General features: G+C 71.7%; 75 protein-coding genes and 1 riboswitch. Of the genes, 27 read left to right on the top strand and 48 right to left on the bottom strand.

Features of this window, described 5'->3' with window-relative positions; all coding sequences use genetic code 11:
* The 15 genes from ACFYY1_RS34490 to ACFYY1_RS34420 form a co-directional block, all read right to left on the bottom strand.
* Positions 1–101, bottom strand: a 101-nt coding sequence (locus ACFYY1_RS34490) for a hypothetical protein (protein ID WP_350986285.1), incomplete at its 3' end; no start/stop codon positions are given.
* A 60-nt stretch (positions 102–161) separates the two neighbouring features.
* Positions 162–722: an acetolactate synthase small subunit gene (ilvN, locus tag ACFYY1_RS34485; RefSeq protein WP_388592571.1), complete on the bottom strand. Its 561-nt coding sequence runs from the start codon at positions 720–722 to the stop codon at positions 162–164.
* 14 nt (positions 723–736) lie between these two features.
* Positions 737–2,626, bottom strand: coding sequence for an acetolactate synthase large subunit (locus tag ACFYY1_RS34480; RefSeq protein ID WP_388592568.1), 1,890 nt, complete (start codon positions 2,624–2,626; stop codon positions 737–739).
* A gap of 136 nt (positions 2,627–2,762) precedes the next feature.
* Positions 2,763–3,539, bottom strand: coding sequence for a 4'-phosphopantetheinyl transferase family protein (locus ACFYY1_RS34475; RefSeq protein WP_388592566.1), 777 nt, complete (start codon positions 3,537–3,539; stop codon positions 2,763–2,765).
* 43 nt (positions 3,540–3,582) lie between these two features.
* Positions 3,583–4,875, bottom strand: coding sequence for an MFS transporter (locus ACFYY1_RS34470; protein WP_388592563.1), 1,293 nt, complete (start codon positions 4,873–4,875; stop codon positions 3,583–3,585).
* Positions 4,860–6,338: an argininosuccinate lyase gene (gene argH, locus ACFYY1_RS34465; RefSeq protein WP_388592561.1), complete on the bottom strand. Its 1,479-nt coding sequence runs from the start codon at positions 6,336–6,338 to the stop codon at positions 4,860–4,862. Before argH ends, ACFYY1_RS34470 begins: the two co-directional genes overlap by 16 nt.
* The gene (locus ACFYY1_RS34460) at positions 6,335–7,600 is read right to left on the bottom strand and encodes an ATP-grasp domain-containing protein (protein WP_388592559.1); all 1,266 of its coding nucleotides are present in this window, start codon (positions 7,598–7,600) and stop codon (positions 6,335–6,337) included. Before ACFYY1_RS34460 ends, argH begins: the two co-directional genes overlap by 4 nt.
* Positions 7,597–8,646 carry a PLP-dependent cysteine synthase family protein gene (locus tag ACFYY1_RS34455; RefSeq protein WP_388592557.1) on the bottom strand — a complete coding sequence of 350 codons (1,050 nt, stop codon included), beginning with the start codon at positions 8,644–8,646 and terminating at the stop codon, positions 7,597–7,599. Before ACFYY1_RS34455 ends, ACFYY1_RS34460 begins: the two co-directional genes overlap by 4 nt.
* Before the next feature lies 1 nt (position 8,647).
* Entirely contained in the window at positions 8,648–9,565 is a 918-nt protein-coding gene (locus tag ACFYY1_RS34450; protein ID WP_388592556.1) for a kinase, read from the bottom strand.
* A 186-nt stretch (positions 9,566–9,751) separates the two neighbouring features.
* On the bottom strand, positions 9,752–16,837 hold the full coding sequence (locus tag ACFYY1_RS34445) for an amino acid adenylation domain-containing protein (RefSeq protein WP_388592554.1): 7,086 nt from the start codon (positions 16,835–16,837) through the stop codon (positions 9,752–9,754).
* Positions 16,834–28,191 (bottom strand): amino acid adenylation domain-containing protein, encoded by an 11,358-nt coding sequence (locus ACFYY1_RS34440; protein WP_388592551.1) that lies wholly within the window; start codon positions 28,189–28,191, stop codon positions 16,834–16,836. Before ACFYY1_RS34440 ends, ACFYY1_RS34445 begins: the two co-directional genes overlap by 4 nt.
* Before the next feature lie 130 nt (positions 28,192–28,321).
* Positions 28,322–29,593, bottom strand: coding sequence for a glutamate synthase-related protein (locus ACFYY1_RS34435; protein ID WP_388592548.1), 1,272 nt, complete (start codon positions 29,591–29,593; stop codon positions 28,322–28,324).
* Positions 29,590–30,606: an asparagine synthetase A gene (locus tag ACFYY1_RS34430; protein ID WP_388592545.1), complete on the bottom strand. Its 1,017-nt coding sequence runs from the start codon at positions 30,604–30,606 to the stop codon at positions 29,590–29,592. The genes ACFYY1_RS34435 and ACFYY1_RS34430 overlap by 4 nt, the downstream gene beginning before the upstream one ends.
* Positions 30,603–32,021 (bottom strand): methylaspartate mutase, encoded by a 1,419-nt coding sequence (locus ACFYY1_RS34425; RefSeq protein ID WP_388592544.1) that lies wholly within the window; start codon positions 32,019–32,021, stop codon positions 30,603–30,605. The genes ACFYY1_RS34430 and ACFYY1_RS34425 overlap by 4 nt, the downstream gene beginning before the upstream one ends.
* Positions 32,018–32,470 (bottom strand): cobalamin B12-binding domain-containing protein, encoded by a 453-nt coding sequence (locus ACFYY1_RS34420; protein WP_266735462.1) that lies wholly within the window; start codon positions 32,468–32,470, stop codon positions 32,018–32,020. Before ACFYY1_RS34420 ends, ACFYY1_RS34425 begins: the two co-directional genes overlap by 4 nt.
* Before the next feature lie 298 nt (positions 32,471–32,768).
* On the opposite strand from ACFYY1_RS34420, the gene ACFYY1_RS34415 reads away from it, so the two are divergent.
* Positions 32,769–33,050, top strand: coding sequence for a hypothetical protein (locus ACFYY1_RS34415; RefSeq protein ID WP_388592543.1), 282 nt, complete (start codon positions 32,769–32,771; stop codon positions 33,048–33,050).
* A gap of 141 nt (positions 33,051–33,191) precedes the next feature.
* Positions 33,192–33,404 (top strand): MbtH family NRPS accessory protein, encoded by a 213-nt coding sequence (locus tag ACFYY1_RS34410; RefSeq protein WP_266735465.1) that lies wholly within the window; start codon positions 33,192–33,194, stop codon positions 33,402–33,404.
* Between the two features lie 165 nt (positions 33,405–33,569).
* Here ACFYY1_RS34410 and ACFYY1_RS34405 read toward each other — a convergent pair whose 3' ends face one another.
* On the bottom strand, positions 33,570–34,496 hold the full coding sequence (locus ACFYY1_RS34405; RefSeq protein ID WP_388592540.1) for an ornithine carbamoyltransferase: 927 nt from the start codon (positions 34,494–34,496) through the stop codon (positions 33,570–33,572).
* A 56-nt stretch (positions 34,497–34,552) separates the two neighbouring features.
* The gene (locus ACFYY1_RS34400; protein ID WP_388592538.1) at positions 34,553–35,911 is read right to left on the bottom strand and encodes a helix-turn-helix domain-containing protein; all 1,359 of its coding nucleotides are present in this window, start codon (positions 35,909–35,911) and stop codon (positions 34,553–34,555) included.
* Between the two features lie 600 nt (positions 35,912–36,511).
* Here ACFYY1_RS34400 and ACFYY1_RS34395 point away from each other — a divergent pair.
* A complete protein-coding gene (locus ACFYY1_RS34395; protein ID WP_388592535.1) occupies positions 36,512–39,202 on the top strand; it encodes a BTAD domain-containing putative transcriptional regulator in 2,691 nt (896 codons plus the stop codon).
* Positions 39,203–39,296: 94 nt separating this feature from the next.
* Here the strand turns inward: ACFYY1_RS34395 and ACFYY1_RS34390 are convergent, their stop codons facing one another.
* Complete coding sequence (locus ACFYY1_RS34390; RefSeq protein WP_388592532.1) at positions 39,297–39,698, bottom strand: hypothetical protein; 402 nt, start codon at positions 39,696–39,698, stop codon at positions 39,297–39,299.
* A 149-nt stretch (positions 39,699–39,847) separates the two neighbouring features.
* Positions 39,848–40,234 (bottom strand): hypothetical protein, encoded by a 387-nt coding sequence (locus ACFYY1_RS34385; protein WP_266735474.1) that lies wholly within the window; start codon positions 40,232–40,234, stop codon positions 39,848–39,850.
* A gap of 321 nt (positions 40,235–40,555) precedes the next feature.
* Between ACFYY1_RS34385 and ACFYY1_RS34380 the strand changes: the two genes are divergently transcribed.
* The 7 genes from ACFYY1_RS34380 to ACFYY1_RS34350 are packed head-to-tail and all read left to right on the top strand — an operon-like array spanning position 40,556 to position 60,429.
* Positions 40,556–41,902: an MFS transporter gene (locus tag ACFYY1_RS34380; protein ID WP_388592530.1), complete on the top strand. Its 1,347-nt coding sequence runs from the start codon at positions 40,556–40,558 to the stop codon at positions 41,900–41,902.
* Positions 41,895–45,410 (top strand): amino acid adenylation domain-containing protein, encoded by a 3,516-nt coding sequence (locus ACFYY1_RS34375; protein ID WP_388592528.1) that lies wholly within the window; start codon positions 41,895–41,897, stop codon positions 45,408–45,410. The genes ACFYY1_RS34380 and ACFYY1_RS34375 overlap by 8 nt, the downstream gene beginning before the upstream one ends.
* Positions 45,395–46,447 carry a MupA/Atu3671 family FMN-dependent luciferase-like monooxygenase gene (locus ACFYY1_RS34370; protein WP_388592527.1) on the top strand — a complete coding sequence of 351 codons (1,053 nt, stop codon included), beginning with the start codon at positions 45,395–45,397 and terminating at the stop codon, positions 46,445–46,447. Before ACFYY1_RS34375 ends, ACFYY1_RS34370 begins: the two co-directional genes overlap by 16 nt.
* A complete protein-coding gene (locus tag ACFYY1_RS34365; protein WP_388592525.1) occupies positions 46,447–51,126 on the top strand; it encodes an amino acid adenylation domain-containing protein in 4,680 nt (1,559 codons plus the stop codon). Before ACFYY1_RS34370 ends, ACFYY1_RS34365 begins: the two co-directional genes overlap by 1 nt.
* Positions 51,123–55,082, top strand: coding sequence for an amino acid adenylation domain-containing protein (locus ACFYY1_RS34360; RefSeq protein ID WP_388592523.1), 3,960 nt, complete (start codon positions 51,123–51,125; stop codon positions 55,080–55,082). Before ACFYY1_RS34365 ends, ACFYY1_RS34360 begins: the two co-directional genes overlap by 4 nt.
* A 5-nt stretch (positions 55,083–55,087) precedes the next feature.
* Positions 55,088–58,384 (top strand): amino acid adenylation domain-containing protein, encoded by a 3,297-nt coding sequence (locus ACFYY1_RS34355; RefSeq protein ID WP_388592522.1) that lies wholly within the window; start codon positions 55,088–55,090, stop codon positions 58,382–58,384.
* Complete coding sequence (locus tag ACFYY1_RS34350; protein ID WP_388592520.1) at positions 58,381–60,429, top strand: beta-ketoacyl synthase N-terminal-like domain-containing protein; 2,049 nt, start codon at positions 58,381–58,383, stop codon at positions 60,427–60,429. Before ACFYY1_RS34355 ends, ACFYY1_RS34350 begins: the two co-directional genes overlap by 4 nt.
* A gap of 80 nt (positions 60,430–60,509) precedes the next feature.
* On the opposite strand, the gene ACFYY1_RS34345 is transcribed toward ACFYY1_RS34350, so the two are convergent.
* Genes ACFYY1_RS34345 through ACFYY1_RS34335 form a run of 3 tightly spaced genes read right to left on the bottom strand, consistent with a single transcriptional unit; the run spans position 60,510 to position 62,064 of the window.
* Complete coding sequence (locus ACFYY1_RS34345; RefSeq protein WP_388592518.1) at positions 60,510–61,262, bottom strand: thioesterase II family protein; 753 nt, start codon at positions 61,260–61,262, stop codon at positions 60,510–60,512.
* A gap of 60 nt (positions 61,263–61,322) precedes the next feature.
* On the bottom strand, positions 61,323–61,811 hold the full coding sequence (locus ACFYY1_RS34340; protein ID WP_388592516.1) for a hypothetical protein: 489 nt from the start codon (positions 61,809–61,811) through the stop codon (positions 61,323–61,325).
* Between the two features lie 19 nt (positions 61,812–61,830).
* Positions 61,831–62,064: a hypothetical protein gene (locus tag ACFYY1_RS34335; RefSeq protein ID WP_266735490.1), complete on the bottom strand. Its 234-nt coding sequence runs from the start codon at positions 62,062–62,064 to the stop codon at positions 61,831–61,833.
* Between the two features lie 209 nt (positions 62,065–62,273).
* Here ACFYY1_RS34335 and ACFYY1_RS34330 point away from each other — a divergent pair, with 209 nt between their 5' ends.
* Entirely contained in the window at positions 62,274–62,984 is a 711-nt protein-coding gene (locus ACFYY1_RS34330; RefSeq protein WP_388592515.1) for a TetR/AcrR family transcriptional regulator, read from the top strand.
* Positions 62,981–63,286 carry a hypothetical protein gene (locus tag ACFYY1_RS34325; RefSeq protein WP_388592513.1) on the top strand — a complete coding sequence of 102 codons (306 nt, stop codon included), beginning with the start codon at positions 62,981–62,983 and terminating at the stop codon, positions 63,284–63,286. The genes ACFYY1_RS34330 and ACFYY1_RS34325 overlap by 4 nt, the downstream gene beginning before the upstream one ends.
* A 146-nt stretch (positions 63,287–63,432) precedes the next feature.
* On the opposite strand, the gene ACFYY1_RS34320 is transcribed toward ACFYY1_RS34325, so the two are convergent.
* Both ACFYY1_RS34320 and ACFYY1_RS34315 read right to left on the bottom strand, forming a co-directional pair.
* On the bottom strand, positions 63,433–63,648 hold the full coding sequence (locus tag ACFYY1_RS34320) for a hypothetical protein (RefSeq protein WP_388592511.1): 216 nt from the start codon (positions 63,646–63,648) through the stop codon (positions 63,433–63,435).
* 156 nt (positions 63,649–63,804) lie between these two features.
* Positions 63,805–64,221, bottom strand: a complete 417-nt coding sequence (locus ACFYY1_RS34315; protein WP_388592508.1) for a hypothetical protein — start codon at positions 64,219–64,221, stop codon at positions 63,805–63,807.
* A gap of 80 nt (positions 64,222–64,301) precedes the next feature.
* Between ACFYY1_RS34315 and ACFYY1_RS34310 the strand changes: the two genes are divergently transcribed.
* Together ACFYY1_RS34310 and ACFYY1_RS34305 are read left to right on the top strand one after the other, a co-directional pair.
* Entirely contained in the window at positions 64,302–66,521 is a 2,220-nt protein-coding gene (locus tag ACFYY1_RS34310; protein ID WP_388592506.1) for a prolyl oligopeptidase family serine peptidase, read from the top strand.
* A gap of 32 nt (positions 66,522–66,553) precedes the next feature.
* Positions 66,554–67,009, top strand: a complete 456-nt coding sequence (locus tag ACFYY1_RS34305) for a Rieske (2Fe-2S) protein (protein WP_388592504.1) — start codon at positions 66,554–66,556, stop codon at positions 67,007–67,009.
* Positions 67,010–67,226: 217 nt separating this feature from the next.
* Here the strand turns inward: ACFYY1_RS34305 and ACFYY1_RS34300 are convergent, their stop codons facing one another.
* Positions 67,227–67,880 (bottom strand): cysteine hydrolase, encoded by a 654-nt coding sequence (locus ACFYY1_RS34300; protein ID WP_388592502.1) that lies wholly within the window; start codon positions 67,878–67,880, stop codon positions 67,227–67,229.
* Positions 67,881–67,993: 113 nt separating this feature from the next.
* On the opposite strand from ACFYY1_RS34300, the gene ACFYY1_RS34295 reads away from it, so the two are divergent.
* Positions 67,994–68,470 (top strand): pyridoxamine 5'-phosphate oxidase family protein, encoded by a 477-nt coding sequence (locus ACFYY1_RS34295; RefSeq protein WP_388592500.1) that lies wholly within the window; start codon positions 67,994–67,996, stop codon positions 68,468–68,470.
* 144 nt (positions 68,471–68,614) lie between these two features.
* On the opposite strand, the gene ACFYY1_RS34290 is transcribed toward ACFYY1_RS34295, so the two are convergent.
* The 4 genes from ACFYY1_RS34290 to ACFYY1_RS34275 all read right to left on the bottom strand — a co-directional run bounded on the left by ACFYY1_RS34290 (position 68,615) and on the right by ACFYY1_RS34275 (position 73,709).
* Positions 68,615–69,253, bottom strand: coding sequence for a response regulator (locus tag ACFYY1_RS34290; protein ID WP_388592499.1), 639 nt, complete (start codon positions 69,251–69,253; stop codon positions 68,615–68,617).
* Positions 69,250–70,482 (bottom strand): sensor histidine kinase, encoded by a 1,233-nt coding sequence (locus tag ACFYY1_RS34285; protein ID WP_388592497.1) that lies wholly within the window; start codon positions 70,480–70,482, stop codon positions 69,250–69,252. The genes ACFYY1_RS34290 and ACFYY1_RS34285 overlap by 4 nt, the downstream gene beginning before the upstream one ends.
* Positions 70,483–70,487: 5 nt before the next feature.
* Positions 70,488–72,677: an MMPL family transporter gene (locus tag ACFYY1_RS34280; RefSeq protein WP_388592494.1), complete on the bottom strand. Its 2,190-nt coding sequence runs from the start codon at positions 72,675–72,677 to the stop codon at positions 70,488–70,490.
* A 123-nt stretch (positions 72,678–72,800) separates the two neighbouring features.
* Positions 72,801–73,709, bottom strand: a complete 909-nt coding sequence (locus ACFYY1_RS34275) for a LysR family transcriptional regulator (RefSeq protein WP_388592492.1) — start codon at positions 73,707–73,709, stop codon at positions 72,801–72,803.
* A gap of 131 nt (positions 73,710–73,840) precedes the next feature.
* On the opposite strand from ACFYY1_RS34275, the gene ACFYY1_RS34270 reads away from it, so the two are divergent.
* The gene (locus tag ACFYY1_RS34270; protein WP_388592577.1) at positions 73,841–74,860 is read left to right on the top strand and encodes a DMT family transporter; all 1,020 of its coding nucleotides are present in this window, start codon (positions 73,841–73,843) and stop codon (positions 74,858–74,860) included.
* Here ACFYY1_RS34270 and ACFYY1_RS34265 read toward each other — a convergent pair.
* Positions 74,851–76,182 carry an aminotransferase class I/II-fold pyridoxal phosphate-dependent enzyme gene (locus tag ACFYY1_RS34265; RefSeq protein WP_388592489.1) on the bottom strand — a complete coding sequence of 444 codons (1,332 nt, stop codon included), beginning with the start codon at positions 76,180–76,182 and terminating at the stop codon, positions 74,851–74,853. The genes ACFYY1_RS34270 and ACFYY1_RS34265 overlap by 10 nt on opposite strands.
* 35 nt (positions 76,183–76,217) lie before the next feature.
* Between ACFYY1_RS34265 and ACFYY1_RS34260 the strand changes: the two genes are divergently transcribed.
* Positions 76,218–76,916 carry a pyridoxamine 5'-phosphate oxidase family protein gene (locus ACFYY1_RS34260; protein WP_388592487.1) on the top strand — a complete coding sequence of 233 codons (699 nt, stop codon included), beginning with the start codon at positions 76,218–76,220 and terminating at the stop codon, positions 76,914–76,916.
* A gap of 83 nt (positions 76,917–76,999) precedes the next feature.
* Here ACFYY1_RS34260 and ACFYY1_RS34255 read toward each other — a convergent pair whose 3' ends face one another.
* Both ACFYY1_RS34255 and ACFYY1_RS34250 read right to left on the bottom strand, forming a co-directional pair.
* Positions 77,000–78,028: a DMT family transporter gene (locus ACFYY1_RS34255; RefSeq protein ID WP_388592485.1), complete on the bottom strand. Its 1,029-nt coding sequence runs from the start codon at positions 78,026–78,028 to the stop codon at positions 77,000–77,002.
* 182 nt (positions 78,029–78,210) lie between these two features.
* Positions 78,211–78,801, bottom strand: a complete 591-nt coding sequence (locus ACFYY1_RS34250) for a Clp protease N-terminal domain-containing protein (protein ID WP_388592482.1) — start codon at positions 78,799–78,801, stop codon at positions 78,211–78,213.
* Between the two features lie 246 nt (positions 78,802–79,047).
* Here ACFYY1_RS34250 and ACFYY1_RS34245 point away from each other — a divergent pair, with 246 nt between their 5' ends.
* The gene (locus tag ACFYY1_RS34245; protein ID WP_388592481.1) at positions 79,048–79,251 is read left to right on the top strand and encodes a hypothetical protein; all 204 of its coding nucleotides are present in this window, start codon (positions 79,048–79,050) and stop codon (positions 79,249–79,251) included.
* A 78-nt stretch (positions 79,252–79,329) separates the two neighbouring features.
* A complete protein-coding gene (locus tag ACFYY1_RS34240; RefSeq protein WP_351264622.1) occupies positions 79,330–79,761 on the top strand; it encodes an SRPBCC family protein in 432 nt (143 codons plus the stop codon).
* Positions 79,762–79,853: 92 nt separating this feature from the next.
* On the opposite strand, the gene ACFYY1_RS34235 is transcribed toward ACFYY1_RS34240, so the two are convergent.
* On the bottom strand, positions 79,854–80,486 hold the full coding sequence (locus tag ACFYY1_RS34235; RefSeq protein ID WP_388592479.1) for a PadR family transcriptional regulator: 633 nt from the start codon (positions 80,484–80,486) through the stop codon (positions 79,854–79,856).
* A 179-nt stretch (positions 80,487–80,665) separates the two neighbouring features.
* On the opposite strand from ACFYY1_RS34235, the gene ACFYY1_RS34230 reads away from it, so the two are divergent.
* Together ACFYY1_RS34230 and ACFYY1_RS34225 are read left to right on the top strand one after the other, a co-directional pair.
* Positions 80,666–81,583 (top strand): aminoglycoside phosphotransferase family protein, encoded by a 918-nt coding sequence (locus tag ACFYY1_RS34230; protein ID WP_388592477.1) that lies wholly within the window; start codon positions 80,666–80,668, stop codon positions 81,581–81,583.
* A gap of 225 nt (positions 81,584–81,808) precedes the next feature.
* Complete coding sequence (locus tag ACFYY1_RS34225) at positions 81,809–82,903, top strand: hypothetical protein (RefSeq protein WP_388592475.1); 1,095 nt, start codon at positions 81,809–81,811, stop codon at positions 82,901–82,903.
* 12 nt (positions 82,904–82,915) lie between these two features.
* Here ACFYY1_RS34225 and ACFYY1_RS34220 read toward each other — a convergent pair whose 3' ends face one another.
* Both ACFYY1_RS34220 and ACFYY1_RS34215 read right to left on the bottom strand, forming a co-directional pair.
* The gene (locus tag ACFYY1_RS34220; RefSeq protein ID WP_388592474.1) at positions 82,916–83,377 is read right to left on the bottom strand and encodes a hypothetical protein; all 462 of its coding nucleotides are present in this window, start codon (positions 83,375–83,377) and stop codon (positions 82,916–82,918) included.
* Positions 83,378–83,531: 154 nt separating this feature from the next.
* Positions 83,532–84,188, bottom strand: coding sequence for a maleylpyruvate isomerase N-terminal domain-containing protein (locus ACFYY1_RS34215; protein ID WP_388592472.1), 657 nt, complete (start codon positions 84,186–84,188; stop codon positions 83,532–83,534).
* A gap of 106 nt (positions 84,189–84,294) precedes the next feature.
* Between ACFYY1_RS34215 and ACFYY1_RS34210 the strand changes: the two genes are divergently transcribed.
* A complete protein-coding gene (locus ACFYY1_RS34210) occupies positions 84,295–85,116 on the top strand; it encodes a PhzF family phenazine biosynthesis protein (protein WP_388592470.1) in 822 nt (273 codons plus the stop codon).
* A gap of 49 nt (positions 85,117–85,165) precedes the next feature.
* On the opposite strand, the gene ACFYY1_RS34205 is transcribed toward ACFYY1_RS34210, so the two are convergent.
* On the bottom strand, positions 85,166–85,945 hold the full coding sequence (locus tag ACFYY1_RS34205) for a CPBP family intramembrane glutamic endopeptidase (RefSeq protein WP_388592573.1): 780 nt from the start codon (positions 85,943–85,945) through the stop codon (positions 85,166–85,168).
* A gap of 185 nt (positions 85,946–86,130) precedes the next feature.
* Between ACFYY1_RS34205 and ACFYY1_RS34200 the strand changes: the two genes are divergently transcribed.
* Positions 86,131–87,921: a substrate-binding and VWA domain-containing protein gene (locus tag ACFYY1_RS34200; RefSeq protein ID WP_388592467.1), complete on the top strand. Its 1,791-nt coding sequence runs from the start codon at positions 86,131–86,133 to the stop codon at positions 87,919–87,921.
* A 139-nt stretch (positions 87,922–88,060) separates the two neighbouring features.
* On the opposite strand, the gene ACFYY1_RS34195 is transcribed toward ACFYY1_RS34200, so the two are convergent.
* Positions 88,061–89,566 (bottom strand): glutamate-cysteine ligase family protein, encoded by a 1,506-nt coding sequence (locus ACFYY1_RS34195; protein ID WP_388592465.1) that lies wholly within the window; start codon positions 89,564–89,566, stop codon positions 88,061–88,063.
* Positions 89,567–89,715: 149 nt separating this feature from the next.
* On the opposite strand from ACFYY1_RS34195, the gene ACFYY1_RS34190 reads away from it, so the two are divergent.
* The 3 genes from ACFYY1_RS34190 (at position 89,716) to ACFYY1_RS34180 (ending at position 91,166) form a co-directional block, all read left to right on the top strand.
* Positions 89,716–89,889 carry a hypothetical protein gene (locus tag ACFYY1_RS34190; protein WP_388592462.1) on the top strand — a complete coding sequence of 58 codons (174 nt, stop codon included), beginning with the start codon at positions 89,716–89,718 and terminating at the stop codon, positions 89,887–89,889.
* Between the two features lie 159 nt (positions 89,890–90,048).
* Entirely contained in the window at positions 90,049–90,642 is a 594-nt protein-coding gene (locus ACFYY1_RS34185; protein WP_388592459.1) for a hypothetical protein, read from the top strand.
* 317 nt (positions 90,643–90,959) lie between these two features.
* Positions 90,960–91,166 (top strand): DUF5999 family protein, encoded by a 207-nt coding sequence (locus ACFYY1_RS34180; RefSeq protein WP_072488625.1) that lies wholly within the window; start codon positions 90,960–90,962, stop codon positions 91,164–91,166.
* Positions 91,167–91,253: 87 nt separating this feature from the next.
* On the opposite strand, the gene gcvP is transcribed toward ACFYY1_RS34180, so the two are convergent.
* Positions 91,254–94,139: an aminomethyl-transferring glycine dehydrogenase gene (gcvP, locus tag ACFYY1_RS34175; RefSeq protein WP_388592457.1), complete on the bottom strand. Its 2,886-nt coding sequence runs from the start codon at positions 94,137–94,139 to the stop codon at positions 91,254–91,256.
* 194 nt (positions 94,140–94,333) lie between these two features.
* Positions 94,334–94,430, bottom strand: a riboswitch (glycine riboswitch).
* A gap of 113 nt (positions 94,431–94,543) precedes the next feature.
* On the opposite strand from gcvP, the gene ACFYY1_RS34170 reads away from it, so the two are divergent.
* A complete protein-coding gene (locus ACFYY1_RS34170; RefSeq protein WP_388592454.1) occupies positions 94,544–94,912 on the top strand; it encodes a PRC-barrel domain-containing protein in 369 nt (122 codons plus the stop codon).
* Here the strand turns inward: ACFYY1_RS34170 and ACFYY1_RS34165 are convergent.
* From ACFYY1_RS34165 to ACFYY1_RS34120, 10 genes are all read right to left on the bottom strand, one after another.
* Complete coding sequence (locus ACFYY1_RS34165; protein WP_388592451.1) at positions 94,837–96,321, bottom strand: DNA polymerase IV; 1,485 nt, start codon at positions 96,319–96,321, stop codon at positions 94,837–94,839. The two genes, ACFYY1_RS34170 and ACFYY1_RS34165, sit on opposite strands and share 76 nt — an antisense overlap.
* Before the next feature lie 57 nt (positions 96,322–96,378).
* A complete protein-coding gene (locus ACFYY1_RS34160) occupies positions 96,379–96,996 on the bottom strand; it encodes a MerR family transcriptional regulator (RefSeq protein ID WP_266735544.1) in 618 nt (205 codons plus the stop codon).
* A 168-nt stretch (positions 96,997–97,164) separates the two neighbouring features.
* A complete protein-coding gene (locus ACFYY1_RS34155; RefSeq protein WP_006123076.1) occupies positions 97,165–97,638 on the bottom strand; it encodes a bifunctional nuclease family protein in 474 nt (157 codons plus the stop codon).
* A gap of 53 nt (positions 97,639–97,691) precedes the next feature.
* The gene (locus tag ACFYY1_RS34150) at positions 97,692–98,432 is read right to left on the bottom strand and encodes a MerR family transcriptional regulator (RefSeq protein ID WP_388592448.1); all 741 of its coding nucleotides are present in this window, start codon (positions 98,430–98,432) and stop codon (positions 97,692–97,694) included.
* Positions 98,433–98,473: 41 nt separating this feature from the next.
* Positions 98,474–99,262 carry an FHA domain-containing protein gene (locus tag ACFYY1_RS34145; protein WP_266735547.1) on the bottom strand — a complete coding sequence of 263 codons (789 nt, stop codon included), beginning with the start codon at positions 99,260–99,262 and terminating at the stop codon, positions 98,474–98,476.
* A gap of 190 nt (positions 99,263–99,452) precedes the next feature.
* Positions 99,453–100,241: a DUF881 domain-containing protein gene (locus ACFYY1_RS34140; RefSeq protein ID WP_388592446.1), complete on the bottom strand. Its 789-nt coding sequence runs from the start codon at positions 100,239–100,241 to the stop codon at positions 99,453–99,455.
* Positions 100,242–100,246: 5 nt separating this feature from the next.
* On the bottom strand, positions 100,247–100,579 hold the full coding sequence (locus ACFYY1_RS34135) for a small basic family protein (protein WP_003970459.1): 333 nt from the start codon (positions 100,577–100,579) through the stop codon (positions 100,247–100,249).
* Entirely contained in the window at positions 100,576–101,499 is a 924-nt protein-coding gene (locus ACFYY1_RS34130) for a DUF881 domain-containing protein (RefSeq protein WP_266735551.1), read from the bottom strand. The genes ACFYY1_RS34135 and ACFYY1_RS34130 overlap by 4 nt, the downstream gene beginning before the upstream one ends.
* 98 nt (positions 101,500–101,597) lie before the next feature.
* Entirely contained in the window at positions 101,598–104,093 is a 2,496-nt protein-coding gene (locus ACFYY1_RS34125) for a sugar phosphate nucleotidyltransferase (RefSeq protein ID WP_388592444.1), read from the bottom strand.
* Positions 104,094–104,206: 113 nt separating this feature from the next.
* Positions 104,207–104,815 (bottom strand): CDP-alcohol phosphatidyltransferase family protein, encoded by a 609-nt coding sequence (locus ACFYY1_RS34120; RefSeq protein ID WP_388592441.1) that lies wholly within the window; start codon positions 104,813–104,815, stop codon positions 104,207–104,209.
* Positions 104,816–105,005 lie beyond the last annotated feature (190 nt).

The raw sequence follows: 105,005 nt of genomic DNA, 5'->3' as shown, positions 1-105,005 counted from the left end.
GCGTGGGCGTGGCCCTGGCTGCCGTAGCCGATGACCGCGACCTTGCGGCCCTGGATGATGGACAGGTCGGCATCGTCGTCGTAGAACAGCTCGGCGGGCATGGTGCTTCTCCTTGGTCTGTGGAACGTGAGGGTGTGCGGACGGGACTTCACGGGCACGGGCTATGCGCTTCGCGCCTCGGTGGCGGCCGAGGTCAGGGGGATCGGGCGGGCCTCGCGGGCGGAGCGGTCGGCCAGGGCGCGGGAGCCGCGGCCGATCGCGATGGCGCCGGACTGGACGAGTTCCTTGATGCCGAAGGTGGCGAGCATCCGGAGCATCGCGTCGAGCTTGTCGCCGGAGCCGGTCGCTTCGAGGGTGACGGCGTCGGGCGAGACGTCGACGGTTCTGGCGCGGAACAACTCGGCGATCTGGATGATCTGGGCCCGGGTGCCGTTGCCGGCGCTCACCTTCACCAGGACCAGTTCGCGCTGGACGGCGGAGTCCGCCTCCAGCTCGACGATCTTGAGGACGTTGACCAGCTTGTTGAGCTGCTTGGTCACCTGTTCCAGGGCCAGTTCGTGGTCGACCCTGACGACGATGGTGATGCGGGACAGCTCGGGATGTTCGGTGGTGCCGACCGCGAGCGAGTCGATGTTGAAGCCGCGGCGGGAGAACAGGGCGGCGACACGGGCGAGGATGCCGGGTGTGTCCTCGACCAGGACGGAGAGCGTGTGCTGGGACATGTCGGAGGGTCCTCTCAGTCGTCCGCGTAGTCGCCGAAGTCGGGGCGTACGTCGCGTGCGGCCATGATGTCGTCGTTGGAGGTGCCGGCAGGGACCATCGGCCACACCATCGCGTCCTCGTGGACGATGAAGTCCACCACGACGGGGCGGTCGTTGATCGCGTTGGCCTTGTCGATGATCGCGTCGAGCTCGTAGGGGTTCTCGCAGCGCAGGCCCACACAGCCCATCGCCTCGGAGAGCTGTACGAAGTCCGGGACCCGGGTGCCGTGATGGGTCGCTGATCCCACTCCGCGGGTCGATCCGGTGGTGGCGTTGGTGGCGCCGTCGTGCAGCACGGTGTTGGAGAACCGCGCACCGTAGAACAGGTTCTGCCACTGGCGGACCATCCCGAGCGCACCGTTGTTGATGATCGCGACCTTGATCGGGATGTTGTTGAGCGCGCAGGTGACGAGCTCCTGGTTGGTCATCTGGAAGCAGCCGTCGCCGTCGATCGCCCAGACGGTGCGGTCGGGACGTCCGGCCTTGGCGCCCATCGCGGCCGGAACCGCGTACCCCATCGTTCCGGCGCCACCCGAGTTGAACCAGGTGCCCGGTTCCTCGTGCGGGAGGAACTGCGCCGCCCACATCTGGTGCTGGCCCACGCCGGAGGCGAACAGCGTTCCTTCCGGGGCCAGTCGGCCGATCCGTTCGATGACCTGCTGCGGGGCGAGCAGTCCCGGGTCGGCGGGCAGTTCGTAGCCGCGCCGGTAGGTGGCTCGCCAGTGGTTCAGCTCCCGCCACCAGGTGTCGTAGTCGCCGGCACGGCCCTCGGTGTGCTCGGCCCGGACGGCCTGGACCAGGGCGAGCAGGACCTCGCGGGCGTCCCCGACGATCGGCACGTCGGCGACCCGGTTCTTGGAGATCTCGGCGGGGTCGATATCGGCGTGGACGACCTTGGCGTGCGGGGCGAAGCTGTCCAGTCTGCCGGTGACCCGGTCGTCGAAGCGGGCCCCCAGGGCGACGATCAGGTCGGCCTTCTGGAGTGCGGCGACCGCCGCGACGTCCCCGTGCATGCCCGGCATCCCCACATGCTGCGGGTGGCTTCCGGGGAAGGCGCCCAGCGCCATCAGGGTGGTGACCACGGGGGCGCCGGTCAGCTCGGCCAGGGTGCGCAGTTCGGCCGTGGCCCGTGCCTTGAGCACCCCGCCGCCGACGTAGAGGACCGGGCGGCTCGACGCGCTGATGAGGCGGGCGGCCTCGCGGATCTGTTTGGCGTGCGGCTTGGTGACCGGGCGGTAGCCGGGCAGGTCCGTCCTGGGCGGCCAGCGGAAGGTGGTGGCCGCCTGGAGGGCGTCCTTGGTGATGTCGATGAGCACCGGTCCGGGGCGGCCGGTCGAGGCGATACGGAAGGCCTCGGCGACCGTGCGCGGGATGTCGTCGGCGTTCGTGACCAGGAAGTTGTGCTTGGTGATCGGCATGGTGATGCCGACGATGTCCGCCTCCTGGAAGGCGTCCGTGCCGATCGCGGCGGAAGGGACCTGGCCGGTGATCGCGACCAGCGGCACGGAGTCCATGTACGCGTCCGCGATCGGGGTGACCAGGTTGGTGGCGCCCGGACCCGAGGTCGCCATGCACACCCCGACCTTGCCGGTGGCCTGTGCGTAGCCGGTGGCCGCGTGCCCGGCGCCCTGCTCGTGGCGGACCAGCACATGACGGACCCGGTCCGAGTCCATCAACGGGTCGTACGCCGGAAGGATGCAGCCGCCGGGGATGCCGAACACGGTTTCCGCGCCGGCCTCTTCGAGCGAGCGGATGAGGGACTGGGCGCCCGTCACGTGCTCGGCGCCGGTGTCGGGCTGCCCGGTGGTACGGGGCAGCACTTGCGGGAGGAGGGCCGCGGGGGCCTGCTGCACAGCGTTTGACATCGTCAGTTCCAAAAGTCCGTAGGAGTGTTGGTGAGGACGTATCGGTGATCGGCAGCCGCGGCGGGAGCGGCCGGGTGGTGCGTGCCCGCCGCCGGGTGATCACCGAAACGGTGCACCCGGCGGACCCGGCGGGTGGTCAGGGCGGGGTTCTCGCCGTCTGGAGGGCGTCGCAGTCGTGCCGTACGAGATCGAGACCGGCGAGCCTGCGGACGAGCGGTCCTTCGACGGTCAGCTCGCCGCGTACCGCCACCGCCGCCGCGTAGCCCCGGTCCACCGGTACGTCGAGCAGGGTCCAGCCGGACGGCGGGTACGGCCCCTCGGGGCGCCCCGAGCCGACGTAGTCGAGCGCGGGGTCGCGTCCCAGGCCCGTGCCGAGGCCCTTGAGGTAGGCCTCCTTCCGGGTCCACAGCCGGGCCAGGGCCCGGGGCCGGGCCGGCGGGCTCAGTGCCGCCAGTTCGGCCTGCTCGTCCACGTGCAGCATCGCCGCGAGGTCGGCGGTGCCGTCCTCGTCCGGCACCAGTTCCACATCGACCCCGATGGGGGCCGCCGCGGTTCCGACGACGGCGAGGTCGCCGCGGTGGGACAGCGAGAAGAACAGCCGGTCGTCGGCATCGAGCACGGTGGGCCGGCCGTGCGGTCCGCCGCAGCAGGGGCAGGTGTCCCGGCCGAGGTGGACGTCCTCGGGGCGCAGGCTCAGGTACGAGCCGAGCAGCCGGCGAAGGGCGACATGCGCGGCTGTGAACCGGGTCCGGTCGGCGGCGTGCATGAGGGTGGCGGCACGTTGACGCTCGGTCGCGTCGAGTACCTGTTCGTCCAGGATGCCGAGGGGGACATCCGAGACCCTCAGGAGCCAGAGGTCGAGCGAGCCAGGGGGTGGCAGCTCGCGGACGACCCACGGCAGGGCTTGTTCCACGGGGTCTCTCCTGTTCGTACGAGAGTGACAGGCGAGTCGGGTCTCACGGCGTGGCCGGCGCGACCGGGAGGTCCCGCCTTCGGCGCAGCGGCCCGATCAGGAGGAGCAGCGGGGTCAGGGCGAGTCCCGCGGTGAGCAGCCACAGGGCGGGCCGCAGACCGAGGGCGGTGCCGAGGATTCCGCCGAGCAGTGAACCGAAGGGAATGGCGCCGAAGTTCGCGACCGAGACGCTGGCCGAGACGCGGCCGAGCAGCTGGGGCGGACAGTAGCGCTGGCGGAACGCTCCCTGGATCACGTTGGCGAGTACGACGCCGAGCGAGAGGATCGCGCTCCCGACCACCAGTGCGGACAGGGTCCAGTCCATCCTGGTCAGCGGGATGAGCAGGGCGAACGGGGCGCTGGCGATGGTGGCGACCAGCAGTCCGCGGGCCGATCCGAACCGTGCGATCAGGCGTTTCGCGGTGGTGGCTCCGAGGATCCCGCCGATGCTGCTCGACGCGAGGAGCCAGCCGGTGGCGCCTTCGGGGACCCCGAGTTCACGGATGATGAAGACCGGCAGGATCGCCGCCTCGGCCGTCAGCAGCAGGTTGGTGGCGGTGCCGTACAGGGTGAGGACGCGCAGGTAGGGGTCTTTGAAGGTGTAGTGCAGGCCCTCCTTGATGTCCTGTCGCAGGGCCCGGTGCCGCTCGGGTTTCTCCGGGAGCGGTTCCTTGCTCCGGATGCCGAGCAGGCACAGCGCGGAGACGAGGAAGGTCGCCGAGTTGACGAGGAGGCCGGAGGCGGCGCCGAAGGCCTGGGCGAGCAGGCCGCCGCCGCCCAGCCCCGCGACCTGGGCCACCGACTCGCTGCCCTGGAGCTTGGCGTTGGCCTCCTGGAGGTCCTCGGGTTCGACGAGGGAGGGCAGGTAGACCTTGTACGAGATCCCGAAGAACACCGCGGCGAAGCCGTTGATCAGTGCCACGGCCAGCAGTTGGGTCATCGTCAGGACCCCGAGCCAGCCCGCCACCGGAACACTGGCGAGCAGTACCAGTGGGACCACGTTGCAGATCAGCATGATCGGCCGGCGTCGCATCCGGTCGACCCAGGCACCGGCGGGCAGGCCGATGAGCAGCCAGGGCAGCCAGGGGGCGGCCGCCAGCGCGCTCACCCAGAGCGTGCTCGCGTCGAGCGTCACCACGGCCACCAGGGGCATGGCGACCCCGGTGATGTTGATGCCGACGCGGTTGGTCGTCTCGCCGAGCCACAGCAGCCGGAAGTCGTGGTGGCGGCGCAGTCCGCCGCGCGGCGGCGGCCGGTGCTCCTGGCCCGGTGCGCGTTCGGTCAGGCGGGCCGACATGATGTCACCGCCTCGGTCACGGCCCGCGAGAGCAGCGCTCCGGCGTCGGACCAGCGGGTGCGCCGGTGGTCCGATTCGGCCCTGAGCGCGTCCCGTCGGGCGTTCAGGGCGCGGATCCCGTCGGCCGTGGAGCCGGGTCCGCCGCCGTGGGCGCACGCCGCGGCCACCCGGTCGGGGGCCAGTCCGCCCTCGTCGACGGCGGCGAAGCGGGCCGCGGCCACCAGCGAGCGGCCCGATTCCAGGGCGCCGAGCACGGTCTCGCCGACCAGATGGTGCGCCGCCCGGAACGGTGTCCCGTCCAGTACGAGCCGTTCCGCCAGGTACGTGGCCGAGGTGAAGCCGTCCACGGCCCGCTCCGTCATGCGTGCGCGTTCCGGTTCGGTGCCCGCCACCACCAGGCTCAGCAGCGTCACCGCGTCGGTGGTGCTGCTCAGTCCGGGCCAGAGGTGCCGTACGGCCTCGGTGCCGACCGCGATGGCGTTGGTGTAGCCGCCGGTGGTCATCGCGGACGCCGCGCCGACGAAGGCGCCGAGGCTCGCGGTGGATCTGCCCTGGATGTGTTCGAGCAGGAACGGGTTGCGCTTCTGCGGCATCATCGAGCTGGATCCGACGAGGGTGTCGCCCACCCTCAGCAGCCCGAACTCCTCCGAGGTCCAGGTGCTCAGGTCCCGCCCGGCGCGGGCCAGCGCGACACCGAGTACGGCGGAGGCGGACAGCAGGTCCAGCACGAAGTCCCGGGAGGCCACCGCGTCGACGGAGTTGGGGGCGGCGGAGCCGAAGCCGAGCAGTTGTGCGGTGCGCCCGGGATCGATGGGGACGGACGTCCCGCCGATCGCGCCGGCGCCCAGCGGGTTGACGTCGATCTGGCGTCCGGCGTCCAGCAGCGACTCGTACGCGCGCAGCACCGCGCCGGCGACTCCGGCGAGGTAGTGGCCGTAGCTGATCGGCACGGCCGGCTGGCCGTGGGTGTAGGCGGGCATGATCACGTCGCGGTACTCCTCGGCCTTCGCCAGGAGCACCCCGGCGAGCCGGTCGACCGCGTCGAGCAGGGCCAGGTAGGGGCCGCGCGTCTTCAGCCGGGTGGTGGTGGCGTTGAGGTCGTTGCGGGACCGGCCGGTGTGCAGGATGCCGCCGGTCTCGTCGCCCAGCTTCCCGATGAGGTGGCCCTCGTACGCCAGGTAGACGCCGCGGGGCATCGGGGTGGCCCTGACCGGTGCGAAGTCCTGGTCGCGCAGTTCCTCTACGGCGCGCAGCAGGGCGGCGGCCCGGTCGGCGTCCACGATGCCGCGCTCGGTGAGCATGATCAGGTGGGCGCGGTCGACCTCGCTGATGCAGCGCAGCTCCTCGCCGAGTCCGTCCGCGGTGTCCGGCAGGTACTGGTCGTAGACGATGCGGTGCGCCTCGGCGTCGAGCGCGGCCTTGAGCCGGCCGGTGTCGACGCCGTGTGCCGTCGCTGCGGTCATGCGAATGCCTCCTGTGTGTGCAGGTCCGCGTAGGTCACGGCCCCGCCGAGCAGCGCCACGGCCCGGTCCGCGGCCTCGGCCGCCCGTACCGACCGGTCGGCGACGGCGATGGCGTGGCCGACGCGGCCCCGGAAGTCCTCGGCGGGACCGACGGGTTCGCCCGGGGCGCGGTAGAGCACCGCCTCGACGGTTCCCGGGACCGTGCGGGCCCTGGCGACGGCTTCGGTCAGTGCGGCGGACGGGGCGACGATGCCGTCCTGTTCCGCGGTGAGGAACCGGATCGAGGCGCGGGCGTATCCGGTGCGTTCCAGCTCGGGGGCGGTGCCGAGGGCGGCCAGCACCTGGGCGCGGACCAGGTCGATCCCGCAGGCCCGGCGGACGAGTTCGGGAATCATGCCGCCGGCCAGCCTGGGGTTGACCTCGATGACCTGGGCGGTCCGGGGCCCGGTCAGCCGGAGTTCGACATGGGCGGCTCCCCAGCCGAGGCCGAGTGCCCGCACGGCGCGTACGGCGGTCTCGCGCAGGGCGATCTCCTGTTCGCCGGGCAGGGCGGCCGGCACGTCGTGGCCGGTCTCGACGAAGACCGGCAGCGCGCCGACGTGCTTGGCGACGGTGACGACGGCTTCGGTGCCGAACACCTCGACGGAGTACTCCGGCCCGGTCAGGTACTCCTCGACCAGGATCCGGCTGGGTGCGGCGATGCCGCGTTCGTTCACGGTGGCGGCGAGCAGCGTCCCGGCGTGCTCGGCGACCTGGTCGAGCCCGGTGCACAGCCGTACGCCCAGACTCCCCGATCCCTGCACGGGTTTGACCACCACGGGCAGTCCGATGGAGCGGGCCGCGGCGAGTGCGTCGGGGACCTCGGCGACGACGGCGAAGTCCGGCGATCCGACGCCCGCGTCGGTGAGCATCCGGCGCTGTTCGGCCTTGTCGCGGCAGGCGCGGACGGCTTCGGCCGAGGGGCCGGGCAGTCCGAGCCGGTACGCGAGGGCGGCGGCGGCCGGCACGTAGTACTCGGAGCTGGTCAGGACGCCCGCGATGGCGGCGTCGTCCTCCAGGGCGCGGACGGTCGTCCACAGCGCGGTCTCGTCGCTGGTGTCCACGACGACGGTCCGCAGCCGGTCCTCGGCGGCGTACGGGTAGCGGTCCGGGTCCGCGCACAGCAGCACGGGCACCACACCGAGTTCGGCGGCGCGCCGGGCGAACAGCCGTCCCGTGCCGGTGGTGTTGCTCTCGACCAGGAGCAGCAGGCGCTCGCTCATGAGCCGACCACCGGCATCACCACGTCGTCGAAGCCGCGGCGGGCCCACAGCAGCCGGGACCAGGCGGCGGTGGCGTCCAGCGGGTGCTCGACGGTGAGCGGGCCGCCGGTGGCGGGGGCGGGGACGATCCCCTGCTCGCGCAGCCAGTTGTCGTTGTAGACGGTGGACTGGTAGCGGTAGCCCTCGTCGGGGAGCACCATCACGACGGTGCTCCCCGGGTTCTGCTCGGCCCACCACGAGGCCACCTGGAAGGAGGCACCGCTGGTCGGGCCCATGAACAGGCCGTGTGCGCGGTAGAGCTCGTGGGTGGCGTGGAAGGCCTCGGGGGCCGTCACCCAGTGGACCTCGTCGTACGCGGCGTGCTTGACGTTGCCCGGGTGGATGCTGCTGCCGAGCCCGCGCAGCATGCGGGGCCCGTCCGGGCTGCCGAAGATGATGCTGCCCTGGGTGTCGACGCCGACCAGGTGCAGTGCGGGGCCGGTCTGGCGCAGCGCGGCGGCGAGTCCGCCGGTGGAGCCGCCCGAACCGACCGGGCCGACCAGGCAGTCCACGGTGCCGACGGTGTTGCCGATCAGGTCGGCGACGACGCCGTACGCGCCGGGGTTGTCGGGGTTGTCGTACTGGCCGGGGACGAAGGCGTCCGGGTGCTGCCGGCGCAGCTCGGCCACGCGGGCGAGCCTGGCGCCCTGGATGCCGCCGGGCTGGCCGGTGTGCTCGACGATCTCCACCGTCGTGCCGAGCATTTCGAGCCGGGTGCGCAGGTCCCGGTCGATCGCCGAGTCGCCGACGATGGTCAGCGGGTAGCCGCGCAGGCGGCAGACCATGGCCAGGCCCAGGGCGAAGGTGCCGGAGGAGGTCTCGATGATCCGGGTGCCCGGGGAGATCAGGCCGGCGGCCTCGGCGCGGTCGAGTATGTAGCGGGCGGGCAGCAGCTTCATCAGGCTGAAGGCCGCCGCGTAGAGGTTGTCGGTCACCTTGATGATGCGTGGCAGCTCCGTCGCCTCCACGATCGAGGAGTGAGCCTTGGGGAGGGTCGTCGTCGTCATGTCAGTCACCCGTTGTGTAGTTCCACTGCTCGTGAATTCCGAGCTCTTGCAGGAGGTCCTGGGCCAGGCCGGTCCGCGCCTCGACCTCGGGGTCGTCCCGGTCGAAGAGGAGGCCGGCGATGTCCCCGCTGTGTGCCGCCTGTACGCCGACGGCCCCGGTGGTCCGCGCGATGTCCCGGATGCGGTCGAGGTCCGGGATCGGCAGATGACGCTGGTTGATCTCCGTGCTGGCCGTGGCCACGGTGCCGAGCAGGGCCACGTCCTTCATCTGGATGGCCTCCCGGAGCATGGCCTGCAGCCGGGTGAAGAGGTCGATCTCGTCCTGCCCGTAACGGGCCGGGGAGAGGGTCAGAGTGTCCACGCCCCGCCCGCCGCTCTCGGGGCGTGAGCCGAAGCCGAGGACCCGCAGGGCCGGCATCCGGTAGCCGAAGTCCTCGATGACCGTGCCCTCGCGCTGGGCGAACAGGACGGTGGACTCCTCGAACATCAGGGAGTCGGAGGCGGTCTCCGCGCGTACCGCGATCCGGGCGACGTCCTGCGGCGGCAGCGGGCTGACGAACGCATCCTTCACCGCCCAGATGGCCGCGAGCACATCGCTCGTGGAGGAGCCGAAGCCCCGGCACAGCGGTACGTCGCCGGTCAGGTCGAGGTGACCGCCCGGCAGTTCGGCGCCCGGCGGCGTCACGGCGCGCACCGCGAGTTCCGCCGCGCGCCGGGCCTTGCCCTTCCAGTCCGGCGTCACGGTGACCTCGGCGCCGGGAGCGGGGATGAAGGTCGCGCGGGTCGCGTGAATGGTGCAGGGAAGTGTGACGAGACCTCGGGTGAGCCCGCCGTCGCCGGTGAACACGCCTTGCAGGATCTCGCCGTGGTGGACGGGGGCTGAAGCTACCCCGACACGCCAGCCGGAATGATCAACCATTTCCTTGACTTTCTGTTGCCGGGAGCCGTGGCCTGCGGATGGCTTCACGCTATGCAGGCCGGAACCCGTCGCCCGGCGGCATGAGCGGCAGCCCGCGGGCAATTGGGAGCCCGGGGGCGGCGGCGCACGCGAAGGTGCCCGGGTCCGCCGTCGTGGCGGGCCCGGGCACCGGGGTGGGGCTCCGGATCAGTGGTGCGCTCCTCGCAACTCCTCGGCCAGCACCTTTCCGATCTCGCGCAGCGGCTCGGCCGTGGTCATGTCCCAGTGCTCGCAGTCGATGTCGTGCTCCTCGACCCGGCCCGTGACATGGGGGGCCCAGGCGTCGGCGCCGCCGGCCGCGGCGGGGGTGCGGGCGGCGTTGAAGAACACCGCGTCGCCGCCGAACCGCCGCCGGGGCACGTACCGGTAGCGCATCTCCAGGTTGCCTGCCGTGGCGGTCACGACCGCCGCGGCCTGGTCCGGTTCCAGGGCGCCCAGGATCGCGTCCTCGGCGCGCAGCACGGCGGCCAGCTCCCCGGCGTCCGGGGCGGTGTCGGCGCAGCGTACGTCGATCTCGGCGCCGCGGCCGCCGAGCAGGGCGGTGAGCACCTCCCGCCCGGTGATGGCGGGTGGCCGGAATCCGTCGGGCAGCGGGTAGGAGTCGAGCAGCGCCAGCAGCGCCACTTCCTCGCCCTGCTCCTCCAGTTCGGCCGCGATCGCGTGGGCGACCAGTCCGCCGAACGACCAGCCGAGCAGGTGGTACGGGCCGTGGGCCTGGACCGAGCGGATCTCGGCCACGTAGCCGGCCGCCATCTCCTCGATGCCGGCCGGCCGGTCCGAGGGGCTGGTCAGCTCCTTCGCCTGCAGCCCGATCAGCGGCCGCCGCCCGCCGATGTGCCGGAGCAGTCCGGCGTACGACCAGCTCATCCCGGAGACCGCGTGGACGCAGAACAGCGGAGCCCCGGTGTCGGTGGCGGACGCGGCCCGGATCGGCAGCAGCGTCTCCATCGGGTCGCCGCCCGTGTTCGTGGCGATGTGTTCGGCGAGCAGTACGGGGGTCGGGTACTGGAACAGGTCCCGGATGGTGACGCGGGTGTCCCAGATGGAGCGGATCCGGCCGATCAGCCGGGTCGCGAGCAGCGAGTGGCCGCCCAGTTGGAAGAAGTGGTCGTCGATGGTGACCGAGGTCAGCCCCAGGACGTCCGCGAAGAGGCCGCACAGCACTTCCTCCGCCGGGGTGCGGGGCTCCCGGCCACCGGCGGTGTCGGCCTGCGGCGGTTCGGGCAGCGCCCTGCGGTCAAGCTTGCCGTTGACCGTCAGGGGCAGCGCCTCCAGCGGCACGAACGTGGCCGGAACCATGTACTCGGGCAGGGCCGCGACCGCGTGCCGGCGCAGCTCGGGAAGGTCCGGCCGGCTGCCTTCGACGGGCACCACGTACGCCACCAGCCGTTTGTCACCGGGCCGGTCCTCGCGGATCAGCACCGCCACCTGGGCGAGGGTGGGGTGCCGCAGCAGCGCCGATTCGATCTCACCCGGCTCGATGCGGAACCCCCGCAACTTGATCTGCTGGTCGGCCCGGCCGAAATACTCCAGCGCGCCGTCCTGGCTCCAGCGTGCCAGGTCGCCGGTCCGGTACATCCGCGTGCCGGGGGCGCCGTGGGGGTCGGCGACGAACCGTTCGGCGCTGAGTGCGGGCTGTCCGATGTAGCCGTGGGCGAGGCCGTGTCCGGCCACGTAGAGCTCGCCGGGGACGCCCGGTGGCAGCATGCGGAGGTTCTCGTCCAGGACGTAGGCGTGTTTGCCGGCGATCGGCCGTCCGATCGGGACGGCGGGCGCGGGTCCGGTGAGGGTGTGGGTGGTGGTGAAGCCCATGCTCTCGGCCGGTCCGTAGCCGTTGACGAGGTGGAGGTGGGGGTGGTCGGCCAGTGCCTTGGCGGTGTGGGCGGGCGACGCCGCCTCACCGGCGGTCATGGCCTCCTTGATCCGGGAGAAGACCGCCGGGTGCTCGTCGAGCATGTGGTTGAACAGGCTCGCCGACATCTGCAGGGTGGTGATGGCGTGCCGTTCCACCAGCTCCGCGATCTGGTGCGGGTCGGTGTGCTGGCCGGGCTGGAGGACGCAGACGCCGCCGTGCAGGAGCGGTCCGAAGACCTCCAGGGCGAAGGCGTCCCAGGACACCGGCGAGCTCTGCAGACTGGTCTGCCCGGGGCCGAAGTCCAGGTAGTCGGGGCCGATGAAGGTGGCGGCCAGCGCCCGGTGCGAGGCCGCGACGCCCTTGGGGACGCCGGTCGATCCGGAGGTGAACATCACGCAGGCGATGGACTCCGGGTGCCCGCCCGTCTCGACGGGTGTCCCCGGCAGGGTGGTGATCGCGGGTATTTCCGCGGTGAGGTCGACCAAGGTGGCCGGGGTCGACAGGGCGGTCAGGTGGGCCTGGGTGACCAGTGCCGCCGGGTCGGTCTGCCCGAGCACGGTGTTCAGCCGGTCGGCCGGGAACTGCGGGTCGAGCAGGGTGTATCCGGCCCCGGCCTTCAGGGCGGCGAGCAGTGCGGCGATGAGCTGCGGGGACCGCTCCAGGTGGATGGCGACGATGCTGCCCGGGGTGACGCCGCGGGCGGTCAGGTGGCGGGCCAGCCGGTTGGACCAGATGTCCAGCTCCTCGTACGTCACCTGCTGTTCCTCGTGGATCAGCGCCACCTGGTGCGGGGTGCGGGCGGCCTGCGCCGTGAACAGCGCGTCGAGCCCGAGGCCGGGCGCCGGGGTCGGGGCGCCGCTCCACTCCCGCAGCCGCGCCCGCTCGGGCCCGGACACCATCTCCAGCTCCGCGAGGGGCAGATCGGGGGTGGCGACCGCGCCGGTGAGGAGCCGGACCAGACGGTCCGCGGTGGCCTCGATGGTGCGTGCGTCGTACAGGTCGGTGGTGTACTCGATCATGATGTCGAGGCCGTCGGGCCGGCCGTCGGCGGTGCGGTTCTCGGCGAACGCGAAGGTGAGGTCGAACTTGGCGACGGAGACCGGCGGAATGGCGAACTCGCTCTCCAGTCCGGCGAGTCGGGGCGCTTCGTCGCTGGTGTCGCCGACGGTGAGCATGACCTGGAAGAGGGGGTGCCGGGCGGTGGTGCGCTCGGGGTTGAGGGCTTCGACGAGCCGGTCGAACGGCAGGTCCTGGTGGGCCCAGGCCGCGAGGTCGGTCTCGCGGACCCGGGTGAGCAGTTCGCGGAAGCTCGGGTCGCCGCTGGTGTCGGTGCGCAGGACGAGGGTGTTGACGAAGAAGCCGACGAGGTCGTCGAGTTTCTGGTCGGTGCGCCCCGCGACGGGTGAGCCGAGCGGGATGTCGTGGCCGGCGCCGGAGCGGGACAACAGCGTCGCCACGGCCGCCTGGGCCACCATGAACAGGGTGGTCCCGGTGTCCTGGGCCAGCGACATCAGGGCGGTGTGCAGTTCGGCGGGGCAGTGCACGGCGTGTGTGCGGCCCCGGTTGGAGGCGACGGCGGGGCGGGCGTGGTCGGCGGGCAGGGTGGCTTCCTCCGGCAGCTCGGCGAGCACCCCGCGCCAGTGGTCGAGCTGGCGTTCCTCGTCCCGCTCCAGGAGTCGTTGCTGCCAGAGGGAGTAGTCGGCGTACTGGACCGGCAGCGGCTCCCACGCGGGGGCGTTGCCCTCGGTGCGGGCGGCGTAGGCGGTGGCCAGGTCGCGGAAGAGGGGACCGTTGGACCAGCCGTCGGAGGCGATGTGATGGATCACCAGCATGAGGACGTGGTCCTCGGCCCCGAGCTCCAACAGCTGGGCTCGGAAAGGGATTTCGGATGCCAGATCGAAGGTCCGGCCGGCCAGGCCGGCCAACGTCCCGGTGAGTTCCTCCTCGGTGGTGGCGATCAGGGGCAGTTCGGTGGTGGTCGGGGGAAGGATGTGCTGGTGGGGGGTGCCCTCGTGGGTGGGGAAGACGGTGCGCAGGCCCTCGTGCCGGGTGATCACGTCGGTGAGGGAGAGCTGGAGGGAACGGTGGTCGAGGGGGCCCTTGAGGCGCAGGGCGAGGGGGATGTTGTAGGTGGCGGACGGGCCTTCCATCTGGTCGAGGAACCAGAGCCGCTGCTGCGCGGACGACAGCGGGACGTTCTCCGGCCGCTCCTGGGCCATCAGCGCCGGCCTTCGTTCCCCACTGCCCTCGGCCGCGATCCGCTCGGCCAGCTGCGCGACCGTGGCGTACTGGAAGAGGTCCCGGATGGTGATCCCGGTCTCCCACACCGCCCGGATGCGGCTGATGAGGCGGGTGGCGAGCAGGGAGTGCCCGCCGCGCCGGAAGAAGTGGTCGTCGATGGTGACCGACGGCAGCCCGAGCACGGCCGCGAAGAGGCCGCACAGGACTTCCTCGGCGGGTGTACGGGGCGGGCGTCCTCCGGTGTCGGTGCTCAACCGGGGTGCGGGCAGGGCGCGCCGGTCGACCTTGCCGTTGGTGGTGAGGGGGATCTCGTCGAGCACGACGAAGGCGGACGGGACCATGTACTCGGGGAGCGTGCCGGAGATCTCGCGGTGCACCGCGTCGGTGTCGATCCTGGCACCCTCGGCGGCGACGAGGTAGGCGGCGAGCCGCTTGTCGCCGGGCCGGTCCTCCCGGACCACGACGGTCGCCTGACCCACCCCCTCCTGGGCGGTCAACGCGCTCTCGATCTCACCGAGTTCGATACGGAAACCGCGAAGCTTGACCTGCTGGTCGGCACGGCCGAGGTATTCGAGGGAACCTTCGAGGTTCCACCGCACCAGGTCGCCCGTCCGGTACATCCGGGTACCGGCGGGACCGTACGGGTCGGCCACGAAGCGCTCCGCGGTCAGCGAGGCGCGGTTGAGATAGCCCTGCGCCAGACCGGCGCCCGCGATGTACAGCTCGCCGGGGGCGCCCGGCGGGACCAGTCGCAGTGCGGCGTCCAGGACGTAGAGCCGGTGGTTGTCGAGCGGCTCACCGATCGGGATCGCACCCGCGTAGTCCAACGGGCGGTGGATGCGGTGGGTGGTCGCGAAGGTGGTGGTCTCCGTCGGACCGTAACCATTGACGACGGCGGTGTCCGGGCACTGGTCCATGACCCGGCGCACCGCCTCCGGCGGGACGACGTCGCCCCCCGCCCACACCTCACGCACCCCGGCGAACGCCCCGGGCGCCTCCTCCGCCATCACCCGGAACAGACCCGCGGTCATCCACAGCGCGGTGACCCAGTGCTCGGCCAGCAGCCGTTGGTAGTCGGCGGGGGCGAGGTGGCCGCGCGGTGCCACCACGACGGTGCTGCCGTTCAGCCACGGCACCCAGATCTCGTACGTCGACGCGTCGAAGGCGGCCGGCGAGTGGAACAGCACGCGTCGGTGGTTGCCGTTGGCGTACATGGTCTGCGCGGCCAGGTCCGCGACGTTGCGGTGCGTGACCGCGACGCCCTTCGGCACCCCCGTCGAACCCGAGGTGAACATCGCGTACACCGGCTGGTCGGGGTGGATGGTGTGGGTGGGGGCGGTGACGGGCAGCCCGGCCAGTTCCGTGGTGTCGCCCAGGACGATGACCCGCGCGTCGGCGTCCAGGACGACCTGGTGGTCCGAGAGGGCCTGGTCGGTGAGGACGACCGGTGCCCGGGTGTCGGCCAGGATCTGGACGAGGCGGCTGTCGGGGTCGGTGGTGTTCAGCGGGGCGTACACGGCGCCGGCCTTGACCACGGCGAGCAGAGCGGTGAGCAGATCGGTCGAGCGCTCCATGAGGACGGCGACCACGTCCTGCCGCCCGACTCCGGCGTTGATGAGGTGGTGGGCCAGCCGGTTGGTGACCTCGTCGAGTTCGGCGTACGTCAGATCATGGTCCTCGTCCACCAGCGCCATGGCGTCCGGGGTCCGGGCGGCCTGCGCGGCGAACAGCTCCGCCAGGCTCATGTCGGAGGTGCCGGTGGCGGTGCCGCTCCGCTCCTCCAGCAGCAGTCGCCGCTCGTGCTCGCCGAGCAGGTCGAGGACGGACAGCGGGGTGTCGGGCGAGGTGACCACCGCTTCGAGCAGCCGGTTCAGCCTGGCCATGAGGGCGTCGATCGTCCGGGCGTCGTAGAGGTCGGTGGCGTACTCGATGGTGATGTCCAGACCGTCCGGACGGCCGTCGCGAGTGCGGTGCTCGGCAAAGCCGAAGGTGAGGTCGAACTTGGCGATCTGCAGGGCGCTGTACTCGGTACGGGCGTCGAGCCCCGGGAACCCGATGACGTCGGACCCGGCCTCGCCCATGGTGAGCATCACCTGGAAGAGCGGGTGGCGGGAGGCCGAGCGCTCGGGGTTCAGTACCTCGACCAGCCGGTCGAAGGGCAGGTCCTGGTTGTCCCAGGCCGCCAGGTCCGTCCTGCGGACCCTGGAGAGCAGGTCACGGAAGCTCGGGTCGCCGCTCAGGTCGGTACGCAGGACGAGGGTGTTGACGAAGAAGCCGACCAGGCCGTCCAGTGCCTCGTCGATGCGGCCCGACACCGGGGAGCCGATCGGGATGTCGGAGCCGGCGCCGGAGCGGGACAGTGCGGTCGCCACGGCGGCCTGGACCGCCATGAACAGGGTGGCGCCGGATTCCCGCGCGAGGTGGGTCAGGCCGATGTGGATCTCGGCGGGCAGATGGACGTCGCAGGTGGCGCCGGTGTACGAGGCGGAGGCCGGGCGGGGACGGTCGGCCGGCAGCGTGGCCTCCTCCGGGAGCTCCGCCAACGCCTGGCGCCAGAAGTCCAGTTGCCGAGCCCCGGCGCTGTCCGGGTCGTCACCCTCGCCGAGCAGTTCCTGCTGCCAGAGGGTGTAGTCGGCATACTGGACCGGCAGCGGCTCCCACGCGGGGGCGGCGCCTCGGGCTCGCGCCTCATACGCGGTGGCGAGGTCCTGGAGCAGAGGCGCGGTCGAGCCGCCGTCCGACACGATGTGGTGCATCACGATGAGCAGGACGTGCTCCTGCTCGCCGAGGGCGATCAGCCGGGCCCGGATCGGCAGGTCCACCGCGAGGTGGAAGACCTGGGCGGACTCCTCGGCGAGCACGCCGGGCAGCGTCGCGGCGTCGGCCGGGACGACCGGGAGCGGGAGCTCCACGTCCTGCTCGGCGAGGATGTGCTGATACGGGGTGCCGTCCTGGTCGGGGAAGAGGGTGCGCAGGCTCTCGTGTCTGCCGACCAGGTCCAGAAGCGCCGACTGGAGGGCCGGGCGGTCGAGTTCACCGTTGAGGCGCACGGCGAGCGGGATGTTGTAGGTGGTCGACGGCCCTTCCATCTGGGCGATGAACCACAGCCGCTGCTGGGCGAATGACAGGGGAATCACTTGGTCACTCCCATCCGGCGCATCGGCCGAAGTCTGGGCCGTGCGGCCTCGGCACCGTCGAGCTTCTCGACGAGCGTGGCCACGATCGGGTTTTCGAAGAGGGTCGCCACGGAGAGCTCGACCCCGAGTACGGTGCGGATCCGGCCGACGAGCCGGGTGGCGAGGAGCGAGTGTCCGCCGAGGTTGAAGAAGTGGTCGTCGATGGTGACCGAGGGAAGTCCCAGAATCTCCGCGAAGAGTCCGCAGAGCACTTCTTCCTTTGCGGTGCGCGGTGCGCGCCCGGTGGCTTCGTTGCCGAACTGCGGGGCGGGCAGGGCGCGTCGGTCGACCTTGCCGTTGACGGTGAGGGGGATCTCGTCCAGGACCATGAAGGCGGACGGGACCATGTAGTCGGGCAGCAGCCCGGACACCTGCTTCTGTACATCCCCGGGTTCGATGCGCGCGCCTTCCTCCGCGGTGAGGTAGGCGACGAGGCGCTTGTCGCCGGGCCGGTCCTCGCGGACGACCACGGTGGCCTGGGCCACGCCCGGCCGGCCAGCGAGGACGGTCTCGATCTCGCCTGGCTCGATGCGGAAACCGCGGAGCTTGACCTGCTGGTCGGCACGGCCCTGGTATTCGAGGGAGCCTTCGAGGTTCCACCGCACCAGGTCGCCCGTCCGGTACATCCGGGTACCGGCAGGACCGTACGGGTCGGCCACGAAACGGTCGGCGGTCAGCACCGGCCGGTCCAGATACCCCTGCGCCAGACCGGCACCCGCGATGTACAGCTCGCCCGGCGTGCCCGGCGCGACCAACCGCAACCCCTCGTCCAGGACGTACAGCCGGTGGTTGTCGAGCGGCTCACCGATCGGAATCGCACCCACGTGATCCAGCGGACGGTGGATGCGGTGGGTCGTGGCGAAGGTGGTGGTCTCCGTCGGACCGTAACCATTGACCACGGTGACATCCGGGCAGCGGTCCATGACCCGGCGCACCGCCTCCGGCGGAACGACGTCGCCCCCCGCCCACACCTCACGCACCCCGGCGAACGCCTCCGGAACCTCCTCCGCCATGACGCGGAACAGGCCGGCTGTCATCCACAACGAGCTGATCCGGTGCTCGGCCAGCAACCGTTGGTAGTCGGCCGGAGCGAGATGTCCTGCGGGGGCGACGACGAGGGTGCCGCCGTTCAGCCACGGCACCCACATCTCGTACGTCGAGGCATCGAACGCCATCGCCGAGTGGAACAACACGCGTCGGTGGTTGCCGTTGGCGTACATGGTCTGCGCGGCCAGGTCCGCGACGTTGCGGTGCGTGACCGCGACGCCCTTCGGCACCCCCGTCGAACCCGAGGTGAACATCGCGTACACCGGCTGATCCGCATGCACCGACACCCCCGGATCCGACACATCACCGTGCTCGCCACCGAGCACCGGACCCAGCACCCGCACACCCGCCGGCACCACCAACGAACCCGGATCCCGATCCGTCACCAGATGCGAGACCCCGGACTCCCCCACGATCAACTCCACCCGATCCGCCGGATACCGCGTATCCAACGGCACATACACCCCACCCGCCTTCACCACACCCAACGTCGCCACCACCGCACCCACCGAGCGCTCCTGGAACAACGCCACCCGGCTTCCCGGCCGCACACCCTCGGCGATCAGCCGACGCGCCACCCCATTGGCCAGCCCGTCCAACTCCCGATACGACAGCTCACACCCCTCACCCACCACCGCAACCGCATCCGGCGTCCGCACCACCTGCGCCCCGAACAACTCCCCGAGCCCCACACCCGGACCACCCGTCACCGCACCGGCCCACTCCCCCAACAACAACCCACGCTCACCCACCGACAACAACTCCAGCTCACCCACCGGCACATCCGGCGCCGAAGCCGCAGCACCCAACAACCGCACCAGACGCTCACCCACCAACTCCACCGAACGCGCCTCATACAGATCCGTCGCATACTCGATCGTGATGTCCAGCCCACCCGGCCGCCCATCCACCGAACGACGCTCCGCGAAGCCGAAGGTCAGATCGAACTTGGCGATCTCCACCTTCGAGAACTCGTACGCCGCTTCCAGCCCCGGGAGCTCGGGGGCATCCGCTGACATGTCGCCGACGGTGAGCATGACCTGGAAGAGCGGGTGCCGGGCGGTGGTGCGCTCGGGGTTGAGGGCTTCGACCAGCCGGTCGAACGGCAGGTCCTGGTGGCTCCAGGCGGCGAGGTCGGTCTCCCGGACCCGGGTGAGCAGTTCGCGGAAGCTCGGGTCGCCGCTGGTGTCGGTGCGCAGGACGAGGGTGTTGACGAAGAAGCCGACGAGGTCGTCGAGCGCCGGGTCGGTGCGCCCCGCAACGGGAGAGCCGAGCGGGATGTCGTACCCGGCGCCGGAGCGGGACAGCAGCGTCGACACCGCGGCCTGGGCCACCATGAAGAGGGTGCTGCCGGTGTCCTGGGCCAGCGAAGTGAGCGATTCGTGCAGGTCGGCCGGGCAGTGCACGGTGTGCGTGGTGCCCCGGTTGGACGCGGTGGCCGGCCTGGGCCGGTCGGTGGGCAGGGTGGCCTCCTCCGGGAGGTCCGCCAATGTGGCGCGCCAGTGGTCGAGTTGGCGTTCCTCATCGCTCCCGAGGAGTCGTTGCTGCCAGAGGGAGTAGTCGGCGTACTGGACCGGCAGCGGCTCCCACGCGGGGGCGTTGCCCTCGGTGCGGGCGGCGTAGGCGGTGGCCAGGTCGCGGAAGAGGGGGCCGTTGGACCAGCCGTCGGAGGCTATGTGGTGGATGACCACCAGCAGGATGTGCTCCTCTTCGCCGAGGGCCAGCAGATGCGCGCGGATCGGCGCCTGGACGGCCAGGTCGAAGGCGGCCGAGGAGAGCTCGGCCAGTCGTGCGGTGAGTTCCTCCTCGGTGGTGGTGATCAGGGGGAGGTCGATGGTGGCCGGGGGAAGGATGCGCTGGTGGGGGGTGCCCTCGTGAGTGGGGAAGACGGTTCGCAGGCCCTCGTGACGGGTGGTGAGGTCGGTGAGGGCGAGCTGAAGCGCCTGACGATCGAGCCGGCCCTTGAGGCGCAGGGCGAGCGGGATGTTGTAGGTGGCGGACGGTCCCTCCATCTGGTCGAGGAACCACAGCCGCTGCTGCGCGGAGGAGAGCGGTACGTTCTCCGGCCGCTCGCCCGCCATCAGCGCCGGGCGGGGCAGTTCACCGCTGCCGGCGGTGACGCATTCGGAGAGCGCGAGCACCGTGGGGTTCCGGAACAGGTCCTTCACCCCGAGCTGCACCCCGAACGCCCGCCGGATGCGGCTGATCAGTCGGGTGCCGAGCACCGAGTGGCCGCCCCGGTGGAAGAAGTGGTCGTCGATGGTGACCGACGGCAGCCCGAGCACGGCCGCGAAGAGGCCGCAGAGCACCTCTTCCTGCGGTGTGCGCGGGGCACGCCCGTTGGTGGCGTGGGAGACCTGGGGTGCGGGCAGGGCACGTCGGTCGACCTTGCCGTTGGTGGTGAGCGGGATCTCGTCCAGGACGACGAAGGCGGACGGGACCATGTACTCGGGCAGGGCGCCGGCGGCGTGACCGCGCAGCCCGGTCACGTCGATCTCCGCCCCTTCGGCGGCGACGAGGTAGGCGACGAGGCGCTTGTCGCCGGGCCGGTCCTCGCGGACCACGACGGTCGCCTGACCCACCCCCTCCTGGGCGGTCAACGCGCTCTCGACCTCGCCGAGTTCGATGCGGAAACCGCGGAGCTTGACCTGCTGGTCGGCGCGGCCGAGGTATTCGAGGGAACCTTCGAGGTTCCACCGCACCAGGTCGCCCGTCCGGTACATCCGGGTACCGGCAGGACCGTACGGGTCCGCGACGAAGCGCTCCGCCGTCATGCCCGGCCGGCCGAGGTAGCCACGGGCGAGACCGGCGCCGGCGATGTACAGCTCGCCGGGAGTGCCCTGCGGGACCAGTCGCAGCCCCTCGTCCAGGACGTACAGCCGGTGGTTGTCGAGCGGCTCACCGATCGGAATCGCACCCGCGTAATCGAGCGGACGGTGGATACGGTGCGTGGTCGCGAAGGTGGTCGTCTCCGTCGGACCGTAACCATTGACCACGGTGACGTCCGGGCAGCGGTCCATGACCCGGCGCACCGCCTCCGGCGGAACGACGTCGCCCCCCGCCCACACCTCACGCACCCCGGCGAACGCCTCCGGAACCTCCTCCGCCATCACCCGGAACAGACCCGCGGTCAGCCACAGCGAGGTGATCCCGCGCTCGGTCAGCAGCCCGCCCAGGGTCCCGGGGTCGAGGTATCCGGGCGGCGCCACCACGACAGTGCCCCCGTTCAGCCACGGCACCCAGATCTCGTGCGTCGATGCGTCGAAGGTGTGCGGTGAGTGGAACAGCACCCGGGTGTGGTTGCCGTTGGCGTACATGGTCTGCGCGGCCAGGTCGGCCACATTGCGGTGCGTGACCGCGACCCCCTTCGGCACTCCTGTCGAACCCGACGTGAACATCACGTACAGCCACTGGTCGGGGTGGGCGTGGGGCGCCGGGGGCGTCGACGGGAGGTGGGCGTATCCGGCGGTGCCGTCGAGCACCACGGTCTCGGCGCCGGTCCGGGCCACGACCGGGTGATCGGCCAGCGCCCGGTCGGTGAGCAGGACCGGCGCCCCGGTCTCCGTGAGGATCCGGAGCAGACGGGCGTCGGGGTCCGCGGTGTTGAGCGGGGCGTAGACGCCTCCGGCCTTGACCACCGCGAGCAGCCCGGTGAGCAGCTCCGCCGACCGCTCCATCAGGACGGCCACGACGCTCTCCGGCCGGACGCCGAGGCCCACGAGGTGGTGGGCCAGCCGGTTGGTGTCCTCGTCCAGCTCCGCATAGGTCAGCTCCCGGTCGCCGTCGACCAGGGCGATCGCATCCGGGGTGCGCGAGGCCTGCGCGGCGAACAGTTCCGCGAGGCCCGCGCCGGAGGCGCCGGTGACCGCACCGTTCCACTGCTCCAGGAGCTGGTGGCGTTCGTCCGCGCCGATGAACTCCAGCTCGCCGACCGGGATTTCAGGACGTGCGACGGCGTCGCCCAGCAGCCGTACCAACCGGGCGGTGACTGCCTCGACGGTGCCGGCGTCGTACAGGTCGGTGGCGTACTCGACCCTGATGTCCAGACCACCGGGGCGGCCGTCGGCCGTGCGGTGCTCGTGGAAGGAGAAGGTGAGGTCGAATTTGGAGATGTCGAGCGTCGTGAAGCCCGACTCGGCTTCGATTCCCGGGAGTTCGAGGGTGGGGGTGACGGCCTCCTGGAGGGTGAGAACGACTTGGAAGAGGGGGTGCCGAGCCGTGGAGCGCTCGGGGTTGAGGGTCTCCACCAGCCGGTCGAACGGCAGGTCCTGGTGGCTCCAGGCGGCGAGGTCGGTCTCCCGGACGCGGGTCAGCAGCTCACGGAAGCTCGGGTCACCCGACAGATCCGTACGCAGCACCAGGGTGTTGACGAAGAAGCCCACCAGGTCGTCGAGCGCCTGCTCCGAGCGGCCCGCGATCGGGGCACCGATCGGGATGTCCTCCCCCGCGCCGGAACGGGACAGCGTGGTGGCGACGGCGGCCTGGGCCACCATGAACAGTGTGCTGCCGGTCTCCCTGGCCAGCCGCGTCAGCCCGTCGTGCAGCTCGGCGGGGACGTGGACGCCGTGGGTGCTGCCCTGGTAGGTGGCGACCGCCGGGCGCGGACGGTCGGCCGGCAGGGTGGCCTCGTCGGGCAGCCCGTCCAGGGTGTGGCGCCAGAACTCGGACTGCCGTTCCCCGTCCAGGGCGAGCAGTTCCTGCTGCCATAGGGTGTAGTCGGCGTACTGGACCGGCAGCGGCTCCCACGCGGGGGCGGCGCCCTCGGCGCGCGCGGTGCAGGCAGCGGCCAGGTCCCGCAGCAGCGGGGCGGTGGACCAGCCGTCGGAGGCGATGTGGTGCATCACCACCAGCAGGACGTGCTCCTGGTCCCCGAGAGCGAACAGGACTGCCCTGAGCGGTAGTTCGGATTCCAGGTCGAAACTCCGGGCGGCGTGGTCCCCGAGTTCCGCCTCCAGGGTGGCTTCGGTCGCCGCGACGACCGGCAGCTCCACCCGGACCTCGGACGCCGGGAGCTGCCACTGGTAGGCGGCGTCGTCCGCCATCCCGAAGAGGGTGCGCAGCGATTCGTGCCGCACGACCAGGTCGGTGAGCGCGAGCCGGAGGACCTCCGGGTCGAGTGCGCCCGTGAGGCGCAGCGCCAGCGGAATGTTGTACGTCGCCGACGGCCCCTCCAGGTGGTGCAGGAACCAGAGGCGCTGCTGGGCGGAGGAGAGCGGCACCCGCTCGGGCCTGACCGCCTCCCGGAGCGCGGGCCGCCGCACCGCTTCGCCGCCGGCTTCCACGTACTCGGCCAGCCCGGCCACCGTGGGGCCCTGGAAGAGGTCGCGGACGGTGATCTGGACGCCGAAGGTCTGCCGGATGCGGCTGATGAGGCGGGTGGCGAGCAGGGAGTGCCCGCCGAGGTTGAAGAAGTGGTCGTCGATGGTGACCGACGGCAGTCCCAGGACCTCCGCGAAGAGGCCGCACAGGACCTCCTCGACCGGCCCCCGGGGGGCGCGCCCGGCAGCGTCCGTGCTCTGCTGGGGTGCGGGCAGGGCGCGCCGGTCGACCTTGCCGTTGACGGTGAGCGGGATCTCGTCCAGGACCACGAAGGCGGACGGGACCATGTACTCGGGGAGCGTGCCGGAGAGTTCGCGGCGCACCGCGTCGGTGTCGATCCTGGCGCCCTCGGCGGCGACGAGGTAGGCGGCGAGCCGCTTGTCGCCGGGCCGGTCCTCGCGGACCACGACGGTCGCCTGGCCCACCCCCTCCTGGGCGGTCAACGCGCTCTCGATCTCACCGAGTTCGATGCGGAAGCCGCGGAGCTTGACCTGCTGGTCGGCACGGCCGAGGTATTCGAGGGAACCTTCGAGGTTCCACCGCACCAGGTCGCCCGTCCGGTACATCCGGGTACCGGCAGGACCGTACGGGTCGGCCACGAAACGGTCGGCGGTCAGCACCGGCCGGTCCAGATACCCCTGCGCCAGACCGGCACCCGCGATGTACAGCTCGCCCGGCGTGCCCGGCGCCACCAGTCGCAGTGCGGCGTCCAGGACGTAGAACCGGTGGTTGTCGAGCGGCTCACCGATCGGAATCGCACCCGCGTAGTCCAACGGGCGGTGGATGCGGTGCGTGGTCGCGAAGGTGGTGGTCTCCGTCGGACCGTAACCATTGACCACGGTGACGTCCGGGCAATGGTCCATGACCCGGCGCACCGCCTCCGGCGGGACGACGTCGCCGCCTGCCCACACCTCACGCACCCCGGCGAACGCCCCGGGCGCCTCTTCCGCCATCACCCGGAACAGACCCGCCGTCAACCACAGCGCGGTGATCCCGTGTTCAGCGATCAGACCTTCGTACGCTGCTGCGTCGAGATGTCCTGCGGGGGCGACGACGAGGGTGCCGCCGTTCAGCCACGGGACCCACATCTCGTACGTCGAGGCATCGAACGCCATCGCCGAGTGGAACAACACCCGGGAGTGGTTGCCATTGGCGTACATGGTCTGCGCCGCCAGGTCCGCGACGTTGCGGTGCGTGACCGCGACGCCCTTCGGCACCCCCGTCGAACCCGAGGTGAACATCGCGTACACCGGCTGATCCGCATGCACCGACACCCCCGGATCCGACACATCACCGTCCCCGCCGCCAAGCACCGGACCCAACACCTGCACACCCGCCGGCACCACCAACGAACCCGGATCTCGATCCGTCACCAGATGCGAGACCCCGGACTCCCCCACGATCAACTCGACACGATCCGCCGGATACCGCGTATCCAACGGCACATACACCGCACCCGCCTTCACCACACCCAACGTCGCCACCACCGCACCCACCGAGCGCTCCTGGAACAACGCCACCCGGCTTCCCGGCCGCACACCCTCGGCGATCAGCCGACGCGCCACCCCATTGGCCAGCCCGTCCAACTCCCGATACGACAGCTCACACCCCTCACCCACCACCGCAACCGCATCCGGCGTCCGCACCACCTGCGCCCCGAACAACTCCCCGAGCCCCACACCCGGACCACCCGTCACCGCACCGGCCCACTCCTCCAACAACAACCCACGCTCACCCACCGACAACAACTCCAGCTCACCCACCGGCACATCCGGCGCCGAAGCCGCAGCACCCAACAACCGCACCAGACGCTCACCCACCAACTCCACCGAACGCGCCTCATACAGATCCGTCGCATACTCGATCGTGATGTCCAGCCCACCCGGCCGCCCATCCACCGAACGACGCTCCGCGAAGGAGAACGTCAGGTCGAACTTGGCGAACCGCAGCCAGGTGAACTCCGACTCGGTGTCCAGACCACCGGCGACGAGCGTCGGTGTGGCCGCGTCGGTGAGTGTCAGCATCACCTGGAACAGCGGGTGCCGGGCGGCGGACCGGTCGGGGTTGAGGGACTCGACCAGCCGGTCGAACGGCAGGTCCTGGTGGCTCCAGGCGGCGAGGTCGGTCTCCCGGACCCGGGTCAGCAGCTCACGGAAGCTCGGGTCACCCGACAGATCCGTACGCAGTACCAGGGTGTTGACGAAGAAGCCCACCAGGTCGTCGAGCGCCTGGTCCGTGCGGCCGGCGATCGGTGAGCCGAGCGGGATGTCATGGCCGGCGCCGGAACGGGACAGCAGCGTCGAGACCGCAGCTTGGGCCACCATGAACACCGATGCGCCGGATTCCCGCGCCAGCTCCGCGAGCGAGGAGTGGACGTCCTCGGGGCAGTGCACGGTGTGGGTGGCACCGCGATAGGAGGCGACGGCAGGCCGCTGCCGGTCGGTGGGCAGGGTGGCCTCTTCGGGGAGGTCGGCCAAGGTCCGTCGCCAGTAGTCGAGTTGGCGGGCGGCGACGCTCTCCTGATCCGCCGGGTCACCGAGCACACCACGGTGCCAGAGGGTGTAGTCGGCGTACTGGGCGGGCAGCGGCTCCCATGCCGGCCGCTCACCGCGTGCGCGGGTCGCGTAGGCCGTGCTCAAGTCGCGCATCAGTGGCTGGTAGGACCAGCCGTCGGAGACGATGTGGTGCATGACCACGAGGAGTACGTGGTGGTGGTCCCCGAGGCTGAACAGCCTTGTGCGGAAAGGCAGATCGGCTGCCAGGTCGAAGGTCCGCTCGGACTCGGCGGTGAGCAGCGCGGCGACGTCGTCCTCGGTCGCCGGGGTGACCGGCAGCTCCACCCGGACGCTGTCGGCGGGCAGGATCCGCTGGTAGGTGCGCCCTTCCGTCTGCCCGAACACGGTGCGCAGGCTCTCGTGCCGTCCCACGACATCGGTGAACGCGGCCTCCAGGGCCGCGACGTCGAGGTCACCGCGCACCCGGACGGCGAGCGGGATGTTGTACGTCGCCGACGGCCCCTCCAACTGGTCGAGGAACCACAGGCGTTGCTGGGCCGCCGAGAGCGGCAGCGGCTCCGGGCGCTCCTGGGCGGTCAGTGCCGGGCGGGCGGACTCGCCGCCGCCGGTGGCGACGTACTCGGCGAGCAGTGCGACGGTCGGGTAGTCGAAGAACTGCCGCAGTGTCAGCTGGACATCGAGGACGGTGCGCACCCGGCTGACCAGCCGGGTCGCCAGCAGCGAGTGGCCTCCGACGGTGAAGAAGTCGTCGTCGATACCGATCGTCGGCAGTCCGAGGGAGTGGGCGAACAGGCCGCAGAGGACCTCCTCGACGGGGTTGCGCGGGGCCCGGCCGTCGGCTGCCGCGCCGGCCCGGGGTGCGGGCAGTGCGCGCCGGTCCAGCTTGCCGTTCGGGGTCAGCGGCAGGGTCCCCATCGGGACGACCGCCGACGGCACCATGTACTCGACGAGCTGCTCGCCCGCGTACCGGAGGAGTTCGGCGCCGTCCAGGACGCCTTCCTCGGCGGGTACGGCGTAGGCGACCAGGCGTTTGTCGCCGGGCCGGTCCTCGCGGACGATGACCGTGGCCTGGGCGACGGAGGGGTGGCGGACGAGCACGGTCTCGATCTCGCCGAGCTCGATGCGGTTACCGCGCAGTTTGACCTGCTGGTCGGCGCGGCCGAGGAAGACGATCTCGCCGTGTTCGTTCCAGGCTGCCAGGTCGCCGGTGCGGTACATGCGGGTGCCGGCCGGTCCGTACGGGTCGGCGGTGAACCGCTCGGCGGTCAGTACGGGCAGCCGGCCGTAGCCCTGGGCGAGGTGCGGTCCCGCGACGTAGAGCTCGCCGGTCTCGCCCGGGGCGGTGTGGCGCAGTTCGGCGTCCAGGACGTACATGGCGGTGTTCGCCATCGGGATGCCGAGGTGCAGCCGGTCCAGGGTGCGGGCCTCGGGGGTGAACGCCTGGTAGCTGCAGAAGACGGTCGCCTCCGTGGGACCGTAGACGTGCACGAACGTGGTGTCCGGGCAGTGGTCGAGGGCCCGCTGGAGTGCGGTGGCGGACAGTACGTCGCCGCCGGTCCAGATCTCGCGCAGCTGCCCCAGGGCGTCGATCGCCTCGCCGGCCATGGCGTCGAAGAGGGCGGTGGTGAAGTACGCGGCGGTCGCCCGGTAGCGGGTGATGGCGTCGGCGAGCTCACCGATGTCGATCTTCGGGGCGGGCAGTACGACGGCCAGTCCACCACGCAGCAGCGGCACCCACAGCTCGTAGGTCGAGGAGTCGAAGGGCAGCGGCGAGTAGGCGAGCACCCGTTCGTGGGCCGTGGCGCCGAAGCCCGGGTCCAGGGCCAGTTCGACGACGTTGCGGTGGGTGTTCACGACGCCCTTGGGGGTGCCGCTGGAGCCGGAGGTGAACATCATGTACAGCGGCTGGTCCGGGTGGACCGTGATGTCGGGGCCGGTGGCGGCCGTGCCGGCCGTGGCGCTCGTGTCGTCGAGCCGCAGGGCGGGCAGGTCGCCCGCGAAGCCGGTGTCCCCGGCCGGGCGGTCGGTGACCAGGAGGGTGGCCCCGGTGTTGGAGAGGATCCAGGAGAGGCGGTCCTCGGGCTGGCGGGGGTCCAGGGGTACGTACACGCCGCCGCTCTTCAGCACGGCGAGGACCGTGATGACGTAGGCGAACGAGCGGTCGAAGAGGAGGGCGACGGCGTCGCCGGGCCGGACGCCCTCGGCGACGAGACGGTGTGCGAGGGCGTTGGCCGCGCCGTCCAGCTCCCGGTAGGTCAGGCTGCGGTCCTCGCGGACGAGGGCGACGGCCTGCGGGGTACGGGCGGCCTGCGCGGCGAAGAGAGCGTGCAGCGCACCCTCGGGGAGGTTCTCGGCCGTGTCGTTGTACGCGGCGACGTGCGCGGGAACGACGACGCCGAGGGAGAGAGCTGGATCTGCTTGCGGCTGGGACATCTCGACACCTTCTCGGTAGCTCGGATCTCGTGGTCTCGCGGCGTGCCGGGAGACCGACGGAGCCACGGTGGATGACGTACGGATGGTGCGAATGGGGCGCAGTGGAGCGGAGGGGGAGGGAAGCGGGGGGTCAGGCGGTGCTGCGGGAGGCCGTCGCGGCGGCGCCGGGCAGCAGGACGTCGTCCGCTTCCAGGGCGTCCGGGTGGTACTTGCCCACGGAGCTGATCAGCAGCCGGAGTTCCAGGGCGATGGACTCGACCAGCCGGACCAGGCCGGCTTCGGCGTCCTCGTCCACGGCAAGCAGTGCGGCCCGGCCGAGGCCGACGGCACGGGCGCCGAGCGCCAGAGCCTTCGCGGCCCTGCTGCCTTCCCAGATCCGCCCGCTGGCGAGCAGGCAGTGACCGGTGCGGCCGATGCGGGTGAGGCACTCGCCGAGCGGGAGCCCCACCTGGCCGAGGAAGGCGGTCGGCGCCCACGCGGTGCCGCCCTCCGCGCCGTCCACGGTGACGGAGTCCGCGCCGGCCGCCCAGGCGGTGGCCGCGGCGTGGGCCACGTCGCGGCCGGGGTGCAGCTTCACCCACACCTTCACGCGGGGGAAGTTGTTCCGCATCAGCCGGATCTGCTGGCGCAGGATCTCCTCGGTGAAGGTGCCGGGGCTGCTGATCCGCAGCACCGAGTCGCTGTCGGCGCCGAACACCGGGTCCATGGCGTACTGTTCGGCGACCCTGTCGCCGGCCTCGCGGCCCAGGACGGTGAGTCCGCCGAGCCCCGGCTTCGCGCCCTGGCCGACCTTCAGCTCGAAGGCGAGCCGGCCGGTGGCGAGCAGCGGTTCGGACACCGGGTCGCTGTAGACCAGGTTCCACACCTCCGCGTCGGCGTCCTCGGTGGACTGCTGCACCACCACACCGCCGTGCTCTTCGTCGGCTGCGCCCGTGTACGCGGCGATCCGGCCGAGCAGCGGGGAGACTCCGGAGTCGGCGGCGGCGCGGAAGCCGTTGACCGGCACCACGTTCTCCCCGATGACCATCGGGATGCCCAGTTGTCCGGCCTGCCGTCCGGCCGCCTCGCCCAGGTCGTGGCTGGCCACCTGGGTCGAGCCGAACGCGGACACGTAGAGCGGCAGCCTGGAGGCGAACCCGCCGATGCGCGTGTCGAGTTCGACGTCCGTGTACAGCGGCTCACGGGCCAGGTCGATGAGCTTCTTCAGCCGCTCCGGCATGAACACCGGGGGCACGATCCTGGCGCGCTCCAGCAGGTCGTACGGGTCCTGCCCGGCCGGGACCGCGCCCAGCAGGCCGCTGCCGTACGACTCCAGCGCGGGGAAGGCCCCCGCCGCCCCGGCCCTGGCCCGGTGCCGCACCTGTTCCTCGGGGAAGCCCGCGGCGCTCAGTAGGGTGCTCATGCGGACACCACGCCGGGGACCTTGGGGTAGGCGCTGGCCTCCCAGGCCGCGGTGCGGCCGGTGACGTACCGGGTGAAGCGCTCCAGGCCGATGCCGAAGCCGGAGCTGGCGGGGATGCCGCGGCGGGCCAGGTCGAGGTACCACCCGTACTTCGCGGGGTTCTCGCCGGTCTCGCGCATCCGGGTGACCAGGGCCGCGTAGTCGTGCTCGCGTTCGCTGCCACTGGCCAGTTCGCCGTAACCCTCGGGTGCGATCAGGTCGAAGTTGCGGAGGACGCCGGGGCGGTCGGTGTCCTCCTGGTCGTAGAAGCCCCGCGAGCCCTTGGGGTAGTCGACGACGAAGAACGGGCGGCTGGTCTTCGCGGAGAGGATCTCCTCGCCCTCCCAGTCGATCTCGGCACCCGGGTCCTGCGGGTGGCCGAGCGCCACCAGGTCCGCGGTGGCCTCCTTGTGCGTGGTGCGGCCGAACGCCCCCCGGACCACCTCGCGGAAGGCGTCCCGGTCCCGGCCCAGGAGCTCCAGGTCCGCGGGCATCTCGCGGACGACCTCGTCGACCACATGGGCGACGAGCCGCTCGGCGAGCTCCATCGCGTCCTCGCGGCGGGCGTCGCGGATCTCCACGTCGATCTGGTGGAACTCGGCGAGATGGCGGTGCGTGACGGCCGTCTCCAGCGGTTCCAGGCGGACGTTGGGCGCGATGTAGAAGATCTTGTCGAAGGCGAGCAGCGACGCCTGCTTGTAGAGGATGGCGCTGGTCATCAGCTTGTACTTGTGGCCGTAGAAGTCGACGTCCACCTGCTTGGAGCCCCGGATGCCCGGGTCGGTGACCGGTCCGATGACCGGGGGCAGCAGCTCCTGGAACCCCTGCGCGGTCAGGAACGCGCGGGTCGCCGCGAGCATGCGGCTCTGCACCCGCAGCGTGGCGCGGGTCGGCTCGGCGATCAGGTGCTGGTCGGGAGAGGACGGGAACGAGGGCGCGACGCGGCCGTCGGGCTCGGCGATCGTGCTGGTCATGGTGCTACCTCCTGGGTGTGCTGCCGATGGGCTGCCGGGCGACGGGCCGCCGGGGGAAGCGGGGAGCGGGAAGCGTGCTGGGGAAGGACGCGGTCGTGCCGGCGCTGTACGAACGACAGGGCGTCGAACAGCCCGGCGGCGGTGAGCCGCCGGCCGCGGTCGCGGACGGGCCCGAGGGGCATCGCCCCGATCTCGGACCAGGTGAGGCGGCCGGACTTGTCGATGTGGCTCCGGGTGCGGCCCGCGTTGTCGGGGTGCAGGCAGTAGGGGACGTCGAGGTATCCGCGGGCGAAGGCCTTCAGCAGGGCCTGCCCCAGGTCGTCGTCGAGGTTCAGCACCGCGTCGACCAGGGCACGGGCCTCGGCGTACACGGCGTTGTCCGCCGGGTCGGGGTACGGGGCGGGGTGCTGGTCGGGGGCGTTTCGGGGGTGTGCGCCGGTCGCCGTGCGGTGGCGGGCGGCGGCCCGCGCGGCGACCCGCAGGGCCTCGACGTTCTCCGCCACGGTCGGGATGCGGTGCGCCTCGGCTGCCGTCTTCACGATCAGCCGGGCCGCCCCGGTCTCCACGGCCAGTTCGGCCGAGCGCTCCAGGAGGTCCAGGGAGCCGTGCCGGGTCTGCGGATAGAGGCCCATGTAGGTGTAGAGGACGATGTGCCAGTCGGTGTCCGGCAGGAACTCGCCGGCCAGCCGGTGCAGGGCGTGCATCGCGTCGCGGTCCTGGTCCGCGTTGGTCTGCTGGGCGTAGCTGAGCGAGATGCTGCGCAGCCCCGCCCGGTGGAAGAAGAGCGCCTCCAGTGCACTGATCGCGACGAGCAGGCCGGGCGGGCACAGCTGGCCGAGCATGCAGCCGCCGAAGGTCTCCAGGTGCGGTTCCGCCCCGGTGCCGCGCAGTCCGGCCAGGAAGTCGCAGCTCTCCTGCCAGTTGCGTACGGAGTCCAGGAGCGGGGTGCGTCCGTAGGGCAGGCAGTAGGAGACCGGGCCGCCCTCCGTGGCGTCCAGGCCCAGTCGGGCCAGTGCGGTGACGATGCGCTGGGGGCGGGCCGAGCCGTGCCGGATCTGCACCGGGAAGCCCGCGTCGCGGACGCCGTCGAGGACCCAGCGCGAGGTGTGCGGGCTGTAGGAGGTGATGGGGAATCCGTTGAGCGGGACGCCGCCGTTCAGGGCGCGGGCCGCGGACGCCTCGTCGTTGACCCGGGTGTAGCTGTCGATGGTCATGGTGCCGACGACCGCGTCGGCCGCCCCCTTGGTGGCCAGCAGGCCCGCCCTCATCAGCGCGGGGTCGGAGAAGCCCATGCGGGGCTGGACCACGAGGGTGCCGCGGGCCTGTGCCCCGGCGACGAAGCGGCCGAAGGAGAGCGGTCGCCGGTGCACGGTGGTGCGGCTCCCGGGGGGCGCCTCCTGGACCGGCGCGGTCACCGTTCCACCTCCTTGGGCAGTGAGTCGACGTAGGACTCGAAGGCGGCGATGTCGACGCCGTCCTGGAAGACCGCGTCGAACCCGGCCCTCATCAGGGCGTCGGCCTCTTCCTCCCCGTCTCCGGACACGCCGAGCTTGCCGCCGATGACCGCGGGCAGGCCGGTCAGCTCCCAGCGCGAGCGGATCGCGCCGATCAGCGGTTCGGCGTCGTTGAAGCCGTGCCCGTTGACGCTGCTGACGACCAGGAGGTCGGGCTGGAACTTGCAGCAGGACTCGACGATCTCGTCCTCGGGCACGCAGGAACCCAGATTGACGACCTTGTGCCCGAGGTCTTCGAGCAGCAGTTGGATGTAGATGAGATTCCAGGTGTGCGCATCGGATTGCAGTCCGGTGACAACAACATCCAGCGGCCCGGATCGATGACGAGCCGCCCATTCCGCAGGCTTCATTGTTCGCTTCGTCCACATCATTGGATGACAAGGGGAGAAAGAGGTCCGGGCTGGCCCGGAACTTCCTTTCGGCCACCACCGTAGATTCGCTCCGGAGGCGTTTCCGGCGTGAGCGGCGGCAACTGGGCGGCAGCAGAGGAGCAGTTGACCGACTGCCCGGTGCCGGGCGGACGGTGGGGCATGAGACTGGCCGCACTGCATTCCGCAGAATTCAGCGCCCGGCCCGTCGCACAACGCGCGCATCGCGCAGACCGCGCAGACCGCGCAGACCGCCGGCGAACGACCGAGGAGTCATGACATGGCAGAGACCGGCCACAGCGTCCGTGCGGCAGACGTGCTCGCGGACGTGCTCGCGGAGGTACGGGAACGGGTCGACCGGCGGGAGGCGCTCGGTGAGGCCCAGGTCGCCGTGCTCGAAGCCGCGGTGAACATTGTCCGCGCAGGTCAGCCGGGGGTCGAGGTGATGCCGGTGGAGCGTTCGGAGCTGGTGCGCGAGGCCCTCGGCGCGGTGCGCGCGGCCACCGTGGCGACCGGGGTGGCCCTCACGTACGCGCATCGCACGGCCCGGGTGGCCGCCTGACCGCTCGGTCCGTGGTGCCGCCGATCTGCCTGGGCTTCTGCCCGGCGCACCGGTCCGCGGCTCCTAGTCTCTGATGCAGGCGAAAAACTCAGGCACACCTGACGACTTCACGAATAACTTCGTCCAACCGAGGTGGAAATCATGGCAACCAACCCGTTCGAGGACTCCCAGGGCCGCTATGTAGTGCTGGCCAACGAAGAGGGTCAGTATTCGCTGTGGCCGGCCCGGATCCAGCAGCCGGCGGGCTGGGAACTGGTGAAGGACGAGGCGAGCAAGCAGGAATGCGGCGAATTCATCGAGGCGAACTGGACCGACATGCGGCCGCGTTCCGTGGTCGCGGCCATGGGTGGCTGAACCCACCGGTTCTCCCGTTCCGGAAGGGCGGGTGCGAGGCGCGACACGCGCCCGCACCCGCCCTTTCGCACGATGACGGGCCGCGGAGCATGAAGAACTCCCGGCGGACATGGGGGGCGAGCCCATGTCCGCCGGGAGCCGGGCGGGACGTTGCGGTGCGGCCGGTCAGCTCTGGATGCCGCGCACGCACCATTCGAGTACTGCCGCGGCTGCGGTCATCTTGTGATGGGCCTGGCGCCAGGCCCGGCTCGAAGCGCCGTCGAGCACCTCGTCGGTGACCTCCTCGCCCCGGACCGCGGGCAGGTCGTGGAGGAAGACGGTGCGCGGACCGGCGAAGCGGTCCAGGAACGCGCGGTTGATCTGGAAGCCGTCGAAGTCCTTGAGCCAGTCGGGGTTCTCCTTCGTCACCCCCATGGTCTGCCAGCGGCTGGTGTACACCGCGTCCACCGGGCCCTCGACCTGGTCGGCCGTGACGACCTGGCTCACCAGGGCCTTGCCGCCACTGAGTTCGGCCGCCAGGTCCAGGGTCTCCTTGGGCACCTCGTACCCCTGCGGGCACAGCAGGGTGAGACGCAGGCCGGGGGTGAGGGCGGCGGCGAGGGCGAGAGCGGCGCCCGAGCTGTTGCCCTCGCCGACGGCAAGCAGATGCAGACCGTCGAGCGAGCCGAACTCCTCGGCCAGCGTGGCGAGATCGGCGATGGCCTGGGTCGGGTGCTCGTCCAGGCTCAGGGCGTTGACGACGGCCAGGTCCGCGCTGCTGCCGAGCCGGCGGATCTCCTCCACGTCCCCGTTGGTCCGTACGACCAGGGCGTCCAGGTACTGGCCGAGGACCCGGGCGGTGTCCTCGACCGTCTCGCCGGTGGTGAGCTGGAGTTCGTTCGGACCGAAGGTGATCACGTCGGCGCCCAGCCGGGTCGCCGCGGTCCAGAAGGACGTCCGGGTCCGGGTCGAGGACTTGCGGAAGTACAGACCGACCTGTCGTCCGGCCAGCGGCTTCGGCACGATGCCGTCCCGGCCGAACGAGACGGCGCGCCGGACCAGGTGGTCCAGCTCGGCGGGCGTGAGGTCGGCGAGGGAGATCAGGTTGCGCATGGGTGCGGTGCCTTTCATGAGGGCGGGAACGGGGTGGGTGCGAGCGGGGTGGGTCCTCAGTCGCTCAGGGCGGCGGCGAGAGCGGCGGGCGCCGTCTCCCGGTCCGCTTCGAGCACCGCGCGGACCAGGTTGAGCACGGTGAAGCCGACCGGGTCGCCCGCCGTCGTGGGGAGCCGGCGGATCAGGCCGCGGACCAGCAGGGCGTGCACCTCACGGGCGGCTTCGGCCAGCGAGGTGCCGGAGGCTCGCGCGGCGCCGTCCACCGTCCACGGGTCGTCGAGCGTCGCCAGTGTGCGCAGCAGTTCGGCGGCCTTCGGGTCGAGCCCGGTGACGGCGGCCGTGAGCCGCTCGCCCAGGGTGGGGCCCGCGGCGGGATCGGCCGGGGTGACGCCGTCGAGCAGGACCAGTGGTGTGGTGCGGGCGATGTCCAGGAGTTGCTGCGGGGAGTAGAGCAGCAGCCAGGAGGCTGCGGCTTCCAGCGCCTGCGGCATGCCGTCCAGGGCGCGGCAGATGTGGGCCACGGTGGTGACGACGGAGTCGGTGGGAAGGAAGTCGGGCCGCATGTAGCTGACATGGGAGAGCGTCAGCTCCACGGCGTGGCGGTCCACGACGAGGGAGCCGCCCACCGGCTCGGCGAGATCGGCGGCGGTCGGCACCGGGAGCGGGGCCAGCGGCAGCAGCCGGCCGCCGGGCAGCTGGACCGGCCGGTCGGTGGTGGTGAGTATTTTCAGGCGCTCGCAGGCCCGCAGCAGACTGAGCAGCCGAGGGGTGGCAGAAGGTGACGCATCGTAGCCGTCCAGGACGATCAAGGTGGCCTTGGACCCTATGAGCGCGGCCAGTTCCTCGAACTCCTCGCCGTCGCGGACGAGTGCGCGCACCCATCCGGTGACGGTCGACTGCGGGGTGTGGGGAGCGGCCCCGGTGGTCTCCGCCGTGTCGTCCGGGGATACCCACAGCACCGGAATCCGGTCCCGGGCGTGGATCACCGAAGCGGCTTCCTGGGCGAGCCGTGTCTTTCCCGCTCCCGGCAGCCCCACGAGGGTCAGCAGCCGCTCGTGATCCGTGCGCAACCGGGCCGTCAGCGCCTCCAGTTCCGGTTGTCGCCCGATCAGCGGGCGCAGCGCGGGGGGCGGCGTGGCCAGGCCGACTCCGTAGATGTCCTGGAAGACGCGCCCCACCGCCTTCGCGTCGACGGCGAGTTCGAGCTCGACACGTCGCGCGTCGCTCAGCCGCATGGCATTGGCGAGGAGCTTCAGTGTTTCCCTGCGCGGGTGCTGGACCCGCCCGAGTTCCAGGTCGCGAATGGCCCGTACGCTCACGGTGGAAAGGCCGGCGAGCTGTTCCTGGGTGAGTCCCGCCCGCCTGCGCGCATTCTGCAGCAGAACATCGAGCCCGGCTGAGGGCTGGGAATTCATCATTGTCTCCTCGGTCTCCACATGCAAAAAAAAACGCAATGACCGGTTACCCGGCCGTCCGGGAATGTCCGGAACGTGCGGCGCGGCGAAGGATCTCTCGTTCCGCTCACGCTCCGTACGCCCCGCACTCTCCGTGGCAGCGAAGGCCTGCCGTCGACGAACAGCTTTCATCGAGCCATTCCCGAAATCTTCCCGGTGCGGTACCGCGAGTTCCTCATGGCAGGGACTACGATCGCCTCGCGCTGGGGAAGCGCTGCGGGTGCGCGGAGCTGAGGGGGAGGATGCGTGTCATCTACGGAAGAGTTTCGGCTGCGCTTCAACATTCTTGGACCGATAGAGGGTTGGTCCAACGGGACTCGGCTCCGGCTAGGCGGAGTCATACAAGAGCGAGTTCTGGCCACACTTCTCCTGGAGCCCGGAAAAGTACTTCCGGTATCCCGTCTGGTCGAGGCGGCCTGGGACGAGGAACCGCCCACGACGGCTCCGCACCAAGTGCGCAAGGCAGTCGCGGATCTCCGAAGACGGATACCCGGGGGCGCCGAAGTTCTCCTCACCGACGGCCCCGGGTATCGCGTCGCCCACGAACAATGTGAAATCGACGTGGCCGAATTTGGCCTGCTGATACGCAAAGCGAAGCTCGCGGCGTCCGACGGCCGTACGGCCGAGGCCGCGGAGATATTGCGCGGCGCCCTGGCGCTCTGGCGGGGACCCGTTCTGTCGGGCACCGGCGGCCCGGTCATCGAGGCGGCGTCGACCTCCATCGAGGAGCGCCGGCTGACCGCGGCGGAACAGCTCTTCGATCTCCACCTCGCACTCGGCGAGTCCGCCGAACTCGTCGTCGAACTGCGCGAACTGGTCCAGCAGCATCCCCTGCGCGAGTCCCTGCGCGGCCAGTTGATGATCGCCCTGTACCGGTCCGGGCGGCAGGCCGAGGCCCTGGAGGAGTACGGCAAGGTACGCGAACTCCTTGCCGAGGAACTCGGCATCGACCCCGGCCCCCATCTCACCAAGCTGTACGAGGGGATCCTGCGGGAGAGCCCCGAACTGGCCGGCCCCGAGCCGGCCGCCGCCCCCGTGGTGGCCGTGGCGCTGCCCACGGAACCCCCCAGCACCCTCCCGTACGACCTCGCGGACTTCACCGGACGGGACCGGGAGCTGGCCGAAATCCTGCGTGGTGCCGAGGCCGGCGGCGAGCAGGGCCCCCAGATCGTGGCCATCGACGGCATGGGCGGCTGCGGCAAGACCTCGCTCGCGGTACGCGCCGCGCACCGGCTGGCTCCCGAGTACCCGGACGGTCAGCTCCACATCGATCTGCGCGGACACACGCCGGGCGACCAGCCGGTGACCGCGGGCATCGCGCTGGACAGCCTGCTGCGTGCCGTCGGTGTCCCGGGCAACCTCATCCCCGACGACGTGCCCGCCCGCACCGCGCTGTGGCGTGCCACCCTCGTCGGCAAGCGGCTGCTGCTCCTCTTCGACAACGCGGCCGACGCCGCCGCCATCCGCCCGCTGCTGCCCGTCTCCCCCGGCAGCCTCGTCATGGTCACCAGCCGGGCCCGGCTGGTCGATCTGGACGGCGCCCGGTGGATCTCCATCGGGGTGATGCCGCCCGAGGACAGTGCGATGCTGGTGGCCGAGACGCTCGGTGCCCAGCGCGTCGCCGCCGAGCCCGAGGCCGCCGCGGAGATCGCCCGGCTCTGCGGCCATCTGCCCCTCGCCCTGCGGATCGCCACCGCCCGGCTGCGCAACCGCCCGCGCTGGACCCTCCAGTACCTGGCGGAGCGGCTGCGTGACGAGACCCGGCGGCTCGACGAGCTCAGCTCGGGCGCCCGCAGCGTCTCCGCCACCCTGCGCCTGTCCTACCAGGCCCTGGACGAGGAGTGCCGGAACGCGTTCTCGACGCTGGCCCTGCACCCGGGCAGCGACATGGACATCCATGCCGCCGGTGCGCTGCTCGGCTCGGGCGCCCGGGACGCGGAGGACCTGCTGGAGATGCTGCTCGACGTGCATCTCGTGCAGCAGCCGGAGATCGGTCTCTACACCTTCCACGACCTGGTCCGCAGCTTCGCGCACAGCCTGCTCGTCGAGTCCCCCGAGGACTCCGCGGCGGTGGAACGGCTGCTGGGCTACTACCTGACCGCCACCGAGGTGGCGTGCGATCTCCTCTATTCCGGGCGGCGCCGGCGCAGTACCGGCATCGAGCCCTCCAAGGCCGAACTGCCCGATCTCGGCACCCCCGGGACGGCGCGGAAGTGGTTCCTGCGCGAGCAGAACTCGATCCTCGCGGCGGTCACGCTCGCCGAGCGCCGGGGGCACGACCGCTATGTGGTGTGCCTGGCCCGCAATCTCGTCTTCCAGCTCAACGACCTGGGACTGCTGGAGGAGTTCGGTGAGCTGAGCCGGGTCGCGGTCGCCGCCGCCGGCCGGCTCCAGGACCTGGCGCTGCTGGGGGTGAGCCTGTCCAACCTGGGCGTCGCCTGCTGGAAGCTGGGCCGTCTCTCCGAGGGCCTCGAAGCCGCCCGGAAGAGCCGGGACGTGGCGGTCCGGCTCGGCGATCTGCACACCCAGGCACACAGCGAGAGCATCCTCGGCCAGTTCAACAGCCTGCTCGGCGACTTCTCCGCGGCCCTGGGCCACATGGAGACGGCGATCGCGCACGAACGGGACCTGGACATGCCGCGCGCGGAGGCCGAGAGCCTGACCATGCTCAGCACTCTCTACGAACAGTGGGGACGGTACGAGGAGGCGCGGGACGCGGCCCGGCGGTCGGCCGAACTGAGCCGGCAGCTGGGACAGCACGAGGGACTTCCCGGCGCCATCACCGATCTCGCCTTCGCCCATGTCGGCCTGGGCGCGTACGAGGAGGCCGACCGCTGTCTGGCGGAGGCCCGCGCGCTGTACGGGGACGCCGGGAACGAGGTGAACCTCGCCCTGACCCTGGCGTTGTCTGCCGATGTGGAGAACCGGCTGGGCCTGGCTCCGCGCGTCCCGGACCAGGCGGAGCTCGCCCTCGACATGATGCGGACCAATCCCTCGCCGCTGCGCCGGGCCAAGGTGGAGAACATCGTGGGCCGGCTGCGCCGCCGACAGGGCGATACGGCGGCGGCGCTCGCGCTGCACACCCATGCCCATGACCTCGCCTCGTCCCTCAGCTACCGCATCGAGCAGGCCTACGCCCTGGCGGGCATGGCCGACGCCCTCGGCGACACGCCGGATTCGGCGCGGTTCCGGGCGGAGGCCGAGCAGCTCTTCGACGGGATGGGCGTTCCGTCGGACCACCGGCGCAGCTGACGACCGGCCGCCGGCGCTCGGCCTGCTCCGGGCCCGACGCCAACGAGCCCCGCACCGTGGTCCGGCGCGGGGCTCGCGTGTCGAGGCGGTGGGCTCACATGACGGGGGACGTCGGGCCCTTGTCGTCGTCGGTGCCGGTGGTGCCGATGACCGTCGGGCCCTTGTCGTCGTCGGTACCCGTGGTGCCGATCACCGTCGGGCCCTTGTCGTCGTCGGTACCCGTGGTACCGATCACCGTCGGACCCTTGTCGTCCGTGATCGTCCGGGCGATGACGGTCGGGCCCTTGTCGTCGGCGAGCACGTGGGTACCGGCGATGGTCGGGCCCTTGTCGTCGTCGGTGCCCGTGGTGCCGATGACCGTCGGGCCCTTGTCGTCCGCGAGAACCTGCTGAATGCTCCGGGCGTCGTGCGCCTGCCCCGCCTCGACCGCCGTGCCGATACCGAAGGCCAGCGTCGCGGCGACGATCCCGAAGATTCCAGCAAGCTTGCGTCCCATTGTCCCGCCCCTAAGTGGTGTTTGTGAGGTTCTGCGGTGTTCCGCTTCCCGACACCACTGATGTTGCTGATCGGCGTTCCCGGTCCGTTCCTGCCCCGATACCGCCTCCGGGAACTGCCGCGGGAACGGACCGGAAGCCGCTCGTCCCGCTATTCCGCGTCGAGCTGGCAGGCAGCGACGCGGGGGCCGAGCGGGGTGAGGACCACACGCGTACGGGCCGTTCCCGACTCGTGGCCGGCCAGGTCGAGCAGCGATCTCACCAGGGAGCGGAGCACCGCGCGCTCCGTCTCGTCCAGGACCGCCGCGGGGGCACCGTCCCCGGGCGGCCACGTGACGATCCCGGCCACCGTGTGCATGCCGTTCTCGGTTCTGGTCTCGACGCTGAGCTGGGGCCCCTCCCAGGACTCCGGCGCGGTGTACGGGTGGGACTGGACACCGGACGCCACACGCTCGGCCCACCGTTCCACGGTGGACAGGTCCTGGAGGGCCTGGCGCAGTTCCGTCCCGTCGGGCGAACGATCCCTGGGGTCCTTCACGTGAGTACTCCTTCTGCAGACAACTACAGAAGGAGCCTTGCCTTCCCGGCTCCCGGTTCCCTCCCGATCCGTTCCCGCTTCCTTCCCGTTCCCGCGTTCGCGAAGGGAACGCAGCGGTAATCGGCCGCCGCATGATGACCCCGTTCGATTCAGACAGGGATCCGTGGTGATCCGCAGAGGACGCGACATCCTGGGGGATTGAGGCGTGGCAACCACACCGTTCGACGGCTCCGGCACCGTGTGCCGGATGCCGGTGCACAAGGGATCCGGGTCGTGATGGGCACCCGGATATCAACGGACATTCCCGGCCGTTTCTCGGGAATGGGCCCCTTTCTCCTCGTCTGGTCCGGTCAGGCGGTGTCCCTGGCGGGCAGCGCGGCGGTCCGGTTCGCCTTCATCGTCGAGGTCTGGTCGGCCGGCGGGAGCGCGACCGCCGTCACCATCCTGTCGTTGTGCGCCATGCTGCCGCAGGCCCTGTTCAGCCCCGTTGCGGGCGCAATCGTCGACCGTATACCCAAGCGCTCCGCGCTCCGGATCGCCGATGCCGGCGGGCTCCTCGTCGTGGGCACCCTGGCCCTGCTCCACTATCTCGGCGCCTTCCATGCCTGGCAGGTCTATCCGGCCACCGTGCTGCTCGGCATCTGTGCCGCCTTCCAGTTCCCGGCCCTGTCCTCGGCCGTTCCCCTCCTGGTCCGCAAGGACCAACTGGACCGCACCAACGGGCTGTTGGCCGGCGCGAAGAGCGCCGCCGGGATCGGCGGCCCCGCACTGGGCGGTCTGCTCGTCACGCTCTTCGGGATCGGCCCGACGCTCCTGGTCGACCTGGCCAGCTACGCGTTCGCCCTGATCGGCATCCAGATCGTGCGTTTCAACGGCGACCGGGTGACCAAGAACCCCGACGCGCCGCGCCGGCGGATCACCGCCGATGCCGTCGAAGGGCTGCGCTACCTGTTCCGGGTGCCCAGCCTGCGCGATCTGATCGTCAACTTCTGTGTCGTCAACCTCGTGATGGTCTTCGGCTTCGCCCTCATCTCACCGATGGTGCTGCTGCGGGCCGGCAACGGCGCGCTCGCCGCGGTCAACACCTCGGTCGGCATCGGCGGAGTGGCCGGTGCCCTGCTCATGGCCGCCTGGGGCGGACCCGCGAACCGGGGCCGGGGCATGATGATCGGCATCGTCGGCATGTGCCTGTCCGCCCTGGTGGTGATGGGCCTGATGGACACCGTGACCGGCTGGTGCCTGGCCATCCTGGTCGGTGCCCTGCTCATGACGGTGGTCAACGCCTCGATGCAGACGATCGTGCAGACCAAGGTCCCCCACGCATGGCAGGGCCGGGTGTTCGGCGCGGTGATGTTCCTGTCGCAGATCTCCGTGCCCCTGGCGATGGCGGTCTCCGGGCCGCTCGCCGACCACGTCTTCGAACCGATGGCCGCCCGGGGCTCCGGGCTCTTCACCGTGCTCGGTCCCCTCGTCGGCGACGGTCCGGGCAGCGGCATGGCGGCCATGTTGTTCCTGGCCGGTATCGGCGGGACCGCGGTCGCCCTGTGGGGCCTCGCCAGCCGCTCGATCAGGGACATCGACACCCTGCTCCCCGACCTCGACGCACCCGAGGACCCGGTCGAGCAGGGCGAGCGCCTGGGAGGTGAGCGGGATGAGGTGCGTGCATGAACTGTTCGAGGAGCAGGCGGCGCGGACGCCCGGCGCGACGGCGCTGATCGACGGCGGCGAACGGATCGACTACGCCGGACTCGACGACCGGGCCGACCGGTTGGCGGGCCTGCTGGCCGCGCGGGGCATCCGGCCCGGCGACACGGTCGGCGTGTACCTGGAGCGCTCCGCCGCGCTCGTCGTGACGGTCCTCGGCATCCTCAAGGCCGGCGCCGGCTATGTGATGCTCGACCCCGGTTTCCCCGCCGAACGGCTGCGCGCGATGGCCGAGGACGCCGGGACCGCCGTGGTCGTCACGGCCCGCGACACCGCGTCCGGGGCGCTCGGCCTGGCCCGGGTGCACATCGAGGACGCCGCCGGGGCGCGGCCGCTGCCGCGCGGCTCCGTCCCGGTCCGGCCCGACGACATCGCCTGCGTGATGTTCACCTCCGGTTCGACCGGGCGGCCCAAGGGCATCTCCGCGCCGCACCGGGCGATCGGCGCCACCCTCACCGGGCAGAGTTTCGCGTCCTTCGGCCCCGGCGCGGTCTGGCTCCAGTGCGCCCCGCTGTCCTGGGACGCGTTCGCCCTGGAGCTGTGGGGGCCGCTCATGAACGGCGGGACCTGCGTACTGCACCCCGGCCGGCGTCCCGACCCGTTCCTGATGGCCCGGCTCGTCGCCGAGCACGGCATCACCTCCATGTACCTCTCGGCGTCCCTCTTCAACGTCGTCGTCGACGAGTACCCGCAGGTGATGGACGGCTTGCGGGAACTCGTGGTGGGCGGCGAGGCCATGTCGGTGCCGCACGCGGCGCGCGCCCTGGAGCGCCGGCCGGAGCTGCGGCTGAGCAACGGCTACGGCCCCGTCGAGTGCATGGTGTTCCTGACCGTCCACCCGGTGAGCGCCGCCGAGCTCGGTACGGGCCCGGTGCCGATCGGCCGGCCGCTGGCGGGCAAGCGGCTGTACGTCCTCGACGAGGAGCTCCGTCCGGTGGCGGACGGGCGGACCGGTGAGATCTACGCCGCCGGGGCGGGCCTGGCCCGCGACTACTGCGGGCGGCCCGTGCTGAGCGCCGAACGCTTCGTCGCCTCCCCGTCCGGTGAGCGCGTCTACCGCACCGGTGACCTCGGGCGGCGACGTGCCGACGGCGTCCTGGAATATCTCGGCCGGGCCGACAGCCAGGTGAAGATCCGGGGCTTCCGGGTGGAGCCGGGCGAGGTCGAGAGCGTACTGACCCGGCACCCCGGCATCGACCGGGCGGCCGTCGTGGCCCATGAGCACCCGGCCGGCGACCGCCGGCTCATCGCGTACGTCGTACCGGGCGGAGGTGGCCGGCAGGGCTTCCGGGAAGCGGAGTTGCGTGCCCACGCCCGCGAGGTGCTGGCCGACTACCTGGTCCCGGCGGTCTTCGTACCACTGGACGAACTGCCGCTGACCCCCAGCGGAAAGCTGGACCGGGCCGCCCTGCCCGGGCCCGGAACCGCGACGGCCGCCACCGGCCGGGCGGCGGCGAGCGGCACCGCGGCCACCTTGTGCGAGCTCTTCGCCCAGGTGCTGCACACCGAACGGGTCGGCCCGGACGACGACTTCTTCGCCCTCGGCGGCCACTCCCTGCTCGCCGCCCGGCTGCTGGGCCGGATCCGTACCGCGCTCGGCGTCGAGATCGACATCCGGGGGCTCTTCGAGGCGCCCACCCCCGCGCTCCTCGCCCCGTTCATCGACACCGCTCCCCCGGTGCGCCCCGCGCCGGGTGCCGCGCCCGGCGACACCTCCGGGACGCTCCCGGTGTCGCACGCGCAGCACCGGCTGTGGTTCCTGGACCGGATCGGGGCCGGTGCCGCCTACAACCTGCCGATGCTGGTCCGGCTGCGGGGTGCGGTCGACGCGGCCGCGCTGGACGACGCGCTGGCCCTGGTCGCCGGGCGTCACGATGTGCTCCGCACCGTCTTCGAGGAGTGCGACGGCTCGCCCGTACGCCGGGTGCTGAGCGGGGCGGCCGCACGTCCTGTGTTCCGGCAGCTGCGGATCACCGGGGACACGATGGACCGGGAGATCGAGCGGGAGGCCCGGCACCGCTTCGACCTGCGGACCGAACTCCCGGTGAGGGCGACGCTGTTCACCTCGCTGGAGCGGCCGGACGAGCACGCGCTGCTGGTGCTGGTCCATCACATCGCCGGGGACGGGTGGTCGCTGCGGCCGCTCTTCCGTGATCTCTCGCGCGCCTACGGGGCCCGGGTCCACGGCACGGACCCGGCCGGGCTCCCCCCGCTCGCCGTCCCGTACGCGGAGCACGCCCGTCACCAGCTGGAGCGGCTCGGCTCGCCGTCCGATCCGCACGCGCTCGCCGCCCGTCAGCTCACGTACTGGCGCAAGGAACTGGACGGGCTGCCGGCCGACGGCCCGCTGCTGCCGCGTCGTGCCGGGCGCCCCGCCGTGCCCGGTCCGGACGCGCGGGTCGTGGTGCGCCGGCTCGACGCGGCGGCGCACGCCCGGGTGGTGGAGTCGGCCCGCGCCCGGGGCGCCACGCTCTTCATGGCCCTGCACGCCGCGCTGGCCACCGTGCTGGTGCGGGCCGGTGCGGGCGAGGACCTGGCCATCGGCGCCCCGGTGGCCGGACGCGCCGGCGACGCCGGCGTCGAGGACGTCGTCGGGTTCTTCGTCAACATGCTGGTGCTGCGCACCGATCTGTCGGGCGACCCCACCGCGGCCGAGGTGCTCGCCCGGGTGCGGGAGACGGACCTCGCCGCGTTCAGCCATCAGGACGTGCCGTTCGAGGACGTGGTCGGCGCGCTCAACCCGCCGCGGACCCCGGGCCGTCAGCCGTTCACCGATGTGGTCCTGGCGCTGCAGAACAACGCACGGGCCGAGGTCACGCTGCCCGGTGCCGAGCAGGGCGTCGAGGTCGTGCGCACCGGCGCCGCCCGGTTCGAACTCCTGGTGGACGTCACCGACTCCACCTCGGACCGGGGCGCGCCGGACGGGCTGACGCTGACGTTCGAGTACCGCGGGCAGGCGCTGGAGGCGGAGTTCGTCCAGTGGCTCGCCGACGCGCTCCCCGAGGCCCTGGAGGCTGCCGCTGCCGCCCCCGGCACCCCCTTGTCGCGGCTGGGCCCGACCGCACCGCCGCGGCGGGCCGGTGAGAGCGACCGGATCGCGGTACCGGTCCGGCGCCGGTCCGCCCCGCAGCGCCCGATGACCGCGCTGGAAGAGGAGATCGCCGCCGTGTGGTGCGAGGTCCTCGGTGTGTCGAGCGCCGGCCCGGACGACGACTTCTTCGCCCTCGGCGGCAACTCGCTGCGCGCCGTGCGCGCGGTGGCCCGGCTCGGCGCCGGACGGCAGTTGACCGTGGCCCAGCTCTTCGCCGCGCCCACGGTCGCCGCCTTCGCCGTCGAACTGGAACGGGCGGTCGCCCTCCCCGCGCCCGCCACCGCCTCCCCCATCCCGCGCCGCCCCCGGGTGCCGCGCCGTCCGCAACCCCAGCCCCAGACCGGCAGAAAGCAGGAGGAGTCGCAGTGGACCTCAGTGTGATGTTCTTCGGTGCGGACAGCACCACCGCCGGTGGGACCCGGCACACCGAGACGTACGAGGACATCCTCGCCGTGGCCCGTACCGCCGACCGGCTGGGGTTCCACGCCGTCTGGACCCCGGAGCGCCACTTCCAGCAGGTGGGGCAGGTCTTCCCGAGTCCTCCGGTGCTCAGCGCGGCACTCGCCGTCGCCACCGAGCGGATCGGGATCCGCGCGGGCAGCGTCGTCCTGCCGCTGCACCACCCGCTGAGCGTGGCGGAGGACTGGGCGGTCGTGGACAACCTCTCGCACGGCCGGGTCGGACTCTCCGTCGCCACCGGCTGGCACTCCAAGGACTTCACGCTGGCCCCCGAGCGGTACGAGGACCGCCGGCGGACCGCCCTGGAGACGATCCCGCGGCTGCGTTCGCTGTGGGCGGGCGAGCCCGCCGAGTACCCAGACGGCACGGGCACCCCGGTCTCCGTCACGCCCCAGCCCCGCCCGGTGCAGGACACCTTGCCGCTGTGGATCACCACGTCCGGCAACCCGGAGACCTGGGAGGCGGCCGGACGGCTGCGTGCCGGAGTGCTCGGCGCGACCGTCGGGCAGAGCCGGGACGAGCTGGCCGAGAAGATCGCCCGCTACCGCACCGCCTGCGCCGAGGCCCCCGACCAGCGGGGCACCGACGCCCACGGGCGGGTCACGCTGATGGCCCACACCTACGTCGGCACCGACGACGCGGAGGTCCGCCGGATGGCGGGCGCGCCACTCAAGACCTATCTCGCCTCGTACGTACGCCAGACCGCGGCGAACCGCGCCGCGGACGCCACGACCGCGGGCCTCACCGAGGAACAGACCGCGATGCTCGCCGACTTCGCGTTCGAGCGCTATCTCAGCTGGGGCAGCCTGCTCGGCTCCCCGGGCCACTGCGCCAAGATGCTCGCCGATCTGGCGGAGCTGGGCGTCGACGAGGTCGCCTGCTTCATCGACTTCGGCATCGGACGGGACGACGTACTGGCCGGGCTGCACCGGCTGGCCGAACTGAAAGAGAACCTGTGATGAGCGCCCCCACCGTTTCGCGCACCGTCCCGGTCGCGGCATCCCCCTCCATGGCCGACCGGTTCGTGGCACTGGGCCGGGAACAGCGGGTCCGTCTGCTGCGTCGTCTGCTGGAGGCGGGGCGGGCCCGCGAGATACCCGCGGTGATACCGCCGCGCGACCCGGCCCGCCGGGTGCCGCTCAGCCCCGCGCAGCACGACCTGTGGGTGTACGACTCGCTGTATCCCGGTACCCCCGCGCTCAATCTGTGCGCCGCCTACCACTTCGAGCGGCCCGTCGACCCGGCGCATCTGGAGGCGGCGCTGACGCTGATCCAGCGTCACCACGACATCCTGCGGACCCGGATCGTGACGGACCCGTCGGGCGAACTGCATGTCGAGTTCCCCGACGACGGGCCCTTCGACCTGGAGCGCGAGGATCTGCGGGGCACCGGCAGAGCGATCGACGAGGCGTTCGAGACCTTCCGCAGCCGCCCCTTCGACCTCGGCCGGGACAAGCTGATCCGGGCCCGGTTCGTCCGGGTCGACGAGCGGCGTTCCACACTGATGCTGAGTCTGCACCACACCATCAGCGACTGGTGGTCGTTCGACGTGCTGCAGAACGAGTTCGCGCAGGCGTACGGCGCGCTGCGCGACGGGCTGGAACCGCCGCTGACCCGCCCGGCCGTGCAGTACGCCGATTTCTCGTCCTGGCAGAGCGAGTTGGCGGAGTCGGGGGTCTTCGCGAGCCGGCTGGACTTCTGGCGGCGCTATCTCGCCGACCCGCCCGGTCCGCTGACCGTGCCGGGCAGCACCGGCGGTGTCACCGGGGGTGAGGACATCGCTCAGGTGCCCTTCCACATCGACGCACCGACCACCGCCGCCGTGCGGGCCCTGGCCCGGGAGCGCGGCGCCTCGGTGTACGTCGTGCTCATGGCCGCCTTCGCCGTCCTGGCGCACCGGGTCAGCGGCGCCGAGGACCTGGTGATCGGCACCCCCATCGCCAACCGCGCGGCCAAGGGGCTCGACCAGGTCATCGGCTATGTCATGAATGCCGTGCCGACCCGCTGGAAGGTGGACGCGGACCGGTCCTTCGCCGATCTGCTCGCCGGGTTCGCGGTCGACTTCCCTGATCTGATGGCCAACGCGGACGTGCCGGTGGGCCGGATCGTGTCGGCCGCCGCGCCCGAGCGCAGCGCGGGCCGGGCCCCGCTGTACCAGTGGGTGTTCATGCACCTGACGCAGCAGCCGAGCGTCTCGGTGATGAAGGAGTTCGCGGAGCCCGAGCGGATCCACACGGGCGGCGAACACGACCTGGTCGGCGTGATGAAGGACAGCGGTGACGGGATGGAGGGCAGCTTCGGGCTGCGCACCGATGTCTTCAGCCCCGCGACGGTGGCCCGCTGGACGCAGTGCTACGTCGAGTTGCTGAAGCGGATCACCGCCGATCCGGCCGCGCTCATCGGGGACATCGACGTGGTGCCGGCGGCCATGCGCGGTGAGCTGCTCGCCGGTTCCGCCGGGCCCGTCGCCCCCGCCGCCGTCCCGCTGCCCGAGCTGGTGACCCGGCAGGCGGCCCGCACACCGGACGCGCCTGCCGTCGAGTCCCCGGGGTACACCCTGAGCTATGCCGGACTGGACGACCGGGTGGCCCGGTTGGCCGGACAGCTGGTGCGCCGGGGGGCCGGTCCCGGGCGGATCGTGGCCCTCGCCCTCCCCCGCGGCAGCGACTGGCCGGTGGCGGCGCTGGCCGTGCAGCGCGCCGGCGCCGCCTATCTGCCGGTCGACCCCGCCCACCCGGCCGAGCGCATCCGCCGGGTCCTCGCCGAGGCCGCGCCGGTGCTCCTGGTCACCGAACCCGGCGCCGCACCGCTGGACACCGGTGTGCCGGTCCTGGTCCTCGACGAGGACGCCTGGGCCGGGGAGCCGCTGCCGCCGGGCGGTCCCGGACTCCACGACACCGCCCATGTCATCCACACCTCCGGCTCGACCGGCGCCCCCAAGGGCGTCGTGGTCAGCCATGCCGGGGTGGCCGCGCTCACCCGGTCCATGGTGGAGGGCGTCGCGCTGGACGCGGGCAGCCGGGTGCTCCAGCTCGGGCCGCCCTCCTTCGACATCTCCGTCGGCGAACTGTGTCTGGCCTTCGGCTCCGGCGGAACGCTGGTGCTGCCGCCCCGGGGCCCGCTGGTGGGCGAGGAACTGGGGGCGGTGCTGAGCGGGCGGCGGATCTCCTGCGCGTTCGTCCCGCCGTCGGTGCTCGCGACCGTGCCGGCCGGACCGCATCCGGAGCTGCGCGCCCTGGTCGTCGGCGCGGAGGCCTGCCCGCCGGAGCTGGTGGCCCGCTGGGCCGTCGCGGGGCGGCGGTTCCACAACGCGTACGGGCCCACCGAGTCGACCGTCGTCTCCACCGTCTCACCGCCGCTGGACGCCGATGGCACGGCGCCGCCGATCGGCACACCGGTGGCGGGCACCACCGCCTACCTCCTCGACGAGCGGCTCCGGCCGGTGCCCACCGGGGCGGGCGGTGAGCTGTATCTGGCGGGTGACGCGCTCGCCCGGGGCTACCTGGGGCGTGCCGCGCTCACCGCCGAGCGGTTCGTCGCCGACCCCTACGGTCCGCCCGGCAGCCGCATGTACCGCACCGGCGACCTCGCCCACCGCGACGACCACGGGAACACGTACTACCTCGGGCGCGGTGACGAGCAGGTGAAGCTGCGCGGGCTGCGCATCGAGCCCGGTGAGGTCGCCGCCGCCCTCGCCGAACACCCCACCGTGGAACGGGCGGTGGCCGTCGTACGGCACGACCGGGGCAGCACGGCGCAGCTGGTCGCGTACGTGGTGCCCGCGCCGGGAGCGGCGGTCGACGAGGACGGGCTGCTGCTGCACGCCGCCGGGCGGCTGCCCGCGGCCATGGTCCCGGCCGCCGTGGTGGCGCTGGACGCGCTGCCGTTGTCGTCGCACGGCAAGCTCGACCGGGCCGCCCTGCCCGCACCCGCCGCCCGGACCACGGACACCGTCCGGCTGCCCGGGTCGGCGCGCGAGGAGGTGCTGTGCGGGCTCTTCGCGGAGCTGCTGGACGTCGAACAGGCCGGCGTCGACGACGACTTCTTCCGGCTCGGCGGCGACAGCATCATGGCGATCCAGCTCGCCGCGCGGGCCCGGTCGGCCGGTCTGGTCCTCTCGCCGCACGATGTGTTCACCGTGCGCACCCCGGCCCGGCTGGCCGTGCTGGCCCGTACGCCCGAGGACGACACCCAGGAGGCGGAGGACACCGGGACCGGGCGGCTGCCGCTCACCCCGGTGATGCACTGGTGGCTCGAACAGGTCCGGGACACCGCCGCGTTCACCCAGTCCATGCTGTTCCCCCTGGGCTCCGGCACCGGACTCGCGGCGATCGAGGAGGCCCTCTCCGTACTGACCGCGCGGCACGCGGCGCTGCGGATGCGGCTGGTGCGCGGGGACGACACCGGCTGGGAGCTCCAGGTGCCCGAGGAGGGCGAGCCGTGCGGTGCGCGGGCCGTCCGGGTGGCCGTGCCCGCGGACGCCGACCTGCACTCCCGGGCGACCGAGCTCGCACGCACCGTCACCCTGCGCCCCGAGGACGGCGAGATGGTGCGGGCCGTGTGGCTCGACCCCGGCCCGGCCCGGCCGGGCGCCCTGCTGCTGACCCTGCACCACCTGGCCGTGGACGGGTTCTCCTGGCGGGTGCTCGGTCAGGAGCTCGCCGCAGCACTGGACGGCGGACCCGGCAGCGACTCCGCACCCCCGAAGAGTGCCTCCTTCACCCGGTGGGCCCGGCTGCTCTCCCAGGAGGCCGGACTGCGACTCAGCGAACTCCCCTGGTGGGAGCGGCAGTTGGCGGACCATACGGCCCGGCTCACCGATGGCCGGGCGGTGGAAGGCCGGCGGGAGACCGTCACCTTCGATCTGGATCCCGGGCTCACCCGCAGTGTGCTCCTCACCCTGCCGGGCGCCTTCAACTGCCGCCCCGACGCGGTGATGCTGACCGCCCTGACCGCCGCGGCCGTCCAGCGGCGCGGCACCGGTTCCTCGCTCGTCGTCCATCTGGAGGGCCACGGCCGCGAGGCCGTCTCCACCCCGGTCGACGTGTCCGGCACCGTCGGCTGGTTCACCACGCAGTACCCGGTCCGCCTGGACATCGGTGCGGCGGCGGTGGCGGCCGGCGGTCAGCCGGGGGAGGCCCTGAAGTGCGTCAAGGAGCAGCTGCGGGCGGTGCCCGCCGGCGGGCTCGGCTGGGGTCTGCTGCGCTACCTCCACCCGGAGACCGGTCCGGCACTCGCCGCGCTCCCCGCCCCCGATGTCCGCTTCAACTATCTGGGCCGGTTCGCCGGGACCGACACGGCGGGCGGGCGGCTGCTGGAATCCGGCCCGGACGCCGTGCCGCTGGCGCACGCCCTGGAGGTGGATGTGCTGGCCCGCGAGGAGCACGGTGAGTCCGTGCTGGAGGCGAGCTTCTCCTACCCGTCCGGGGTGTTCACCGAGGACGAGGTGCTCGCCCTGGCCGGGGCCTGGTCCGAGGCGCTCGGGGTCCTCGCCGAGCACTGCGGGCCGGACGGCGCGGCCGCCCACGCCCCGTCCGACTTCCCGCTCGTCGACCTGACCGGGGACCAGCTCGAACTGCTGGCGCGGGAGATGGACTTCGGCGACCTCGACGCCGCCGACGAGGAGGGCCTGCGATGAACGCGCGCATCGCGGACGTGCTGCCGCTCTCCCCGCTCCAGGAGGGCCTGCTGTTCCACTCCGCCCGGCAGACCGAGGGCCCGGACCCGTACCTGGTGCAGGCGCGCTTCCGGATCGGCCCTGCGATCACCGGGGACACCGTACGGGCCTCGGTCGCCGCGCTCCTGGACCGGCACCCGAATCTGCGCGCCTGCTTCCGGCACGAGCGCCTGGACCGGCCGGTCCAGGTCGTGCCGAAGTCGGTCGGGGTGCCGTGGACCGAGGTGGACCTGACGGGTCTCACCCCCGACGAGGCGGCCACGCGGACCGAGGAGGTACTGCGCGAGGACGCGGCGCTGCGCTTCGACGTGGCCCGCCCACCCCTGGTCCGTGCCACGTTCCTGCGGCACGGCACCGGCGCCGAACTGATCGTGTCCTTCCACCACATCCTGCTGGACGGCTGGTCGATGCCGGTCGTCGAGCGGGACCTCGAAGCCCTCGTGGCGGGCCGGCCGCTGGAGCCCGCCGCGCCCTACCGGGACTACCTGGTGTGGCTGGGCGGTCAGGACCGGCAGAAGGCCGAAGCCGCGTGGTGCGAGTCGCTGGAGGGCCTGGAACGGCCCGCGCTGCTGGCCCCGGCCGGACCTGACACGGCGCCCGACCGTTCGCGGCTGTGGCTGACCACCGGCCTCACCGAGCGGCTGGTCCGGCGGGCCGCCGGGGCGGGCGTCACCCTCAACACCCTGGTCCAGGTCTCCTGGGCGCTGGTCCTGGCCCGGCTGACCGGCTCCCGCGACCTGGTCTTCGGGGCGGTCGTCTCGGGGCGCCCGCACGACCTGCCAGGTGTCGAGTCCATGCTGGGCCTGTTCATCAACACCCTGCCGGTACGGGTCCGGCTGCGCGACGGCGAGCGGGTGGACGAGCTGCTCCGCCGGATCCAGGACGAGCAGTCCCGGCTGCTGGAACACCACCACGCCCGCGCCGCCGAGGTGCAGCGCGCCGTGGGGGCCGGTGAGCTCTTCGACTCGGTCATCGCCTTCGAGAACTTCCCGCGCGGTCTTGGCGGCGACGACGGTCCCGGTGCCGTCCGCCTGGTGAGCGTGAACGACGCGACGCACTACCCGGTCACGATCGCGGCGGTCGCCGAGGACCGGCTGCTGCTGTCGGTGAGCTGCCGCCGGGGCATCCCGGCGACCGCGGTCACCGAGCGCCTCGCGCACGTGCTGGAGCAGCTGGCCGGCTCGCCGCGGACCCCGGTGGCGGACATCGACGCCCTGCCCGTGGCGGAGCGGCACCGTCTGCTGGCCCTGGCCGACGGCCCGGCCCGCACCCCCGCCGGACCCGCCACGCCGACCGGGCGGTTCACCGACCAGGTGGCCCGCACCCCGGACGCACCGGCTGTCGACGCCGACGGCGAGACGCTCAGTTACGCCGGGCTCGACGCCGCTTCGGACCGGCTGGCCGGCCACCTGGTCCGGGCCGGGGTGGTGCCCGGAGACACCGTGGCCCTGCTGCTGCCCCGCTCGGCGTCCGTGGTCGTGGCCCAGCTCGCGGTCCTCAAGGCGGGCGCCTGCTGGCTCCCGCTGGACCCGGCGCACCCGGCACGGCGGCTGGCCCGGCTGATGGCGGCGGCGAAGCCCGCCCTCGTCCTCACCGAGGGGACGGACCCGGCCGCCGCCCGACTGCCGGCCGGTGTCGCGGTGCTGGACATCACCGAGGCGTCCGGGGACGCGCCCTTCGACCGGGTCGACAACCAGCCCGGGGCCGCCGCCTGCGTGATCTACACCTCGGGCTCCACCGGAGAGCCCAAGGGGGTGGTCGTCCCGCACCGGGCGATCGCCGAACTCGCCGCCGACGGCCGTTTCGCGGGCGGTGCCCACGACCGGGTGCTGCTGCACAACCCGTACACGTTCGACGCCTCGACCTACGAGGTGTGGGTCCCGCTCCTGAACGGCGGGACCGCGGTCGTGGCCCCCGCCGAGGCGGTCACCCCCGAACTGCTGGAGCGGGTGGTACGGGAACGGCGGGTCACCGCGCTCATGCTCACCCCCGAACTGCTGCGCACCGTCGCGGAGATCGCGCCCGGCGCGCTGTCCGGACTCCGCGAGGTGTGGTCCGGCGGCGACGTCCTGGCGCCGGACACCGTGCTCCGGATCCAGGAGCACTGCCCGGACACGGTGGTCGTCAACGGCTACGGCCCCACCGAGACGACGGTGTTCGCCACCGCGCACACGGCCACCGGCCGGTCCGCGGGCCGTCTGGTGGCCGTCCCCATCGGGCGCCCCCTGGACAACACCCGCGCCCATGTCCTGGACGCCCGGCTGCGCCCCGTCCCGGTGGGCTCCACCGGTGAGCTCCACATCGGCGGCAGCGGTCTCGCCCAGGGATACCTCGGGCGGCCGGCCGCCACCGCGGAGCGGTTCGTCGCCGATCCGTACGGGCCGCCCGGCAGCCGCATGTACCGCACCGGGGACCTGGCCCGCTGGACGGCGGACGGCGTCCTGGAGTTCGCGGGCCGGGCCGACGACCAGGTCAAGGTGCGCGGCTTCCGGGTGGAGCCCGCCGAGGTCGAGGCCGCGCTGACGGGCTGCCCCGGCGTGGCGCGGGCCGTGGTCGGCGCCCGGCGGGACGCGGCGGGCGGCAAGCTGCTGGCCGCCTGGCTGGTGCCGTCCGGGGGCGGGGGCGGGGAGGAGCAGTGGCGACGGACCCTCGCCGGGGTGCGGGCCCATGCCGCCCGGCAGCTGCCCGCGCACCTGGTGCCGTCCCTGTGGGCCCGGATCGACGAGGTGCCGCTCACCCGCCACGGGAAGGCGGACCGGGCCGCGCTCCCCGACCCCGGGGCCACCGGGGAACCGGTGGCCCACCGGGCGCCGCGCACCCCGCGCGAGCGGGCGCTGTGCGCCCTGTTCGGCACGGTGCTCGGGGTCCCCGCGGTCGGGCCCGACACCGACTTCTTCCAGGCGGGCGGCCATTCGCTGACCGCGCTGCGCCTGAAGTCGAAGATCGAGACGGTGCTCGGCGTACGGATCCCGCTGTCCGCGCTGTTCGACGCGCCCACCCCGGCCGGTCTCGCCGCCCGGCTCGACGCGCCGCCGACCGCCGACGGCCCCGCCGCGCGGACACCGCTGCGCCGCACCCGCGAACGCCCCGGGTCGGCGGCCGCGCCGGACGGGCCGCACCACAACAGCCTGGAGCATGTGCTCACCCTGCGGACCGGCGGCGACCGCACCCCGCTGATCTGCGTGCACCCGGGGCTCGGGCTCAGCTGGTCGTACGTGAACCTGCTGCCGCACCTCGCCCCGGACCGCCCGGTGCACACCCTGCAGAGCCCGGCGCTGCTGACCGGGGCCGGTCGACTTCCGTCCACCATGGGCGAGATGGCGGATCTGTATCTGCGCAGTGTGCGTGAGCTCCGGCCGCACGGACCGTATCTGCTGCTGGGCCGGTCCTTCGGCGGTCCGCTCGTCCACGAGATCGCGGTGCGGCTGCGCCGGGCCGGCGAGGAGGTCGGGATGCTCGCCGTGGTGGACGCCATGCCGATGCCGGAAGGGATCAGGGGCACACCATTGGACCCGGCCGCTGTCGAGGACGAGATGCTGCGCATCCTGCACCGCTCCCATGCGCCGGAACTGCCTCTGCCCAATGGTCCGTTGGACCGTTCCACGTTGTTCGCCCAGGCCCGCGCGGACACCTTCGACGGTCTTTCCCCGGCGCAGCTCCACACCCTCGTCGACACCGGGGTTCATCACACCCGGCTCGTGCGGGACTGGAATCCGTCCCCCTACGACGGAGCGACGACGCTCTTCTCCGCGACGCACGACGACTGGCCGACGACGGCCGAGAAGACCGGGGCCTGGCAGCGCGTGACCGCCGCGCTCGATGTGCACGAACTGGACTGCGGTCACAGCGACGTACTCACTCCGGGCCCGGCGGCCGAGATCGCCGCGGTCCTCGAAACCGCCCTCCGAGGGGACTGAGAACCATGACCGTCGACTCCGTCGAGCTCATCGACCTCTATGCCGGGGAGGGCTGCGGGGACGAGGAGTACGAGTTCCCCGCCTCCGACGCCCAGAGCCGTCTGCTCGTCCTCGACCAGCTGAATCCGGGGTCCCCCCAGTACAACGTGCCGGTCGCCTTCGCGGTGCACGGCCCTTTCGACACCGCCGCGTTCGGCCGCGCGCTGGACGCGCTGGTCGCCCGCCACGAGGCGCTGCGGACCGTGTTCCGGACCGCCGACGACGGCACCCCGGCGCAGCGCGTCTCGGCCCTCGGGCGGGTGCGGCTCACCGTCCGGCGGGACGTGCCGGCCGCCGAAGCGGAGGCATTGGTGCGCGCCGAGGCCGCCCTCCCCTTCGACACCGCCGCGGGTCCGCTGCTGCGCTGCACCGTGTACGCCGTGGCGGACGGCAGCCACCGGGTGCTCCTCGTCGCCCATCACCTGGTCTGCGACGGCTGGTCGCTCGGGCTGATGCTGGACGAGCTGTCCGAGGGGTACCGGCACGAGGCCGGGGGGATGGCGTACCGGCCGGCCGAACCCCCGCTCCAGTTCCCCGACTACGCGGCCTGGCAGCGGGAGCGCGCCGCGGACGGCGCGTTCGAGGCGGCCGTGGAGCACTGGACCGACCGGCTGCGCGGCGCGCCCACCACCATGGAACTGCCGCTGGACCGCCCGCGCCCGCCGGTCCGTACGGCCTCGGGCGGCACCGAGCGCTTCCTGCTCGGGCCCGAGGTCAGGGAACGCCTGGCCGAGGTGGCGGCGGCCTCGGGCGCCACCCCGTTCATGACGATGTTCGCCGCGTACGCCGCGTTCCTCTCCCGGCTCTCGGGCGGCGAGGACCTGGTCGTCGGCTATCCGTCGTCGGGGCGCGAACGGCCCGAACTCCAGGAGATGGTCGGGATGCTGACCAACACCCTGGCGATGCGGGTGGACCTGTCCGGCGACCCGTCGCTCGACGAGCTCACCCGCCGCGTCCGGGCCTCGATGCTGGCGGCACAGCCCTACCAGGACGCGCCGTTCGAGGCGGTGGTCGACACCCTGGCCCCGGTCCGTGAGACCAGCCACGACCCGGTGGTGCAGGTGGCGCTCAGCTACGAGGACGAGGCGGCGTCACAGCTGCGGCTGACCGGCGCCACCATCGAACGGCTCCCGCTGACGCTGGACACCGCGAAGTTCGACTTCCACCTGTTCGTGGAGCGGTGGGACGCGGGCCTCGCCGCCCAGTTCATCTACCGCAGCGAGCTGTTCGACGCCGCGACGGTCCGCCGCTGGACGGAGAACTTCCGCACGCTGCTGGCCGGGCTCCTCGCGGACCCGTCCGCACCGCTGTCCCACGTGGAGCTGGTGCCGGCCGACGAGCGGCGCCGCACCCTCGCCGGCGCGGACCGCCTCGCCGAGGCGGCGCCGCTGGACCGCCTGGTGCCCGACCTGATCGCCGACCGGGCGGCCGAACGCCCCGATGCCACCGCTCTGGTCTGCGGCGACCTCCGCCTCAGCTACGCCGAACTGCTCTCCCGGGCCGACGCGCTGGCCGCCCGGCTGCGCGCCGCCGGGGTGCGGCCCGGCTTCCGGGTCGGTCTGCTCCTGCCCCGCTCGGCCGACCAGGGCATCGCGGCGCTCGCCGTGCTGCGCGCGGGCGGCGCGTACGTACCGCTGGACCAGGCCCACCCGGAGGCCAGGCTCCGCCACATGCTGGACAGTTCGGGCACCGGGCTCCTGCTGACCTCGCGGGAGACCGACGGGAAGGCGGCGGGCCTGGAGGTGCCGTGCATCCGGGTCGACCGGCCGGCCGTCACGGACCCCGTCGTACCGGGGGCCGTCACGAGCGGTGGGACGCCGGCCCCCGAGGACCTCGCCTACGTCCTGTTCACCTCGGGCTCCACCGGCGTCCCCAAGGGTGTCGCCATCGAGCACCGGGCGCTGATCAACCTCACCCGGGCGGTCCGCCACTCCTTCCCGGTGAACGCCGACGACCGGGTATTGCAGTTCGTGTCGTTCGGCTTCGACGTCGCCGTCTCCGACCTCTTCTTCCCCTGGGTGGCCGGAGCGGAGCTGCACGTCCCGGGCGAGGACGAACGGATCGGCGAGGCCCTCCTGGACCGGCTGCGGGACTCCCGCATCACCTATGTGTTCCTGCCGCCGTCCGCCGCGATGCTGCTGCCCGACCTGACCGGGCAGCTGCCCGAACTGCGGACCGTCGCGGTCGGCGGCGAGGCGTGCCCGGCCGAGCTGGTGGAGCGGCTCGACGCGCCCGGACGGCGGATCGTGAACGCGTACGGCCCCAGCGAGGTGACCGTCTACGCGACCACCGGGGATCTCTCCCCCGGTGAGCCCGTGGTGCTCGGCGGCGCCGTGCCCGGGGCCCGGGTCTATGTGCTCGACGAGCGGCTCCGGCCGGTCCCCGCCGGGGTCGCCGGTGAGATCTACGTGGCGGGTGCCTCGCTGGGGCGCGGCTACATCGGCCGCCCCGCCCTGACCGCCGAACGGTTCGTCGCGGACCCGCACGGCGCACCGGGCACCCGGATGTACCGCACCGGCGACCTGGGCCGGATCGACGCGCGGGGGCTCATCCACTACCTCGGGCGCTCCGACCTCCAGGTCAAGCTGCGCGGCGTACGCGTCGAGCTCGGCGAGATCGAGACCCTGCTGGCCGGTGCGCCGGGCGTCGCCCTGGCGGCGGCCACCGTCCGCGGCACGGGCACCGCTCAGCGGCTGGTGGCGTACGTGGTGGGCCGGGACGGGGCGGCGCCCCCGGACGCGGAGCTGCGCGCCCATCTCGCCCGGCGGCTGCCGGGATCCATGGTGCCCGAGGTGTTCGTGCGGCTGGACGAGATGCCGCTCAGCAGCAACGGCAAGATCGACCGGGCCCGGCTGCCGGAACCCGCCACCGTGCGGTGCCGGCCGGACGGGTCGACCACCGTCGCGGGCACCCCGACCGAGCAGCTGGTGGCCGGCCTGTGGGCCCGGGTGCTCAACCTCGAACTCGTCGCCGTCACCGACCACTTCTTCGACCTGGGCGGCAACTCGATCCGGCTGCTGAGCGTCCTGTCCGCCCTGCGCGAGATGGGTACGTACGGCGAACTCGGCCTGGTCGACCTGTTCCGTCACCCCACCGTCAGCGCCCTGGCCGCCCACTTGGACCGGGCGGCCCTCGGGGCCGCCGCCGGGGCTCCGGCCACCGCTCCTCCCGCCGACACGGCCGCCGCGCGCGGCGGTGACCGGCATGCACGACGCACCGCCGCCGCACGCCGACTCAACGACCGGAAAGGCTCCACACGATGACCGAGAACGCAAGCGCCGCCGAGCCCCTCGCAGCCGACTCCGCGATCGCGGTCGTCGGGATGAGCGGGCGCTTCCCCGGCGCCCCCGACCTGGAGACCTACTGGGAGAACCTGCTCGGCGGGCACTGCTCGGTGAGCGACTTCACCGAGGAGGAGCTGATCGCCGACGGCGCCGACCCGCAGGAGGTGCGCGGCCGCGACCACATCCCGGCCAAGGGCCATCTCGCGGACGCGGACCGCTTCGACGCGGAGCTGTTCGGCTTCAACCGCACCGAGGCCGCGGCCCTGGACCCCCAGCACCGGCTGCTCCTGCAGACGGCCTGGTCCGCGCTGGAGGACGCCGGCCGCAGCCCGCTGGGCGGGCAGGCCCGTACCGGCGTGTACGTCGGCGGCGGCCCCACCGAACACATGCTGGCCGCGCAGACCGACCCCCGGCTCGCCGCGTCCCTCGGGGCGCTCCAGGTGCGGATCCTCACCGACCGCGAGTTCCTCGCCCCGTGGATCTCCTACCGGCTGGGCCTTGAGGGCCCGAGCCTGACGGTGCAGACGGCCTGCTCGACCTCGCTGACGGCGGTGCACCTCGCGGTGCAGTCCCTGCTGCTCGGCGAATGCGACACGGCGCTGGCCGGGGGCGTCGCCGTGGACACGGTGCGCAAGCGGGGCTACGTCCACCAGCAGGGCGGCATCTACTCGCCGGACGGCCGCTGCCGGCCCTTCGACGAGCGGGCCGGCGGGACCGTGCCCGGCAACGGGGTGGGCGTGGTGGTGCTGCGCCGGCTGTCCGACGCACTCGCCGACAACGACCCGGTCAGGGCGGTCATCCGGGGCAGCGCCGTCACCAACGACGGTGCCACCAAGGTGGGGTTCACGGCGCCCGGCGTCGACCAGCAGACCGCCGCGATCGTGGAGGCCTGGACGGCGGCCGGTCTCGACCCGGCCGATGCCCAGTACCTGGAGGCGCACGGCACGGCCACCGCGCTCGGCGACCGTATCGAGGCGGCGGCGGCCACCGCCGCGTTCAAGGGGGCGCTCGGCACCGGGCGGATCGGGATCGGCTCGGTGAAGTCGAACATCGGTCACCTGGACGCGGCGGCGGGCGTGGCCGCGCTGATCAAATCGGTGCTCATGCTGGAGCACGCGACGCTGGTGCCGAACGCCGACGCCGGCCGCCCGCACCCCGAACTGGGCTTCGACGACTCGCCGTTCCACCTGGTCGGGCGGGCGGCCGACTGGCCGGAGCCGGAGCACGGTCCCCGGCGGTCCGGGGTGAGCTCGGTCGGTATCGGCGGCACCAACGTGCACGTGGTCCTGGAGGAGGCGCCGCGGCGCGTCGACGCCGGACGGCCGGAGAACGGGGGCGCGCCGGAGGTCCTGCTGCTGTCGGCCCGTACCCGGGAGGGCCTCGCCGCGGTGGCCGAGCGGCTGGCCGGGGCGCTGCGGGCCCCGGGCGCCCCGTCGCTCGCCGATGCCGCGCACACGCTCCGCGTGGGCCGTGCCCCGCTGGCCGTGCGTGGCTATGTGCGGGCCGAGGACCGGGCGCAGGCGACGGAGCTGCTGGCCGAGCTGGCCTCCGGCGGTGCGGTGGGGCTCGGCGGGCCCGACCCGCTCGGCGAGGCATGGCTGGCGGGTGAGCAGGTGGTACGGGAGGGGACCGGCCGACGGGTCGCGCTGCCGACATACCCCTTCGCCGGTGAGAGCCACGGCGCGTACCGCCTCGTACCCGTCGCGCCGCTCGCACCGGGCGGGGAGCAGCCGGAGCCGGGTGGCCGCTCCGCGGACCTGGAGCGGGACGTCCGCGCGCTGATCGCCGAGGCACTGGGGCTGGAGGACGCCGACGATCCGGAGATGACGTACTTCGCGGCCGGCGGCGACTCCCTGACCGCCGTCCACCTGGTCGGCTGCCTGCGGGACGACTTCGACCTCGATGTCCCGATCACGCTGTTCCTGGAGCAGCTGACGCTGCACGAGATGGCCCGCCGGATCGTAGCGGCGCGAGACGGCGACGACTCCCTGGACGCCCTGCTCTCGGAGTTCGAGGCGGAATGAGTGACGTGGCACAGGGCCTGGGCCCCGACCCCCGGAAACCTCCGGGGAGTCGGGGCCCAGGCCCTGTGCCACGCACGGTGTCAGACGCCCGTGCGCGCCGTCCGTCCGGGCACGTGCGCGGCGATGAGATCCGCGACGCGGGGCAGGTGGTCGCCCAGGAAGAAGTGCCCGCCGGGCAGTACGTGCCGCTCGAAGGGCCCTTCGGTCTCCCGTTCCCACACCTGTACGGCGTCGACGGCGACCCGGGGGTCGTCGTCGCCGGTCAGCGCGATGACGGGGCAGCGCAGCGGCGGCCCGGGAACGTGGACGCGCCGGGTCAGCATGGCGTAGTCGGCGCGCAGCGGCGGCAGTGCGAGTTCGAGGATCTCCGGTTGGGTCAGCAGCTCCTCGTCCGTGCCGGACAGCAGCCGCATCTCCCTGATCAGGTCGTCGTCCCCGGGCGGTTCGGGCAGCCGTACGCGCCGCGGCAGCGAAGGGGCCTCGCTGCCCGAGACGAACAGCGCCGCGGGCTCCCGCCCCGCTGCCGCGAGGCATCGTGCGGTCTCGTACGCCAGGAGCGCGCCCATGCTGTGGCCGAACAGAATCAGCGGCCGGCCGCCGTTCGCGGGGAGCGAGGCCAGTACCGCGTGCACGACATCGCCGAACCGTTCGGCGAACGGTTCGGCGATGCGGTCGTGCCGCCCGGGGTACTGCACGACCAGTGCTTCCGCGACCCCCGCGACCTGCGTCGACAGCGGGACGTAGGCACTGGCCGAACCACCTGCGTGCGGGAAGCACAGCAGCTGTGCCGCGGCGTCGGGGGCCGGGCGGAAACACCGTGTCCAGTTGTCCACGACATCCCTTCTCTCATGTTCTCGGTCCGGCCGTGGGCCGGCTCCGTGAACGGTATCGGCTCATGGTGCGGCGGCGATCCAGTTCTCCAGTTGTTCGCGGGTGGTCGCCGGGTCCGCGACGAGAACGGCGAGTTCGTTGTCGCGGGGTTCCAGTGTCGTCAGGGCCGGGCAGCGGTGGCAGGCCTCGACACCGGCCTGGTTCCACCACTTGCAGTGCGGGCGGAGGTGGCACCGCGGCACCGCGGCCGGACCGGGCTCGGCCGGTACGGTCGTGACGCGTTCGATCAGCCCACAGGCCTCGCCGACCCGGTTCGCGCAGTCCGACACGCAGTGCGAGGCGAACCGCAGCACCCGGTTGGGGGCGATCCCCTCCGGAATGCTGCCGAGAACATCGGCGGCGGGTACGGGCTCGGCCAGGTAGGCGACCTGGCCGTGCTCCCCGGACCGCACGCCGAGAACAACGCTCTCCGGGCGGCTCGCGTCGCCGCTCGGACACCATCTGAGGGGGCTTTCCTGCCCGTCCCGGGCAAGGTCCGCAGTGCTGTCCACGGTGCTCACCTCCGATTCGTCAGCAGGAACGCAGGCTGGTCGGGTTGATCACTATGCCGCCGATGACGCCGTCGGTGACGGCGCCCTTCTGCTGCTCGGCCGCGACCGCCTGCGCGATGCTTCTGGCGAGCTGCTCCTGGCTGGTGATCCGCTCCGGACGCTCGGCGGCGGCAGCACCGGTGGTGCCGCCCACCGTGACGAGACCGGCAACGAGGGCTGCGGCGGCGGCCGCGGTACGCATGCTGTTGTTCATCCCTGTCCTCCATGGCATCGGTGATGGCTTGCAGGACACGACGCTAGGGTCCGCGGCCCGCCGCGATCGGCAGTTGCGGCGGCGGCTCGGAGGCTTGTTCCACGGCTTGCGGGGCTTGTTCCACGGGCTCGGGGGCCTGTTCCACGGCCTGCGGGCACCGGTCCGCCCGCTGGTTGCCCAGGGGTCGCGGCGTCAATAGCATCGCCGGTATGTCGTCAAGCCCCCAGCGGAAGCGGATCCGGAAGTCACCGTCGGACCGGCGTGCGGAAATCGTCGCCGCGGCGGCCGCCGTCGCCCTGTCCGAAGGGCTGGAGTGCATCACGCTGCGCCGGATCGGCGAGCAGCTCGGCGTACGCCCCGGTCTCATCAGCCACTACTTCCCGGCGGTCGAGGACCTCGTGGCCGAGGCGTTCGGCACCGCCGCCCAAGCCGAGCTGAACACGCTGCTCCCGGCGGAGCCGGTGGCGAAGTCGCCCACGGACCGGCTCGCCCGCTTCTTCGCGCTCGCGACGGGCCCGGCGTACGACGACATCAGCCGGTTGTGGATCAATGCCCGGCACCTCAGCCGCTACCGCCCCGCGCTCCGCGACCGGGTCGGCCACCAGGAGGCCCTCTGGCGGGGCCGCCTGGAGGACCTCGTCCGTGACGGCGTCCGCTGCGGCGAGTTCCGCACCGCCGACCCGTATGTGACGACGATTCAGATCCTGGTCGTCATCGACGGCCTCGGCGCCCACGCCAATACCGAGGCCGCCGACCGCCCCGAGGCGGTCAAGCGGATGGCCGTCAGCACGGCCGAACGCGAACTCGGCCTGAAGGACGGCACCCTCACCGGGCGCGGCGCCGCGCTCGACGCCGAGCGCGGCGACGACCCCGCGGACCCGACCGAGGTGTCAGAGGCGGCTCGTAGAGTCCTGCCATGAGCGACTCGGCGAACAGAACACCCCGCACGACCGCCACTCCCGACCCCGTCGTGGTGGAGGGCGGGCCACTGCCCATCGACATGGCGGCCGCCCGCCGGGTCGCGGAGGCGATGCGCGTCACGCTGTCCGATGCCTGCCGGGCCGCCGGGGTCGCGGACGACAGCGGCTGGCTGACGGAGTACGCCCGGCCGGACTTCGACAGCTTCCAGGACTTCGTCGCGGGACTGCGCGACGATCCCGATCCCGACCACGTGCCGCTGATACCGCAGTTGTGCGGGCGCCTGCTAAGGGCTCTCCCGTAATCCCTGGTGGATCAGCGTGCGGCGTCGGACGCGGTGCATCGCAAGGCGGAGGGACGCCCGAATACTGGATGTATTCGGGCGTTCCGACAACGCGGCGAGGTGCCGTGGCCGTCGTCGCACGCCCGCCAGGGATTACGGGACAGCCCTTAGGCGACGACGCCCGTACGGACCGTGCGCTGACCGGCGACCAGGAGATCGGCGAGCCGTTCTTCCACCACGGCGACCTCATGGTGCGGGGCCACCTCGACGTGGTGGCGCCCTTCGTGGTCACCGGTTCGCTCGTCGTCGAGGGCTGCCTGACCGACTGCGGCCCCGACTCCGTCGTCGCCGTCCGCGGCGATGTCACGGCCCGCGCGGTGCACACCGACGGGGAGATGTCCGTCGGCGGTGACATCGGGGCCGAGATCGTCTACCCGCCTGCGCGAGGGACGGCCGGTCTTCCGCGCCGGCGAGGGCTCGTCGGCGAACTGATCCGGTCCGGTGCCCGCGGACAGCCACGGCCACCGGCTGCCACCGGCTCAGGCCGTCCGGGAACGGGGGTGCTGCGTCGCGCCGGCCGGTCTCAGCTCCGCCAGGACTCTGCCGCGCAGCAGCTCGTACTCCTCGCGCAGCCGCACGATCTCCGCCGGCCGTACGATCACCTCCCCGCCGACGACGATCTCCTCCGGGCGGAACTGCTCGCGGGTGAGATCGACCTCGACGCCCATGCCCAGCCGGTTCCACCAGTGGTAGTCCACCCGCTCGCCGTCCACATGGACCTCGCCGCGGATCAGATCGCCGCCCAGGAGGTCGTGCACCACGAGCGCGGTCACTCCGCACTGATCGCGCGCCGGATTGTCCGGGGTCCACTCCGCCCGGTGTTCCGGTGTCGTGGTGTCCGCGCCCCAACTCCTGCGAACGGCCTGCTCCAGGTCGGTGAAACTGCTCAGTGTCATACCGCTCAGCGTGGCAGACGCCACTGACAGTCCATGCCCCTCGTTCCGTCCCCGGGCGCACCACCTGTCATGGTGTCGCCATGATTCCGACCAGCGACGCCACGACCGACGACACGACGGACGACACCCACCGCTTCCCGGAGCAGTTCGGGCGGACCCACCGGTTCTCGCTCGGGGTGCCCCGCGGCTTCACCGTCTCACCGGACGGCGCACGGGTGCTCTTCCTGCGTTCCACGTCCGGTACCGACCGGGTCAGCCGGCTCTGGCTGTACGAGGACGGAAAGGAGCGGCTGCTCGCCGATCCGCTCGGGGCCGGGCACGGCGGCCGGGCGGGCGGCCGGGTGCCGCCGGAGGAACTGGCCCGCCGCGAACGGGCGAGGGAGACGTCGTCGGGTGTGGTGTCCTACGCGACGGACGCACAGGTACGGCTCGCGGCCTACGCGCTCGACGGCGAACTCTGGGTGGTGCGGACGGACGGCGGCACCCCGCACCGGATCCGGACCGCCGGCCCGGTGGTCGATCCCCGGCCCTCACCGGACGGCACGCTGATCGCGTACGTCTGCGGTGGCGCGCTGCGGACCGTCACGGCTCAGGGGACGGACGACCGGGTGGTCGTCGCCCCGGACGGCGAACAGGTGACGTACGGGCTGTCCGACCACGTGTCGGCCGAGTCGATCGGCCGCTCGCGCGGCTACTGGTGGTCACCGGGCGGCGATGCGCTGCTGGTCGCGCGGGTGGACACCTCGATGGTGGCGCGCCGGTACATCAGCGATCCGGCCCATCCGGAGCGGCCGGCCCGCGAGATGGCGTATCCGGCGGCGGGCACGGCGAACGCGGAGGTCTCGCTCCACCTGGTGCGGATGTCCGGGGAGCGGCTCGCGGTCCGGCTGCCGCGCGAGGCGGACACGGACCATCCCGAGGGTGTGTGGACGGACCGGTCGTTCGAGTACGTGGTGTCGGCGGCGTGGGACGGGCACGGGCCGCTGGTCTCCGTACAGACGCGTGACCAGCGTTCGGTGTACGTGCTCGCGGTCGATCCCGGCACGGGCGGGACGAGCGTCCTCAGCCGTGCCCACGACCGGGCATGGGTCGCACTGCGGCGCGGGACGCCGTCACGGCTGCCCTCCGGTGCGCTCGTCGTTGCCGCGCGTCCCGGCGGCGACACCCAGGGGCTGGAGGTCTGCGGCGTGCCGACGCCCCCGGGCCTGGAGGTCCGCGAGGTGGTCGGATCGAGCGGCGGGAGAGTGTTCTTCACCGCGAGCGAGGAACCGACCGAGGTCCATGTCTGGTCGTACGGGCCGGCGGCCTCCGGTGCGGGCGCCGCCGCTCCGGTGCGCGTCAGCGAGGCCCCCGGCGTGCACACGGCCGCGGTCGGCGGCCCCACCGTGGTGCTGGACAGCAGGACCCCGGACGGTCAGACGGTGACCGTGCTGCGGGACGGAACACCCGTGGGACGGATCGCGGTCCTCGCCGAGACCCCGCTGGTCGTCCCGCGGCCCGCGGCGCTGAGCCTCGGGAAGCGGGAGCTGCGCAGCCGGCTGTACCTGCCGTCGTGGCACCGGCCGGACGACGCCCCGCTGCCGGTGCTGCTCAGCCCGTACGCCGGCCACGGCATGCAGGTCGTCCTCAAGGTGCGTACCTGGTGGGTGGCGGTCGCCCAGTGGTTCGCCGAGCAGGGCTTCGCGGTGCTGGTCACGGACGGCCGGGGTACTCCGGGACGGGGTGAGGCCTGGGAGAAGTCGGTGCACGGGGACCGGCTGACGGCTGTGCTCGATGACCAGATCGATGCGCTGCACGCGGCCACCGCGCGGTGCTCCGCACTGGACCCGGCCCGGGTCGCCATGCGCGGCTGGTCGTTCAGCGGGTATCTCGCCGCGGCCGCCGTGCTGCGGCATCCGGAGGTCTTCCGGGCCGCGGTGGCCGGGGCCGCGCCGGCCGACCGGCGGCTCTACGACACCCACTGGGAGGAGCGGTTCCTGGGCCACCCGGACGTACTGCCGGAGAACTACGAGCGCAACTCGCTGCTCGCTGAGGCGGCCGGGCTGACCCGCCCGCTCATGCTGGTGCACGGACTTGCCGATGACAATGTGGCCGTCGCCCACATGCTGCGGTTCTCCGCGGCGCTGCTGGCCGCGGGCCGGCCGCACACGGTGCTGCCGTTGTCCGGGGCCGGTCATCTGGTCACCCGGGAGGCGGCGGGCAATCTGTTGCTGCTGGAGCGGGACTTCCTGAGAAAGTCCCTGGGTGTTGAACACAGGGGTCCCGCCGTGCGTACCCCTGGTCGTACACCGAAGTCGTGAACACCGCCGTCGCGAGGAAGGGAAGAGCCAGTATGAACACCACGCAGAACCACGAGGGCCGTCCCGGGCGGCGGGCCGTCGTGGTCGCGGCCGGGGCCGTGTCGGTGACCGCCGTACTCGCCGCCTGCGGCAACCAGAAGGACTCGGACGGTGCGGATGTGGTCAAGCCCGCCGCCGATGGATCGAAGGACGGCGGCGGCGCCGCTCTGGCCCGAACGGACGACATCCCCGAGGGCGGCGGCAAGATCTTCGCCGACCAGGGGGTCGTGGTGACGCAGCCGAAGGCGGGCGAGTTCAAGGCGTTCTCGTCGAAGTGCACCCACCAGGGATGCGCGGTGTCGGGCGTCGCGGACGGCACCATCGACTGCCCCTGTCACGGCAGCAGGTTCGACGCGTCGACGGGCGCCGTGAAACACGGCCCCGCCACCGAGCCGCTGCCCGCCATGACGATCACGGTCTCGGACGGCACGATCACGCTCGCGCCCTGATCGCACCGCCCCGGTGGGGTCAGGCTTCCACCACCTGCTCCGGCCGGTCCCCGGCGCCGCGCCGCGGAGGCGACCTGGCAAGGTGCAGAACCGCCTCCCGGTGACCACGGCGCCGGCCTTCGCGCGCACCACCGGCGACCCACGGAGCGCCGGATCCCGACCGCGGCCGAACGCGCGGCGGCGGGTCGACCGTTGCACACGGAGGGACCGATTTCCGTCAGGAACCGGTCCTGCGGGACGCGCGGTTCAGCCAGCAGCCCAGTATCTCGTCGGTGGTCGTGATGGTGGCGACGAGGGCGAGGGTGTTGCGGATCATCGCGGGGGTGTAGTCGGCCGGCACCCCCGCGATGGCGTCGGACGGCACCACGGCGGTGTAGCCGAGGTTCACCGCGTCGAACACGGCATTGGGAATGGCGACATTGGCCGAGACCCCGGTGACGACGAGGGTCCGGCAGCCGAGGTTGCGCAGCAGCGCGTCCACATCGGTACCGGCGACGGGCGAGAGGCCGTGCAGCCTGCGTACGACGAGATCCTCGTCGGCCACTTCGATCGGTGCGGCGATCCGTACCGCCGTGGTGCCGCGGTGCTGTTGTACGGGCAGCCGGCCGGCGGCCCGGAAGAGCCGGGCGTTGGTGTTGGCGCCCCGCCCGTCGGGGCGGCGTTCGGCCACCGCGTGCAGCACCTGGACCCCGGCCTCGTGCGCGGCCGCGACCAGCCGGGCGATCCGGTCCAGGGCACCGGAGGAGCGGGCCTGGTCGGCCAGTTCGGGCAGCGCGCTCCCCGGGCCCACGACCCCCTGCTGGCATTCGACCGTCAGCAGCGCGGTGGTGGCCGGATCGAGCTGCTCGGCGAGCTGATTCTTCGAGGGCACGGCTGTCCCTTTCTGCGGCGGACCGGGCGCGCGAGGCTAACCGCCATTGCGCGACGAGGGAAGAGACCCCATGATTTCTGACACACAGTCAGACAACGGGAGGGGGCGCCTCCATGGCCGCCATTCAGCGACGGGGCCGTCGGATCATGATGACGGACGACGAACGCGACACCTATCTCGCCGAGCAGCGCACCTGCCGGGTCGCCACCGTGTCCCCGGACGGCCACCCGCACGTCGGCGCCCTCTGGTTCACCTGGGACGGGACCTCGATCTGGCTGTACTCGATCACCCGCAGCCTGCGCTGGTCGCAGCTGCGCCGGGACCCGAGGATCGCGGTGGTCGTGGACGACGGGGTGGAGTACGGGGAGCTGCGCGGGATCGAACTCTCCGGCGAGGCCGTACCCGTGGGCGAGGCCCCGCGCACCGGCGAGCCGTACCCCGAACTCGCCGCCCCGGAGCGGCTGTTCGCGGCGAAGTACTTCGGGATGGACACCATGCCGCACGACGGCCGCCACGCCTGGCTGCGGCTGACCCCGCGGGCCATCACCTCCTGGGACTTCCGCAAGCTCGCGGACCCGCCCAGGGTGTGAGAGCCCCCCTTCCGCGACCGCATCCGCGTCCGGGCGCGCCCGGCCTGTTCCACGGCGTCCTCGGAAGCGTCTCCAGGGGCTTCCTCGGAGGCGTCCTCAGGAGCATCCTCGGAGACGTGCTCAGGGGCTTCCTCGGAGGCGTCCTCAGGGGCGTCTCAGCAGCCCCCGTTCCATGGCCACCACCACCGCCCGCGTCCGGTCGCTCACGTCGAGCTTGGCGAACAGGCGCAGGAGGTGGGTCTTGACCGTGGCCTCCGCGATGACGAGGCGTCTGCCGATCTCGGCGTTGGTCAGCCCGTCGGCCACCGCGTCGAGCACGTCGGTCTCGCGGGCGGTGAGCGGCTCCTGGGCCGGGCGTCGCATCCGCGCGATCAGCTTCTCGGCCACCCGGGGCGCGAGGACGGTCTCGCCGCGCGCCGCCGAGCGGATGGCGTCGGCGAGCTGTTCGCGGGTGGCGTCCTTCAGGAGGTAGCCGATGGCGCCGGCCTCGACCCCGCGCTCGATGTCCTGATCGGTGTCGTAGGTCGTCAGGATCAGGACCCGGGTGCGCGGGTACCGGGCGACGATCCCGGTGGTCGCCCCCACCCCGTCCAGCACCGGCATCCGCAGGTCGACCAGGGCGACGTCGGGGTCGTGCCGTGCCACCAGGTCGAGGGCGTCCCTGCCGTCCGCCGCCTCCCCGACGATCTCGATCCCGTCCTCACCGGCGAGCAGGGCGACGACACCCGCCCGCATGACGGTGTGGTCGTCCACCACGACCACCCTGATCCGGCCGCCGGTCATCGCGTCCCCTCGCTCTCCGCGTCGTTCGCCACTTCGCCGTCCCCGGGCGCCGGTGCCGGCGGGATCACCCCCAGGACCCTGGTGCCGTCGCCGACGGAGCTGGTGACCGTGAGCCGGCCGCCCAGTTCCGCCAGGCGTTTGCGCATTCCGTCGAGCCCGAAGCCCTTCGACTCGCCCGGCACGAATCCGATGCCGTCGTCGGTGATCTCCAGTTCCACCCCGTGCGGCCCGAGGGTCAGCAGCACGCCGACCGTGGAGGCGCGCGCGTGCTTGCGCACGTTGGCCAGGGACTCCTGCGTACAGCGCAGCAGCGCGATCCGGGTCTGCTGGTCGCACTCGACGTCCGCCAGCTCGCCGGCCACCGTGAGCCCGGTGTCCTCCGCGAAGCGGTCCAGGATGCGGCGCAGCGTCCGCGCCACCGACCCGGCCTGCGCTGCGCCCTGCTGCCGGGCCGAGCCGACCAGCTCCCGGGCCTCGGCGAGGTTCTCCCGGGCCGTCGACTCGATCGAGCGCAACTGCTGGGCGCTGCGGGCCGGCTCCGCGTCGAGCCCCGCCCGCGCCGCCTCCGCCAGTACGACGATCGACGCGAGGCCCTGCGCGAGGGTGTCGTGGATGTCCCGCGCCATCCGCTCCCGTTCGTCCGCCGCCCCCTGGCGCTGGTGCGCCTCGGACAGCTCCGCCTGGGTCCGTTCCAACTCGACGATCAGCCGCGCGCGTTCGGTGCTCTGCGCGACCACCGAGTGCGCCCACAGACCGATCAGGACCCCCACGGCGACGACGATCAGGGTGGACACCATGGTCTCGGCGAAGAACTGCAGCGACCCGCCCTCCCGGTACCAGCTCCCCGCCAGCGTCGCCGCCGTCGCCAGCCCCAAAAACCCCATCGAGTTCCTGGGGGTCCGTCCGAACATCCAGTAGTGCGGCAGCGTCACCATGAACAGCGCCGCGTAGCTGCCGCCCAGATGGGCGAGTCCGCCGAGCGCGAGCACCAGCACACCGAGGTAGACGTGCGGCCGCACGACGGGGTTGTCGGGGAAGCGGTCGAGGAGCGCGTAGCAGAGCACCACACAGCCGAGCAGCGCGAGCGAGGCGTACCGGTCCCGGACGGATCCGTCCATGGCGGCGAGCCCGGCGGCCATCGCGGCGAACAGCACCCAGCACACCGCGTTCCAGCGGCGCAGCGACGAGGTCCAGAAGGCGTCGGCCGAGGTCCCGGCGAGAGCGGTCATGCCGATCAACGTACTTCGGCCAGTGGCTCGTCGTGGACGGTCCGGTCCGATCCGGCCGGGGCGGGACGCGACGGCCACCAGGTCGCCTCGCCCAGCAGCAGCAGTGCCGCCGGCAGGATCATGATGCGGACCACGAAGGCGTCGAGCAGCACGGCCGCCGCGAGCACGAATCCGATCTGCTTCATCTCGATGATGTGCAGCAGGACGAAGCTCACGAAGACGGTCGTCATCACGACCGCGGCGCTGGTGACCACGCTCGCCGACGTGCGGAGCCCGTCCAGGACCGCCTGCCGTGTGGGGACACCGGCGAGCACGGCCTCCCTGATCCGGCTCACCACGAACACCTGGTAGTCCATGGAGAGTCCGAAGAGGATCACGAAGAGGAAGAGCGGGACGCGCGAGCCGATCGAGCCGGTGGAGTCGAAGCCCAGCAGCCCTTCGGCCCAGGTGCCCTGGAAGACGAGGACGAGCAGTCCGAGGGCGGCCGCGGCGGAGAGCAGGTTGAGTACGACTCCGATCAGGCCGAGCACCACGGAACGGAAGGCGTACACGGTCATCGCGAAGGTCACCAGCAGCAGCGCCCCGAGGACGAACGGGATCCTGCCGTTCTGATGGGCCGGGTAGTCGGCGTACCGGGCGACGTCCCCGCTGACTCCGTACTCCGCGCCCCGGACCCGTCCGACGGTGGCGGGCAGGTACTCGTCCCGCAGGTGTCCGAGGGAGTCGTGGGCCGGTGCGGAGTTGCCGAGGTGCGGCACCTTCAGTCGCAGCACGCTGATCCGGTGGTCGGCCGAGGTCTCGATGCGCGAGCCGTCGGTGAACAGCGGGTCCCCGTCGGTGAGCCGGGCCAGTTCGCGGAGCGCGCCGGTGACTTCTCCGCTGCGCGAGGCATCGGCGCGCACGACGACGTCATGTGTCACCCGCTGCCCGGGAAACGCCTCGTTGAGGCGGTCGTACACCCGCATCGCGGGAATCTCGCGGGAGTGCGTGTCCCGGCTCATCTCCGTGATGTTCAGTCCGGCCAGCGGCAGGGCGAGTGCGATCAGGGCGAGGACCGGGACGCAGAGGGTGGCGAGGGGGTGCCGGGCGGCGGGCCGCAGCAGTGCCGTCCAGATCCGGCCCGCACCCTCGCGGCGGGGGCGCGGGGCGGGCTTGCCGTGCTCCGCGCGGCGCCGTGCCCGTCGCTCCGCCCGCTTCCCGAGCACGGTCAGCAGCGCGGGCAGCACCGTCAGGGAACTGGCCACGGCGACCAGGGTGACCACGATGGTGCCGGTGGCCAGCGAGGAGAAGATCACGTCGGAGGCCAGATACAGCGTCGCGGTGGAGACGACGACCGCCAGCCCCGACACCACGACCGCCCGGCCCGAGGTGGCCGCGGCCAGTTCCACCAGCGCCTCGGTGCTCAGCCGGCCACCGCTGCGGGCCCGTTCCTCGCGCTCCCGCTTGAGATAGAAGAGCGTGTAGTCGACTCCGACGGCGAGACCGATCATCAGGATGACGTTGGTGCCGACCCCGGCGTCGGGCGAGACGTGCGAGACCACCATCGACAGGCCGATGGCCGCCGCGATCGATGTGAGGGCGAGCAGCAGCGGCACCGCGGCCATGACGACCGACCCGAAGGCGACCAGCAGGGTGATCAGGGTGACGGGAAGGGTGATCTTCTCGGACAGGGCCAGGTCGTCTCCACGCTGCTGGTCGACCCCCTTGCTGATGGAGGGACTGCCCGTCTCCTCCAGCAGCAGCCCGGGACGGGTCTTCTGAACGGCCGAGGTCTGCGCCGCGACGGCGTCGACCTTGTCCTTCGCGTCCCGCTCCTCGCCCTTCAGGGCCACCTCGACCAGGAGGATCCGGCCGTCGCCGGACCAGAGCGGCGCGGCCACGTCCGCGACCTCCGGCAGCTTCCTCATCCGGTCCGTGAGATCCCGCGCGGCCGCTTCGGCCGACTGCTTGTCGGGAGTGCCCGACCGGGTGGAGATCAGCACCTGCTCGGTGGAACGGCGCTCCAGGCGTCCCTCGGCCGCCATGGCCTCGGCCCGGCCCGCCTCGCCGACACGGTAGTCGGCCGTCTTCGCGCTGTTGGTGCCGACGGCTCCGCCGACGACCAGGCAGAGCACCACGAACACCAGCCAGCCGGCGACCGCCCGCCAGGGGTGCCGCGCGCTTCGGCGCGCCATGCGCACAGTGAATGAATTCATGCCCGAAAGCCTTGTTGAACAGGGCAGTTGACGGACAGAGGTGTCAGGTTGAACTTGCCGTCCACCGATCGGTGGACGCCGGTGCTGGGGTAATCCCCCGCATGCCGCGCCGCTACCCGTGGCTCACGGCGCGTCCAGCTCCAGCCCCGCCGCGCGCAGGGCGGCCACCGCGGCCCTGATCGACGGGCGCCGGTCCGCGTCGGTACGCCAGACGGCATGGACGTGACGTCGCATCTTCTGCCGTACGGGCACCAGCCGCACCCCGTCGGGTACCGGCCCGCGGCCCAGCCTCGGCGCGACACAGACACCCATCCCGGCGGCGATCAGGGCGAGTTGGGTGTGGTGCTCGCCCGCCAGGTGCGCGATGCGCGGTTCGATTCCCTTGGACCGGAGGGTGAACATCAGCCAGTCGTAACAGAATTCGCCCTCGGGCCAGGAAACCCAGTCGTCGTCGGCGAAGTCCTCCAGGTCCACCTGGTCCCGGCCGGCGAGCCGATGACCGGCCGGCATCGCGATGTCCGGTGCGTCGTCCAGGAGTTCGGCCTTGGCCAGGCCGGCGGGCACGGGCAGCCGCTTGTTGCTCCAGTCCAGCACCACCGCGAGGTCGATGTCGCCCCTGATCACCGCACGGATTCCGTCCTCGGGCTCCAGTTCCCGGGTACGGACGCGCAGTTCGGGGTGGTCCCCGCGCAGCGCGCGGAGCGCGGCGGGGAAGAGGCCGCGTGCCGCGGTCGGAAAGGCGCCGAGCCGGATCTCGCCCACCACCTCGCCGCGCTGTGCCTCGATGTCGGACTGGGCCAGCTCGACCTGGGACAGGATCCGGGCGGCGTGGTCGGCGAGCAGCTGTCCGGCGTCGGTGAGCCGGACCCCGCGCCCGTTCCTGGCCAGCAGCTGCTGGCCCACCTCCCGTTCCAGCTTCGCCATCTGCTGGGAGACCGCCGACGTGGTCACGTGCAGCCCCTCGGCGGCGCCGCCCACGGAACCGTGCCGGGCCAGTGCGTCCAGGGTGCGCAGGCGCTCCAGATTCAACATGTAAGCAATGCTACGCAGACGCCCGTACGAAGTCTCGCTTGTCCTACGCGGTCGTCGCCGCCATCGTTGACTCCATGAGCGCCATCGCCGCACCGGGAACCGCCGCATCGGGAACCGCCGCACCGGGAACCATGCCCGCCACCGAGCCCGCCGCCCCGAGCCCGCCCGTGCCGCCCGCCGCCCGCCCCGCGCTGGACTGGCGGATCCGCTTCGGGGCACTCTCGCTCATCTGGGGCTTCAGCTTCCTGCTGATCAAGGTCGGCACCGACGGGTACGCCCCGTTCCAGGTCACCCTGGGCCGTCTGCTGTCCGGCACCGCGGTGCTGGCCGTCGCGATGGCGGTCCGGCGCGAGCAGCTGCCCCGGGGTGCCCGCACATGGGGGCATCTGGCGGTCGCCGCGTTCTTCCTGAACGCGCTGCCGTTCTCGCTCTTCGCCTATGCCGAGCTGACCATTCCGTCGACGCTGGCGGGCATCTGCAACGCGACATCACCCCTGTGGGGCATGGCGCTGTCGCTCGTCGCGCTCTCCGAGGACCGGCCGACCCGTCGCCGGGTCGCCGGACTCGGGCTGGGCTTCCTCGGCGTGCTGACCGTGCTGGGCGCCTGGCAGGGCTTCTCCGGGCTGGACTTCGGCGGCACGGCGATGGCCCTGCTCGCCTCCCTCAGCTATCCGATCGGCTGGATCTACGTCCGCCGGACGCTGGCGGGCAGCGGCTCGTCGACGCTGGCGCTCACCGGCAGCCAACTCTTCCTGGGCACGGCGCAGATCGCCCTGGTGACCCCGCTGTTCACCTCGGCACCCGACGGGTTCCCGCTGCTCCCGACCCTGGCCGTGGTCGCCCTCGGGGCGCTCGGCACCGGCCTCGCGGTCCTGTTGCAGTACGGCCTGGTGACGGAGGTCGGGCCGACGACCGCGCAGATGGTCACCTACTTCATCCCGGTCATCGCCACCGCCGCCGGGGTGCTCGTGCTCGGCGAGCAGCTGAGCTGGAACACCCCGGTGGGCGCCCTCGTGGTCCTGGCGGGCGCCGCCCTCACCCAGAGCAGGCCCCGGACCGGCCGAGCACCCGGCGGCGGGCCCGGCGCAGACACCGGAATCGGGACCGAGGCCGGGACCGGGACCGGAATCAGAGCCGGGGATCACCCGTAGGCCAACGGCTTCACCGGTCCCGCCGCTGCCGCCACCGCATCCGCGAGCGGTCCGATCTCGTCCTCGGCGAGCGACGAGACGGTGAGCCGGATCCCCTGGGGCGCGGCCAGCCGGAACCGCGCTCCGGGCGCCACGGCCCAGCCGGCGTGCAGCAGCCTCGCCACGACACCGGTCTCGTCTCCGACCGGCACCCACACGTTCATCCCGCTGCGGCCATGGGCCGCCACGCCCCGCTCCGCCAGCGCCCGCACGAGACCGTCCCGCCGCTTCGCGTACGCCCCCGCCACCGCCCTCGGATCGACGGCGCCGGAGGTCCACAGGTGCACCACGACCCGCTGGAGCAGTCTGCTGACCCAGCCGGGGCCCAGCCGCTGGCGCCCGGCCACCCGGTCGGCCGTGACCCGGTCGCCTGTCAGCACGGCGACCCGCAGGTCAGGCCCGTACGCCTTGGCCACGGACCGCACGAAGGCCCAGCGGTCCGTGGCGCCCGACAGGGGATGGAGCGGCAGATCGACGATGCCGTGCCCGTGGTCGTCCTCGATCAGGAGTACGCCGCGGTGTCCGGAGAGGACACCCCGCAGCTCGAAGGCGCGTCCGGCGCCGATGGCCGCCCCGGTCGGATTCTGCGCGCGGCCGGTGACCACGAGCGCGCGGGCGCCGGCGTTCAGCGCGTGCTCCACGGCATCGGGCACCGGCCCGTCGTCGTCGACCGCGACGGGCACGGGACGCAGCCCCAGCGCCGGCACGAGGTCCAGCATGCTGCCCCAGCCGGGGTCCTCGACGGCCACCGCGTCGCCGGGTCTCAGGTGCGCGACGAGTACGCGCTCGATCGCGTCCAGCGATCCCGAGGTCGCGACCACGGGCCCGGCCGGCACCCCGTCCGCGTCCAAAGCGGCGCGGGCGAGCGCGGCGAACTCCGGGTCCACCGGCGCCTGCCCGTACATCCCGGGCTCCCGCGCATACTCCCGCGCGACCGCCGCGAAGGCATCCCCCAGCGCGGGCAGCAGCACCGGATCGGGGTTGCCCGCGCCCAGGTCGCGTACACCCACCGGCGCCTCGACCCGGATCGAACCACGCGCCGTACTCGCGGGACGCGGCCGTACCCGGCTGCCCCGACGGCCCGCCGTCTCGATCACCCCACGCTCGCGGAGCGTGCGGTAGGCGGCTGCCACCGTATTCGGGTTGACCCCCAGCTGATCCGCCAACTCCCGCATGGGAGGCAGCACTTGACCTGGTTCGAGCTCACCGAAGCCGACCCCGCGCTCCACGCTGGCGGCAATCTCCGATGCGCGCCGCCCCACAATCCGATACTCTCCTAGCACAAATCAGATTATGCACTAGTGCAATGGAGTACGCAATGTCGGACACCGCATCGCCGCAGACCACGGCCCCGGACGGCGCAGCAGCCGGATACGAGCCGACCGAGCGCACCATCCCGACCCGCTCCCGCGAACGGGCGGCATACGACCGGGAGGTGGTGCACTCGATACTCGACGAGGCATACCTCTGCCACCTCGGCTTCGTCCGTGACGGCGCACCGGTCGTCCTGCCCACGCTCTTCGGCCGGATCGGCGACCGGCTCTACGTACACGGCTCGACGGGCTCCCGTCCGCTGCGCGAGGCGGGGCGCACCGACCCCGGTCTGCCCGTGTGCCTCACGGTGACGCATGTCGACGGGCTGGTGCTGGCCCGCTCCGCCTTCCACCACTCGATCAACTACCGCTCCGTGGTGGTCCACGGCATCGCGCGCACGGTCACCGACCCCCAGGAGCGGCGGACCGCACTCGACGCCATCGTCGACCATGTGGTGCCCGGCCGCTCCGCCGATTCCCGGCCCGCCGACGAGAAGGAGCTGGCCGCGACCGCGGTGATCCGGCTGGACCTGCGGGAGGTGTCCGCGAAGATCCGTACGGGCGGCCCCAACGACGAGCCCCGCGACCTCGCGCTCCCTCATTGGGCGGGCGTCGTCCCGCTCGCCCGCGGCTATGCGACGCCGGTCCCCTCGGACGACCTCGACCCCGCGATCGGCGTGCCGGACTACATCACCGAACTCTGACGCACACCGGGTGACGGGCGGGCCCGTCGGGCGACGGGTCCGCCCGTCACCCGACGCGGGTACCGCAGGACGTCAGCAGGACGTCACGTGGCGGCGCGACCGGCGGACAGCTGCCCCTCGGCAGCGGCCGGGCCGGTGCCCGAACCCTCGACAGCCCCTGCGCCCGGCCCCGACGCGACGGGCCCCGAGGGCGTCCGCGGTGTCGACGACTGGGCGATGAAGGCACCGATCAGCACCATGGCGCCGCCGATGAGCTGGGGCGCCGACAGGTGCTCACCGAGCATCACCCAGGCGAGCACCGTGGCGATGACCGCCTCAAGACAGGCGACCACGCCCGCCACCGCGGGGGAGAGCAGCCGCACCGAGATCACCCCGGTGACGTATGCGATCACGGTCGCCAGCAGCACGATCCAGACGAGCAGCAGCCAGGCCGGAACATCCGTGCCGTCCATGCCCGCCGTGCCGCCCAGGACCGACCAGTCCATGCCCCAGGGCTGCGCGACCACGGTGAGAACGGCCGCGCCGATCAGCAGCCCGTACGCGATGACCCCGACCGGATGCGGCGGTTCGACACCATCCGCGCCGTCCGCACTCCCCTGGTCCGACAGAACGAAGTAGCCGACCTGACAACAGGCGGCACCGAGCGCCAGCAGCAGTCCGACCACGTCGAAGCTCAGCCCCGACCAGACCTCGACCACGCACGTCAGTCCGCCGACGGCGAGCACCACTCCGACCGCGGCCCGCCGGGTGACCGGCCTGCGCTGGACGAACCGGACCCAGCCGAGCACGAGCGCGGGCGCCAGGTACTCGACGAGAAGCGCGACCCCGACCGGGATCCTGGAGAGCGCGGCAAAGTAGAAGGCCTGCACACCCGCGACGGCGAGCAGCCCGAAGCCGAGCAGCAGAACCGGCCGGCTGCGTACCAGGTCCCGGTGGCGCCAGGCCACCGGCAGCATGACCAGCGCCGCGCCGGCCACCCGCAGCCACACCACATGGAGTGGATCGAGCCCCGCCTCGATCAGCGGCTTGGCCGCCACCCCTGAACCACCGAATGCGAACGCCGAGGCCAGGGCTAGTCCCAGGCTGGCGCTTCTCCCCTGAGACGCGTGCATCGGCCCATCATGACAGCTGCGGTCAGGGGCGTCACCCCCGGTCACCCCTGACAGGCCCGGCCGCCGGGCGGACAGCCCCACACCCCCCGTCCGGACGGCCCCGCCCCCTCATCCGGACGGCCCCGCACCGCCGGCCCGGACGACTCCGAACCTCCGCCCCCGCCGACCTCAGGACCGGACGCTCAGACTCCGCCCTCCGGCACACCCTGCCCGGCGACATCCGCGACCCGGGCAGCGAGCCGGTCCGCGTCGACCCCGCCCCGTACCAGCACCTCCACGGCCCGGCACTCATGGTCCGTGGCCAGTGCCGCGAGCAGATCGAGCCCCCCGGCCCGTACGTCGCCGCGTGACTCCGCCCGGTCGAGCGCCCCGGCCATCGCCGATGCAGCCGAGGGCGACCAGCCCTCCATCCCGGTGTCCCGGAAGACGGGATCCACGCCCCGCCCGACGGCCCCCGGGGCCGGGACGACGGGAACGGCGCCGGAGTCCTCGACCGAACCCTGCCAGCGGAGTCCGTATCCGATACTGCGCTGGACGAGGTAGCCGAGCACCCTGGCCAGCTGGGGCCCGCCCTCGAAGGCCGCCCGCACCGCGGGATCCGATTCGATGAGGGAGTGCAGCAGATGCGCCGTGTCGATCTGCCGGTCGCCGTCGCGCAGCGCACGCCTGCGGGCGCCCGTCACCACGGCGGCCAGCTCCACGGTGAGTCTGGCGTCGAGCTCGGCGCGGTTCGGTACGGGTTGCTGGGGGATCCGCGGCGTCCGGTTCTGCACACCTCTCACCCCATCAGGCCCGCGGCGCGAATACATCCCCGGATGGGCCCATCCAGGCATCCCACGCAAGTTGGGCACACCCGAACGGTTTCTCCTCCTTGCGGATGAGATCTCGCCATTTCTGGATCCGATCCGCACAAAGGGCGCGCGCCGCCTTGCCACGCGCTCCCCGGGCAACCGGAAACCGCCCCCTGGACGTCCCACAGGCCATACCCCCATGCGACAGTCGGAAGGGAGCCCGCGCACGTGTCCTGGTTGGTCGCCCTGCCGGCACTCGACGGACGGGAGTACGTGTACCGCGTCCACGCCCCGGCCGACGCGCTGCGCGCCGACCTCTTCTGGGCCGCGTTCCACTGCCACGACGACGGTCCGCACCCCCGCGCCTTCGACCGGTTCGACGCCGCTCTCATCTGGCGCGCGGGAACGGACGGGAACGGCAGCTGGATCTGACAGTTCATCAGTATTGAATGTTCCAGCTACTGCGGCTACGTTCCGCGACACCGTAACCCGCCGAGAAGGGGTGGTCGCATGGCCGAAGTCAGTGCAGAGGCACGCATCGAAGCACCGGCCGAGAAGGTGTGGGCCCAGCTGACGGACTTCACCACGTACGGTCAGTGGAACGCCACCCACACCAGCTTCCCCAAGGGCGGTCCGGCGACCCTCGAACTCGCCGCCACCTACGAGGAGAACATGAAGCTCATGGGCTTCCCGGCCGAGGTGACCTGGACGGTGGCGGAACTGGAGACCGCACGCCTGCTGGCCACCAAGGGCAAGGGCCCGATGGGCGTCAACCTGGCCATGCGTTACTCACTGACCCCCGACGGGGACGCGACCACGGTCCGCATCGACGGGGAGTTCACGGGCGCCGCGGTCTCCCTGATGGCCGGAAAGCTCAAGGACTCGGCGACGGCCGCGCTCGTCGAGTCACTGCGCAAACTGGGCGGGCTCATCGCCGCCTGACGCCACCCGGCCGACGGAAAGGGCCTCGCGGCTCGGCCGCGAGGCCCGGGGCACCGCATGCACCACACCCACGGGCAGCCACGCCCCTGGCCTCAGTGCTCGTCGGCAAGGATCAGGTACAGCTTCTTGCGGGCGTCATTGATGACCGTGAGAGCCTTCTCCCGCTGATCGGCGGAGCCGGTCTTCCAGACCTGACCGAACGCCTCCATCAGGCCGAATCCGGCCTGCCGGATCTCGTTGACGCTCTCCCAGTCGACCCCGCGACCGGCTTCCTCCCAGGGCGCCTCGGGCCCCGACTCCGCCTCGGCGCGGCCGGTGTCGGTAAGCGTGAACAGCTTCTTGCCGCCCTCGCTCGCACTGACGATCAGGCCCTCGTCCTCCAGCAGCTGAAGGGTCGGGTAGACCGAGCCCGGACTGGGCCGCCAGGCCCCGCCACTGCGCTCGCCGATCTCCTGGATCATCTCGTACCCGTGCATCGACCGGTCCTTGAGCAGCGCCAGGATCGAAGCGCGTACGTCACCACGCCGCGCCCTCCCCCGGCCGCCGCCCCGACCGCGCCCGCCCCCGAAGGGGCCACCACCGAAGGGACCGCCCCCGAACGGCGGCCCGAACTGCCCGAAGGCCGCCCGTCGCCCCTCGAAGTCACCACGCCCCTGATGACCGGGCCCGCAGTGCCCGTGTCCACGCCCGAATCCGAACTCTTGCTCGTGCCCATGTGAACGCATCGCTCTACTCCTTCTATCGTTGATCTGTCGCGATGCTTCAACGATATATCGGAACCGATCGCCTGACAATCCCGGCGGCGACCTGGACCTGCCCCGGGTCGGTTCCGTCGAGAGGTGAGCGGCACGGGAGTGCTGTGCGTCACAAACAGCCGGCCACGGTACGACTAGCGTGGCTCCGCATGACGCACTCCGAGATCGAAATGACCGCGGACCTGGTCCTGGAACTGCTGCACGACCAGCACCCCGACCTGGCCGACCACCCCGTGCGGCTCGGTGCGCGCGGCTGGGACAACCAGCTGTGGCGGCTCGGCGACGACCTCGCCGTCCGATTGCCCTGGGCAACGGAGTCGGCGGACGAGCTGCTGCGCAAGGAGTACGCCTGGCTGCCCGGTCTCGCCCCGCACCTTCCCCTTCCGGTCCCCGTCCCACAGCGCATCGGTGAGCCCTCGGCGCGCTTTCCGCGGCCTTGGACAGTCACCACGTGGGTGCCCGGCACGCCCGCCGACCGGGCCCCCGCCACACGCGTCGCAGACTCCGCCGACGCCCTGGCCGCCTTCCTGACGGCCCTTCACCGACCCGCCCCCGACGGGGCTCCGGCCGGCCGTGGCCGCGGAGGGCCGCTGGCCGGCCACACCGAAGGGTTCACCCAGCAACTCGCCGCGGCCACCGAGCAGGGACTGATCCCCGACCCGGACGCCGTCCGAGCGATCTGGGAAGACGCCGTCGCCGCTCCCGACTGGTCGGGCCCGGCGCTGTGGCTCCACGGCGACCTGCATCCCGCCAACGTCCTCACCGAGGAAGGGACCTTCTGCGGTGTGATCGACTTCGGCGACCTCTTCGCGGGCGACCCGGCCTGCGATCTCGCCGCCGCCTGGATCCTGCTGCCGGACGGCGCCGTCGACCGCTTCCATGCCGCCTACCGACCGGCCCCGGACCCCGCGACCCTGCGCCGCGCCCGCGGCTGGGCGGTGGTGAAAGCCCTCGTCTGCATCCTCATCGGAGAGGCAGGCGTCCACGGCCGCCCCGGCGGCAAGGCCACCTGGGGCCCGCCCGGACACGCCTCGCTGAACCGCCTCATCGCCACGGCCCGCCACTGATCACGCGTCGCTCGCCGACATGCGCCAGGCCGGCCTGCGGGGGACCGCCCGCTGGTTCCTGATCGCCCTGGTCCTCTACCACATCGCCGCGTACGACCGGGTCCGGTGGTTGCTCCACCACTGACCCGGCGCGGCGAGCCGCGCCTCGTACCCGCGGCGGACAAAATGCGTTGGCCGGTCGCCGTCGAACTGCGACGATGCCCCTGTTTCTCAAGTGGAGGGCATTTGTTCGTATTCGTATGTGCGGGGTGCGGCGCCACGCTGACCGCCCCGCTGTCCGAGGTCGCCCTGCCGGCCCACGCCCACCAGACGTACGGGAACGGGACTCAGCTCCCGGTCCTCATGGAGTCCGGCACCTTCGCCGTGGAACCGGAGCCCTGGGGGCCGCCGTGGCGGAAGTGGGAGGAGATCGATCCGGACGAGGCCGAGGCCCGCGGCATCTACGCACGGGTCCACGGACTGTCCGACGCCCCACCCGGCACGGTCGTCATCGCCCCCGGGGACATCCGCGGCACCGTGCTGATCCCGGAGACGGCCGGCGGATACTGCTGCGGCCTCGACGCGTCCGACGGCCCCAACACGGCCTGCGAGGCGTGCGGCCTGCCCGTGGCCAGCAGGATCGACGACTGCTCGCTGTGGCAGGCGGTGTGGCTCGCCCCGGACGCCGTACGCCGTCTCCCCGTCGACAGGACCGCCGCCGCACCGTTCTCCTGGGCGGAGTTGATGGCGCGGGGGACGGGCACGCCCCCGTACGAGCCGCTCACCAGCTGGGGCCAACCGCTGGGATCCGGCCACCGGTGGTCCTGGAGCCCGCAGTGGGAGGCGGCGGCCGGCCGGGCGCTCGCCCACCTGCTGGTTGCCTCGGGAGGCCGGCCGGTGACCGTCCCGGACGGCCTGATCGCGGAGGTGTTCCAACGCGCCCTCGACGCCCTGCTGCCCGCGCGCCCGCCCGCGCGGCGCGCCGTCCTGGCCGGACCGGAGCTGCCTGCTCCCGACCCGGAAGCCGACATCCTCCTCGTGCCGGTCCACCCGCAGACGGGGAAGACCTGGACCCCGGACGGTCCGGCCGTCTCCGCGTACCCGGTGCCGCTGCCGTTCGGGGTGTGGCTGTGGCTGGTCGCCCCCGAGCCGGACCTGCCCGTCCCCACATCGGGGGTCATGCCCGAGGGCGTCCTCGACGTGGACCCGCCCCTGCCGCGCCCCGACCACCTGTTCCGGGCCGACTCGGTGGTGTTCCATCACACCCTGGTCCGGCTGCCGGCCGTCCGCAGCCCGTGGCTGCGCGAGGTCGCGGAGTACACGCGCAGCCTCAACTTCTGAGGGCCGTCCCGGTCAGGGGGTGGCGACGAGTTGTCCGGGTCGCGTGGCGAGCCACGGCCTGCGTCCGCCGGCCCGCATCCCGCCTCGCGCGATCGCCTTCCAGATCGGCGTGCGCCGGAAGGAGACCAGCAGGAACGTGGCCGGCGCCGCCGTGATCGTGCAGTCGTACGTGCGCGGCGGGGCGTCACGGGTCACCGTCATCGTCCCGCCGTCGACGACGACCGCCAGCCGCGGGCCGCCCTTGATCGGGAGGTCGAGCGCGATGCCGACGCCCCGGGCCTTCGCCGTGTCCAGGGCCGGCGCCATCATCGTCGGCATCGACTGTCCGAGCACCAGGCGCGCCTCCTCCGGGCCGATCGCCCACGGGAGTCCGGCGCCGCGCGCGATGTCCAGGCCGTGCACGAGGCTCTCACTGAGCATCAGACCGGTCGACGTGGCCGGCGTGATCGTCGCCCCCTGCGCGTACCAGGGCACGGTGACGGGGGTGTCCGGGGCGAGGCCGTCGGTGGTCCGCAGGAACGTGCGGACGGGCCCGCAGATTACCGCCGGGCACTCCGATGGCGACAGGGTTCCCGGGATCCCGATCCGCCGCGCCGGGGCACCGCTCAGGCGTGCCGTGCTCCGACCGTCATCCGAGGAAGAGCGGGAACTTCGCGGCCCGTTCGCCCAGTGCCGCCCGCTCCGCACCGGTCGGCGCACGCCGTCCCGTGCCGATCAGCAGCGCGTCCTTGTCGGGGAACGACGCGGGGAACACCGCCCCGGCGATGCTCTCCAGCATCTCCCGGGACCGGGCGAGCCCCTCCGCGGGGGGTTCGGCCGCGCCCGGAACGTACGCGACGAGATCGAGGTGGTGCAGCGTCCACTCCAGGACGTACGCACCGAGGTAGTCGCCCGCGGTGAGGACCACATCACGGGTGCCGACCCGGAGAGCCGGGTCGGCGAGCACGGCGGCGCGGCCGGCGGCGGAGCCGACGTCGTCGAGGTGGAACCTGAGCAGGCGCGGCTCCTCGTACGCCGCGGCCAGCCGGACGATCAGCGCATCCAGCGGGTCGTCACCGGTCGGCGGCGTCCCGGAGACGTTCCAGTAGGTCACCGCGTCGCGGGTCGGTTCCGTGCCGGCGGGCGTCGCGAGGGTGATCAGGACGTCCTGGGCATCGATGACCAGATGGCACACCAAGTCCCTCACCAGCCAGCCGGCACAGCCGGACGGTCGCGCGAAGTCCTCGTCGGGAAGCTCGGCGACCGCCCTGCGCAACGCGGTCCAGGAACGTGAGAAGAGATCCACATCGGCAAGGTAGTGCGGTGCGGCGAGGACGGTCCAGTTCCGCAGAGGTCCAGGGACACGGAATTGGCCTTGGCATACGGCTGCGCACGGTACGTAGGGTCGCGGCATGAGGATTCGAATCGTCGACACGTTCACCGACCGCCCCTTCACCGGCAACCCGGCGGGAGTCCTGGTCCTGGATTCCGGCGCCTTCGCCGACGACGACCGCCTCCAGCGGATCGCCATGGAAGTGAACCTCTCCGAGACCGCCTTCACCCATCCGCTGCCTCCGGGCGGCGAGGCCGACTGGGCGCTCCGCTGGTTCACCCCGACCACCGAGGTCGACATGTGCGGGCACGCCACCCTCGCCACCGCGCACGTCCTGCACACCACCGGAACGGCGAGCGGCACGGTCCGCTTCGCGGCCCGGTGCGGGATCCTCACCGCGACCGCCCGCCCGGACGGCGCGATCACCCTCGACTTCCCCACGTCCCCGTTGAAGCCCGAGGCCGCCCCGGCCGGGCTGGCCGCCGCCCTCGGCGCGGAACCGCTCTCCGTCCACGACACCGGCCCGCACATCGGCGACCTGCTCGTCGAACTGTCCGACGAGGCGACCGTACGAGGGCTGACCCCCGATATCGCCCGGCTGGCCGACGTGTCCCGGCGGGGCGTCATCGTCACGGCCGCCGCGCAGGACCCGGCCCGCGGCTACGACTTCGTCTCGCGCGGCTTCTTCCCACGCGTCGGGATCGACGAGGACCCCGTGACCGGCAGCGCCCACACCGCGCTGGCCCCCTTCTGGTCGGCCCGCCTCGGCCGTGACGAACTGACCGGGCTGCAGGCCTCCGCCCGTTCCGGCCTGGTACGGACCACTCTGTGCGGCGACCGCACCCTGCTGACGGGCGACGCCGTGACGGTCATCGACGGCGAACTGCTCACCTCGCTCTGAGCCTCGGCCGGGGTGCGGGGCCGGCGGACCGTTCCCCCTTCCCCGGCCTTCACGGCGTGGGCAGCCAGCCCACCTTCCCCGCCAGCAGCGCGTATCCGACGAACGCCCCGATATCCAGCAGCGCATGCGCCGCGACCAGCGGTCCGACCCGCCCCCAACGCCGGTACAGCAGTGCGAAGACGACGCCCATCACCATGTTCCCGATGAAGCCGCCGATCCCCTGGTACAGATGGTACGAGCCGCGCAGCACCGAACTGGCGGCCAGCGCCGCCATCGGTGTCCATCCCAATTGCCCCAGTCTGCGCAGCAGATACCCGACGACGATCACTTCCTCCACGACGGAGTTCTGGATCGCGGACAGGATCAGGACCGGGAACTTCCACCACACGTCGGGCAAAGACTCCGGGACCACGGTCAGGTTGAATCCGGCGGCCCTGGCCACCAGGTAGAAGGCGAGGCCGGCGCTTCCGATCCCCGCCGCGACCAGCGTGCCGCGTCCCAGGTCCGGCCACGGCCTGGTGCGGTCGAAACCGATGGCGCGCAGGCCGGTGCCCTCCCTGATCAGCAGATGCGCGACCAGGGCGACCGGCACCAGGGCCGTCGTGATACCGAAGAGTTGCCAGGCGAGATCCAGCCATGGACGCCCCGGCGCGTACGAGCTGTTGAGCGTCGCCGCCTGATCCTTCAAACCCCCTGGTTTCGTCAGCGATCCGACAAAACTGATCAGGGCAGACACTCCACTGGCGCCCAATGAGAGAGCCAGCACGAGGACTGTTTCGGACCGCAGGATCCTTCGCGAAAGAGTCTCCCGGGGGAAAGAATCAGCCATAAGCCCCACCTCCACCTGTACACCTGCCTTGAGTTGTGCATTCATGCCCCATCCTGCTCCCCCTCCGGCTAGGGTCTCGAATACAGGTACGAAGATCATGCGCGACAGGCCGGGGGACAACCACCATCGCCGATGGTGTGGTCCCCCTTTTTCCTTGTTCATCCTCAAGGAGGGGCACCACCGACATGGGACGTCACAGCTTGCCCGATGACTACGCGGGAGACGGAAGCGGGGACGGATCACCACCACGCCGGCGGCGTACCGTTGTGATCGCCACGACGCTCGTCGTCGCGGTGGCGGCGGGCACGGCCGTAGCGGTGCAGGGCGGCCTGTTGTCGTTCTCGAAGAGCTGCGAGGGCTCCGCCGTACGTCTGTCCATGATGGCCTCCCCGGACATCGCCCCCGCCGTTCGCGCCATCGCCGACAAGGCGCGCAAGGACGAGGTGCGTTCCGACGGTCGCTGTCTGTACGTGACGGTGGTCGCCCGCGACTCCTACAAGGTCGCCGATGCCCTCTCCGACGGCACCCGTACCCCGGACTTCCAGGTCTGGCTGCCCGACTCCGACCTGTGGCCCGACCGGGCCAAGGGCTCCGGTGACGGCGTCCCGGTCACACCGGGCGACTCCATCGCGTCCTCCCCCGTGACCCTGGCCATGGTTCCGTCCGCGGCCAAGAGCCTCGGCTGGCCGAAGAAGAAGTACTCCTGGGCGGAGTTGACGGCCGCCGCCATGGAATCGGACAAGGTACGCCTCGGCTCGGCCGACCCCGCACGCAGCGCCACCGGTCTGCTGGCCCTCACCAGCATCGGCGCGTCCTCCGAGAAGCAGGGCGGGGACAGCGACACCAGGGTCGCGGCGACCGCCAAGCTGCTCGCACAGCGCATGTCGGACGGTGACACCCAGGTGCTGGAGACCCTGGCCCAGGGCGACTCGGGCGCCGAGCAGGGCAACCCGGACCGCAATCAGGCGGTGCTCCTCTCCGAGCAGGCGGCGTTCACGCACAACGCGGAGTCGACCGGCAGCGGAAAACTCGATCTCTTCTACCCCGAGGACGGCACACCGCTGCTCAACTATCCGTACACGCTGGTCGACGAGACCAGCATGAGCACGTCCGAGGGCAGGGCGGCGCTGCGGTTCAGGACGCTGCTGGACGAACCCGCCTCGCAGGCCACGCTGGAGAAGCACGGCTTCAGGAACGTCGACGGCACCGCGGGCGAGTCGGTGGTCGCTCCGGCCGGTGGCAAGAAGCCCCAGCCGTACGCCACCGCGGCCGCCACCGCACCGACCGCCGAGGAGCTCCAGCAGACCCTCGGCATGTGGACGATCACGGTCCAGAGCGCCCGGCTGACCACGGTCGTCGATGCCTCGGGGTCCATGGCCACGATCGTCCCGGGACGCAACCAGTCCCGGATGGACGTCACCAAGGCGTCCCTGATCCAGGCCCTCAACCAGTTCACCCCGAACGACGAGATCGGGCTCTGGGAGTTCGCCACCAGGCTCGACGGCGACAAGGACTACCGCAAACTGGTCCCGGCCACCAGGCTGGGCGATCCGGCGAAGGGCGGCGGCACCCACCGCGAGAAGCTCTCCGCGGCCTTCGCGTCGCTGGAGCCCGTTCCGGGCGGCGCGACCGGTCTGTACGACACCATGCTCGCCGCCTACAAGGACGCCCAGGCGACCTATGTGAAGGGCAAGTTCAACGCGGTCGTGATCCTCACCGACGGCTCGAACCAGGACAGCCTCTCCATCTCCCGCAGCGCACTGATCGCGGAACTGAAGCGGATCGCCGATCCGGAGCGTCCGGTGCCGCTGCTCGCCATCGCTGTGGGGCCCGAGGCCGACCGCGAAGAGGTGAACGAGATAGCCAAGGTGACCGGCGGCGGTGGCTACCAGGTCATCGACCCGGCCGAGATCCAGACGGTGATCCTGCAGGCCATCATGACGGCCGGCCAGAGCGGTCACGCCGGCCAGGGCTAGGGCGTGTCCGCGGAGTCCCGCCCGGCTCGCGACGCCCTCCGGGCGTACGACGGGACTTCACGGACACGGCCCGGGGCCTCTCGTCCGGATCACGACAGTCTCGCGTGGGAGCCCGGCCACGGCATCCGCGGTGCCCGGGTCAGGGCTTGGGAGCACCCGTCGGCCAGCTGTGCACGGGCTCCCCGCTGTGCATCAGCTCGGCGTACCGCCGGGTCGTCGCGGCCAGCGCCGCGTGCCGGTCGAGCCCGCCCTCCCGTGCCCGGTGGTAGGTGTCCGCCTGCCAGGACGCCCCGTTCACCCGCCGTTTGCAGCGCTCCTCGATGACGCCGAGGTAGCGGTCGCGGTCAGCGGGCTCGATGTTCCAGGCATCGAGCCCCGCCGCGGCCAGCGGCAGCAGCTCGTCGCGTACCAGCTTGACGGCGGGCACCCGGGTGAGCCCGCCGGCACGGCCGGGACGCGGCCAGGTCAGCTCCGCGTCGATGCCCAGACGGCACGCGGTGTCGAAGTTCTCCGCCGCCGCCGCGAACGGCAGCCGCGTCCACACCGGCCGGGACTCCTCGGCGAGCGCCCGCACGAGCCCGTAGTACAGGGCCGCGTTGGCGATCAGGTCGGTGACCGTGGGCCCGGCGGGCAGGACCCGGTTCTCCACCCGCAGATGGGGTACGCCGTCGGCCAGCCCGTACACGGGCCGGTTCCAGCGGTAGACCGTGCCGTTGTGGAGCACCAGTTCCTGCAACCGCGGCACCCCGCCGTCGTCCAGGACCCGCAGCGGCTCCTCCTCGTCGCAGATCGGGAGCAGCGGCGGGAAGTAGCGCACGTTCTCCTCGAAGAGCTCGTACGCCGAGCCGATCCACCGTTCACCGAACCAGGTCCTGGGCCGCACTCCCTGGTTCTGGAGTTCGGGCGGCCTGGTGTCGGTGGCCTGCTGGAAGAGCGGCGGCCGCGACTCCCGCCACAGCTCCCTGCCGAACAGGAACGGCGAGTTGGCGCCCAGTGCGATCTGGACCCCGGCGACGGCCTGGGCGGCGTTCCACACGGCCGCGAATCGCGCGGGTGTCACCTGCAGATGGAGCTGGACCGAGGTGCAGGCGGCCTCCGGGGTGATCGAGGCGGAGGTGGACACCAATCGCTCCACGCCGTGGATATCGAGGGAGAAATCCTCGCCCCGGGCGGCCACGATTTGATCGTTGAGCAGTGTGTAGCGGTCCGCGTCCGAGAGGTTCGCCGCGACGAGGTCCTCGCGGCGCAGGGTGGGCAGAATACCGATCATCATGATCCCGGCGTCGACCTCGCCTGCCTTCCGGTGGGCATATCCGAGACCGGTCCTGAGCTCTTCGGCCAGCTGGTCGAAAACCCGCCCGTCCAGGCGGTGCGGGACTATGTTCACCTCCAAATTGAACATCCCGAGTTCCATCTGGAAATCACGGCTCGCGATGCGCGGGAGGACCTCCCCATTCATCATCTTCGGCATGCCGTCGGCGCCCGCGAGATTCAGCTCGATCTCCACGCCCATGAGGTTGCGCGGCCGGTCGAACCTCCGCTCCGCCAACAGCCGCTCCAGCCCCTCCAGGCACTGGTGGAGCTTCCTCCGGTACCCCTGCCGATCGGACAGGTCAAAGGCGCCCGCCACGACCTTCTCCCCCATCGGAGCGTCCCTCCCTCAAGTGGGCGGCCCGCGGCCCAGGCCGCTCGCGTCACGATCGATAATGCCCAGGCCGGGTGATCCATAACGCCCCCGCGAACGCCGCGGACCCAGTAATCTGAGTGCGCCCGCCCGAGGCACATTCCATGGGCATGGTGCAGCACTGGTTTCCCCGCCCGGCGCACTGCGAATACACGGTCGCGTTTCAGCCGTCCGCGCTTGGGGAAAAATCCCAGGCGGCGGCTGCGCCGCTGACGCAAAATCAGCAGATTCTCCGCATAATAAAGTCTCGATACCGCCTTGTCGGCAATACCTGCGACGGCTAGTGGAATCACCGCGTGAACACGTGTCGTATAAACTCCGCGGACGAGGCAGAGAGTTGACGCACCGGCCCAGTCACCGGCCTCCTCTGGCCCCGCATGCCGACAGCGCCGTCTGCACCCGCCCACGCACCACCGTGTCTCCGAAGTGAGAGGCGACCCACTATGCCGCTGCATGTTCCCCCGGCTCCCGCGCCCGCTCTGCGCAGCGTTCTCGCGGCACTCGGTTCACCCACCGCAGTCCGCGAGGCCCGCACCCCAGCCCTCCGATCCGCCGAGGGACCGCTGAGCCCCGAACTCCCGCTCCCCGTCCATGTACTGGACCGGATCGGGCCGGGCGGGCTCGCACCCGCCACCAGGCTGGCCGGGTGGCGGTTCCTGATCCGCAGCTCGGAACAGCCCGTCGCCGCGGCGGACACCATGCTCACTCCGGACGGCTGGACCTTCTCGCACTTCTTCGAGGGCCCCTACATCACCTCGACCGAACTCGCCCTGCGCCAGGCCGAGACGGTCACCAGCCACTACCAGCCACGGCTGCTGTCCATCCCGGAGCTCTACATGCTCGCGCTGTGGCTGCACGGCGACGCCGAGGCCGACGCCGCCGGCGGGGCGCTCGCCCCCGCCGATCTCCTGGTTCCGCTGGCTCCCGCGCCGCCGGGCATCGCGGCCCATCGCTCGCACCGGGTCGCCGATCTGCTGCGCGTGATGACGCTGCGCATCACCCCCGGCCCCGGTCCCCTGCTCGGATCACCGGCCTGAGGACCGGACCCGCAGGAGAACACTGTGCCCCGCCACCATCCCTGGTGGCGGGGCACAGTGCTGGGGGGCGCACTTCGATGCCCGACCGGACTAGCCCGATCCGGCCACCCCGAACCACCCGAAGTGACAGCGCAGTTGCGGTGAACCGTCCGCGCGGGTGATGCGTCCTTCGAGTAAGGACAAGTGCTGCTGCGAAATCCCTGCGGAATGACGCCCGTGGGGCAACACTGGGACCGGACCGATCGATACGGGGGGCGGCCATGAACACCTCATCCAGCCGCAGGACATTCACTACAACGCAGCGAAAGAACCCAGCCATGTGCCAGCACCAGCCACCATGCCCGACCGCCGACTCAGCCGACCGGGAGGCCGCCCGCCTGACGGCCCACCACCCCGAGCAGGGCTGGAGCCTGCTGTGCAACGGAGTCCTGCTCTTCGAGGACACCGGCGAGCTGCTCCCCGACGGTCAGATCATCGCCCCGCACCGGCCCCTGGGGACCGACCGGGTGATGAAGGCCGCCTGAGCGCGGCCGGTACGAGCTGGGGCCGGCCCGGAGAATTCTCCGAACCGGCCCCGACGCATGTCCGCGTCACTCCCCCACGCTCATGACTCAGTTGTCGTACTCGTCCAGCGGCGGGCAGGAGCAGACGAGGTTGCGGTCGCCGAAGGCACCGTCGATCCGGCGCACCGGCGGCCAGTACTTGTCGGCGGCCGAGACTCCGGCCGGGAAGACCGCCACCTCACGGCTGTACCCGTGCTTCCACTCCCCGCCCAGCATCGCCGCGGTGTGCGGCGCGTTGTGCAGCGGGTTGTCGTCCGCGCTCCACTCGCCGGAGGCCACCTTCTCGACCTCGCCGCGAATGGCGATCATCGTGTCGCAGAACCGGTCGAGCTCCGCGAGGTTCTCGCTCTCGGTCGGCTCGATCATCAGCGTCCCTGCGACCGGGAACGACATGGTCGGCGAGTGGAAACCGTAGTCGATCAGACGCTTGGCGATGTCGTCGACGCTGACGCCGGTGGCCTTGGAGATCGGCCGCAGGTCGACGATGCACTCGTGCGCGACCAGACCGGCCGGGCCGTTGTACAGGATCGGGTAGTGCGGCTCCAGACGCTTGGCGATGTAGTTGGCGGCGAGCACGGCGACCTGCGTCGCACGCTTCAGCCCCTCCCCGCCCATCAGCCGTACGTACGCCCAGGAGATGGGCAGGATGCCGGCCGAGCCCCACGGGGCGGCCGAGATCGGTCCGACCCCGGTCTCGGGGCCCGCGGCGGGCTGCAGGGGGTGGTTCGGCAGGTACGGCGCGAGGTGCGCGCGCACCCCGACCGGGCCGACGCCGGGGCCGCCGCCGCCGTGCGGGATGCAGAAGGTCTTGTGCAGGTTCAGGTGCGAGACGTCGCCGCCGAACCGACCCGGCTTGGCGAGGCCCACCAGCGCGTTGAGGTTGGCGCCGTCGACATACACCTGACCGCCGGCGTCGTGCACCTCGGCGCAGATGTCGGCGACGTGCTCCTCGAACACACCGTGCGTCGACGGGTACGTGATCATGAGTACGGCGAGCTCGTCGCGGTGCTTCTCGATCTTGGCGCGGAGGTCCTCGACGTCCACCTCGCCGTCGTCGGCGGTCTTCACCACGACGACCTTCATGCCGGCCATGACGGCGCTGGCCGCGTTGGTGCCGTGCGCGGAGGACGGGATGAGGCAGACGGTGCGCTGGTCGTCACCGTTGGCCCGGTGGTACGCGCGTACGGCCAGCAGGCCCGCGAACTCGCCCTGCGATCCCGCGTTCGGCTGGATGGAGACCGCGTCGTAGCCGGTGACCTCGGCCAGGCGCTCCTCCAGCTCGCGGATGAGGGTGAGGAAGCCCTGCGCCTGCTCGGCCGGTGCGAAGGGGTGCAGCGCGCCGAACTCGGGCCAGGTGATCGGCTCCATCTCGGTGGTCGCGTTCAGCTTCATGGTGCAGGAGCCGAGCGGGATCATGCCGCGGTCCAGTGCGTAGTCCCGGTCGGCGAGCTTGCGCAGGTAGCGCAGCATCGCGGTCTCGGAGCGGTGCTGGTGGAAGACCGGGTGGGTGAGGATCTCGTCGGTGCGCAGCAGCGCCTCGGGCAGCGTGTCGGCGACGGTGCCGTCCAGCGCCTCGATGTCCCCGTCGGCGCCGAAGGCGGCCCAGACGGCGGCGATCTGCGTACGCGTGGTGGTCTCGTCGCACGCGACGGAGACCAGGTCGGCGTCGACGAGTCGCAGGTTGACCCCGCGCTCGCGGGCGGCGGCGACGGTCCGGGCCGCCTTGCCCGGGACGCGCACGGTGAGGGTGTCGAAGAAGACGCCGGTCACGACGTCGACCCCGGCGGCGCGCAGGCCCTCGGCCAGGATCGTCGCGTAGCGGTGCGTGCGCCGGGCGATCGTCCGCAGCCCGTCCGGGCCGTGGTACACCGCGTACATTCCGGCCATGACGGCGAGCAGCACCTGGGCGGTACAGATGTTGCTGGTGGCCTTCTCGCGGCGGATGTGCTGCTCACGGGTCTGCAGGGCGAGCCGGTAGGCCTTGTTGCCGTCCGCGTCGACGGAGACACCGACGAGGCGGCCCGGAAGGCTGCGGGCGAACTTCTCACGCACGGCCATGAACCCGGCGTGCGGTCCGCCGAAGCCCATCGGCACACCGAAGCGCTGCGTGGTGCCGACCGCGATGTCCGCACCCAGGTCACCGGGCGAGGTGAGCAGGGTCAGGGCGAGCAGGTCGGCGGCGACCGTGACGATCGCACCCAGCTCGTGGGCCTGCTCGATGACGGGCTTGATGTCCCGGACCGCTCCGGAGGCGCCCGGGTACTGCACCAGTACGCCGAAGACACCGCGCTCGGCGAGCTCCGCCGGGATGCCCTCGGACAGATCGGCGACGACGACCTCGACACCGGTCGGCTCGGCACGGGTCTCTATGACCGCGACCGTCTGCGGCAGGGCGTCGGCGTCGACCAGGAAGACACCGTCCTTCACCTTGCCGACGCGCCGGGAGAGCGCCATGGCCTCGGCGGCCGCGGTGCCCTCGTCGAGCAGCGAGGCGCCGGAGGTGGGCAGCCCGGTCAGCTCGGCGACCATGGTCTGGAAGTTGAGCAGCGCCTCCAGGCGGCCCTGCGAGATCTCCGGCTGGTACGGCGTGTAGGCCGTGTACCAGGCGGGGTTCTCCATGACGTTGCGCAGGATCACCGGAGGGGTGAAGGTGCCGTAGTAGCCGAGCCCGATCATCGGGGCCAGCACCTGGTTGCGGTCCGCGAGCTCACGCAGCTCGGCGAGGACCTCGGCCTCGGTGCGCGCGGCCGGCAGTGCGAGTGCCTCGGCGCTCTTGATGACATCGGGCACCGCGGCGGCGGTGAGTTCGTCCAGCGAGCCGTAACCGACCTGGGCGAGCATCTTCGACTGCGCCTCGTCATCGGGACCGATGTGGCGCTGCTCGAACGGAATGCCCTGCTCCAGCTGGGAGAGCGGAGTGCGACGGGGGGTCATGGTGGAGGCCTCCTGGTCTGTCACGACCTGCGAGGGGCACCACGGCGCGGGTGCCCGAACGGCCTCCCCCTCTGTCATCTCAACCTGAGAGCTTCACCGGCGCACCTTGCGGCGTACCGGCTTTCACCGTCGGTGAGGAAGGGAATCGCACCGGCACTCGGCCGCACGAAACCCGCCCTGCTTTCCAGAGTGACCTCGTCCGTGCGGTACGGGGGCCTGAGAGATTCCGGGGAGGATTTGCTCCTTCGGCGCCTTCGGATCAACTCCGGAGGACTCTCCCGCACGGGGTCAGCAGCCATCACCAGCCTACCAGCGGGGTTCGTGGCTGATTTCTCGAGTGGCCAACCACCCGGATCTGCCTTTTTGTAGTGCTTGTGGAGTAGCCGCGACCAGTGGGAGGGACCGTGCAGACCGACATCGATCCGCGCCGCCTGATCGGCCGCAAGGCGTTCGACCGCAAGGGCACCAAGATCGGGACCGTGGACGAGGTGTATCTCGACGACGCGACCGGTGTGCCCGAGTGGGCAGCCGTACGTACCGGACTCTTCAGCCGGGACGCGTTCGTCCCGCTGGAACCCAGCGAATTCGTGGAGGACACGCTCCGCATCCCCTTCGACCGTGCGCTGATCAAGGACGCGCCGGACTTCGGTGTCGGCCGTCATCTCTCGCCGGAACAGGAGCTCCAGCTCTACCGGCACTACGGTCTGGACTCCCCGCCCGAGGAGCTCGGTCCGGACCGGGACTTCGGCAGGCTGGCAGGCCAGGACGAGTAGTCCACCGGGTCCCTCACCAACGGCAGCGGATCGGCGGGCCGCAGGTCCGGGTCGTCGATCCGGAACGTCCGCACCCGGCCGGGCGTGGACCCCGGTTCCTCGAACCGCACCGTCACGCGGCCGACGCCACTGCCCTGCACCCAGCCATGGCCGTACGTCTCGTGGAGTACGTCGTGTCCGGCGGGCCAGCGCCGGGCTGCGCGCTGCTCGGCGGTCTCCGGGACCGGCGCCCCGGGATCGCCCGGCGGCTCTCCCCCGTCGTCCCCCGCCGGTGCCGACGCCTGCGCCGGTTCCTCCGCCGCTTCCCTGGCGGCTTCCTCGGCCGCGGTCCGCTCCCCGGCTGCCTGGGCGAAGAGATCCTCCTGGGTGTAGTCGGCGAGCCCCGTCACACCCACTCCCAGGAGCCGGACGCCTCCGGTGGTGTCAACGGCCTCCAGGAGCCGCGCGGCGGCCTCACGGACCACCGTGGGGTCGTCCGTGGGCCCACGGAGCGTCTCGGACCGCGTGAGCGTCGAGAAGTCGTACCGGCGCACCTTCAGCACCACCGTGCGCCCGGACCGCCCCGCGCCCCGCAAGCGCTGCACGCACCGGTCGGCCAGCCGCTCGACCTCCGTCCTGATCCGCACCCGGTCGTGCAGGTCGGCGTCGAAGGTGTCCTCGACGGATACCGATTTGGCGTCCCGCTCCGCGACCACCGGCCGGTCGTCGTACCCGAACGCCATGCGGTGCAGCGAGCCGCCGTGCGCCTTCCCCAGCAGGCGTACGAGCTCGTCCTCGCCCGCCTCGACCAGGTCGTCGACCGTCGTCATCCCCGCCCGGCGCAGATGATCCGCCGTCGCCGGCCCGACCCCGGGGAGGATCCGCACCGGCATGGGTGCGAGCAGCGCCCGCTCCGTGCCCGGCTCTATGAGCAGCAGGCCGTCCGGCTTCGCCTCCTCCGAAGCGATCTTGGCGAGCATCTTGGAACCGGCGAGCCCGACCGATCCGGTGAGCCCGGTGACCGCCTTGATGGCCGTACGGAGCTGCTCACCGATCTCCCGCGCCGAAGCCGCGTCGTCGGCCGTCCCCCCGGCCTCCAGGTCCACGAAGGCCTCGTCCAGGCTGAGCGGCTCCACCAGCGGCGAGAGCCGGGCGAGCAGCTGCATCACCTGGTCGCTCACGGTCCGGTACAGCTGGAATCGGGGCACCAGATAGGCCGCGTTGGGCGCCAGCCGCCGTGCCTGCGCCGTGGGCATCGCCGAGTGCACCCCGAAGCGACGAGCCTCGTACGACGCGGTGGCGACGACTCCGCGCGGCCCGAGCCCGCCCACCACGACCGGCTTGCCGCGCAGGCTCGGCTTGGCCGCCTGCTCGGCGGAGGCGTAGAAGGCATCCATGTCCAGATGCAGGATGGTGGGCGCGGCTCTCACATCAATCGATGCTGCCCTACGGCACTGACAATCGCCGCGCCCGGACCGCGAGCCGCGTCAGCCGGCGCGGTTGCGCCGCCGCGCGAGCTCGTCGGTGGGGTTGTTCCCGATGAGGGTCTCGCCGGTGTCCACCCGCTCACCGTGCAGCTGCGAGAGGGCGGCGTCGACGTCCTGCCACACCACCCCCACCGCGATCCCGAAGACCCCCTGGCCCCCCTGGAGCAGGCTGACGACCTCGTCGGGCGAGGAGCACTCGTAGACCGTCGCCCCGTCGCTCATCAGCGTCATCCGCTCAAGGTCCTGGAATCCACGGGCCCGCAGATGCTGCACCGTGGTGCGAATGTTCTGGAGTGCCACGCCGGTGTCCAGGAAGCGCTTCACGATCTTCAGCAGGACCACGTCCCGGAAGCTGTAGAGCCGCTGCGTGCCGGAGCCGTACGCCGGACGCACGCTCGGCTCCACCAACCCCGTGCGCGCCCAGTAGTCGAGCTGCCGATAGGTGATCCCGGCCGCCGCACAGGCGGTCGGCCCCCTGTATCCGATGTCGTTGGCCGAAGCCACTCCGTCCCCCGCCACCGCCGCCGGTTGAACCGGTTGCACGATGGTGTGGTCGGCTGTACTCCCCTGCTGCGGATACGGCCCACCCGCTGCCGTACCGTCGCCGCTGCTTCTCACGCCGACCTCCGTCCTTGACCTGCCATCTCGAAGGTAGGCAGTCACTCGGGGTGCGTCAACGATCGCCACACTCGGCACGCCGAGTGATAATCACCCTGAGGGTGGTTTCCCGTGTCTCTTGAGCGGGAAAGGCTTGCCGGATGCGCTGACGGCGACCCCGAAGAACGGTCACTGACTGTTGGTACCGAAATCCTCCGGGGAGATCTGATCGAGGAACTCGCGGAATTTCTCCACCTCGTCCTCCTGCTCGTCCGGGATGGCGATGCCTGCGTCGTCGAGCACCCCGTCACTGCCGTAGATCGGCGTTCCGGTGCGCAACGCGAGCGCTATGGCGTCGGACGGCCGCGCGCTCACCTCGACCCCGCTGGCGAAGACCAGCTCCGCGTAGAAGACCCCTTCCCGAAGGTCCGTGATGCGGACCTCGGTGAGCTCCTGGCCGACGGCCTCGAGCACGTCCTTGAAGAGATCATGGGTCAGCGGCCTGGCCGGAGCCATGCCCTGCTGGGCGAAGGCGATCGCGGTCGCCTCACCAGGACCGATCCAAATGGGGAGGTACCGGTCGCCTCCCACTTCACGCAGGAGCACGATCGGTTGGTTCGAGGGCATTTCCACCCGGACACCCACAACGTCGAGCTCGTTCACACAGCAACCCTAGGACGTGCCCGGCAGGTTTGGGTAGTCGGGCAGCCCGGCGATCAGTGGAGCCGGATGTGCAGGGCGCTCTGTACCAGGGCCGAATGAAGCCTCACGGACAGCTCCGCGAGTTCTTTCGCAGTGGCCTCCGCATGGGCTCTGGTCTGCGGATTCCGGTGCCGACGCAGGGGTGCGACCACCTGCTCGATGAGCCCGACCTCGCGATCCGCAGCGGCCCGCATGGCACGCAGGTGACGCGGCTCCAGACCGAACCTGCCCAGTTCCGCCACAAGCCTGGCCACGGTCACCATCTCGGCGTCATATCCGCCCTCGGCGGTCGGAACCACCAGACCGTACGACTCCCACTCGTCGAGGTCGCTCTCGGTGACCTCGGCGGCCGCCAGCAGCTCCGCACGGCCGATCCGGGCCGCGGTGGCCCGTCCGGGCTCCGCGTCCCAGCCGCCGGTCAGGTCCCGCGGGCCGCCCCCGGAAGGCAGGGCGGCCTGTTCACCACGGGCGAGGGCATCCAGATGCTCCCGGATGACCTTCAGCGGGAGGTAGTGGTCCCGCTGCATGCGCAACACCTGCGCCAACCGCTCCACATCGGCGCCGCGGAACTTGCGGTAGCCGGAAGGGGTCCGCTGCGGCTCGACGAGCCCCTCGGCCTCCAGGAAACGAATCTTGGAGATCGTGACCTCGGGGAACTCGTCCCGCAGCCGCAGGAGCACCGTGCCGATGCTCATCGGGCGGTCGTCGGCGGAGGCGGTGCCGGTCACGGCACCGCCCGTCGGTGTTCTCAGCATGGACCTTCCTGGGGATCCCCCCGACGGAGTCAGGGGGCGGGTCAGATACCGCGCTGGCTCGCGTAGAAGACCAGCCGGTACTTACCGATCTGCACTTCGTCGCCATTGGACAGGGCGACGGAGTCGATGCGCTCACGGTTGACGTAGGTGCCGTTCAGGCTGCCCACGTCCCCGACCGTGAAGCTGCCGTCGGGGCTCCTGCGGAACTCCACGTGCCGACGCGACACCGTCACGTCGTCGAGGAAGATGTCGCTCTGCGGGTGACGGCCGGCCGTGGTCAGCTCACCGTCCAGCAGGAAGCGGCTGCCGGAGTTCGGACCACGACGCACCACCAGGAGCGCCGAGCCGAGCGGAAGGGCGTCCACAGCGGCCTGGGCCTCGGGCGAGAGGGACGGCACAGCCGTCTGCCCGGTGGCCTCCGCCTCGTACGCTTCAAGACCGGAGATGGAGATGGTCGACGTCGTCTCCGAGGCACGCTCGGGAACCCCACCCCTCAGCGGAGCACCGCAGTTGGAGCAGAAACGACTGGCCTCGGCATTGCGATGCCCGCACCTCGTACAGACCGGCATGGACGAACCCTCCTGCCTGGGGGCGAACTCTCCACCCGAACTCGAGGTCGACGATTCCCCGAAACCTATGCGGCCGGGACCGGCAGGGTCAACAGACGACGCGCCGGATACTCCCGAATTGTCACTGCCCGTACCCGACACCTGATCGCGGAAGAGCGGGCGCTCCGTGCCCTGCTCCTCCGCCTGGCCATGGCGCGGCGCGCGATGGCGGGCGGCCTCGTCGCGAGCGCTCTTGCCGAACAACTTCCCAAACAACTTCACGGGCGATTCCCCTTGACCGAAATAGACCCGCCCGTGGGGCAGGACGAACCCTGAATGAACACACCTGCCGACCCGGACATCCTCACAACGTCCGTATCCACCCGACAGTTTCCACCACGCGCCACCAATACGATGCGGCGACCCCCCGCAACCTTGCGCCCGTCTCCTTCGCCCCTTCCGCACCGCCGCCTCACGGGGACGACGACCGAGCGTAGTCAGGCTGCTTCGCCGGTCGCAAGGCGTCCACGACGATGTCGTCCGCCTGCTCCACCTGCACGGTGGCCTGCTCCTTCTCCAGCGTCTGCACCACGCCGCCAGGGATGTTCAGCGCCGGCTCCAGATCCTGGGGCTTGCCGATCACCTCGAAGACGTATGGCGCGGTGATCTTACGGTCGTCAACGCTGACGTTGCCGCCGTCACCGGAGAAATACGTGTTGGCCACCACGCGCACCCCGTTGACCTCGATCGCCTCGGCGCCCGCCGCACGCAGCTCCTGCAGCGCGTCGAGCAGCATGTCCGCCTTCACCCCGTCCCCGGGGTCGTTGATGGTCAGCGTGATCCCGGGCCCGTGTGCCGCCACGGTGCCCGCGAGTACGCCGAGTTGCCGTTCCTTCTCCACCGTCTGCTTACGCGCCTCCTCGGCCTGGTCGGAGCTGTTCTCCAGCTCCGTGCGCTGAGCGCCCAGCCGCTGCTTCTCGTCCTCCAGGCGCTGGGTCCGGTCGTCCAGCTCGTCGAGGATCCTGACCAGGTCCTCCTGCCGGGCGCCCCGCAGCGCACTGTTGTCGCTGTTGGACCTCACCTGAATGGCCAGGCCGAGACCGAGGACGAACAGCAGTAGCGCGACGACGAGTTGGGCCCGCGTCACCCGCGGCGGCCAGAGTCCGGCGATCAGCCGCTGACGACCGGTGAGCTCATTGGCGGAGCCTGACGCACGCTCTGCGGCGTGCTCCGTCTCCTCGGGAAGTTCTTCGTTGCTCATCGGCCTCAGGCCCGGAAGACGTGCCGGCGGATGGCCGCGGCGTTGGAGAAGATCCGGATTCCGAGCACGACCACCACACCGGTGGACAGCTGCGCACCGACGCCCAGCTTGTCGCCCAGGAACACGATCAGCGCGGCCACCACGACGTTCGAAAGGAACGACACGACGAACACCTTGTCGACAAAGATCCCGTCGAGCATGGCGCGCAGACCACCGAAGACTGCGTCGAGGGCAGCCACGACTGCGATCGGGAGATAGGGCTCGACCACCGCCGGCACCTCGGGCCGGACCAACAGTCCGACCACGACTCCCACGACGAGGCCCAGTACGGCGATCACGATGTGCCCTTCCCTGTGTCTGCCGCACCACTGCCGGTGTCTGCGGCCTTATAAGGCTCTGCTGTGCGTACGATCAGGCTCGGCGCGACCGGAAGGCTCACCTTCTGCTGCACGGACAGGCTCGTCCGCACGTCGAAGGTGTCCTTGAGCGCCTGAAGATACTGACCGTCTGCACTGTCCTGGAACGCGGTGCCGAGTTGCTTCCCGTTCCCCACCGCCAGCACCGTGTAGGGCGGGACGAGCGGTCTGTTGTCGACCAGTATGGCGTCGCCCGCCGCACGGATCGCCGACAGGGCCGTCAAGCGCTGCCCGTTGATCGCGATCGCCTCGGCACCCGACTGCCACAGGCCGTTGACGACCCGCTGGAGGTCCCGGTCGCGGACCCGCCCGGTGTCGGCGAATCCACTGGTCTCCCGCGGTCCGCCGCCGCCCTGGTCGGTGTCCTTGGCGTCGTCGATGACGAGCTTCACGCCGGGCCCCTCCACGGGGGTCGCGCCGGCGAGCAGTGCCACCCGCTCCCCCTGGTCCCCGCCGTGCTTCTCCAACGCCTTGCGCTGGCGCCGGCCCACGTCGTCCCGGAGCTCGTCCACCTGGGATTCGAGATCGTCGGCCGCCGCCGTCTCGTCGTCGATGCGGTCGATCAGCTCCTGGCGCTCCTTGGCGAGCACCGGCGCCGACACGCGCGCCTCCGCGGCCCCGAGCGTGACCACGAGGGCGGCCAGCACCAGACAGGCGGCGAGGCCGAGTTTCGACTTGAGCGTACGGGGCAGGCCCGCGGTCCCGTCGGCCTTGCGACGCGCCGATGCCTCGGCGTATCCGTCGTCCAGGCTGTGGTCCATCACGTTGGTCAGCAGCGACATGGACGCATCGGGACGCGCGGGAGGCGAGGCGGTACTCCGATCGGGGGGCTGCTGCGACATGCCGCACATCGTCGCACGTCGCCACGGCTAGCGCCGAATGGCCCCACCGGTGTGCCCGCCGACGCCGCCGGGCGCCGCCGGACACACCGGAAGAACCGTCACTGACCTGCGCTGTCCACCACTGCCGCCCATTCGTCCAGCAGCGCCTGCGCGGAGGCGTCATCCGGACCTTCGGCCCACAAATGGGTGACCGCTTCGGCCGGGTCCGGCAGCACCATCACCCACCGCCCGTCGGCCTCGACCACCCGCACCCCGTCCGTCGTGTCGACACTGCGGTCACCGGCGGCCTCCACGACCCGCCGCATGACCAGCCCCTTGACGGCCCAGGGGGTGGCGAGATCACGGCGCAGGACATGGGCACGGGGGATGCGGGCATCGATCTGGCTCAGGGTGAGCTGGGTCCTGGCCACCAGACCGAGGAGCCGGACGAACGCAGCCGATCCGTCGAAGACGCTGCTGAATTCGGGAACGACGAAGCCCCCACGCCCGTCTCCACCGAAGATGGTGCCTTCCTCACGTGCCACACGGGTCAGGTCGTCGGGCGATGTCGTCGTCCATTCGACCTGCGTGCCGTGGTACGCCGCGACCTGCTCGGCGACGCGTGTCGTCGTGACCGGCAACGCCACCCGCCCGCTGCGCCGCTCGGCCGCCACGAGGTCGAGCATCACGAGGAGAGCCCGGTCGTCCTCGACGATCCTGCCCCGCTCGTCGACCAGGGAGAGCCGCTCGCCGACCGGGTCGAACCGCACGCCGAACGCGGCCCGCGCCGAGGAGACGATCTCGCCGAGCCGCACGAGTCCGGAGCGCCGGCTCTCGGCGGATTCGGTGGGCCGTGATTCGTCGAGGCCGGGATTGATGGTCAACGCGTCGACACCGAGGCGTCCCAGCAGGCTGGGCAGCACGAGCCCGGCACTCCCGTTGGATGCGTCGACGACCACCTTGAGACCTGCATCGGCGATCCCCGCGGTGTCCACGCTCCGCAGCAGCGCTCCGGTGTACGAGTCGAAGACGCTGGACGGGAAGTGCAGATCGCCGATCTCGCCCGGGAAGGCACGGCGGTATTCCTGACGTGCGTAGACCCGGTCCAGTTTCCGCTGCCTCGCCTGCGACAGGTCCGCTCCGCGCTCGTCGATGAACATGATGTCGACCGAGTCGGGCACGCCCGGAGACGTACGGATCATGATCCCGCCGGCGCTGCCGCGAGCGGTCTGCTGGCGGGCGACGGGCAGCGGTACGTTCTCCAGGTCCCGGACGTCGATGGCGCTGGCCTGAAGGGCCGAGATCACCGCTCGCTTCAGGGCACGGGCACCGCGGGAGTGGTCACGTGCGGTGGTGACCGTCGAGCCCTTCTTCAGAGTCGTGGCATAGGCACCGGCCAGCCGGACCGCCAGTTCCGGGGTGATCTCGACGTTGAGGATCCCGGACACACCGCGCGCGCCGAAGAGATGGGCCTGTCCGCGCGATTCCCAGATGACCGAGGTGTTGACGAAGGCGCCGGCCTCGATGGTCTTGAACGGGTAGACGCGGACATTGCCCTGGATGATCGACTCCTCACCGATCAGGCATTCGTCCCCGATGACCGCGCCGTCCTCGATGCGGGCCGCCCGCATGACGTCGGTGTTCTTACCGATCACGCAGCCGCGCAAATTGCTGTGCTGACCGATGTACACGTTGTCGTGCACCACGGCCTTGTGCAGGAATGCGCCGCTCTTGACGACGACGTTCGATCCGATGACCGTGTGCTCGCGAATCTCCGCTCCGGCTTCCACCTTCGCGTAGTCCCCGATGTAGAGAGGTCCACGAAGAACCGCGTCGGGATGTACCTCCGCACCTTCCGCGACCCATACGCCGGGCGAGATCTCGAAGCCGTCGATGTCGACATCGACCTTGCGTTCAAGGACGTCGGCCTGTGCCTTCACATAGCTCTCGTGCGTACCGACGTCCTCCCAGTAGCCCTCTGCGACATAGCCGTAGATGGGCTTGCCTTCCTTCATGAGCTGCGGGAAGACATCACCGGACCAGTCCACCGAGACATCGGCTTCGACGTAGTCGAATACCTCGGGCTCCATGACGTAGATGCCGGTGTTGACGGTGTCCGAGAAGACCTGACCCCAGGTGGGCTTCTCCAGGAAGCGTTCGACCTGGCCACCCTCGTCCACAATCGTGATGCCGAATTCCAGAGGGTTCGGCACACGTGTCAGGCACACCGTGACGAGACCGCCCTTTTCCTTGTGGAAGGCGATCAGATCGCTGAGATCGAAATCGGTGAGAGCATCACCGGAAATGACGAGGAAGGTGTCGTCCTTCAGCGCTTCCTCGGCATTCTTCACGCTCCCCGCGGTACCGAGTGGTTTCTCCTCGTTGGCATAGCTGAGCTCCATCCCGAGCTCTTCGCCGTCCCCGAAGTAGTTCTTGACCAGCGAGGCGAGAAACTGGACCGTTACGACGGTCTCATTCAGCCCGTGCCGCTTGAGCAGCCGAAGCACGTGCTCCATGATCGGCCGATTGGCTACGGGCAGAAGCGGCTTGGGCATGCTCGAGGTCATGGGGCGAAGGCGTGTGCCTTCGCCGCCAGCCATCACGACGGCCTTCATGTCGGAAACGTCCTCCTTGAAGAGACGACGGTCTAGCCGACTTCGCCCGTCAGGGCACCATCCGGGTCATCAGCGGCGGGCCGGCCACACTGCACGGCACCGCATCAACGAGCTCAATCGGCTGCTACATCCGCCTTGACGAGCCGGCGGACCTGAACCACGTAGAGGATCCCTGCCCACCAATAGAGCGTTGTACCCCAACCTGCGAACGCCCATCCGAAAACAGCGGCCAGCGATGCAAGCCAACCACTTCCGTCGCTGAGCAGCAACAAGGGGAACGCGTACATCAGGTTGAACGTGGCCGCCTTGCCCAGGAAGTTCACCTGGGGCGGCGGATAGCCGTGACGCCGCAGGATTCCTACCATCACGAGGAGCATCAGCTCACGTGCGACAAGTGCTGCGCTCAGCCACAGCGGCAGGATCTCCCGCCAGGTGAGGCCGACGAGGGTCGAAAGGATGTAGAGGCGATCCGCAGCGGGATCCAGGAGCCGGCCGAGGTTGCTGATCTGGTTCCACCGGCGGGCGAGCTTGCCGTCGAGGTAATCGCTGATACCGCTGAGCATCAACACCAGCAGGGCCCAGCCGTCGCTCTGCGGCCCGCCGAACACGGGGCGAAGAATCAGCCACAGGAAGAGCGGAACCCCGACAAGGCGAGCCATGCTGAGGATGTTGGGGATGGTGAGTACCCGGTCCGTCTGAACCCGAGTCTCCTGGACCTCCACCCGGGGGCCTCCTGTGAAGAAAGTGCCAATGATGCCCCCTGACCTTACCCTCAGCCACCGCTCTCGGATGCACAGGGGTGAGGCAAGGGCCTCGTGAACGCAGAAAAGCCCCGTGTCCACAAGGACACGGGGCTTTCCCGTAAAAGGAGTTCGGCGGCGTCCTACTCTCCCACAGGGTCCCCCCTGCAGT

The sequence above is a fragment of the Streptomyces sp. NPDC001890 genome, assembly GCF_042891445.1.
Lineage (GTDB): Bacteria > Actinomycetota > Actinomycetes > Streptomycetales > Streptomycetaceae > Streptomyces.
Note: the sequence above shows the minus strand (reverse complement) of the source record. Positions and strands in the feature narration are given on the sequence as shown.

Coding starts and splice junctions, on each gene's coding strand:
- ilvN (WP_388592571.1), bottom strand. CDS start 722: ATGTCCCAGCACACGCTCTCCGTCCTGGTCGAGGACACACCCGGCATC.
- ACFYY1_RS34480 (WP_388592568.1), bottom strand. CDS start 2,626: ATGTCAAACGCTGTGCAGCAGGCCCCCGCGGCCCTCCTCCCGCAAGTG.
- ACFYY1_RS34470 (WP_388592563.1), bottom strand. CDS start 4,875: ATGTCGGCCCGCCTGACCGAACGCGCACCGGGCCAGGAGCACCGGCCG.
- argH (WP_388592561.1), bottom strand. CDS start 6,338: ATGACCGCAGCGACGGCACACGGCGTCGACACCGGCCGGCTCAAGGCC.
- ACFYY1_RS34460 (WP_388592559.1), bottom strand. CDS start 7,600: ATGAGCGAGCGCCTGCTGCTCCTGGTCGAGAGCAACACCACCGGCACG.
- ACFYY1_RS34455 (WP_388592557.1), bottom strand. CDS start 8,646: ATGACGACGACGACCCTCCCCAAGGCTCACTCCTCGATCGTGGAGGCG.
- ACFYY1_RS34450 (WP_388592556.1), bottom strand. CDS start 9,565: ATGGTTGATCATTCCGGCTGGCGTGTCGGGGTAGCTTCAGCCCCCGTC.
- ACFYY1_RS34440 (WP_388592551.1), bottom strand. CDS start 28,191: ATGTCCCAGCCGCAAGCAGATCCAGCTCTCTCCCTCGGCGTCGTCGTT.
- ACFYY1_RS34435 (WP_388592548.1), bottom strand. CDS start 29,593: ATGAGCACCCTACTGAGCGCCGCGGGCTTCCCCGAGGAACAGGTGCGG.
- ACFYY1_RS34430 (WP_388592545.1), bottom strand. CDS start 30,606: ATGACCAGCACGATCGCCGAGCCCGACGGCCGCGTCGCGCCCTCGTTC.
- ACFYY1_RS34420 (WP_266735462.1), bottom strand. CDS start 32,470: ATGAAGCCTGCGGAATGGGCGGCTCGTCATCGATCCGGGCCGCTGGAT.
- ACFYY1_RS34415 (WP_388592543.1), top strand. CDS start 32,769: ATGGCAGAGACCGGCCACAGCGTCCGTGCGGCAGACGTGCTCGCGGAC.
- ACFYY1_RS34410 (WP_266735465.1), top strand. CDS start 33,192: ATGGCAACCAACCCGTTCGAGGACTCCCAGGGCCGCTATGTAGTGCTG.
- ACFYY1_RS34405 (WP_388592540.1), bottom strand. CDS start 34,496: ATGCGCAACCTGATCTCCCTCGCCGACCTCACGCCCGCCGAGCTGGAC.
- ACFYY1_RS34400 (WP_388592538.1), bottom strand. CDS start 35,911: ATGAATTCCCAGCCCTCAGCCGGGCTCGATGTTCTGCTGCAGAATGCG.
- ACFYY1_RS34390 (WP_388592532.1), bottom strand. CDS start 39,698: ATGGGACGCAAGCTTGCTGGAATCTTCGGGATCGTCGCCGCGACGCTG.
- ACFYY1_RS34380 (WP_388592530.1), top strand. CDS start 40,556: ATGGGCCCCTTTCTCCTCGTCTGGTCCGGTCAGGCGGTGTCCCTGGCG.
- ACFYY1_RS34365 (WP_388592525.1), top strand. CDS start 46,447: ATGAGCGCCCCCACCGTTTCGCGCACCGTCCCGGTCGCGGCATCCCCC.
- ACFYY1_RS34360 (WP_388592523.1), top strand. CDS start 51,123: ATGAACGCGCGCATCGCGGACGTGCTGCCGCTCTCCCCGCTCCAGGAG.
- ACFYY1_RS34355 (WP_388592522.1), top strand. CDS start 55,088: ATGACCGTCGACTCCGTCGAGCTCATCGACCTCTATGCCGGGGAGGGC.
- ACFYY1_RS34350 (WP_388592520.1), top strand. CDS start 58,381: ATGACCGAGAACGCAAGCGCCGCCGAGCCCCTCGCAGCCGACTCCGCG.
- ACFYY1_RS34335 (WP_266735490.1), bottom strand. CDS start 62,064: ATGAACAACAGCATGCGTACCGCGGCCGCCGCCGCAGCCCTCGTTGCC.
- ACFYY1_RS34330 (WP_388592515.1), top strand. CDS start 62,274: ATGTCGTCAAGCCCCCAGCGGAAGCGGATCCGGAAGTCACCGTCGGAC.
- ACFYY1_RS34325 (WP_388592513.1), top strand. CDS start 62,981: ATGAGCGACTCGGCGAACAGAACACCCCGCACGACCGCCACTCCCGAC.
- ACFYY1_RS34315 (WP_388592508.1), bottom strand. CDS start 64,221: ATGACACTGAGCAGTTTCACCGACCTGGAGCAGGCCGTTCGCAGGAGT.
- ACFYY1_RS34310 (WP_388592506.1), top strand. CDS start 64,302: ATGATTCCGACCAGCGACGCCACGACCGACGACACGACGGACGACACC.
- ACFYY1_RS34305 (WP_388592504.1), top strand. CDS start 66,554: ATGAACACCACGCAGAACCACGAGGGCCGTCCCGGGCGGCGGGCCGTC.
- ACFYY1_RS34295 (WP_388592500.1), top strand. CDS start 67,994: ATGGCCGCCATTCAGCGACGGGGCCGTCGGATCATGATGACGGACGAC.
- ACFYY1_RS34290 (WP_388592499.1), bottom strand. CDS start 69,253: ATGACCGGCGGCCGGATCAGGGTGGTCGTGGTGGACGACCACACCGTC.
- ACFYY1_RS34285 (WP_388592497.1), bottom strand. CDS start 70,482: ATGACCGCTCTCGCCGGGACCTCGGCCGACGCCTTCTGGACCTCGTCG.
- ACFYY1_RS34280 (WP_388592494.1), bottom strand. CDS start 72,677: ATGAATTCATTCACTGTGCGCATGGCGCGCCGAAGCGCGCGGCACCCC.
- ACFYY1_RS34275 (WP_388592492.1), bottom strand. CDS start 73,709: ATGTTGAATCTGGAGCGCCTGCGCACCCTGGACGCACTGGCCCGGCAC.
- ACFYY1_RS34270 (WP_388592577.1), top strand. CDS start 73,841: ATGCCCGCCACCGAGCCCGCCGCCCCGAGCCCGCCCGTGCCGCCCGCC.
- ACFYY1_RS34260 (WP_388592487.1), top strand. CDS start 76,218: ATGTCGGACACCGCATCGCCGCAGACCACGGCCCCGGACGGCGCAGCA.
- ACFYY1_RS34255 (WP_388592485.1), bottom strand. CDS start 78,028: ATGCACGCGTCTCAGGGGAGAAGCGCCAGCCTGGGACTAGCCCTGGCC.
- ACFYY1_RS34240 (WP_351264622.1), top strand. CDS start 79,330: ATGGCCGAAGTCAGTGCAGAGGCACGCATCGAAGCACCGGCCGAGAAG.
- ACFYY1_RS34235 (WP_388592479.1), bottom strand. CDS start 80,486: ATGCGTTCACATGGGCACGAGCAAGAGTTCGGATTCGGGCGTGGACAC.
- ACFYY1_RS34230 (WP_388592477.1), top strand. CDS start 80,666: ATGACGCACTCCGAGATCGAAATGACCGCGGACCTGGTCCTGGAACTG.
- ACFYY1_RS34210 (WP_388592470.1), top strand. CDS start 84,295: ATGAGGATTCGAATCGTCGACACGTTCACCGACCGCCCCTTCACCGGC.
- ACFYY1_RS34205 (WP_388592573.1), bottom strand. CDS start 85,945: ATGGCTGATTCTTTCCCCCGGGAGACTCTTTCGCGAAGGATCCTGCGG.
- ACFYY1_RS34200 (WP_388592467.1), top strand. CDS start 86,131: ATGGGACGTCACAGCTTGCCCGATGACTACGCGGGAGACGGAAGCGGG.
- ACFYY1_RS34195 (WP_388592465.1), bottom strand. CDS start 89,566: ATGGGGGAGAAGGTCGTGGCGGGCGCCTTTGACCTGTCCGATCGGCAG.
- ACFYY1_RS34190 (WP_388592462.1), top strand. CDS start 89,716: ATGGTGCAGCACTGGTTTCCCCGCCCGGCGCACTGCGAATACACGGTC.
- ACFYY1_RS34185 (WP_388592459.1), top strand. CDS start 90,049: ATGCCGCTGCATGTTCCCCCGGCTCCCGCGCCCGCTCTGCGCAGCGTT.
- ACFYY1_RS34180 (WP_072488625.1), top strand. CDS start 90,960: ATGTGCCAGCACCAGCCACCATGCCCGACCGCCGACTCAGCCGACCGG.
- gcvP (WP_388592457.1), bottom strand. CDS start 94,139: ATGACCCCCCGTCGCACTCCGCTCTCCCAGCTGGAGCAGGGCATTCCG.
- ACFYY1_RS34150 (WP_388592448.1), bottom strand. CDS start 98,432: ATGCTGAGAACACCGACGGGCGGTGCCGTGACCGGCACCGCCTCCGCC.
- ACFYY1_RS34140 (WP_388592446.1), bottom strand. CDS start 100,241: ATGAGCAACGAAGAACTTCCCGAGGAGACGGAGCACGCCGCAGAGCGT.
- ACFYY1_RS34130 (WP_266735551.1), bottom strand. CDS start 101,499: ATGTCGCAGCAGCCCCCCGATCGGAGTACCGCCTCGCCTCCCGCGCGT.
- ACFYY1_RS34125 (WP_388592444.1), bottom strand. CDS start 104,093: ATGAAGGCCGTCGTGATGGCTGGCGGCGAAGGCACACGCCTTCGCCCC.